This is a genomic window from Sulfitobacter sp. M85 (assembly GCF_029285915.1).
Classification (GTDB): Bacteria; Pseudomonadota; Alphaproteobacteria; order Rhodobacterales; family Rhodobacteraceae; genus Sulfitobacter; species Sulfitobacter faviae.
Map to the genome: position 1 here is coordinate 1 of NZ_JABECQ010000005.1, position 113,885 is coordinate 113,885.

Annotated in this window: 108 protein-coding genes and 1 tRNA gene (1 of these 109 running past the window's edge); 52 read left to right on the forward strand and 57 right to left on the reverse strand. The window is 62.6% G+C overall.

From position 1 onward, the window contains the following. Positions 1-141 precede the first annotated feature (141 nt). Positions 142-1,128 carry a hypothetical protein gene (locus tag HKX24_RS10755; protein ID WP_276154006.1) on the forward strand — a complete coding sequence of 329 codons (987 nt, stop codon included), beginning with the start codon at positions 142-144 and terminating at the stop codon, positions 1,126-1,128. Positions 1,129-1,846: 718 nt separating this feature from the next. Here HKX24_RS10755 and guaB read toward each other — a convergent pair. Then, entirely contained in the window at positions 1,847-3,295 is a 1,449-nt protein-coding gene (gene guaB, locus HKX24_RS10760) for an IMP dehydrogenase (protein WP_276154007.1), read from the reverse strand. A gap of 191 nt (positions 3,296-3,486) precedes the next feature. Here guaB and HKX24_RS10765 point away from each other — a divergent pair, with 191 nt between their 5' ends. From HKX24_RS10765 to HKX24_RS10780, 4 genes are all read left to right on the forward strand, one after another. Then, on the forward strand, positions 3,487-5,535 hold the full coding sequence (locus tag HKX24_RS10765; protein WP_276154008.1) for an ASKHA domain-containing protein: 2,049 nt from the start codon (positions 3,487-3,489) through the stop codon (positions 5,533-5,535). Continuing rightward, positions 5,535-6,380: a methyltransferase domain-containing protein gene (locus HKX24_RS10770; RefSeq protein ID WP_271693690.1), complete on the forward strand. Its 846-nt coding sequence runs from the start codon at positions 5,535-5,537 to the stop codon at positions 6,378-6,380. The genes HKX24_RS10765 and HKX24_RS10770 overlap by 1 nt, the downstream gene beginning before the upstream one ends. Before the next feature lie 41 nt (positions 6,381-6,421). Further along, positions 6,422-6,495: transfer RNA gene (locus HKX24_RS10775), tRNA-Gly, on the forward strand. Between the two features lie 200 nt (positions 6,496-6,695). Then, positions 6,696-8,747: an ATP-binding protein gene (locus HKX24_RS10780; protein WP_271693689.1), complete on the forward strand. Its 2,052-nt coding sequence runs from the start codon at positions 6,696-6,698 to the stop codon at positions 8,745-8,747. 41 nt (positions 8,748-8,788) lie between these two features. Here HKX24_RS10780 and HKX24_RS10785 read toward each other — a convergent pair whose 3' ends face one another. From HKX24_RS10785 to zwf, 4 genes are all read right to left on the reverse strand, one after another. After that, positions 8,789-10,417, reverse strand: coding sequence for a long-chain fatty acid--CoA ligase (locus tag HKX24_RS10785; RefSeq protein WP_271693688.1), 1,629 nt, complete (start codon positions 10,415-10,417; stop codon positions 8,789-8,791). Positions 10,418-10,578: 161 nt separating this feature from the next. Further along, positions 10,579-12,171: a glucose-6-phosphate isomerase gene (pgi, locus tag HKX24_RS10790; RefSeq protein WP_271693687.1), complete on the reverse strand. Its 1,593-nt coding sequence runs from the start codon at positions 12,169-12,171 to the stop codon at positions 10,579-10,581. Further along, a complete protein-coding gene (pgl, locus tag HKX24_RS10795) occupies positions 12,168-12,839 on the reverse strand; it encodes a 6-phosphogluconolactonase (protein ID WP_271687352.1) in 672 nt (223 codons plus the stop codon). The genes pgi and pgl overlap by 4 nt, the downstream gene beginning before the upstream one ends. Further along, a complete protein-coding gene (zwf, locus tag HKX24_RS10800) occupies positions 12,836-14,299 on the reverse strand; it encodes a glucose-6-phosphate dehydrogenase (RefSeq protein ID WP_271693685.1) in 1,464 nt (487 codons plus the stop codon). The genes pgl and zwf overlap by 4 nt, the downstream gene beginning before the upstream one ends. 155 nt (positions 14,300-14,454) lie before the next feature. Here zwf and HKX24_RS10805 point away from each other — a divergent pair, with 155 nt between their 5' ends. Then, positions 14,455-15,402 (forward strand): radical SAM protein, encoded by a 948-nt coding sequence (locus tag HKX24_RS10805; RefSeq protein ID WP_271687354.1) that lies wholly within the window; start codon positions 14,455-14,457, stop codon positions 15,400-15,402. Between the two features lie 24 nt (positions 15,403-15,426). On the opposite strand, the gene HKX24_RS10810 is transcribed toward HKX24_RS10805, so the two are convergent. Further along, positions 15,427-15,696: an usg protein gene (locus tag HKX24_RS10810; protein WP_271693684.1), complete on the reverse strand. Its 270-nt coding sequence runs from the start codon at positions 15,694-15,696 to the stop codon at positions 15,427-15,429. Positions 15,697-15,886: 190 nt separating this feature from the next. Between HKX24_RS10810 and gyrA the strand changes: the two genes are divergently transcribed. After that, the gene (gene gyrA / locus HKX24_RS10815; protein WP_271693683.1) at positions 15,887-18,634 is read left to right on the forward strand and encodes a DNA gyrase subunit A; all 2,748 of its coding nucleotides are present in this window, start codon (positions 15,887-15,889) and stop codon (positions 18,632-18,634) included. Between the two features lie 128 nt (positions 18,635-18,762). On the opposite strand, the gene HKX24_RS10820 is transcribed toward gyrA, so the two are convergent. From HKX24_RS10820 to HKX24_RS10835, 4 genes are all read right to left on the reverse strand, one after another. Further along, the gene (locus HKX24_RS10820; RefSeq protein ID WP_276154009.1) at positions 18,763-19,098 is read right to left on the reverse strand and encodes a hypothetical protein; all 336 of its coding nucleotides are present in this window, start codon (positions 19,096-19,098) and stop codon (positions 18,763-18,765) included. Between the two features lie 162 nt (positions 19,099-19,260). Then, positions 19,261-20,742, reverse strand: a complete 1,482-nt coding sequence (locus tag HKX24_RS10825; protein ID WP_271693681.1) for a carboxypeptidase M32 — start codon at positions 20,740-20,742, stop codon at positions 19,261-19,263. A 3-nt stretch (positions 20,743-20,745) separates the two neighbouring features. Further along, a complete protein-coding gene (gene ctaA / locus HKX24_RS10830) occupies positions 20,746-21,891 on the reverse strand; it encodes a heme A synthase (protein ID WP_271687360.1) in 1,146 nt (381 codons plus the stop codon). Between the two features lie 263 nt (positions 21,892-22,154). After that, the gene (locus HKX24_RS10835) at positions 22,155-22,919 is read right to left on the reverse strand and encodes an RNA methyltransferase (RefSeq protein WP_271693680.1); all 765 of its coding nucleotides are present in this window, start codon (positions 22,917-22,919) and stop codon (positions 22,155-22,157) included. 122 nt (positions 22,920-23,041) lie between these two features. Between HKX24_RS10835 and HKX24_RS10840 the strand changes: the two genes are divergently transcribed. Next, on the forward strand, positions 23,042-23,665 hold the full coding sequence (locus HKX24_RS10840) for a thiamine phosphate synthase (RefSeq protein ID WP_168613092.1): 624 nt from the start codon (positions 23,042-23,044) through the stop codon (positions 23,663-23,665). 40 nt (positions 23,666-23,705) lie between these two features. On the opposite strand, the gene HKX24_RS10845 is transcribed toward HKX24_RS10840, so the two are convergent. Next, entirely contained in the window at positions 23,706-24,851 is a 1,146-nt protein-coding gene (locus HKX24_RS10845) for a HupE/UreJ family protein (protein WP_271693678.1), read from the reverse strand. Between HKX24_RS10845 and HKX24_RS10850 the strand changes: the two genes are divergently transcribed. The 4 genes from HKX24_RS10850 to HKX24_RS10865 all read left to right on the forward strand — a co-directional run bounded on the left by HKX24_RS10850 (position 24,850) and on the right by HKX24_RS10865 (position 28,370). Then, positions 24,850-25,677: a DUF4198 domain-containing protein gene (locus tag HKX24_RS10850; protein WP_276154010.1), complete on the forward strand. Its 828-nt coding sequence runs from the start codon at positions 24,850-24,852 to the stop codon at positions 25,675-25,677. The genes HKX24_RS10845 and HKX24_RS10850 overlap by 2 nt on opposite strands. Before the next feature lie 42 nt (positions 25,678-25,719). Next, on the forward strand, positions 25,720-26,604 hold the full coding sequence (locus HKX24_RS10855; RefSeq protein ID WP_271687365.1) for a PfkB family carbohydrate kinase: 885 nt from the start codon (positions 25,720-25,722) through the stop codon (positions 26,602-26,604). Beyond that, a complete protein-coding gene (locus tag HKX24_RS10860) occupies positions 26,601-27,533 on the forward strand; it encodes a pseudouridine-5'-phosphate glycosidase (RefSeq protein WP_271693676.1) in 933 nt (310 codons plus the stop codon). Before HKX24_RS10855 ends, HKX24_RS10860 begins: the two co-directional genes overlap by 4 nt. A gap of 84 nt (positions 27,534-27,617) precedes the next feature. After that, the gene (locus HKX24_RS10865) at positions 27,618-28,370 is read left to right on the forward strand and encodes a DUF502 domain-containing protein (protein ID WP_271693674.1); all 753 of its coding nucleotides are present in this window, start codon (positions 27,618-27,620) and stop codon (positions 28,368-28,370) included. On the opposite strand, the gene HKX24_RS10870 is transcribed toward HKX24_RS10865, so the two are convergent. Both HKX24_RS10870 and HKX24_RS10875 read right to left on the reverse strand, forming a co-directional pair. Then, on the reverse strand, positions 28,350-29,384 hold the full coding sequence (locus tag HKX24_RS10870; RefSeq protein ID WP_271693673.1) for a patatin-like phospholipase family protein: 1,035 nt from the start codon (positions 29,382-29,384) through the stop codon (positions 28,350-28,352). The genes HKX24_RS10865 and HKX24_RS10870 overlap by 21 nt on opposite strands. Before the next feature lie 5 nt (positions 29,385-29,389). Beyond that, a complete protein-coding gene (locus HKX24_RS10875) occupies positions 29,390-30,175 on the reverse strand; it encodes a 3-hydroxybutyrate dehydrogenase (protein WP_271693672.1) in 786 nt (261 codons plus the stop codon). Positions 30,176-30,570: 395 nt separating this feature from the next. Here HKX24_RS10875 and HKX24_RS10880 point away from each other — a divergent pair, with 395 nt between their 5' ends. Then, the gene (locus tag HKX24_RS10880; protein WP_333909711.1) at positions 30,571-32,301 is read left to right on the forward strand and encodes an extracellular solute-binding protein; all 1,731 of its coding nucleotides are present in this window, start codon (positions 30,571-30,573) and stop codon (positions 32,299-32,301) included. Here the strand turns inward: HKX24_RS10880 and HKX24_RS10885 are convergent. Continuing rightward, positions 32,290-32,913, reverse strand: coding sequence for an XRE family transcriptional regulator (locus HKX24_RS10885; RefSeq protein ID WP_067262060.1), 624 nt, complete (start codon positions 32,911-32,913; stop codon positions 32,290-32,292). The genes HKX24_RS10880 and HKX24_RS10885 overlap by 12 nt on opposite strands. 102 nt (positions 32,914-33,015) lie before the next feature. Between HKX24_RS10885 and HKX24_RS10890 the strand changes: the two genes are divergently transcribed. Together HKX24_RS10890 and HKX24_RS10895 are read left to right on the forward strand one after the other, a co-directional pair. Further along, complete coding sequence (locus HKX24_RS10890; RefSeq protein ID WP_271693669.1) at positions 33,016-33,660, forward strand: DsbA family oxidoreductase; 645 nt, start codon at positions 33,016-33,018, stop codon at positions 33,658-33,660. A gap of 148 nt (positions 33,661-33,808) precedes the next feature. Further along, positions 33,809-35,014, forward strand: coding sequence for a multidrug effflux MFS transporter (locus tag HKX24_RS10895; RefSeq protein WP_209218961.1), 1,206 nt, complete (start codon positions 33,809-33,811; stop codon positions 35,012-35,014). A 19-nt stretch (positions 35,015-35,033) separates the two neighbouring features. On the opposite strand, the gene mfd is transcribed toward HKX24_RS10895, so the two are convergent. Then, a complete protein-coding gene (gene mfd, locus HKX24_RS10900) occupies positions 35,034-38,504 on the reverse strand; it encodes a transcription-repair coupling factor (protein ID WP_271693668.1) in 3,471 nt (1,156 codons plus the stop codon). Positions 38,505-38,535: 31 nt separating this feature from the next. Continuing rightward, the gene (locus HKX24_RS10905; protein ID WP_136720314.1) at positions 38,536-39,063 is read right to left on the reverse strand and encodes a component of SufBCD complex; all 528 of its coding nucleotides are present in this window, start codon (positions 39,061-39,063) and stop codon (positions 38,536-38,538) included. 119 nt (positions 39,064-39,182) lie between these two features. On the opposite strand from HKX24_RS10905, the gene hemB reads away from it, so the two are divergent. Together hemB and HKX24_RS10915 are read left to right on the forward strand one after the other, a co-directional pair. After that, positions 39,183-40,187 (forward strand): porphobilinogen synthase, encoded by a 1,005-nt coding sequence (hemB, locus tag HKX24_RS10910; RefSeq protein ID WP_271693666.1) that lies wholly within the window; start codon positions 39,183-39,185, stop codon positions 40,185-40,187. A gap of 126 nt (positions 40,188-40,313) precedes the next feature. Then, entirely contained in the window at positions 40,314-40,880 is a 567-nt protein-coding gene (locus tag HKX24_RS10915) for a YSC84-related protein (protein WP_271693665.1), read from the forward strand. An 89-nt stretch (positions 40,881-40,969) separates the two neighbouring features. Here the strand turns inward: HKX24_RS10915 and HKX24_RS10920 are convergent, their stop codons facing one another. Continuing rightward, complete coding sequence (locus tag HKX24_RS10920) at positions 40,970-41,842, reverse strand: NAD(P)-dependent oxidoreductase (RefSeq protein ID WP_271693663.1); 873 nt, start codon at positions 41,840-41,842, stop codon at positions 40,970-40,972. A gap of 96 nt (positions 41,843-41,938) precedes the next feature. Here HKX24_RS10920 and HKX24_RS10925 point away from each other — a divergent pair, with 96 nt between their 5' ends. Then, positions 41,939-44,407 carry a penicillin acylase family protein gene (locus HKX24_RS10925; protein WP_271693662.1) on the forward strand — a complete coding sequence of 823 codons (2,469 nt, stop codon included), beginning with the start codon at positions 41,939-41,941 and terminating at the stop codon, positions 44,405-44,407. Then, positions 44,404-44,970 carry a pseudouridine synthase gene (locus HKX24_RS10930; RefSeq protein ID WP_271687376.1) on the forward strand — a complete coding sequence of 189 codons (567 nt, stop codon included), beginning with the start codon at positions 44,404-44,406 and terminating at the stop codon, positions 44,968-44,970. Before HKX24_RS10925 ends, HKX24_RS10930 begins: the two co-directional genes overlap by 4 nt. Here HKX24_RS10930 and HKX24_RS10935 read toward each other — a convergent pair. The 6 genes from HKX24_RS10935 to trkA all read right to left on the reverse strand — a co-directional run bounded on the left by HKX24_RS10935 (position 44,967) and on the right by trkA (position 50,616). Continuing rightward, complete coding sequence (locus HKX24_RS10935; protein ID WP_271693661.1) at positions 44,967-45,368, reverse strand: DUF2177 family protein; 402 nt, start codon at positions 45,366-45,368, stop codon at positions 44,967-44,969. The genes HKX24_RS10930 and HKX24_RS10935 overlap by 4 nt on opposite strands. 104 nt (positions 45,369-45,472) lie before the next feature. After that, on the reverse strand, positions 45,473-45,964 hold the full coding sequence (locus HKX24_RS10940) for a GNAT family N-acetyltransferase (protein WP_271693659.1): 492 nt from the start codon (positions 45,962-45,964) through the stop codon (positions 45,473-45,475). A 43-nt stretch (positions 45,965-46,007) separates the two neighbouring features. After that, positions 46,008-47,306, reverse strand: a complete 1,299-nt coding sequence (gene hflX / locus HKX24_RS10945; RefSeq protein ID WP_271693658.1) for a GTPase HflX — start codon at positions 47,304-47,306, stop codon at positions 46,008-46,010. Continuing rightward, positions 47,303-47,542 (reverse strand): RNA chaperone Hfq, encoded by a 240-nt coding sequence (gene hfq, locus HKX24_RS10950; RefSeq protein WP_007119530.1) that lies wholly within the window; start codon positions 47,540-47,542, stop codon positions 47,303-47,305. Before hfq ends, hflX begins: the two co-directional genes overlap by 4 nt. 130 nt (positions 47,543-47,672) lie before the next feature. Continuing rightward, entirely contained in the window at positions 47,673-49,289 is a 1,617-nt protein-coding gene (locus HKX24_RS10955) for a potassium transporter TrkG (protein ID WP_271693814.1), read from the reverse strand. After that, positions 49,240-50,616, reverse strand: coding sequence for a Trk system potassium transporter TrkA (gene trkA, locus HKX24_RS10960; protein WP_271693657.1), 1,377 nt, complete (start codon positions 50,614-50,616; stop codon positions 49,240-49,242). The genes HKX24_RS10955 and trkA overlap by 50 nt, the downstream gene beginning before the upstream one ends. A 126-nt stretch (positions 50,617-50,742) precedes the next feature. Between trkA and HKX24_RS10965 the strand changes: the two genes are divergently transcribed. Next, entirely contained in the window at positions 50,743-51,237 is a 495-nt protein-coding gene (locus HKX24_RS10965; protein WP_276154011.1) for a hypothetical protein, read from the forward strand. Positions 51,238-51,281: 44 nt separating this feature from the next. On the opposite strand, the gene HKX24_RS10970 is transcribed toward HKX24_RS10965, so the two are convergent. The 5 genes from HKX24_RS10970 to dusB all read right to left on the reverse strand — a co-directional run bounded on the left by HKX24_RS10970 (position 51,282) and on the right by dusB (position 58,490). Next, positions 51,282-52,694 (reverse strand): sigma-54 dependent transcriptional regulator, encoded by a 1,413-nt coding sequence (locus HKX24_RS10970; RefSeq protein WP_271693655.1) that lies wholly within the window; start codon positions 52,692-52,694, stop codon positions 51,282-51,284. Then, positions 52,687-54,942 carry a PAS domain-containing sensor histidine kinase gene (locus tag HKX24_RS10975; RefSeq protein WP_271693654.1) on the reverse strand — a complete coding sequence of 752 codons (2,256 nt, stop codon included), beginning with the start codon at positions 54,940-54,942 and terminating at the stop codon, positions 52,687-52,689. Before HKX24_RS10975 ends, HKX24_RS10970 begins: the two co-directional genes overlap by 8 nt. A gap of 95 nt (positions 54,943-55,037) precedes the next feature. Then, a complete protein-coding gene (locus HKX24_RS10980; RefSeq protein ID WP_271693653.1) occupies positions 55,038-56,414 on the reverse strand; it encodes a response regulator in 1,377 nt (458 codons plus the stop codon). Between the two features lies 1 nt (position 56,415). Beyond that, the gene (locus tag HKX24_RS10985) at positions 56,416-57,501 is read right to left on the reverse strand and encodes an ATP-binding protein (RefSeq protein ID WP_271693652.1); all 1,086 of its coding nucleotides are present in this window, start codon (positions 57,499-57,501) and stop codon (positions 56,416-56,418) included. Beyond that, the gene (gene dusB, locus HKX24_RS10990; protein ID WP_271693651.1) at positions 57,498-58,490 is read right to left on the reverse strand and encodes a tRNA dihydrouridine synthase DusB; all 993 of its coding nucleotides are present in this window, start codon (positions 58,488-58,490) and stop codon (positions 57,498-57,500) included. The genes HKX24_RS10985 and dusB overlap by 4 nt, the downstream gene beginning before the upstream one ends. 184 nt (positions 58,491-58,674) lie before the next feature. Between dusB and HKX24_RS10995 the strand changes: the two genes are divergently transcribed. From HKX24_RS10995 to HKX24_RS11005, 3 genes are read left to right on the forward strand one after another with little or no spacing between them, the layout of a single operon-like run. Next, positions 58,675-59,805 (forward strand): bifunctional 2-C-methyl-D-erythritol 4-phosphate cytidylyltransferase/2-C-methyl-D-erythritol 2,4-cyclodiphosphate synthase, encoded by a 1,131-nt coding sequence (locus tag HKX24_RS10995; RefSeq protein ID WP_271693650.1) that lies wholly within the window; start codon positions 58,675-58,677, stop codon positions 59,803-59,805. Continuing rightward, entirely contained in the window at positions 59,802-60,293 is a 492-nt protein-coding gene (locus HKX24_RS11000) for a phosphatidylglycerophosphatase A (RefSeq protein ID WP_271693649.1), read from the forward strand. Before HKX24_RS10995 ends, HKX24_RS11000 begins: the two co-directional genes overlap by 4 nt. Continuing rightward, on the forward strand, positions 60,294-60,767 hold the full coding sequence (locus tag HKX24_RS11005) for a CinA family protein (RefSeq protein ID WP_271693648.1): 474 nt from the start codon (positions 60,294-60,296) through the stop codon (positions 60,765-60,767). Here the strand turns inward: HKX24_RS11005 and HKX24_RS11010 are convergent. Next, positions 60,764-61,216, reverse strand: a complete 453-nt coding sequence (locus HKX24_RS11010; protein ID WP_168613460.1) for a type II toxin-antitoxin system RatA family toxin — start codon at positions 61,214-61,216, stop codon at positions 60,764-60,766. The two genes, HKX24_RS11005 and HKX24_RS11010, sit on opposite strands and share 4 nt — an antisense overlap. A 69-nt stretch (positions 61,217-61,285) precedes the next feature. On the opposite strand from HKX24_RS11010, the gene hpt reads away from it, so the two are divergent. The 4 genes from hpt (at position 61,286) to HKX24_RS11030 (ending at position 63,458) form a co-directional block, all read left to right on the forward strand. Beyond that, on the forward strand, positions 61,286-61,822 hold the full coding sequence (hpt, locus tag HKX24_RS11015; RefSeq protein ID WP_276154012.1) for a hypoxanthine phosphoribosyltransferase: 537 nt from the start codon (positions 61,286-61,288) through the stop codon (positions 61,820-61,822). After that, on the forward strand, positions 61,819-61,995 hold the full coding sequence (locus HKX24_RS11020; RefSeq protein WP_271693876.1) for a hypothetical protein: 177 nt from the start codon (positions 61,819-61,821) through the stop codon (positions 61,993-61,995). Before hpt ends, HKX24_RS11020 begins: the two co-directional genes overlap by 4 nt. Positions 61,996-62,087: 92 nt before the next feature. Beyond that, positions 62,088-62,567 (forward strand): cytochrome c, encoded by a 480-nt coding sequence (locus HKX24_RS11025; RefSeq protein WP_271693645.1) that lies wholly within the window; start codon positions 62,088-62,090, stop codon positions 62,565-62,567. A 3-nt stretch (positions 62,568-62,570) separates the two neighbouring features. After that, complete coding sequence (locus tag HKX24_RS11030) at positions 62,571-63,458, forward strand: cytochrome c (RefSeq protein ID WP_271693644.1); 888 nt, start codon at positions 62,571-62,573, stop codon at positions 63,456-63,458. Between the two features lie 21 nt (positions 63,459-63,479). Here the strand turns inward: HKX24_RS11030 and lipA are convergent, their stop codons facing one another. Continuing rightward, entirely contained in the window at positions 63,480-64,433 is a 954-nt protein-coding gene (gene lipA, locus HKX24_RS11035) for a lipoyl synthase (RefSeq protein WP_271687409.1), read from the reverse strand. 242 nt (positions 64,434-64,675) lie between these two features. Between lipA and HKX24_RS11040 the strand changes: the two genes are divergently transcribed. Then, positions 64,676-65,224 (forward strand): peroxiredoxin, encoded by a 549-nt coding sequence (locus HKX24_RS11040; protein ID WP_067266850.1) that lies wholly within the window; start codon positions 64,676-64,678, stop codon positions 65,222-65,224. A 68-nt stretch (positions 65,225-65,292) separates the two neighbouring features. Here HKX24_RS11040 and HKX24_RS11045 read toward each other — a convergent pair whose 3' ends face one another. Then, positions 65,293-66,210 (reverse strand): hydrogen peroxide-inducible genes activator, encoded by a 918-nt coding sequence (locus tag HKX24_RS11045; protein ID WP_209218869.1) that lies wholly within the window; start codon positions 66,208-66,210, stop codon positions 65,293-65,295. Between the two features lie 95 nt (positions 66,211-66,305). Between HKX24_RS11045 and HKX24_RS11050 the strand changes: the two genes are divergently transcribed. Beyond that, a complete protein-coding gene (locus HKX24_RS11050) occupies positions 66,306-67,802 on the forward strand; it encodes a catalase (protein ID WP_209218870.1) in 1,497 nt (498 codons plus the stop codon). 55 nt (positions 67,803-67,857) lie between these two features. Here the strand turns inward: HKX24_RS11050 and HKX24_RS11055 are convergent, their stop codons facing one another. Further along, a complete protein-coding gene (locus tag HKX24_RS11055; protein ID WP_271693811.1) occupies positions 67,858-68,946 on the reverse strand; it encodes a DUF6456 domain-containing protein in 1,089 nt (362 codons plus the stop codon). A 278-nt stretch (positions 68,947-69,224) separates the two neighbouring features. Between HKX24_RS11055 and HKX24_RS11060 the strand changes: the two genes are divergently transcribed. Next, the gene (locus tag HKX24_RS11060; protein WP_271687411.1) at positions 69,225-69,521 is read left to right on the forward strand and encodes a DUF6477 family protein; all 297 of its coding nucleotides are present in this window, start codon (positions 69,225-69,227) and stop codon (positions 69,519-69,521) included. Between the two features lie 35 nt (positions 69,522-69,556). On the opposite strand, the gene HKX24_RS11065 is transcribed toward HKX24_RS11060, so the two are convergent. Beyond that, complete coding sequence (locus HKX24_RS11065) at positions 69,557-71,095, reverse strand: trimethylamine methyltransferase family protein (RefSeq protein WP_271693643.1); 1,539 nt, start codon at positions 71,093-71,095, stop codon at positions 69,557-69,559. Between the two features lie 199 nt (positions 71,096-71,294). On the opposite strand from HKX24_RS11065, the gene guaA reads away from it, so the two are divergent. The 10 genes from guaA (at position 71,295) to HKX24_RS11115 (ending at position 80,621) form a co-directional block, all read left to right on the forward strand. Further along, complete coding sequence (gene guaA, locus HKX24_RS11070; protein ID WP_271693642.1) at positions 71,295-72,857, forward strand: glutamine-hydrolyzing GMP synthase; 1,563 nt, start codon at positions 71,295-71,297, stop codon at positions 72,855-72,857. 2 nt (positions 72,858-72,859) lie between these two features. Next, a complete protein-coding gene (locus HKX24_RS11075) occupies positions 72,860-73,138 on the forward strand; it encodes an antibiotic biosynthesis monooxygenase (protein ID WP_271693641.1) in 279 nt (92 codons plus the stop codon). Beyond that, positions 73,135-74,004 carry a DMT family transporter gene (locus tag HKX24_RS11080; protein WP_271693640.1) on the forward strand — a complete coding sequence of 290 codons (870 nt, stop codon included), beginning with the start codon at positions 73,135-73,137 and terminating at the stop codon, positions 74,002-74,004. The genes HKX24_RS11075 and HKX24_RS11080 overlap by 4 nt, the downstream gene beginning before the upstream one ends. Positions 74,005-74,125: 121 nt before the next feature. Then, complete coding sequence (locus HKX24_RS11085; protein WP_271693639.1) at positions 74,126-75,238, forward strand: outer membrane protein transport protein; 1,113 nt, start codon at positions 74,126-74,128, stop codon at positions 75,236-75,238. Between the two features lie 110 nt (positions 75,239-75,348). Next, entirely contained in the window at positions 75,349-76,281 is a 933-nt protein-coding gene (locus HKX24_RS11090) for a DMT family transporter (protein WP_276154013.1), read from the forward strand. A 12-nt stretch (positions 76,282-76,293) separates the two neighbouring features. Next, entirely contained in the window at positions 76,294-77,154 is an 861-nt protein-coding gene (locus tag HKX24_RS11095) for an ATPase (RefSeq protein ID WP_271693637.1), read from the forward strand. A gap of 56 nt (positions 77,155-77,210) precedes the next feature. Further along, positions 77,211-78,128, forward strand: coding sequence for a homoserine O-succinyltransferase (metA, locus tag HKX24_RS11100; protein WP_271693636.1), 918 nt, complete (start codon positions 77,211-77,213; stop codon positions 78,126-78,128). Further along, a complete protein-coding gene (locus HKX24_RS11105) occupies positions 78,112-79,092 on the forward strand; it encodes an alpha/beta hydrolase (protein WP_271693635.1) in 981 nt (326 codons plus the stop codon). The genes metA and HKX24_RS11105 overlap by 17 nt, the downstream gene beginning before the upstream one ends. A gap of 49 nt (positions 79,093-79,141) precedes the next feature. Then, positions 79,142-80,011, forward strand: coding sequence for a polyphosphate kinase 2 (gene ppk2 / locus HKX24_RS11110; RefSeq protein ID WP_271693634.1), 870 nt, complete (start codon positions 79,142-79,144; stop codon positions 80,009-80,011). Beyond that, a complete protein-coding gene (locus HKX24_RS11115; protein WP_067266873.1) occupies positions 80,004-80,621 on the forward strand; it encodes a TetR/AcrR family transcriptional regulator in 618 nt (205 codons plus the stop codon). The genes ppk2 and HKX24_RS11115 overlap by 8 nt, the downstream gene beginning before the upstream one ends. Before the next feature lie 12 nt (positions 80,622-80,633). Here the strand turns inward: HKX24_RS11115 and HKX24_RS11120 are convergent, their stop codons facing one another. Continuing rightward, positions 80,634-81,629, reverse strand: coding sequence for an LLM class flavin-dependent oxidoreductase (locus HKX24_RS11120; RefSeq protein ID WP_271693633.1), 996 nt, complete (start codon positions 81,627-81,629; stop codon positions 80,634-80,636). A gap of 238 nt (positions 81,630-81,867) precedes the next feature. Between HKX24_RS11120 and HKX24_RS11125 the strand changes: the two genes are divergently transcribed. Continuing rightward, entirely contained in the window at positions 81,868-82,557 is a 690-nt protein-coding gene (locus tag HKX24_RS11125) for a hypothetical protein (protein WP_271693632.1), read from the forward strand. A 148-nt stretch (positions 82,558-82,705) separates the two neighbouring features. On the opposite strand, the gene rpsI is transcribed toward HKX24_RS11125, so the two are convergent. From rpsI to HKX24_RS11140, 3 genes are all read right to left on the reverse strand, one after another. Further along, a complete protein-coding gene (gene rpsI, locus HKX24_RS11130; RefSeq protein WP_067266905.1) occupies positions 82,706-83,206 on the reverse strand; it encodes a 30S ribosomal protein S9 in 501 nt (166 codons plus the stop codon). A gap of 2 nt (positions 83,207-83,208) precedes the next feature. Further along, positions 83,209-83,670 (reverse strand): 50S ribosomal protein L13, encoded by a 462-nt coding sequence (rplM, locus tag HKX24_RS11135; protein ID WP_067266879.1) that lies wholly within the window; start codon positions 83,668-83,670, stop codon positions 83,209-83,211. A gap of 160 nt (positions 83,671-83,830) precedes the next feature. Beyond that, positions 83,831-85,246: a PLP-dependent aminotransferase family protein gene (locus tag HKX24_RS11140; RefSeq protein WP_271693631.1), complete on the reverse strand. Its 1,416-nt coding sequence runs from the start codon at positions 85,244-85,246 to the stop codon at positions 83,831-83,833. 110 nt (positions 85,247-85,356) lie between these two features. Here HKX24_RS11140 and HKX24_RS11145 point away from each other — a divergent pair, with 110 nt between their 5' ends. Continuing rightward, positions 85,357-85,587 carry a DUF1127 domain-containing protein gene (locus tag HKX24_RS11145; protein ID WP_067266882.1) on the forward strand — a complete coding sequence of 77 codons (231 nt, stop codon included), beginning with the start codon at positions 85,357-85,359 and terminating at the stop codon, positions 85,585-85,587. Between the two features lie 87 nt (positions 85,588-85,674). Here the strand turns inward: HKX24_RS11145 and HKX24_RS11150 are convergent, their stop codons facing one another. Beyond that, positions 85,675-86,097 (reverse strand): PaaI family thioesterase, encoded by a 423-nt coding sequence (locus HKX24_RS11150; protein ID WP_271693630.1) that lies wholly within the window; start codon positions 86,095-86,097, stop codon positions 85,675-85,677. A gap of 58 nt (positions 86,098-86,155) precedes the next feature. On the opposite strand from HKX24_RS11150, the gene HKX24_RS11155 reads away from it, so the two are divergent. The 4 genes from HKX24_RS11155 to gluQRS all read left to right on the forward strand — a co-directional run bounded on the left by HKX24_RS11155 (position 86,156) and on the right by gluQRS (position 90,053). After that, the gene (locus HKX24_RS11155; protein ID WP_271693629.1) at positions 86,156-86,941 is read left to right on the forward strand and encodes an enoyl-CoA hydratase; all 786 of its coding nucleotides are present in this window, start codon (positions 86,156-86,158) and stop codon (positions 86,939-86,941) included. Positions 86,942-87,190: 249 nt separating this feature from the next. Beyond that, the gene (gene trmFO, locus HKX24_RS11160; protein WP_271693628.1) at positions 87,191-88,531 is read left to right on the forward strand and encodes a methylenetetrahydrofolate--tRNA-(uracil(54)-C(5))-methyltransferase (FADH(2)-oxidizing) TrmFO; all 1,341 of its coding nucleotides are present in this window, start codon (positions 87,191-87,193) and stop codon (positions 88,529-88,531) included. Between the two features lie 101 nt (positions 88,532-88,632). Then, positions 88,633-89,199 (forward strand): methyltransferase domain-containing protein, encoded by a 567-nt coding sequence (locus HKX24_RS11165; protein ID WP_333909709.1) that lies wholly within the window; start codon positions 88,633-88,635, stop codon positions 89,197-89,199. Further along, entirely contained in the window at positions 89,196-90,053 is an 858-nt protein-coding gene (gluQRS, locus tag HKX24_RS11170) for a tRNA glutamyl-Q(34) synthetase GluQRS (protein WP_271693626.1), read from the forward strand. Before HKX24_RS11165 ends, gluQRS begins: the two co-directional genes overlap by 4 nt. A gap of 9 nt (positions 90,054-90,062) precedes the next feature. Here the strand turns inward: gluQRS and hisI are convergent, their stop codons facing one another. Further along, positions 90,063-90,422 (reverse strand): phosphoribosyl-AMP cyclohydrolase, encoded by a 360-nt coding sequence (gene hisI / locus HKX24_RS11175; RefSeq protein WP_271693625.1) that lies wholly within the window; start codon positions 90,420-90,422, stop codon positions 90,063-90,065. Between the two features lie 75 nt (positions 90,423-90,497). Here hisI and HKX24_RS11180 point away from each other — a divergent pair, with 75 nt between their 5' ends. Then, on the forward strand, positions 90,498-90,959 hold the full coding sequence (locus HKX24_RS11180) for an iron-sulfur cluster assembly scaffold protein (RefSeq protein ID WP_271687444.1): 462 nt from the start codon (positions 90,498-90,500) through the stop codon (positions 90,957-90,959). Positions 90,960-91,153: 194 nt separating this feature from the next. Here HKX24_RS11180 and HKX24_RS11185 read toward each other — a convergent pair whose 3' ends face one another. The 5 genes from HKX24_RS11185 to HKX24_RS11205 form a co-directional block, all read right to left on the reverse strand. Beyond that, on the reverse strand, positions 91,154-91,282 hold the full coding sequence (locus HKX24_RS11185; RefSeq protein ID WP_271693624.1) for a hypothetical protein: 129 nt from the start codon (positions 91,280-91,282) through the stop codon (positions 91,154-91,156). 99 nt (positions 91,283-91,381) lie between these two features. Further along, positions 91,382-93,472, reverse strand: coding sequence for an ATP-dependent DNA helicase RecG (gene recG, locus HKX24_RS11190; RefSeq protein ID WP_271693623.1), 2,091 nt, complete (start codon positions 93,470-93,472; stop codon positions 91,382-91,384). Beyond that, complete coding sequence (gene ligA, locus HKX24_RS11195; RefSeq protein ID WP_276154014.1) at positions 93,469-95,589, reverse strand: NAD-dependent DNA ligase LigA; 2,121 nt, start codon at positions 95,587-95,589, stop codon at positions 93,469-93,471. The genes recG and ligA overlap by 4 nt, the downstream gene beginning before the upstream one ends. 101 nt (positions 95,590-95,690) lie before the next feature. Continuing rightward, positions 95,691-96,398, reverse strand: a complete 708-nt coding sequence (locus tag HKX24_RS11200; RefSeq protein WP_271693621.1) for a response regulator transcription factor — start codon at positions 96,396-96,398, stop codon at positions 95,691-95,693. A 94-nt stretch (positions 96,399-96,492) separates the two neighbouring features. Next, entirely contained in the window at positions 96,493-96,771 is a 279-nt protein-coding gene (locus tag HKX24_RS11205; RefSeq protein ID WP_067266163.1) for a DUF1153 domain-containing protein, read from the reverse strand. 120 nt (positions 96,772-96,891) lie between these two features. On the opposite strand from HKX24_RS11205, the gene mnmA reads away from it, so the two are divergent. Continuing rightward, entirely contained in the window at positions 96,892-98,034 is a 1,143-nt protein-coding gene (gene mnmA / locus HKX24_RS11210; protein ID WP_271693620.1) for a tRNA 2-thiouridine(34) synthase MnmA, read from the forward strand. A gap of 6 nt (positions 98,035-98,040) precedes the next feature. On the opposite strand, the gene lpxB is transcribed toward mnmA, so the two are convergent. From lpxB to pyrH, 13 genes are all read right to left on the reverse strand, one after another. Beyond that, entirely contained in the window at positions 98,041-99,192 is a 1,152-nt protein-coding gene (lpxB, locus tag HKX24_RS11215) for a lipid-A-disaccharide synthase (protein ID WP_271693619.1), read from the reverse strand. After that, on the reverse strand, positions 99,189-99,989 hold the full coding sequence (gene lpxI, locus HKX24_RS11220) for a UDP-2,3-diacylglucosamine diphosphatase LpxI (RefSeq protein ID WP_271693618.1): 801 nt from the start codon (positions 99,987-99,989) through the stop codon (positions 99,189-99,191). Before lpxI ends, lpxB begins: the two co-directional genes overlap by 4 nt. Then, positions 99,986-100,768, reverse strand: coding sequence for an acyl-ACP--UDP-N-acetylglucosamine O-acyltransferase (gene lpxA, locus HKX24_RS11225; RefSeq protein ID WP_271693617.1), 783 nt, complete (start codon positions 100,766-100,768; stop codon positions 99,986-99,988). The genes lpxI and lpxA overlap by 4 nt, the downstream gene beginning before the upstream one ends. Continuing rightward, on the reverse strand, positions 100,765-101,235 hold the full coding sequence (gene fabZ, locus HKX24_RS11230) for a 3-hydroxyacyl-ACP dehydratase FabZ (protein WP_067264885.1): 471 nt from the start codon (positions 101,233-101,235) through the stop codon (positions 100,765-100,767). The genes lpxA and fabZ overlap by 4 nt, the downstream gene beginning before the upstream one ends. An 82-nt stretch (positions 101,236-101,317) precedes the next feature. Beyond that, positions 101,318-101,902: an OmpH family outer membrane protein gene (locus HKX24_RS11235; RefSeq protein WP_271693616.1), complete on the reverse strand. Its 585-nt coding sequence runs from the start codon at positions 101,900-101,902 to the stop codon at positions 101,318-101,320. A 4-nt stretch (positions 101,903-101,906) separates the two neighbouring features. After that, the gene (gene bamA / locus HKX24_RS11240) at positions 101,907-104,240 is read right to left on the reverse strand and encodes an outer membrane protein assembly factor BamA (RefSeq protein ID WP_276154015.1); all 2,334 of its coding nucleotides are present in this window, start codon (positions 104,238-104,240) and stop codon (positions 101,907-101,909) included. 193 nt (positions 104,241-104,433) lie between these two features. After that, positions 104,434-104,559 carry a hypothetical protein gene (locus tag HKX24_RS11245; RefSeq protein WP_269451576.1) on the reverse strand — a complete coding sequence of 42 codons (126 nt, stop codon included), beginning with the start codon at positions 104,557-104,559 and terminating at the stop codon, positions 104,434-104,436. A gap of 135 nt (positions 104,560-104,694) precedes the next feature. After that, on the reverse strand, positions 104,695-106,047 hold the full coding sequence (gene rseP / locus HKX24_RS11250) for an RIP metalloprotease RseP (RefSeq protein WP_271693614.1): 1,353 nt from the start codon (positions 106,045-106,047) through the stop codon (positions 104,695-104,697). Positions 106,048-106,051: 4 nt separating this feature from the next. Next, positions 106,052-107,227, reverse strand: a complete 1,176-nt coding sequence (dxr, locus tag HKX24_RS11255) for a 1-deoxy-D-xylulose-5-phosphate reductoisomerase (protein ID WP_271693613.1) — start codon at positions 107,225-107,227, stop codon at positions 106,052-106,054. 6 nt (positions 107,228-107,233) lie between these two features. Continuing rightward, the gene (locus HKX24_RS11260; RefSeq protein ID WP_067261564.1) at positions 107,234-108,025 is read right to left on the reverse strand and encodes a phosphatidate cytidylyltransferase; all 792 of its coding nucleotides are present in this window, start codon (positions 108,023-108,025) and stop codon (positions 107,234-107,236) included. An 11-nt stretch (positions 108,026-108,036) separates the two neighbouring features. Then, positions 108,037-108,774, reverse strand: coding sequence for a polyprenyl diphosphate synthase (gene uppS / locus HKX24_RS11265; RefSeq protein WP_271693612.1), 738 nt, complete (start codon positions 108,772-108,774; stop codon positions 108,037-108,039). A gap of 48 nt (positions 108,775-108,822) precedes the next feature. Then, positions 108,823-109,389, reverse strand: a complete 567-nt coding sequence (frr, locus tag HKX24_RS11270; protein ID WP_067261561.1) for a ribosome recycling factor — start codon at positions 109,387-109,389, stop codon at positions 108,823-108,825. A 173-nt stretch (positions 109,390-109,562) separates the two neighbouring features. Further along, positions 109,563-110,288: a UMP kinase gene (pyrH, locus tag HKX24_RS11275; protein ID WP_067261559.1), complete on the reverse strand. Its 726-nt coding sequence runs from the start codon at positions 110,286-110,288 to the stop codon at positions 109,563-109,565. A gap of 130 nt (positions 110,289-110,418) precedes the next feature. On the opposite strand from pyrH, the gene miaA reads away from it, so the two are divergent. The 4 genes from miaA to HKX24_RS11295 all read left to right on the forward strand — a co-directional run. Beyond that, entirely contained in the window at positions 110,419-111,309 is an 891-nt protein-coding gene (gene miaA, locus HKX24_RS11280; RefSeq protein WP_271693611.1) for a tRNA (adenosine(37)-N6)-dimethylallyltransferase MiaA, read from the forward strand. A 100-nt stretch (positions 111,310-111,409) separates the two neighbouring features. Next, positions 111,410-112,186, forward strand: coding sequence for a helix-turn-helix transcriptional regulator (locus HKX24_RS11285; protein ID WP_271693610.1), 777 nt, complete (start codon positions 111,410-111,412; stop codon positions 112,184-112,186). 310 nt (positions 112,187-112,496) lie between these two features. Then, a complete protein-coding gene (locus HKX24_RS11290; RefSeq protein ID WP_271693609.1) occupies positions 112,497-113,585 on the forward strand; it encodes an ABC transporter permease in 1,089 nt (362 codons plus the stop codon). Positions 113,586-113,597: 12 nt separating this feature from the next. Further along, on the forward strand, positions 113,598-113,885 hold the 5' portion of the coding sequence (locus tag HKX24_RS11295; RefSeq protein WP_271693608.1) for an ABC transporter permease. 1,179 nt of this gene lie beyond the right edge of the window; the window shows 288 of its 1,467 coding nt (coding positions 1-288); it begins with the start codon at positions 113,598-113,600; its stop codon lies beyond the right edge, outside the window.

The following is a 113,885-nucleotide window of genomic DNA, read 5'->3' on the forward strand; positions in this document are numbered from 1 at the left end:
TCAAAAATCCCATGTCGATCACTCCAAATCCCCCCAACCAAAACCGTCGGGGCAGTGTGTTCACATGGGTCAATTCTCAGTGACAATTTATGGGGCTACCGGGTCAGCTCTCAGTGACAATCAACAGATCAATGCCTTATTTTGGACGATCCGTTTACGGCATTGATGGATCGCATTCATGACAAAGCTTCAGACATTGGAGATCTGGAACGATATGTTGTCGCGCGGCTCGCGGAGACCGATCAAAGTGAAGACGGTGTTCTCGATGTGCGGCTTGGCCTATCGAGAAGCTTCGCAGCTTATCGCAAACGTCAGGATGCTGAAGAGGACTGGATTGAAAGCAGGACAGCAGCGGCCCTTTCGCTATTGAATGATGATGACGAAGCCCTGCCCGTTGAGTCCCTGTCTTTGCGCAATACTGCCTCTATGTTGGGGCTGCCCGAAGATGTCCTGAAGGACTTGTCAAATGCCCTTGCCGAAGAGGGGTTTCACAGCTTTCATTCAGTCGAAGCATTGTGCAATTGGATGTTCGGGTGGCTGACAGCCAAGCCTGAATATTTGGACCGTGTAATCAAGCCAGACAGCTTGGAGTATCTATTTGGAACAGACTTCAAGAAGCTTAAGGGCGACGCTGCTCGTGCGTCCCACGCCCTCCCAAAGCTGCGGGAAGCATTGAGCCTGTGGATGAACGGTGAGCCACTTAGGGCCATCCAAAAAGCCTTATCTGACAAAACTCGTGACCGGAAGCGCAGCACAAGTGCGCGAAAATTCGTGATCCGGCTTGTTCCGGATCTTGCACATCTGATGGGAGCCCCTTTTCATATCTTGCAGGGTCATCTTAATGTGCACGCTGATGAACAGATTAATCCAACTACTGCATTGGGGCTTGCCAATCGGTGTGTCAGGCGTGGCTTCTCAAGCGCGGAGATGGCAGCATTTGGGACACTTATGTCATCTGTAAGATGGTCCAGACGTGAAGTGCACAGAAGTTTTGCAAACATCACACCTTATCTCCAGCCGGCAGGGGAGCACGAAACCCTCGAAAGACTTGAGCTGCGCGTTGAGTTGGCGTCGGACGAAGAACTAAACAACAGAACTTATCCCGATCCATTCCAAGACGGTTTATGACTGAAAAACAGAGGCGTAGTTTCCCCGAGCGTTGCTCGGAAAGGCTCTTCGAATTGAACAGTCGGGTCAGACCAGAAACAACCATCTGAGTGTCCGCTTTCCTAAGGAAAAGGTGATCGTCTTTTTGTTCTTCAGGTGCGGTGCCTATCCCGTGGTCTGCGACTTCGATCCGAACTTTCTGATCTATCCGTCTCACGCTCATTTCAACCACATCACCTTCAGAGGTAAACTTGGCCGCATTCGAAATCAGGTTACACAAAACACCACGGCGTAAGCGGCAATGTGACGGGGCGCGCGGTGGATCGCGGGACGGCTGTTGAGAGCGATAGGGATGCAAGACGCAAGTTGGGATTTCCGACCCAGCCGACACAGATCTCGTTGAGAGATGGTCGCCTGATCCATCTTTAGCCGGCGGCACTAACCGTGCTGTCAATTTTAGGTAGCAGCTTATCGGTTGGGCTCTCCGTCTCAATCGTGCCAAGAAGATTTATCTACTCAAACTCATTGTTGGTGGCAGGATCGATGATGCCGCCACCTCCACTTAGTGCTCTCTCGATCCGACAACTATGCATCAGCTATCGCCGAACCCTATCTTAATTTGCATCAGTTTAATCACTGATGCATTGTCCAGTTCTGGGTATGTTCGGTCCTGTTCACGCATGGTTCTCAACGCAAATTAACACATCAAATCCCACTAAAACTTAATGGTATATTGCACTTACCCTATTCGATAATTAGGAGATTCCCGCGTGATCTGCACGTCATGCACATGGCTTTCCTTCAGTCCCGCGCCGGTGATCTTCACGAAGTTGCAGTTGCGGCGCATCTCATCGACGGTGGCGCAACCGGTATAGCCCATGGCCGCGCGCAGACCGCCGACCAATTGGTGCAGCACATTGCCCGCGCTGCCCTTGTAAGGCACCTGACCTTCGATCCCCTCGGGCACCAGTTTGTCAGAGGCGGCGTCTTTCTGAAAATACCGGTCTGCCGAGCCGCGCGCCATGGCGCCCATGCTGCCCATGCCACGGTAGCTCTTAAAGCTACGCCCTTGATAAAGAACGACTTCGCCGGGGCTTTCGTCCGTCCCGGCGATCATGCTGCCGACCATGGCGCAGGAGGCACCGGCGGCAATCGCCTTGGCGAAATCGCCGGAGAACTTGATGCCGCCATCGGCGATGATCGGCACGTCTCCCGCAGCGGCCACGCAGTCCATGATCGCGGTCAGTTGCGGCACGCCCACGCCCGCCACCATCCGCGTCGTGCAGATGGAGCCCGGCCCGATGCCGACCTTGACCGCATCGGCGCCTGCGTCGATGAGCGCCCGGGTGGCATCGCCGGTGGCCACATTGCCCGCGACGACCTGCACATCGCCGAACTGTTTCTTGGCCCGGGTCACCGCATGGGCCACGCCTTCGGAATGGCCATGGGCGGTGTCGATCACGATCATATCGACGCCCGCATCGACCAGCGCCTCGGAGCGCTCGAAGCCCGCGTCGCCCACTGTCGTCGCCGCGGCGACACGCAAGCGGCCCAGATCATCTTTGCAGGCGGTGGGGTTCAGCACGGCCTGTTCGGTGTCGCGCAGGGTCAGCAGCCCGGTGAGCTTGCCTTCGGCATCCGTCACCAACAGTTTCTCGATCCGGCGCGATTTCATCAGGCTAATCGCCTCGTCCCGGTCCGCAGGCTCTTGCAGGATCGCCAGCCGTTCAGAAGTCATCATCACCGACACCGGCGTGCGGTCGTCAGAGGCAAAACGCATGTCGCGGTTGGTGACGATGCCCAGCACGCGGCCATTTTCGTCTACAACCGGGAAGCCGGTCACGCGGTAGCGTTCTTGCAGGTCCTTGGCATCCGCCAGGGTCTGGTCGGGACGCAGGGTGATCGGGTTGTAAACGATGCCGGATTCAAAGCGTTTCACCCGACGCACTTCGCGGGCCTGTTCTTCGATCGTGAGGTTGCGGTGCACCACCCCCATGCCCCCGGCCTGCGCCAGCGCGATGGCCATGCGGCTTTCGGTCACCGTATCCATGGCCGAGCTGAGCAGCGGGATATTGAGCGCGATGCTCTGCGTGACGCGGGTTCGCGTATCTGCGGTGGACGGCAACACAGAAGACGCTGCGGGAACCAGCAGGACGTCATCAAAGGTCAGGGCCTCACGAATCTCCATTTAACACCTCGGGTCTGGATGGGTTCATTTGGCGGTTTCCTATTTCACGGATGGCCGGGATTGGAAAGACCTATTCCCCCGCGTAAGGCGTGGACACGGAATGCCGCGCGCGCGGCATGAATTGCCGCCCCGCATCTTTCCCCCGCCGCGCGGAACGCTATGGTGACACAAAGAAACAAAGGACGGCCCCGATGAGCAGTGACCCCCTCGTGATTTTCACGCCCTCCGGCAAGAGAGGGCGCTTTCCCAAAGGCACCCCGGTGCTGACCGCCGCGCGGCAGTTGGGTGTCGATCTTGACTCGGTCTGCGGCGGGCGCGGCATCTGTTCGAAATGTCAGGTCTCGCCGGGCTATGGGCAGTTCTCGAAACATGGGGTGACCGTCGCGCCCGATGCGCTGAGCCCATGGAACGCGGTGGAAGAACGCTATGACGAGAAGCGCGGCTTGAAGGAGGGCCGCCGTCTAGGCTGTCAGGCCACGGTGGAGGGCGATGTGGTGATCGACGTGCCGCCGGAGAGCCAAGTTCACAAACAGGTCGTGCGCAAACGCGCCGAGGCGCGGGAGATCGTGCTGAACCCGTCCGTCAAACTCTTCTACGTCGAAGTGACGGAGCCCGACATGCACGAACCCTCGGGCGATCTGGAACGTCTCAGGGCTGCGCTCGCCGAGCAGTGGAAGCTGGAGAAAGTCACCGCCGATCTGCACATCCTGCAAATGATGCAGCCGGTTCTGCGCAAGGGCGATTGGAAGGTCACGGTCGCCGTCCATCTGGGCGATCAGGAGAATGCCGCGCGGATCATGAACATCTGGCCGGGGTATTACGAGGGCACTGTCTATGGTCTGGCGGTCGACCTCGGCTCCACCACCATCGCGGCGCATCTTTGCGATCTGCAAACCGGTGAGGTCATGGCCTCTTCCGGTGTGATGAACCCGCAGATCCGTTTCGGCGAAGACCTGATGAGCCGCGTCAGCTATTCCATGATGAACCCAGACGGCGCGCAGGAGATGACCCGCGCGGTGCGCGAGGGGATGGCTGCGCTTTTCACCCAGATCGCCGCCGAGGGGAATGTCGCGCCCGATCTGATCGTCGACGCGGTCTTCGTCTGCAACCCGGTGATGCACCACCTGCTGCTGGGCATCGACCCCTTCGAGTTGGGCCAAGCGCCCTTCGCGCTTGCAACCTCCGGCGCGCTGCGTCTGCGGGCCGAGGATTTGAACCTGAACATCCACCCCTCCGCCCGCGTCTACCTGCTGCCCTGCATCGCGGGCCATGTCGGCGCGGATGCCGCCGCCGTCGCCCTGTCGGAGACGCCTGAGAAGTCCGACGAGTTGATGCTGGTGGTCGATGTGGGCACTAATGCGGAAATCCTGCTGGGCAACAAGGAAAAGGTGCTGGCCTGTTCCTCTCCCACCGGGCCCGCTTTCGAGGGTGCACAGATCAGCTCGGGCCAGCGCGCGGCTCCGGGGGCGATCGAGCGGGTCGAGATTGACCCGGAAACCAAGGTGGCCCGGTTCAAGGTGATCGGCTGTGATCTCTGGTCCGACGAGGACGGCTTTGAAGAGGCGGTGGCGAGCACCGGCGTCACGGGCATCTGCGGCTCCGGCATTATCGAAATGGTCGCCGAGATGCGCATTCACGGCATCGTCGACGCGCCGGGTCTGATTGGCAGTGCTGCGCAGACGGGCTCCGCCTCGGTCTTTGCCGATGGGCGCACCAACAGCTATCTGGTCTATGACGGCACCGAAAAGGGCGGGCCCAAGATCACGGTGACCAACCGCGACATTCGCGAAATCCAGATGGCCAAGGCCGCGCTCTATTCCGGCGCGCGGCTGCTGATGGACAAATTCGGCGTCGACAAGGTTGACCGCGTGGTGTTGGCGGGGGCCTTTGGGGCGCATATCAGCCCCAAACACGCGATGGTGCTGGGCATGATCCCCGACGCGCCGCTCGACAAAGTCACCAGCGCGGGCAATGCCGCAGGCACCGGCGCCCGGATCGCCCTGCTCAATACCGAGGCCCGGGCCGAGATCGAGGCGACCGTGGGCGCGATCCACAAGATCGAAACCGCCGTCGAACCGCGCTTTCAAGAGCATTTCGTCAATGCTTCTGCCATCCCCAACGCGGTAGAGCCTTTCCCCATCCTCAACAGCCTCGTCGCCCTGCCGGAGGTGACCTTCAACACCGGCGGCAGCGGCGAAAGCGAACGCGGCGGCCGTCGGCGCAGAAGAAAGGCGACGTGATGACTGCCTCGGGCAACAGCGATCAGGTCGAATTCTGGAGCGCCTCTGCGGGGCAGAGATGGGCCGCGCGGCAGGCTGAGTTGGACATTCTGATGCAGCCTGTGCTGGATGGCGTGCTGGCGCGCGCCGAACTGGCGCCGGGGCTGAGGGTGCTCGACATCGGCTGCGGCGCGGGGGCGGGCTGTCTCGCCGCCGCCGAGGCGGTGGGCGATGCAGGCGCGGTGCTGGGGGTCGATGTCTCTGCCCCGCTGCTCGACCTCGCGCGGCAACGGGCCGCCGCCCTGCCCCATGTCGCCTTTCACCACGGTGATGCAACGACGCTAGCGCTTTCCCCTCCCTATGATCGGCTGATCTCGCGCTTTGGCGTGATGTTCTTTGCCGATCCGGTGCTCAGCTTCACGCGCATGGCCGCGCAACTCAGCCCCGGCGCGAAGCTCAGCTTTGCCGCTTGGGGCCAAATCCCCGAGAACCCTTTCTTTACCCTGCCCGCCCGCGCGGCCCGGGCCACCATCGGCGCCATGCCGAAAAGCGATCCCGACGGCCCCGGACCTTTCGCCTTTCGCGACCCTGAACGCGTGGTATCGATCCTCGCCGAGGCAGGCTTTGTCGATATCGCCTGCAAGGTGACACGGCTTGACCTCACCCCCGCGGGCACGGTCGATGACCTTGCCCAGCAGATGTGCGACATCGGCCCGGCCAGCGGCGCAATTAATCATTTCGAGGCGGACCCAGCACAGGTCGCGGAACTTCGGCAGACCATCGCCGAAGCCCTGCGTCCCTATGCGGAAGACGGCCCCCTGCGCCTGCCTGCCGAAATCAATTTCGTCACCGCGACGAAACCCTGACTTGACCTTCCCCCGCGCGCCGATTATCTCACCCTCAGCGCGCGGGTATGGTGAAAAGGTATCACGGCAGCTTCCCAAGCTTTAGTTACGAGTTCGATTCTCGTTACCCGCTCCACGCTCCCCCCTCCGCCTTTGTGATCCCGCCACATGGCCCCACACAGGCCGCGCAGGGTTCCCCAATGTCACACCCATGAAAAGCCTAATCTGGTCCGAATTTCGCCATGATTGCCCGCAAAAGTAGCAATCAACAGGGAAGTAACTTACGCGCAAATGGCCCAACGATGTCGGATGCGCATTGAGGCAAAGGAAAAAAGCGTGGCAAACGCGTTTCGGGACTACGCGACATCCAACGCGTATATCATCGTCAATTTCATCGTGCTGTGCTGCGTCGCCGGCATCAGCTATTCGATCGTCAAACTGGATTACGAACAGCATATCGCCAGCATCCGCCAGGACGCGCGGCAGACGCTGCATGAAGTCAGCAATCAGGTGCAGCATCAGTTCCAAGAGACCATTCTGGTCACTAAGAACATCGAGAATATCCTGCTCTCCGGCGAAGCCTTCAAAGACAAAAAGATCGAACTGCTGGTCAAGGAGTTGCGCGACCGGAACCCCGGCATTCAGGCCTTCGCCCTCGCCCCGGACCTCAAGATCACCCATAGCTATCCCAAGACCCAGAATGGCGAGACGATTGGCCTGGAATACAAGAACATCCCGACGCAGCTTTCCGGCGTCGCCAATGCCTACCGCCGCCAAAGCCCGACCATCGAAGGGCCGCTGAACCTTGTTCAAGGCGGCAAGGGCTATATCATGCACTACCCGGTGTTCGAGCGCCCCATCGGCCTTGGCGCGCCGCGCTTTTGGGGGGTGATGTCCATCGTCTTTCAGCCCGACCGGCTGTTCGAGCCGCATCAAAACCCGCATCAGGCCGCCGACTACATCTATAGCCTCCGCGCCTTCCCCACGGGCGTCATGCCGCCTGAGATTGAGCCTGCGGCGGTCGACCCCACAGCGCCTGTGCGCACCCGGTTCGAGCTTTTGGGCAAGACATGGGAGGCGACGGCCAGCCCCGCCAACGGTCTGCCCCCCTATGCCCCGCAAAGCCCCTACCTCGTAGCCTTCGCCCTGATCGCGACCATCGCGCTGATGGCGGGCCTCTGGGCCTTCCGCCGGGTCACGCTGAAAAAGCAGGAAGCCCATGCGCTTTTGGCTGAGGGCATTGGATCGATCCAAGAGGGGTTCATCGCCTTTGACGAGAAAGAACGCCTTGTCACCGTCAACAGCAAGTTTCTGGAGTATCACCCTGAAATCACTGACCTTCTGATCCCCGGCAAAACCATCGAAGAGCTGTTGCGCCATTGGGTCGGCCGCCATCAGCACCCTGAGCAGGTCGAGGAGCGTGAGGCATGGATTGCCAAACGCCTCGCCCGGTTCCGCAACCCGACCGGCGCCTTCATTCTGGAAGTCTCAGATAACTTCTGGCTCAAAGTCACGGAATCGCGCACGCCGCATGGCTATACTGTGGGCATCTGGACCGATGTGACGGCCGAGAAACGCGCGCTCGACGCGGCCAAGGCGGCGGACCGCGAAAAGACCGAATTCCTGAACAACGTCAGCCATGAGCTGCGCACGCCGTTGACCGTGATCTCGGGCCGGGCGACCTTCTTGCAACATGCCGAGAAGCTGCCCCAAGCCCGGCGTTTGCAGACCGCGCTGAACAACAGCGCCAATGCCACGCCCGACATTCGCCACAGCGTCGATGAGTTCCAAAACTTCGTCTCTGACCAAGCGGGCGGCATCGCGGGGTCGTCAAAACATATGCTGCGCCTTGTCGAAGACCTGTTGGATTGGACCAAGGTCGCGCGCGGCAAGATGGAGCTTGATCTTCAAGAGGTTGAGACCAGCGAGATCGCCCTTTCCGTCGCCGATGACCTGCGCCCGGATGCCGAGGCCAAGGGGCTGACGCTGACCTATGAGGACAATGGCACGGCCCTCGCCAATGCCGATCCGGTGCGCCTGCGCCAGATCCTTTACAACCTGATTTCAAACGCGATCAAATTCACCCGCAGCGGCAATATTCATCTGCAGATGCAGCAGGATGACGAAGAGATCACCTTCTCGGTCTCCGACACGGGCTGCGGTATTTCCGAGGACAATCTCGAACGGGTTTTCCTGCGGTTTCAGCAGGTTGACGGCTCCATGTCGCGTGAGAACGGCGGCTTGGGATTGGGCCTTGCGATTGCCGAGCAACTGGCCAGCCTGCATGGCGGCAGCCTGTCGCTGGAAAGCAAAGTCGACGTGGGCAGCACCTTCCGGCTGACCCTACCTCGCCCCGTGGCCGATAGCGAGATGCGCCGTTCGGCCTGACGATAAACGCCCCGGCCCAAAACGGGCCGGGGCAACTTACCTTAGCTCTCGCCCTGCATCAGCACATCGCCAAAGCGGTCCCGCAGATCGCGTTTCAGCACTTTGCCCGTCGCGTTGCGCGGCAGCGCCTCGGCGAAGACCACCCTGTCGGGCACCTGCCATTTGGCAATCTGATCCTCGAAAACCTTAAGGATATCCGCCTCTGACGGATCGGCCCCTTCGGCCTTCACCGCGACCAGAACCGGGCGCTCGTCCCATTTGGGATGGGTGGCCCCGATGACGGCGGCGTCGGCCAGATCGGGATGGGCGATGGCGATATTCTCTAACTCAACCGAACTGATCCATTCGCCGCCCGACTTGATGATATCCTTGGCGCGGTCACGGATGGTGATATAGCCGTCGGCGTCCATCGTCGCGATATCGCCGGTGTCGAACCAGCCATCGCGCAGGGTGCTGTCGCGGTCGGATTGGTAGTAGGCATCCAAAATCCAATGCCCGCGGGTGACCAGCGCGCCTTGGGTTTCGCCGTCGAGGGGCAGCGGCTTGCCTGCGTCGTCCCAGATCTCAAGTTCGACGCCAAAGACCGGGCGGCCTTGGTTCTCGCGCAGCTTGTGCTGGGCGTCTTCGGGCAATTCACCGTGTTTCGCCAAGGGCTTGTTGACGCTGCCCACCGGCGACATCTCGGTCATGCCCCAAGCGTGGATGGTCTCCACCCCATAGTCTTCGCGGAAGGTCTTGATCATCGACGGCGGACAGGCCGAACCACCGACCACGGTACGCTCTAGACTGGGCAGTTCGCTGCCGGATTTCTTTGCCGCCGCCAAGAGCCCTTGCCAGATCGTCGGCACGCCAAGCGCCAAGGAAACGCGGTAGCTGTCGATCAGCCCCACGAGCGAGGCACCATCAAGGTTCGGCCCCGGCAACACCATTCGCGCACCGGTCATCGCGCTGGCATAGGGGCAGCCCCAAGCGTTGACATGGAACATCGGCACCACGGCCATCACGATGTCCCGCGCGGAGATCGCGATGCTGTCGGCCATGTTGATGCCAAAGGAATGCAACACGGTCGAGCGGTGGGAATAAAGCACGCCCTTGGGATTGCCTGTGGTGCCAGAGGTGTAGCAAAGGCTCGACGCCGTGTTCTCATCCAGATCGGGCCAGTCGAACCCGGCATCGCCCGAAGCCACCAATTCGTCGTAGAAGACCAGCCCCGGCAGCGCCTCAGCGGCCTCGGCATCGGGGCCGGACAACAGGACGAGGTGCTTGAGATGCTCCAGCTTGTCGCGGATCGCGGCGACGAGCGGGACGAAGGTCTTGTCGATGAACAAAACCTCATCCGCGGCATGGTTGAGGATATAAACAAGCTGGTCGGCGAAAAGACGCGGGTTAATCGTATGGCAGACAAAGCCCGCGCCGGACGTGCCGAAGTAAATCTCCAGATGCCGCCGGTTGTTCCATGCGATGGTCCCGCAACGCGCCTGCGGCGACAGCCCCAGATCGGTCAAGGCCGCGCCCAAACGGCGGGCATTCTCGGCCACCTTGCCCCAATTGGTTTCCTCAACCCCGCCCGTGGTCGAAACCGAGACAATCTCCCCCTCGGGGTGATAGCGTTCGGCATGGGAAATCAGGCTTGAGATCAGCAGCGGCTGCGTCATCATCTGGCCAAGCATAATGGGGATCCTCCAATCATTTGCGTTGAGACTGTCCAAAGGTCAGAGCAGTTGCAAGCCTTCCCCTCCGGCAAGTCGTAATAGCGCTGACGGACAGGACAGTGGCACCGCGCAGGCGGCTGTCGCCCGCGCGGTGCCTCGTTCCGCTCGAAGGGCAGCCCCTAGCCGCGATGCTGGTGGATATAGCCGATCAGCCCAGCGGTAGAGCCGTCTTTCCCCTCGGTAGAGACCTCGCCTTCGACCAGCGGTTGGAGCGATTTAGCCAGTTCCTTGCCCAGTTCCACGCCCCATTGATCGAAAGAGTTAATGCCGAGGATCACCCCTTCGACAAAAACGCGATGCTCATAAAGCGCGATGATCTGGCCCAGCGTGAAAGGATCGAGCGTTTCATAGGCCAGCGTGGTCGAGGGCCGATTACCGGGGAAGACACGGTGGCGGGCTTGCCGTTCAAGCGCGTCGCCCGAAAGCCCCGCGTCGCGCATGATGGCGCGCGCTTCGTCCAAAGACCGCCCGCGCATCAGCGCCTCGGATTGGGCGAGGCAATTGGCGATGAGCAGATCGTGGTGATGCTGCAACTCCGGCTCATGCCCCTTGGCCGCCACCAGAAACTCGCAAGGGATCACCCGGGTGCCTTGGTGGATCAACTGATAGAAAGCGTGCTGGCCATTGGTGCCCGCCGCGCCCCAGACCACCGGGCCGGTGTGGCGCGGGCTGTCGGCGCCGTCCATCTGCACGCCTTTGCCGTTCGATTCCATCTCAAGCTGTTGCAGGTAATCGGGCAGCATCTCAAGCCGTTGGTCATAGGGCAGCACCGCGCGGGTGGCATGGCCGCAGATTTGATTGTGCCAGATGCCCACCAGCGCCAGAAGGATCGGCATATTCTCAGCCGGATCAGCGGCGCAGAAATGGCGGTCCATCTCCTGCGCGCCGCGCAGGAAGCTGTCGAAAGCCTTGGGGCCAATGGCGATCATCAGCGACAGCCCAATCGGCCCCCAGACGGAATAGCGCCCGCCGACCCAATCCTCGAAACCGAAGACGCGAGCCGGGTCGATCCCGAACTCAGCGGTCTTGTCATCAGCGGTGCTGAGCGCGGCGAATTGCGTCGCCGGATCGCCACCGTGGTCCTGCATCCATGCCCGCGCCGTGCGCGCGTTGGTCATGGTCTCGATGGTGGTGAAAGTCTTGGACGCCACGATCACCAGCGTTTTCTTGGCATCCAGCCCACGCAGCGTATCCGCGATATGCGCGCCATCGACGTTCGAGACGAAGTGGCAGCGCGGCCCATCGTGATAGGGCGTCAGCGCGCGGGTCGCCATGGCGGGGCCAAGGTCGGAGCCGCCGATGCCGATGTTGACCACATCCGTAATGTCGCCGCTGCGCACCTGATCGGCAAAGCTGCGCATCCGCGCCAGCGTGTCGCGCACCTGCGGCATGACATCTTCGCCCGCGACCTTTACCGCCCCGCAATCGAGATTGCGCAGCGCCGTGTGCAGCACTGCGCGCTCCTCAGTCTCATTGATCGGCGCGCCCGCGAACATCGCATCGCGCCGCTCGGTGACCTTGGCGTTTTCGACCAGTTGCAGCAGCGCCGCGCGGGTCTCGGTGTCGATATTCGTCTTGGCGTAGTCGAACAGCATATGTTGCGTGCGCAGCGAGAAGTCCTCGGCCCGATTGGGATCATCGAACAGTGCCGTGATCTTGCGGTCCGCCACGGTGTTCTGCCGCTCTTGAAGGTCTTGCCAAATGTTCATCATGCCGCCCAGTAAACTTCGATTTCATCCAGCACCGCTGCAATCGGCGCCTCTTCGGGGGAAAGCCCCTGCGCGCGCTCAAGGGCCGCGCGTTTCTCATCCCCGAAAATCACGAGATGTTTGTTCAGCGCCCCGTCGAGCACATGCGCCGGCAGCGTGACCCGCGCAGTGGGCTGGCCCTCGGGATAGACCGGGCACAAAAGCGGGGCATCGGCGGCCAAAGCGTCAGGCAGGCTGGGGTCGCCGGGGAAAAGCGAGGCGGTGTGCATGTCGTCGCCCATGCCAAGCAGCAGGACAGAGATCGGCACATGATCCGTCAGACTGGGGGCCACCACCTCTGCCCCCTCGCCCGGAGAAAGCCCGGGGCGGAAAAAGGGGATGAACTGCGCCGCTGCGGCACGGTCGTTCAGCAAATGCTCGCGCACCAGACGCGCGTTCGACAGCGGGTCATCCACGTCCACCCAACGCTCATCGGTCAGCATCACATCCACCCGGCTCCAATCCAGATCGGTCGCGCTGAGCATCTCAAAGATCGGCCCGGGGGTAGAGCCGCCCGGCACCGCGAAAGACACGCGGTCATTGCCCGAAAGTGCCGATTTCAACTTGCCCGCCAGTTTGTTGGCGACATTCATCACCAGCATTTCGCGGTCCGCATATTCGATGATGTTCATGGGGATACCTTTCGCCATTCACGGCCATCGCGCCGCATCATTTCTGTCGCATCCGTCGGCCCCGCCGAGCCGCTGTCATAGGGTTTGGGCACGTCGTGACGCGCCTCCCAGCCTTGGATGATCGGATCGGTCCAGGCCCAGGCGGCCTCGACCTCGTCGTCGCGCATGAACAATGTCTGGTTGCCCCGGATCACGTCCATGATAAGCCGCTCATAGGCATCGACCTGATCGCCCCCATCGGGGCCAAGCGCTTCGGCAAAGGTCATGTCGAGCGGCACATCGACCAGACGCATGCCCCCCGGCCCGGGTTCCTTGATCGTCACGCCAAGGGTGATGCCCTCGTTCGGCTGCAAGCGGATCGACAGCACGTTGCGATGACGGCCAGCGTCTTCGGCAAAGATGGAATGCGGCGTGTCTTTGAAAACCACCGTGATCTCGCTCGACCGCGCCACCATGCGCTTGCCGGTGCGCAGATAAAACGGCGTGCCATGCCAACGCCAGTTGCTGATATGGGCCTTCAGCGCCACGAAACTCTCGGTCCGCGACCGTGGGTTGCCGACGGCATCGCGGTAGCTGGGGGCATCTTCTTCATTGCCCCCTTCAGCCTCATACTGTCCGCGCACGAGGTGATGCGGCAGCACCGGATCAATCGCGCGGATCACTTTCAGCTTTTCATCGCGCACCGCATCGGGATCAAAACGCGCGGGAGGCTCCATCGCGATCAGGCACAAGAGTTGCATCAGGTGGTTCTGCACCATGTCCCGCATCGCGCCGGATTTGTCGTAATACTCCCCACGGCCGCCGACGCCAACCGTCTCGGCCACGGTGATCTGGATGTGGTCGACGTATTGGCGGTTCCACAACGGCTCGAACAGCATATTGCCAAAGCGCACCGCCATGAGGTTCTGCACCGTCTCTTTGCCGAGATAGTGATCGATCCGGTAGATCTGTTGTTCTTTGAAATAGGTGGCCAGCGTCGCGTTGAGGGCGCGCGCACTCTCCAGATCGCGGCCAAAGGGTTTTTCCACGACAATGCGACATTCTTCGCCCGCCATGCCCCATTGCTGCAACCGTTCGGCCAGATCGCCGAAAAGCCCCGGCGCGACAGAGAAATAATAGACCTCGATCCGGTCCTTGCCGGACATCAGCCCCTGCAGCTCGGCCCAGCCGGTCTCTCCGCGTGCGTCGATGGCGACATAGTCAAGCTTGGCCAGAAAGGCATCGAGGTTGTCACAGGCGTCTTTCCCGCCGAACTCTTCAATCGCTTCGGCCACCATCTCGCGGTAGCCTGCGGCGTCCATCTCGGTGCGCGCAGCGCCGATGATCCGCGCCTCTTCGGGCATTTGTCCCGCACAGTAACGGCGATAAAGACCCGGCAAAATCTTGCGCCGGGCCAGATCGCCGGTGCCGCCAAAGATGACAAGATCGAAGGGGTCGACAGGGATAACACGCGAAACCATTGATTAATCCTTGTCCGGGCAGAGTGGCAGAGTTAGCGCAAACATACTTATTTTTCCCTACATCACAAGACTGTGCGCCCCGGTGCTTGGACTTTTAGGGTGCGCCGCAATAGCTTACCACAACAGGAACACACGGGATCACGCAAGGAACAATCATGAAAGATATTGCGCAAGCAAACGAGGGCAAGTTCCAGAACCCGGCGGTCACCGCCAAGGGGGAACCCCGCGCCACCGTGGCCCTGCGCGGGGCGGAAACGCTTTGGTTCAACACAGGCACCCTGTGCAACATCGAATGCGTGAACTGCTACATCGCCTCTAGCCCCAAGAACGACGCGCTGGTCTATATCACCGCGGATGAGGTGCGCGACTATCTCGACCAAATCGAGGAGCGTAGCTGGCCGGTGCGCGAGATTGCCTTCACCGGCGGCGAGCCCTTCATGAACCCCCAGATGATCGAGATCACCGAAGCCTCGCTAGAGCGCGGATACGAGGTGTTGATCCTGACCAACGCCATGCGTCCGATGATGCGCAAATCGGTGCAAAAGGGGCTGTTGCGGCTGCGCGATGCCTATCCCGGCAAGATGACCTTCCGCATCTCCGTCGACCATTATCGCCGCGATCTGCACGACGCGGAACGCGGCGAAGGCGCTTTCGACAAGACCCTGACCGGCATGGAATGGCTCCGCGATAACGGCTTTCGCATGGCCGTGGCGGGGCGGTCGATCTTTGCCGACAGCGATGCCGACAGCCGCGCGGGCTATGCCGCCTTCTATGCCGAACACGGCTTTGACATCGACGCGCAGGACCCCGCCATGACCGTTCTCTTCCCCGAGATGGACGAGGCCGTGGAGGTGCCCGAAATCACCACCGCCTGCTGGGGCATCTTGGACAAGTCCCCTGACGCGGTGATGTGCGCCTCCTCCCGTATGGTGGTCAAACGCAAGGGGGCCGAGAAACCCGCCGTGCTGGCCTGTACGCTCTTGCCCTACGACCCTGAGTTTGAACTCGGCACCACATTGGCCGAGGCAGAGCGCGACGTGGCGCTGAATCACCCGCATTGCGCGAAGTTCTGCGTGTTGGGCGGGGCAAGCTGTTCGGCCTGACGCCCTGCCCTTTGCCCTGCGGGCTCAATGCAGCGTGAACTCCCCCACTTGGTTTTGCCATTCGCCGGTGCCGATCAGCTTGCGGTGGGTGAAGCGGACCGAATGCAGCGGCCCGTCCAACTCCGCGCGCCAGAATTCGACGAACTCGAACAGGCGCGGATGGTCCGGTGCGATGTCGTAATCCTGCCAGATATAACTGTTCAGCACATGGCTATAATCGGGCATGTGGTAAAAGAACTCTGCCGTGGTCAGCCCGTAACCTTTCAGCATCAATTCGGTTTCACTGCGGGGCATGTTGCGCCTCCCTTGCTGCCTCTGTAGAACAAGTTTGCGCGGTCAGAATTACTTTTCAATGAAAACAGTGTGTTGGCACTTCGCCCCAAGTGCTGCTAGTGCGTTTCGGCCACAGCCATTGCACCTGATATGCCCCGTCTGCTATAGAAAACCCCAAGATATAGAACCATAAAAATGGTGGGCAAGATACGTGACCGATACGCCGGATACCCCTGAAAACGCAGACGAAAAGCCCATCTTTCACGGGCCGTCGGTGACCATCGAACACGAGATGCGCACGTCCTATCTGGACTACGCAATGAGCGTGATCGTCAGCCGCGCGATTCCCGACCTGCGCGACGGTCTGAAACCGGTGCACCGCCGCATCCTCTACGCGATGCATGAGACCGGCAACACGCATGACAAACCCTACCGCAAATCCGCCCGTCCCGTGGGCGACGTGATGGGCCAGTACCACCCCCATGGCGACAGCGCGATCTATGACGCGCTTGTGCGGATGGCGCAGGATTTCTCCATGTCGCTGCCGCTCTTGGACGGTCAGGGCAACTTCGGCTCGATGGACGGCGATAACCCGGCGGCCATGCGCTATACCGAAGTGCGCATGGACAAGCCCGCCGCCTATCTTCTGGCCGATATCGACAAAGAGACCGTCGATTTCCAAGACAACTACGACGGCAAGCAACAGGAACCCACGGTTCTGCCCGCGCGCTTCCCGAACATGTTGGTCAACGGCGCGGGCGGCATCGCCGTCGGTATGGCGACAAACATCCCGCCGCATAACCTTGGCGAGGTGGTTGATGCCTGCCTCGCGCTGATCGACGATCCGGACCTGACTTCGGAACAGCTCATCGAATACGTCCCCGGCCCCGACTTTCCCACTGGCGGCATCATGCTGGGCCGCTCCGGCGCACGCAAAGCCTACCTTGAGGGCCGCGGCAGCGTGGTGATCCGCGCCAAGACCCGGGTCGAGGAAATCCGCAAAGACCGCTGGGCCATCGTCATCGACGAGATCCCCTATCAGGTCAACAAAGCCACGATGATCGAAAAGATCGCCGAACAGGTTCGCGAGAAGAAGATCGAGGGCATCGCCCACGTTCAGGATGAGAGCGACCGCAACGGCGTGCGTGTGGTGATCGAGCTCAAACGCGACGCCACCGCCGAAGTGGTGATGAACCAGCTTTACCGCTTCACCCCGATGCAGACATATTTCGGCTGCAACATGCTGGCGCTGAACGGCGGCCGGCCTGAGCAGCTCACTTTGCGCAAATTCCTGAGCTACTTCATCGACTTCCGCGAAGATGTCGTGGCGCGCCGCACGGCCTACTTGCTGCGCAAGGCGCGCGAGCGCAGCCACATCCTTTGTGGTCTCGCGGTCGCGGTCACCAATATCGACGAAGTCGTCGCCACCATCCGCTCCTCCGCCGACGCCGCCGAGGCGCGCGAGAAGCTGATGACCCGCCGCTGGCCCGCCGAGGACATCCTGCCCTATATCGCGCTCATCGACGACCCGACCCATACGGCGAACGAAGACGGCACCTACAACCTTTCCGAAGCGCAGGCCCGCGCCATTCTGGAACTGCGCCTACAGCGTCTGACGCAGATCGGCGTCAAGGAAGTGACCGACGAGCTGGAAGAGCTGGCAGGCAAGATCAAGGAATACCTTGAGATTCTGGGCAGTCGCGAGCGCATCCTCGGCATCATCTCGGACGAGTTGCGCGAGGTGCGCGAGCAATTCGCCGTGCCACGTCGGACCGAGATCGTCGACTGGTCGGGCGACATGGACGACGAAGACCTGATCGCCCGCGAGGAAATGGTCGTGACCGTGACCTCCGGCGGCTACATCAAGCGCACGCCTCTGGCCGACTTCCGCGCGCAGCGCCGCGGTGGCAAGGGTGTCTCGGGCATGCAGACCAAGGAAGAGGATGTCGTCACCAACCTCTTCGTCGCCAACACCCATACGCAGCTTTTGTTCTTCACCACCGACGGCATGGTCTACAAGCTCAAGACCTGGCGCCTGCCGCAAGGCGCGCGCACTGCCAAAGGCAAGGCCATCGTCAACATCTTGCCCATCCCTACCGGGGTTTCCATCGCGGCAATCATGCCGGTGGACCGCGACGAGAAGGAATGGGACGATCTGCAGGTGATCTTTGCCACCTCCGCCGGGACCGTGCGGCGCAACAAACTGTCGGATTTCACCAATGTGAAAGCCAACGGCAAGATTGCCATGAAGTTCGAGGGTGAGCATGAGGGCACCACGCTGATCAACGCGCGCATCGCTTCGAACGATGATGACGTGATGCTGGTCACCGACGCGGGCCGTGCGATCCGCTTTCCGGCGACCGACGTGCGGGTGTTCAACTCACGCAACTCCGTCGGCGTTCGCGGCATCCGTCTGGGCGAAGGCGACAACCTCGTTTCCATGTCCGTCATCCGCCACTTCGAAGCGAGTTCGGAAGAGCGTGTCGCCTATCTCAAACAGCGCCGTCTGATGGCGGGGCTGACCGACGACGACAGCAGCGATGACGAGGAAGAGCAGGTTCAAGCCGGACAGCTGAGCACCGAACGCTATGCCGGAATGTCCGCCGCCGAGGATCTGATACTGACGATCACCGCCAAGGGCGCGGGCAAGGTCTCCTCGGCCCATGACTACCCCGTTCGGGGCCGCGGCGGCATGGGCGTGACGGCTTGGACCAAGGCCATGGCCCACGGTCCCATCGTCGCCTGCTTCCCGGTGGAAATGTCCGATCAGGTAATGCTCGCGACCTCCAAGGGTCAGTCGATCCGCGTGCCGGTCGAGGGGATCTCTTTCCGCTCGCGCAGCGCAGGTGGTGTCAAAGTATTCAGCACCGGCAAGAACGAGGAAGTCGTCAGCGTGGCCTGGATCGCCGATCAGGGCAACGAAGAGGATGAAGTCGAGGGTGACAGCGCCGCCGAGTGATCGGTGGCCCCCTGCCCCATGCATATGCTTTGGGGCGAGGGCTTTTTACCAAAACAGCATCGAACAACAAAAAATCCCCCGCGCCATCAGCGCGGGGGATTTTCTAATCTTAAACTTCCGTTAGGAAATTAGTTGGTAGTAGTGGTCGAAGAAGAGGAACCGGATGCCGCGACTGCAACCAGAACCAGAGCAGCACCAGCTGCCGCCGCGCCGCCACCAAGACCAGCACCAGCAGCAAAGAGCCCTGCACCATCTGCAGCGGCAGGCACGCAAACGCGCGCAGTGTTGCCGTCTACGGTGACCGGATCAGGCTTACAGTTATAGACCACACCATTGGCACCTTGAACCTGAAGCGAATAGACCGCATCGTCAGACGCCCCAAGAACAGCCGCTTGAGAAGTGGTTTGGGCGAAAGCAGCACCCGAAAGAGCGATAGTTGCCGCCACCGTTGCAAGAATTTTCATGTCTAGGTACTCCTATATCTCGTCAAAAATGAAACTCACCGCAGCATCGCATATAATCTTATCCGGCGCAAAGGCGAAATATTAAGCTATGGTTAGGATTTATAGCGATGCCCGTTGTTTAAGCAACATCCAAAATGGCGAATTGTTCCCCATCTCGGATGCCTAAATTCCATACAGTTCCGTGAACTTGTTTTCTAGGTAGGTCAGCAACGGTGCCTCGGTCGGCGGCTTTCCGCAAGCGCGGGTGATTACCTCACGCGGCTCGTAAAGGCCCCCATGCTTTTGCACGTTCTCACGCAGCCAACCGGTAGCAGCACTCGTATCCCCCCTTGCCAAGGCTTCGTCGAGATCGGGTACGGCCTCCCGCAAAGCCTCGTGAAGGCATCCGGCATAGACATTGCCGAGGCTATAGGTCGGGAAATAGCCCAGAAGCCCGACCGACCAATGCACGTCCTGCAAGACGCCGTTTGACGGACGGTCGACCGGATAGCCGAAATCAGCCTCGAAGCGATCGTTCCACGCCGCTTCCAACCCGCCGACCTCCAAGTCGCCCGACATCAGCGCCCGTTCTAGATCGAAACGCAGCAGAACATGGAGGTTGTACTGAAGCTCATCCGCCTCGGTCCGTATGAAACCATCGGACACGCGGTTGACGATCCGGTAGAAAGTCTCGGCATCCGGTACGCCGAAATCGCCATAGACCGCCGTCATCTCACCAAAGAGCCACCCGGTGAAGGCACGGCTGCGGCCGATTTGGTTTTCGTAGATGCGGCTTTGGCTTTCATGCACCCCCATCGACACGCCCCGGCCCAAAGGCGTCAGCAGATAGGCGCTGTCGATCCCCTGCTCATAGGCCGCATGGCCGACCTCATGCACGGTGGAATAAAAGCAATTGAACGGGTCGAGGGCATTGGTTCGCGTGGTGATCCGCACGTCCAGCCCCGACCCGGAGGAGAAGGGATGCACTGCCTTGTCGATGCGCCCGGTGGCCAGATCATAGCCAAAGCGCCGCGCCAGTTTGGCGGTGAGGGTCATCTGCGCCGCTTCATCAAAGACACCCTCCAACACCGGCGGCGCTTCGGCTTCGCGGACGGCGGCGCGCAGTTCGGAGAGTTTTGGCCGCAGCGCGCCGAACATGGCTTCGAGGTCCGCCGCCGTGGTGCCGGGCTCGTAATCCTCCAGCATCGCGTCATAAATCCCGATTTCGCGCCCTTCGGCCAGCGCGGCCCCCTCTTCGCGTTTGAGCGCGATCACTTCTTTCAGAGTGGGAGCGAAGGCCGCAAAGTCATCAGCGGCGCGGGCCTCGGCCCAGGTGCCTTGGGCGGCGGAGGTGACGCGGGCGATACGCGCTGCCAGATCGGCGGGCACGCGGGTGGCGCGGTCAAAATCGCGTTTGATGTGGCGCAGGTTCGCCTGCCCTACCGCATCCAGCGCTCCGGGCTCGATCTGGGCCAGCCAATCTGCGATGCGTGGGTCGATGCGGCGGGCGTGCAGAACGCTTTCCATCGCCGCCATCTCCTCGGCCCGCTGCGGGGCCGCGCCCCGAGGCATGACCGTTTCCTGATCCCAGCCCAAACGGCCTGCGACCTGTGCCAGCGCCTCGGTGTCGCGCTGAAAAGCCATCAAATCATCATATGCAGTCATGTCTCAGCCTCTCAGCGATGTGGCGACGGGATAGGCCGCGAGGAAACGCGCGCGCAGGATCAGCACCCAAAGCAGCACCGCCAGCGCCTGATGCGCGAGCGCCAGATGCACGGGCGCGGCATAGAGCACGGTGGTGATGCCCAGAACCACTTGCAAAGACAGCGCCGCCATCACGGCGTTGAAAGCAAAACGCGTGCGGGCATGGGCCGAGCGGCGACCGCGCAGCCAGACGACCACCCCGAAAGCGAAAAGCAGATAGCCCGCCATCCGGTGCATGAACTGCACCAACCCCGGGTTCTCAAAGAAATTCCGCCATGTCGGCGTGATGTCGAATGCCTCGGGCGGGAAGAACTGCCCCTGCATCAGCGGCCAGTCGACGAAGTAGCGCCCCGCGTCAATCCCTGCGACCAAGGCGCCCAGCAGGATCTGCAACGCGGCGAAATGCAACAGACCCGTTGCCATGCCGAATTGCTTGGCCTCCTTGGCGCGGCGGGCCTGAATCAGATCGCGTTCGCTGCGACCCAGCAGGAGCACATACCAAGTGATGAAACCGAGGATGACAAAGGCCAGCCCCAGATGCGTCGCCAAACGGTAGGAGGCCACATCCGTCACCCCCTGCCCGCTGGTTACGCCCGAAGCGACCATCCACCAGCCAATCGCGCCCTGCGCGCCGCCCAAAGCGCCGATAAAGAGCAGCCGTTTGGTCCAGCCGACAGGGATTTGCCGGCGCAGGAGGAAGTAGAGAAAGCCCAGGACCCACACGAGGCCGATCACCCGGCCAAGCTGCCGATGCCCCCATTCCCACCAGTAGATGCTTTTGAAATCAGAGAGTTCCATCCAAGAGTTCTGAACCTGAAACTCGTCGATCTGTTTGTATTTCTCGAATTCTGACTGCCAATCGGCCTCGTTCATCGGCGGCAAGGCACCGGTCACCGGGCGCCATTCCGTGATGCTGAGGCCGGAGTCAGTGAGCCGCGTCAGCCCACCCACGGCGATCATGACAAAGACCAGCGCAAAGAGGATCATCAGCCAGACCCGGATCGGCCCGCGCGCGCCGCCCCGGCCCTTGTCGATCGTGCCGGTTTGCACCGGTGCACGGCTGGGTTGGTCGGTGCCGACCTCTTCGAACAGTTTGCGTTTCTCCGCCATGGCGCGCCTCTTTTTCCGTTTGGATAGAGTGGTATGACATGGGCAGAGAAAGGTCTAGCGGGGTGGGTTATGTTGCCGCATGCGCCGCCAACCCCGGCCCGGAATCAAGCCGAAGGCGCCGGGCCATCGCCTGCCCGCCCCACGGGTAGGCGATTTGGCAAGGACAGGCGCGACACTGCGGCAAAGCATTGATGCTGCACCATAAAGTGGCAGAAAAACCTTCAGGATCGCCACCCCACGGGCAGCCGATGGCCCTCAGTTCCTCAGCCCTTCTCCTTCCAGCGGACCATTTGCCGCAGGATGCCGTGCAACATCTGCACATCCGCCCGCGTCAACGGCATCCGCGACCACATGTTGCGAAGGTTAAGCTTCATAGAGGCGACCTTATGCTCGGGGAAGAAGAACCCGGCCTCGGTCAACTGTTCCTCGTAATGCCGCGCCAAATGGTCAACCTCGGCGCCCTTGGCCCAATCGGTGCCCGCCATCTCGACGACCTCATGGGTCACCTCGCCCTGCGCCCGCATCCATTCGTAAGACATCAACAGCACGCATTGCGCGAGATTGAGAGAGGCGAACTTCGGATTCACCGGGACCGAGACAATGGCATTGGCCTGCGCGATATCCTCATTCTCAAGCCCTGCCCGCTCGGGTCCGAACAGCACCGCAACCCGTTGGCCCGCCGCGATTTTCTCTGCCGCCAGCCGCATCGCGGCTTCGGGGCTGCAGACCGGTTTCGTCAGATCGCGACTACGCGCCGTGGTGGCAAAGGTGAAATCGCAATCGCCAAGCGCGTCGGGCAGATCGGCGCAATGCTGTGCCTCGTCCAACAGCCGCCCCGCCCCCGAGGCCATGGCCACGGCGGATTGGCTCGGCCAGCCGTCGCGTGGGGCCACGACCCGCATGTGATCGAGGCCAAAATTCCACATCGCGCGCGCCGCAGCGCCGATGTTCTCGCCCATCTGGGGGCGGACAAGCACGATGGCCGGGATCGGCGCGGGCTGAACGGGGGAGGATGATGTCTCTGTCATGCGCGCCTCATAGCCCCTGCGCCTGCGCACCGCAAGAAAGCCCGCGCGACGCACGCATATCCGTTTTCTTTTGCAACGCCCTGCGCTAGTCAGGCTCCCAGACCCGATTAAGGACAGTGACCATGGACGCGCCAGAACAGCCGCAGATTTACCTTATTACCCCGCCCGAAGTTGAGCTGAGCCAATTCCCCGCGCAACTCGCCGCCGTGCTCGACGCCCATCCGGTCGCCTGTGTGCGCATGGCGCTTTCGACCCGGGATGAAGACCGCCTCGCCCGCGCCGGTGATGCGCTGCGCGAAGTGACCCATGCGCGCGACGTGGCCTTGGTGATCTCGGATCATCTGCTGCTGGTCGAAAAGCTCGGCCTTGACGGTGTGCACCTTAGCGATGCCGCCCGCACCGTGCGCCATGCCCGCAAAGAGCTGGGCGATGATGCCATCGTCGGCGCCTTCTGCGGCACATCGCGGCATGAGGGGATGGCGGCAGGCGAAGCCGGGGCAGACTACATCAGCTTTGGCCCGACCCAAGCCAGTGCGCTCGGCGATGGAAGCTTTGCCGAGGCCGATCTGTTCCAGTGGTGGTCCGAAGTCATCGAAGTGCCTGTCGTCGCCGAAGGCGCGCTTGACATCAACATGATCCGCGACCTCGCCCCCCGGACTGACTTTTTCGGCATCGGGACCGAGATTTGGGACAAGGACGATCCGGTGGCCGAACTCGCAACCCTGATCGCCGCCATGCAGGGCTAAGCGGCCCTTGGGGCAGCCCGGTCAAGGGCTGCCCGCTCGCTTACAGAAACACCCGTTCGATGAACCAATAGGCCCCGACCGCCGCGATGACGCAGGAGGCGGGGACCGCGATGACGCGGCGATACCAATCGCGCTTCATCGCCCAGCCGACCAGCACGAAGGCGATGGCGATCACCGCAAGCTGGCCCAGTTCCACCCCGATATTAAAGCCAATAAGCGCCGGAACGAATTGCCCCGCAGGCAGGCCAAAGTCCCCCAGCACCGAGGCAAAGCCGAGCCCGTGCAGCAGGCCGAAGCCAAAGATCACCAAGGGCCGCCAACGGTTCAGCGCGGAGTGAAAGATATTCTCGACCGCGACATAGGTGATCGAGGCGGCGATCAGCGGCTCGACGATGGCACCGGGCACGTTAACCCAGCCCAAAGCGCCAAGCGCCAGCGTGACCGTATGGGCCAGCGTGAAGGCGGTGACCTGCCAGATCAAAGGCCGCAGACGGGTCGACAGAAAGAACAGGCCCAAGACGAATAGGATGTGATCCAACCCTTTGGGCAGGATGTGGTCGAACCCAACCGGGATGTAGCTGACGAAAACCTGCCAGCCGCTTTCAGCATCGCCGCCCCCAAGGGCGATTTCGGGGCTGGTCTCACCGCCCGACAGATAGCCGGTATAGGGCGCCTCCACCCCTTGCTGGCGCAGCACCAGCGCGCCCGCGCCATCCGGCCATGTCACTTGCACCTCTTCGGCGCCTGCCGGCACCGCGCCCTCTAGTCGCCATTGACTGTCGCGCGGCAGTTCGGCGTCGACCCCTTCGGGCACTTCGAGTGTCACACTCTCCAACGGCACGGCGGCGCCATCGACGCTGAGCAGCGGCAGGCTGTTCCAGTTGGGCAAAAGCTCGGGCGCGCGGTCGGCGATGCGCGCGGCGGGCAGGCTGCGCAGCGCATCGTAATCGCCCGCATTCTCGGCATTGTCGGTGTCTTCGACGGTATCGAGGTCGATGCCCGCCAAGAGCGCTTCGAGGTTGACCTCCAGCGCCAGCACCGCCCGTCCGTCGACCACGGTCAGATCCGCGATGGTAGGTTTGACCTCATGCGCCTGTGCACCCGCGCCTGCCGAAAGCAGTACCGCGCTTGACAACAGCCACAGCAACGCCAGCTTGGTTCTTAACAAAATGAAAGTTCGCTTCATGAAACTGTCCCAGTTGTCCGCTATTATTTTCAGTATCTTATCGGCAGTGCCTGCCTTTGCACATGAATACTGGCTGTCGCCGGTGAACTATCAAGTGGAAAGCGGTGAAAAGATCGCGGCGCATTTTCGCAATGGTGAGGAATTTACCGGCGCGACTTTCCCCTATCTGCCCAACCGGCTCACACATTTCGAGGTCAAAATCGGCGGGAAAGAGGTCCCGCTATCGCCGCGCGCGGGCGACAGCCCTGCCCTGAGCCTCCCCGCGCCCAAGGGTCACGCGCTGGTCGTGGCGGTGGCCGAAACGACGCCCTCCAAAGTGACCTATGAGGACTTCGACAAATTTCTCCGTTTCGCCGCGCATAAGGATTTCCCCAAGGCCGAAAGCGATCACCGCGCGAACGGCTGGTCGACCGAGAAGGTCGTCGAGAGCTACACCCGCCACGTCAAAACCCTGATCGCCCTCGGCGCGGGCACAGGGCAGGATGCGCCCACCGGCATGGCGACGGAGTTCGTGGCGCTGACGAATCCCTATGACGCAGATTTCGCGGGTGAGATGAAGGTGGCACTCCTCTATCAAGACGCCCCCCGCCCCGACGCGCAGATCGAAGTGTTCGACCGTGCGCCGGATGACAGCGTCGCCATCTCCCTCCACCGCACCGATGCGGCAGGCGAAGTACTGGTTCCGGTCACGGCGGGACATGAATACCTTTTCGACGCGGTGGTGCTGCGCCCGGCGGCAGAGGCGCAGACCGGCCCGGGCTACGACCCCGATCAACCGGTCTGGGAAACGCTCTGGGCGGCGCTGACATTCGCGGTGCCACAATAACGCCGCTTGCGCGTGGGGAGATTTGGCGGCTAGAAGCGCCGCATGACCAAGACAGCTGACATCCTTTGCATCGGCTCCGTCCTTTGGGACGTGATCGGCCGTTCTGAAAACGCCATGCGCCAAGGCTCTGACATGCCGGGGCGGATCACCCGCCTGCCCGGCGGCGTGGCCCTGAACATCGGCATGGCGCTGGCGCGCTTTGGGCTGACGCCCGCGCTGCTTTCCGCCGTGGGGCGCGATGCCGAAGGGGATGAGTTGATCGCCGCCTGCGCCCTGCGCGGGCTGATCACCGATCACGTCTATCGCTCGGACGATCTGCCGACCGACCGTTACATGGCCGTCGAAGGGTCCAACGGGTTGATCGCCGCGATTGCCGATGCCCATTCGCTGGAGGCTGCTGGCGACAAGATCTTGCGCCCGCTGGAGGATGGCAGCCTGCCCAGCCCCTATGAAGGGGCCGTGGCGCTTGATGGCAACCTGACCGTCGAACTGCTGGCCCGCATGGCGCAAAGCCCGCTGTTGGCAAAGGCCGACCTGCGCGTCGCGCCCGCCTCTCCCGGCAAGGCGCTGCGGCTGACGCCCTTCCTCAAAGCGGGACGCGGCACGCTTTATGTGAACCTCGAAGAAGCCGGACTGCTCTGCCAGTCGAGTTTTGACGATTCCCCCACCGCCGCCCGCGCCCTGCTGGCCCGTGGCGCACGCCGTGCCGTGGTGACCGACGGCGGCAACCCCGCCACCGTGGGCCAAGGCGACGAGATCATCACCCTCACCCCGCCACAGGTGCATGTCGCCCGGGTCACGGGTGCAGGCGATACATTCATGGCGGCTCATGTGGCCGCTGAACTTGGCGGTGCCGTTGCGCAAACCGCCCTCAAGGCAGCACTTGATGCCGCCGCCCTTTACGTTTCCGGAGAGACCAAGATATGACCACCGCCACATCCGCCCTGCCCCTGACCTTCAGCGCCGAGGTGGCCAAGGCCCGCGAGAACGCCGCGCCGATCGTGGCCTTGGAAAGCACCATCATCACTCATGGCATGCCCTATCCGCAAAACCTCGAAGTGGCGCGGCAGGTCGAACAGGACATCCGCGACGCAGGCGCCGTGCCCGCCACCATCGCCGTGATCCGCGGCGCGCTGCACATTGGCCTGGACGATGACCAGTTGAGCGATTTGGCCCAAGCCAAGGACGTGGCCAAACTGTCGCGCGCCGATATGGCCGTCTGCATCGCCTCGAGCGGGACAGGTGCCACCACCGTCGCCGCCACCATGATCGCCGCCAATCTTGCGGGCATCGAAGTCTTCGCCACCGGTGGCATCGGCGGCGTGCATAAGGGCGCGGAAGACAGCTTTGACATCTCCGCCGACCTCATGGAACTGGCCCAAACCCCCGTCACCGTTATCGCGGCGGGCGCCAAGGCGATCCTCGACGTGCCGAAGACGCTGGAAGTGCTGGAAACCCAAGGCGTGCCGGTCATCACCGTGGGCCAAGACAGCTTCCCCGCCTTCTGGAGCGCAGGTTCGGACCTGCAATCGCCGCTGCGCCTTGATGATGCCGCTGCCCTTGCCAAAGCCCACCGCACCCGCGCCGCCATGGGCCTGCCCGGTGGCCAGTTGGTGGCCAACCCGATCCCCGCGGCAGAGGAAATCCCCGCCGCCGAACTCGCCCCGATCATCGCGCAGGCCCAGGCCGAGGCCGATGCCCAAGGCGTCCACGGCAAGGGCGTGACCCCCTTCTTGCTGCAACGCATCTTTGAGCTGACCGAGGGCCGTTCGCTGACCGCCAATATCGCACTGGTGCGCAACAATGCCCGGCTGGGGGCCAAGATCGCCGCAAACCTCGTCAACCTGCCGCGTTAAAGGCGAAAAACACCGCGGAGCCATTGCCGGGCCGGGGCATACGCCTTAGCTATGTTGCGATTAACTCTTCGGAAAACGGCGCAGATGAACACACCTTTTGATCCCGACCCAACGCAGGTTCGGCGCAGCCTTGTCGCAAGGCTGCGCGCGTCTTTCCTGACCGGTCTGGTCGTGATTGCGCCTGTCGGGCTGACCATCTGGCTGATCTGGAGCGTGGTCGGCTGGATCGACGGTTTCGTGCTGCCGCTGGTGCCCAAAGCCTACCATCCCGACCGGCTGCTCCAAGATTTCTTGGGGCTCGACCCGTCGATGCAGTTCAACGTGCGCGGCCTTGGGGTGGTGATCTTTCTGATCTTCACCGTCATGGTGGGCTGGGCCGCGAAAGGGCTGATCGGCCGTTCGATGATCCGCTTCGCCGAAAGTCTGGTGGAACGCACCCCCGTCGTGCGGACGATCTATTCCGGCATCAAACAGATTTCCGAGACGATCTTCGCCCAGTCCGAGCGGAGCTTTGAGACCGCCTGCCTGATCGAATACCCCCGGCGCGGGATCTGGGCGCTTGGCTTCATCTCGACCGAGGCGAAGGGAGAGGTCTTGGCCCGCACCAACGCGGGCGGCGAGATGCTCTCGGTCTTTCTGCCAACCACGCCGAACCCAACCTCGGGCTTCTTGCTGTTCCTGCCGCGGCAGGATGTGATCGAACTCGACATGAGCGTCGAAGACGCGGCGAAGCTGGTGATCTCTGCCGGGCTGGTCTATCCGCCGCGCCCCGGTGCCGACCTGCCCGAGGCGCTGGCGCTGTCGGACCCTGAAAACTCAGCCGAACATCGCGGGTAGATCGACGCTGCTGCGCTGGTTCAGGTCGTCGAAATGCTCAACAAGGAACTGATCCGCCGCCGCGACACCGGCCTCATGCAGCGCCCGGATCACCGCCGGGTTGGGCATCAGCTTTGTCGCCACTGATAGCTGCGCCATCAGCGCGTCGTCGGCGATCATATGCATGTGCACCCGCTTCATCCGCCCTTCCGGCAGGGTGCCATCCGCAATCAGCCGTTGAACGAAGTCAATCGCCCGCATCTCGCGCAAGAGGCTGGAGTTAAAGCTGATCTCATTAATGCGGTTCTGGATTTGCTGCGGCGTGACCGGCAGGTCTTCGCGGTCGAGCGGGTTGATGTTCACCACCACAATGTCTTCGGGCAGGTCATCGCGGAACAGCGGAAACAGCGCCGGGTTGCCGGTATAGCCCCCGTCCCAAAACGCCTCGCGCTGGCCGGTCTGGGCGTCGTCAATCTCAACCGCCTTGAAGATCGTCGGCAGACAGGCTGAGGCGAGCAAGGCATCAGGCCCGATCTCATCCCCCTCAAACACCCTGATCTTGCCGTTGCGGACCCTTGTGGCACAGACGAAAAAAAACGGCGGCTTATGCGCGCCCACTTTGCCGTAATCGAACCGGGCCACGACATCTTCGAGCGGGTTGCGATAGAATGGGCCGTAAGCATAGGGCGATACGACCCGCGTGAGCGAATCCGAAATTGCCATGGGCAGCGAATATTCCATCGCCTGACTGAGCTTGTCCAAACCGAAAGGCGCCAGCCAATGCGACAGCCGCAGGTCCGAAATGCCCGAGACCTGCGACCAAAGCCAATCGAGATTCTCCCGCGCGCCCTCGCGACCGCCCGAGATCATCCCCGATTTCAAGGCCGCGCCGTTCAGCGCCCCCGCCGAGGTGCCCGAGATCCCGCAGATGTCCAGGTCGTCCTGCTGCAACAGCCGGTCGAGCACCCCCCAAGTGAAAGCGCCATGGGCGCCGCCCCCTTGGAGGGCAAGGTTAATGCGTTTCTTGTCCGCCACGGCGCTTACAACGCCGTCCAGCCGCCATCGACACTGATCGTCGTGCCGGTGATCTGCGCCGCTGCATCCGAGCATAGGAAGGTTGCCGTGCCGCCCATCTGCTCAACAGTGGCGAATTCGCGCGACGGCTGCCGCGTGAGCATGACCTGTTCGATCACCTCTTCGCGGTTCATGTCGTATTCCTTCATGGTGTCGGGGATCTGTTTCTCAACGATCGGGGTCAGCACATAGCCGGGGCAAATCGCGTTGCAGGTGATCGGGTCTTTCGCCGTCTCAAGCGCTGTGGTCTTGCTGAGGCCGACAATCCCGTGTTTCGCGGCGATATAGGCGGATTTATAGGGCGATGCCGTCAGACCATGGGCCGAGGCGATGTTGATCACACGACCCCAGCCCGCTTTGCGCATCATCGGCAGCGCTTCGGCGGTGGTGTGAAAGGCCGACGACAGGTTGATCGCGATGATCGCGTCCCATTTCTCGGCCGGAAACTCAGGGATTGGCGCGACATGCTGGATCCCTGCGTTGTTCACCAGAATGTCACAGGCCCCCGCTTCGGCAATCAAACGCCGACACTCCGCCCCCTTGGACATGTCAGCCTTGATGTAGCGGGCCGTTACGTTGCATGTCTGCGCAATCTCCTGCGCCAGCGCATGATCCGCCTCGTCATCGGTATAAGAGTTCAACACAACATCGGCCCCGGCCCGCGCCAGCTCCCAGGCGATGCCCAGTCCGATTCCAGAGTTCGATCCCGTGATGACGGCTGTCTTGCCGGACAGGTCGATGGTGAAAGCCATGGCGCGTCTCCTTGTTCATGCTGCGCCTGCATCATGTACTGCACGCGCACCAAAGGGAAAGGGTTTGCGCGAAGGAGCTTAAGGGTCGGTGAAAATTGGCCAAAAAAAAAACGCCCGCGCGAGGCGGGCGTAAGTTATTGAGGCAGGTTTCATACAGGCAAGAAACCTATCGAGCAGTGACCTCTGTATACGCCTTTCACGCTCACAATCCAAGCTAAAAGTTTGATAAGGCGAGAATCCGCGGGTATGGAATAACTCCAACAAAATAAGGGCAGATCGTGATTGTTTCAAAAATGAGCTGGGAATTTTTCTCGAAAGCACGGGGCGTTGCGGCCCTTTCTTCACTGATTCTGCTCTCGGGGGCGGCATGGGCTGCCCCGCAACATGGAATCGCCATGTATGGCGAACCTGCTCTGCCGACCGATTTTGACGCCCTTCCTTATGTGAACCCCGAAGCCCCCAAGGGGGGTGAGATCGTTCTGGGCAATACCGGGGGATTCGACAGCCTCAACCCCTTCGTCCGCAAGGGCACCGCGCCTTGGCAGTTGCCGCATTTCACCCATGAGACCTTGATGGGGCGGTCATGGGATGAGCCCTTTGCGCTTTACGGGCTGCTGGCCGAGACGATCGAGGTGCCCGAAGACCGCGCGTGGGTGGAATTCACCCTGCGCGAGGAAGCGCGGTTTTCCGACGGCACGCCGGTCACGGTCGAGGATGTGATCTTTTCCTTCGATCTGCTCGGCACCGAAGGCCACCCCCGCTACCACGGGCTGCGCCAACAGATCGACAGTATCGAACAGACCGGCCCGCGTAGTCTGCGCATGACTTTCAACAGCGACAACCGCGAGCTTGCCCTGCTCGCCGGGATGCGCCCCATCCTGAGCAAGGCGCAATGGGAGGGGCAGGACTTTGCCAATGCCCCCCTGTCCGAAATCCCCTTGGGCAGCGGCCCCTATACCATCACCGACTATCAGGCGGGCCGCCATGTCACGCTGACGCGCAACCCCGATTACTGGGGTGCAAAGGTGCCCTTTCGCCAAGGCACGCATAACTACGATGAGGTAAAGATCGACTTTTACGGCGATGCCAATGTGCTGTTCGAAGCCTTCAAGGCCGGTCAAATCTCTGCCGTGCGCGAATTCAACGCCGAGACTTGGGCCACGCAATACGACTTCCCCGCGATCACCCGGGGCGAGGTGGTGAAATCGACCTTCCCGCATAGCAAACCGTCGGGCATGACCGGTTTTGTCATGAACGCCCGCCGCGCGCCTTTCGACGATTGGCGGGTGCGCGACGCGCTGATTTCGGCCTTCAACTTCGAGTATATCAACGAGACGCTTACCGGCGGCACCCTGCCCCGGATCACCTCTTATTTCTCGAACTCTGATCTTGCCATGCGCGACGGTCCGGCGTCAGGGCGGGTTTTCGATCTGCTGGCCGATTACGTCGACACGCTGCCGCCCGGCGCGGTGGATGGCTATCGGCTGCCGGTGGGTGACGGCTCTGCCCGCAACCGCGCGGGCATCCGCGCCGCGATGCAGCAGTTGAATGCCGCAGGTTACGAGGCCGAAGGCGGCGTCATGCGCCGGGGCGACGGCACGCCGCTGACCTTTACCATCCTTCTGTCCAAGGGAAGCCGTGAAAACCTAGCGATTGCAGAGCTTTACACGCAGGCCCTCAAGCGGCTTGGCATCACCGCCGAGATCGAAACCGTGGATGATGCGCAATTCGTCGCACGGCAGAACAGCTATGATTTCGACATGACAACCTTCCGCCGCGCCCTGTCGCTCAGCCCCGGTACAGAGCAGCGTTTCTACTGGGGGTCGGAGGCCGCCGATCTGCCCGGCACACGCAACCTCATGGGCGTGCGCTCTCCGGCGGTGGATGCGATGATCGACAGGATGTTGCAGGCCCGCGAAACGGCGGATTTCGTCGCCGCGACCCGCGCGCTCGACCGTATCCTCACTGCAGGGCGCTATGTCATCCCCTTTTGGCAATTCGACGAAGGGCTGATCGCCCATGACGCGCGCATGGCCTACCCCGAGACGATCCCGCTTTACGGCGATGGGCCGAACTTCATGCCCGAGGTCTGGTGGTGGCAACCGGCGGAGGGGTCAGACCAGTGAGGTCACCCAGAGGATCGTCGCATCCTCATCACTGAGCGAGACGACATTGTGCCCCATGGTAGCGTCGTAATAGGCGCTATCGCCGCGGCGCATGTCGACAGGCTCGTAGAACTCGGTAAAGAGCCGCACCATGCCAGTCAGCACATAGAGGAACTCCTCCCCGTCGTGGCGCACCCAGCCGTCGAACTCCTCCATCCGGCGGGCGCGGATGCGGGCGCGGTAGGGCAGCATCTGCTTCTTGCGCAACGCGTCGGCCAGTAGGACATGCTCATAGGTGCCGGTGGCCTTGGGCGCGCCTTCCTCGGCGCGGGTCACGGCCATGCGGCCGGTGATCTTCTCCCCCGCGGGCGGGGTGAAAAGCTGCGGCACGGTGATCTCTAGCCCCACGGCGAGCTTCTTCAGCGCGTCATAGGTGGGCGACATCAGCCCGTTCTCGATCTTGCTCAAGGTCGAGCGCGCCAGCCCCGCCTGCCGCGCGGCCTGTTCCAGCGTCCAATTACGCGCCTTGCGCAGCTCGCGCACCCTTGCGCCAAGGTCGACCGGCGGGGCGGTCTCGCTCGCGCCGCTTTCGCGGGCGATCTGGATCAGGGAACGGGGCGGCGTATCTGTCATGGACCTGCTATAGCCGCGCCCCGGGGCGCTTGCAACGCTGCCCGCTTGCGATACCGGCCCCGGCCCGCTATGCCCATTGCGCAGCAATAGATGGGGCGCATCATGGCCGAAGCGATCAAACTCGATATCATGTCAGACCCGATCTGCCCGTGGTGCTATATCGGCAAGGCGCATCTGGACCGCGCTTTGCAAGACCATCCCGACCACCCCTTTGCCATCGAATGGCACCCGTTCCAGCTCAACCCCGACATGCCGCGCGAAGGCATGGACCGGCGCAGCTATCTTGAACGTAAGTTCGGCGGCAAGGAAGGCGCCGTGCGCGCCTATGCACCGGTTGTGGAACATGCCGAGAAGGCCGGGCTGAATATCAACTTCGAGGCCATGCAGCGCACGCCCAACACGCTGGATGCGCACCGTCTGATCCATTGGGCCGGGATCGAAGGCCGCCAGACCGCCGCCATCTCTGCCCTTTTCAAAGCCTATTTCGTCGATGCCCGCGACATTGGTGACGCCGAAGTGCTGGCCGATATCGCCGACAGTATCGAGATGGACGCCGGCGTCGTCACCCGCCTGCTGAAATCCGATGTCGACGCGCAGGACATCCGCGACCGCGATGCCCATAGCCGCAAGATGGGCGTGAACTCGGTGCCGACCTTCATCGTTGCCAACACCCATGCCGTCCCCGGCGCGCAGCCGCCCGAGCTATGGGCGCAGGTCATTGCCGATCTGACCAATCAGCAGGACTAAACAAGGCGGCAATCATTGCCAAGTTAAGCGTTCTCGACTATCGAGAGCGCAACCACAAGTTATTCCCTGAATCCTGCCCAAACGGATCCGCCGTTCGGGACAATCGCCGGAGTGCGCCTTCGTGACCACCGAAAAACCAGAATTCTCCATGGGGCGGATCGAATTCGTCGGCCTTATCGCGATGATGATCGCCACCATCGCCTTTTCCATCGACGCGATGCTGCCCGCCCTGCCCGAGATCGCGGCGGAACTCTCGCCCGAGATGGCCCACCGTGCCCCGCTGATCCTGACAGCCTTCGTGCTGGGCATGGGGCTGGGCACATTCTTTAGCGGCGCGCTGTCGGATGCATTCGGCCGCCGCAACGTGGTCTTCGGCGGGGCGGCGCTATATTGTCTTTCGGCCTTCGTCGCTTGGATGAGCAACTCACTCGAAGTCATGCTCGTGGCACGCATCTTCCAAGGGCTTGGCGCTTCTGGCCCGCGTGTGGTCGCCGTGGCGATCATTCGTGACCTCTATGCGGGGCGCGAGATGGCGCGGATCATGTCGGTGGTGATGATGGTCTTCGCGCTGGTGCCCGCCTTGGCCCCGATGCTGGGCGCGGGGATCATCCTCACGGCGGGCTGGCGCGCGATCTTCATCGCCTTCATGGCCTTCTCGCTCATCTCGGTCATCTGGATGGCCCTGCGTCTGCCCGAAACCCTCGCCCCCGAAGACCGCCGCCCGTTGCGGGCGCGGCTGATCATTGGCGCGGTGCGCGAGTTGGTGGGCCACCCCACGGTGCGCCTGTCGATCCTTGTGCAGTCGCTTGCCATGGCGATGCTCTTTTCGATGCTGATGCTGGTGCAGCCGATCTATGACACCGTCTATGGCCGGGGCGAAAGCTTCCCGTTGTGGTTCGGCGGCATCGCCGTGGTGGCGGCCAGCGCCAGCCTGATCAACGCGCTTTTGGTCGTGCGCTACGGCATGCGGCGGCTGGTGACCATTGCCTTGGGCGTGCAAATCCTGCTGTCGGGCGCCATGTATTTCCTCAACCTCGGCGCCCTGCCCGACCCTTACGGCTTCGCCGCCTTCGTGTTCTTCCAGACCTGCCTGTTCTTCCAAGCGGGGCTGACATTGGGCAACCTCAACGCCATCGCGATGGAGCCGATGGGCCATATCGCAGGCATGGCGGCTTCGGTCGTGGGGGCAATTTCCACCGTGCTGGCGGCGCTGATCGCCTCTCCGGTGGGGTTGATGTTCGACGGCACGACCAAGCCGCTGGCGTTGGCCATGCTGCTGATGGCAATCGCGGCCTATGCGCTGATGCTCTACATGGGGCGGGTCGAGAACCGGCAGCCGGCGGCGGCGGAATAACCGCCGCCTTTCGAAGGGCTTAGCCCTTCGCCTTGGCCTTTTTTGCGGTCTTTTCCTTGGCGATTACATGTTCGGCCAAGTCGCGTGCGATGGCAAAGGCGCCTTTGATCTTATCGGCATCCGTCTTCCAATCCCGGCGCACGACGATCTTGTTGTCCTTCACCTTCGCCAGCCCGCGCTGGTCTTGAATGAACTTCACCAACCCCTCGGGCGAGGCGAACTTGTCGTTGTGGAACTGGATCGTCGCGCCCTTTGGCCCGCCGTCGAGCTTAGCGATCCCGGCGCGTTTGCACATCGCCTTGATCCGCACCACCAGCATCAGCGTGTTGACCTCCTTCGGCAGCTTGCCGAAACGGTCGATCAGCTCGGCGGCGAAGCCTTCCAGCTCAACCTTGGTCGAAAGCTCGCTGAGACGACGGTAGAGGCCGAGCCGCACGTCGAGGTCAGGCACATAGTCTTCGGGAATCAGCACCGGCACGCCAAGGTTGATCTGCGGCGCCCATTGCTCGTCGGCCTCCGACAGCCCCTCAAGTTCGCCCGCCTTGATCTTGGCGATCGCCTCTTCCAGCATGGACTGATAAAGCTCGAAACCCACGTCGCGCATCTGGCCGGACTGTTCTTCGCCCAGCAGGTTGCCCGCGCCGCGAATGTCGAGGTCTTGGGAGGCCAGCGTGAAGCCCGCGCCGAGCGTGTCGAGGCTGCCCAGCACCCGCAGGCGTTTCTGCGCCGTGTCGGTCAGCTTCGCGCGTGGCTTGGTCGTGAGATAGGCATAGGCGCGGGTTTTCGAGCGCCCCACGCGGCCCCGGATTTGATAAAGCTGCGCCAGTCCGAACATATCCGCGCGGTGCACGATCATCGTGTTGGCGGTGGGGATGTCGAGGCCGGATTCCACGATGGTCGTGGCCAACAGAATGTCGAACTTGCCGTCGTAGAAAGCGTTCATCCGGTCGTCGAGCTCCCCCGGCGCCATCTGGCCGTGGGCGACGACGTAGGTCAACTCTGGCAGCTGCGCCTTCAGGAACTCCTCGATCTCGCGCAGGTCGCTGACGCGCGGCACGACATAGAAGCTCTGCCCGCCGCGGTAATGCTCGCGCAGGAGCGCCTCGCGGATGGTTACCGCGTCGAACTCGCTGACATAGGTGCGGATCGACAGACGGTCCACGGGTGGCGTGCCGATGATCGACAGATCGCGCACGCCCGTCAGCGACAGTTGCAGGGTGCGCGGGATCGGCGTGGCGGTGAGGGTCAGCACATGGATGTCCGTGCGCAGCGCCTTCAACCGCTCCTTATGGGTGACGCCAAAGTGTTGTTCTTCATCAATAATCAAAAGGCCGAGGTCGTTGAAACGAATCCCCTTTGCCAGCAGCGCATGGGTGCCGATCACGATATCGACCGTGCCCTTGGCCATCCCCTCACGCGTCGCCGCCGCCTCCTTGGCCGAGACGAAGCGGCTGAGTTGCCGCACGTTGATCGGGAAGCCGCGGAAACGTTCCGCGAAGCTCTTGTAGTGCTGACGCGCGAGCAGCGTCGTCGGCGCGATCACCGCGACCTGCACGCCCGACATGGCCGCGACGAAGGCCGCGCGCATCGCCACCTCGGTCTTGCCGAAACCCACATCGCCGCAGACCAGACGGTCCATCGGGTTGCCGGAGGTCAGATCGTCGATCACATCACCGATGGCGCGAAGCTGGTCGTCGGTTTCCGTGTAAGGAAAACGGGCCGAGAAGGCGTCCCACATCCCCGGCGGCGGGTCGAGCACGGGCGCTTTACGCAGGCTGCGTTCGGCGGCGATGCGGATGAGCTTGTCCGCCGTCTCGCGAATGCGCTCTTTGAGCTTGGCCTTTTTGGATTGCCATGCGCCGCCGCCGAGCTTGTCCAAAAGCCCTTCCTCATGGCCGTAGCGCGACAGCAGTTCGATATTCTCCACCGGCAGGTAAAGCCTTGACTGTTCGGCGTATTCCAGCACGAGGCACTCATGCGCGGCGCCTGCGGCGGCGACGACCTCCATCCCGTGATAGCGCCCGATGCCGTGGTCGACATGAACCACCAGATCGCCGGGGCTGAGGCTTTGGGCCTCGGTCAGGAAGTTCTCGGCCCGGCGCTTGCGTTTGGGCGCACGGATCAGACGGTCGCCCAGCACGTCCTGTTCGGAGATCACCGTCATCCCCGGCGCTTCGAACCCATGTTCCAACGCCCAAACCGCCAGATGCAGCCCGCGCTTGCCGATGCGGGCGGCATCCATCACCGGGATCGCCTCGGCCAGACCTTCGTCTTCGATCAGCCCGGTCAGGCGCTCCCGCGCGCCTTCGGAGTAGCTGGCGATCAGCACCGGCCCAACTTCAAGCTTTGCTTTAATATGCGCGGCCAAAGCACCGAAAAGACTTACGGATTCCTGCTGACGCTCAGGGGCGAAGTTGCGCCCGAGCCGCGCGCCTGCATCCAGCACTCCCGGCCCCGTAGGCTGCGGCAACGGGTTGAACTGGATGACGCGGTGATCCAGCAACGCTTGGGTCCAGGCCTCATCGGTCAGGTACAGCCCCTCAGGTGGGGCCGGTTTGTACACGCTGTCCATCTTCGAGCGCGTCTTCATCGCCAGTTTGCGGGTCTCATACTGGTCTTCGATGGTTTCCCACCGGGCGATCCGCATCGGGGTCAGTTGATCGTCTAGAGTGACCGTCGCCTTGGGCAGATAATCAAAAAGCGTTTCCAGATCGTCGTGGAAAAACGCCAGCCAATGCTCCGCGCCCTGATGTTTGCGGCCCGCGCTGATCGCCTCATAAAGCGGATCATCGGTGCCTGCCGCGCCGAATTCGATGCGGTAGTTCTGCCGGAACCGGGTGATCGCGGCCTCGTCGAGGATGACCTCGCTCACCGGGGCAAGTTCCACCAGATCAAGCTTTTCGGTCGTCCGCTGCGTCGCCGGATCAAACCGCCGCGCACCATCCAGCACGTCGCCGAAGAGATCAAGCCGTACCGGGCCAAGATCACCGGGCGGGTAAATGTCGATGATCCCGCCGCGCACGGCGTAATCGCCCGGCTCCATCACCGTGGGGCTTTGCACAAAGCCCATGCGCACCAGAAACGCGCGCAGCGCCTTTTCGTCGATCCGGCTGCCGACGCGAGCGGCAAAGGCCGCATCGCGCAGGGTGTCGCGGGCGGGGATGCGTTGGCTGGCCGCGTTTAAGGTCGTCAGCAGGACGAACTGATCGGGCATCCCGTGCACCAGCGCCGCCAACGTCGCCATCCGCCGGGCCGAGATATCGGCGTTGGGTGACACCCGGTCATAGGGCAAACAATCCCAGCCCGGGAAGGTGACGACCGGCATGTCGGGGGCGTAGAACCGCAAGGCGGCCTGCATCGCCGCCATGCGTTTGTCATCACGCGCCACATGGACCACCGGCTGGCCGCCCTTGGCGATTTCATCGAGGATGGCGCGGGCATCATAGCCTTCGGGAACGCCGGAGAGGGTGATATTGCGCGGATCGTTCATCGGGTCTCAATTGGCCCTCAGAGGGGGGCTGTCAACCCGCCAGCGGGCCGATGCTTAGATTTTGATACATTCCCCAAAGCGCGGTCACGAAGATCGAGACCATGCCGATGATCTGGGTGTAAAGCCGGTGCCGCATCAATCGCCGCCGCAGCACCTCACCGGTTGACCCTTCGATGCGAATAAGCCGGGCGGTCGACAGGCTCAAAAGCCCCACCAGCGACATGGGAAAGCCCAAGAGCAGCAAGGCTTGAGCGAATTCGATGCCATAGACGAACCCCAAGAGCACCAGAGAGGTCAGCGCGAAGAACCCCAGCCCCAAGAGCCACAGCCCAGAGACCTGCGAGATATAGAGCATCCGGTTCACGTTGATCCGCACGATATCTTCCAGATCGGCCTCGGCCTCTCCGCCATAGCGGCGGGCGCGCAGGACCATGTCGAAGGGCACGCCGAGCACCCAGTGGCTTGCCGTTGACCACATCACAGCCAGCGCGATCCAGAACCAAAGGTTCGAGAAAGAGCGCATGTCGATCATTTCGAAAAGGGTTTGATACCAGTCCAAGGCGTGCTCGTCCGAATATTGAGTTCAGATCTCTTAGCGGTCCAGCGCGACAATTCATAGGGTTGAGGCGTTCAAAAATACATGGCAAGCCCGTGCCGAGCCATTCTGAGGTATAATTGATGCAACCCGTCCACGCCCCCTTCCCCGCCACACGCCTGCGCCGCACCCGTGCCAATGCCGGTATCCGCGCGTTGGTGCGCGAGAATGACCTGCAATTGGGCGATCTGATCTGGCCGGTTTTCGTGCGCGAAGGCGAAGGCGTGGAAGAGCCGATCCCCTCGATGCCCGGTGTCATGCGCCGCTCGGTCGACACGCTGGTCCCGGCGGTGCGTGCGGCGGCGGATCTGGGCATCGGCACGGTCTGCGTCTTCCCCTATACCGGGCCTGAAGACCGGACCGAGGATTGCGCCCGCGCATGGGATCCGCAGAACGCCACCAACCGCGCCATCGCCGCGATCAAAGAGGCGGTGCCGGAGATGGTGGTAATGACGGATGTGGCGCTCGATACCTATAACATCAACGGCCATGACGGTTTCGTCGAAGACGGCATCATCGTGAACGACCGCACGGTCAAGGCGCTGGTCAAGATGGCGCTGGCCCAAGCCGAAGCAGGGGCGGATATCATCGGCCCTTCGGATATGATGGACGGGCGCATCGGCGCGATCCGCGCAGCCCTCGAAGAGGCCGGGCATCAAGATGTGATGATCCTGAGCTACGCCGCCAAATACGCCAGCGCCTTCTACGGCCCCTTTCGCGACGCGGTTGGCGCTTCTGCGGCCCTGACCGGCGACAAGAAGACCTATCAGATGGATCCCGCCAATAGTGACGAGGCGCTGCGGCTGGTGGCGCGCGACCTCTCGGAAGGGGCGGATATGGTCATGGTGAAACCGGGGATGCCCTACCTTGATATTTGCCGCCGCGTGAAAGACGCCTTTGGCGCGCCAACCTTCGCCTATCAGGTCTCGGGCGAATACAGCATGATCAAGGGCGCGGCGGACCAAGGTTGGATCGACGGCGAACGCGCGATGATGGAGAGCCTTCTGGCCTTCAAACGCGCGGGCTGCGACGGCGTGCTGACCTATTTTGCCCCCGATGTCGCCCGGCTTTTGCTCAAAAGCGCGTGACCTAAGGGCGTAAATCTGCGCAAAGGGGCCAATCAACATGACAAGCCGCGTGATTATGCGTAATCTCGCGCATAAGTCGGGAAAACCGGCAGCAGGCAACCGATCTTGAATATACAGGCAGAAAAGATGACCAATCAGACATATAACCGGCGCTTCGTGACATTGGGCGCCCTCTCGGCGCTCGGCGCGACCGCGGCCTGCGGCAATGGCGTGGGCGGACGCGGCAGCGCGATGATCGACGCGCGCGTGGACGCGACACTGGCCGAGATGTACCGCGGCTATCCCAACACCCGGCAATTGGCCGAAAAGGCCAATGGCATGTTGGTCATGCCGCTGGTGACCGAAGCGGGCCTCGGCTTTGGCGGTGCCTACGGGCGCGGCGCGCTGCGCGTGAACGACGTGACGGTGGACTATTATTCGGTGACCAAAGCCTCGGGCGGGTTGCAGATCGGCGCGCAGCAATATGCGCATGTGCTGTTCTTCATGACCGAGCCTGCATTGCGCGAATTCCGCAGCTCGCCCGGTTGGGCGGCTGGGGCCGGTCTGGAATATGTGATCTCCGACAAGGGCGACAGCGTCAGCGCCGACACCACCACTGTCATGGCCCCCGTTCTGGCGGCGGTCTTTGGCCGCGCGGGACTGCGCATCGGCGCGACGCTGGAAGGCACAAAATACACGCGGATCATCCCCTAAGAGGGATCGACGGCTGTGGAAGGCAAACGCCCGGCTTTAGGCCGGGCGTTTTTTGTTTAAGGCGAGAGGTCAAAGCTGCCCGTCGGGTTTCACCCGAGGTTCTGCAACCGCTTGAACAGGCTCGACGTATCCCAACGCCCGCCGCCCATCTTCTGCACGTCCTTATAGAACTGATCGACCAGCGCGGTCACCGGCAGGCTCGCCCCCGTCTCATCCGCCGCGTCCAGACAGATGCCCAAATCCTTGCGCATCCAATCCACTGCAAAGCCGTGATCAAACTTGTCGTCGAGCATGGTCTCATAGCGGTTTTCCATCTGCCATGACCCTGCCGCACCTTGGCTGATCACCTCGACCACCGCGCGGCCATCGAGCCCCGCTTTCTCGGCGAAATGCAGCGCCTCGGACAGACCCTGCACCAGCCCGGCGATGGCGATCTGGTTGCACATCTTGGTCATCTGACCCGCGCCGCTCTCGCCAATGCGGCGACAGATTTTCGCGTAGACCTCCATGATCGGCAACGCCCGGTCAAAGGCGCCTTCGTCGCCGCCGCACATGATCGACAACTGGCCGTTTTCCGCGCCCGCCTGACCGCCTGAGATCGGCGCGTCGACAAAGCTCACCTGCGCGTCATCGGCGGCGGCATAAAGCTCACGCGTGACGGCCGCCGAAACGGTGGTATGATCGACAAAGATCGCCCCCGCCGTCATGCCGCCAAAGGCCCCGTCTTCCCCCAAACAGACCGAGCGCAGATCGTCGTCATTGCCCACACAAGCGATCACGAAATCCGCATCCTTTGCCGCCGCACGCGGGGTCTTGGCCATGGCGCCGCCATAGGTTTTCACCCAGTCGTCCGCCTTGGCTTCGGTGCGGTTGTAGACGGTCACATCGTGGCCCGCCTTTTGCAGATGCCCCGCCATCGGAGCCCCCATGACCCCCAGTCCCAAAAACGCGAGCTTTGCCATGTGCTTTTCCTTGTCATTCAGTTGCGTTATTCCCTGTCATTACACCTACCACCCTGCGCGCTCCGGTCAATCTGCGCGCCAGTCGAGGATCCCCCGATGGCATTGATGTTTCGCTGGCTTATCCGATTGGCGGTGTTTCTCGTCACGCTGAGTGTCGTGGTTTTGCTACTGGTCTATTGGTTCGCCGCGCGGTCCCTGCCCGACTATGACGATACGGTCGAGGTCGCGGGCGTCAGCGCCCCGGTCGAGATCGTGCGCGACAACGCCAATGTGCCGCATATCTTCGGGCAGAGCGATGAGGATGTCTTTTTCGGCCTCGGTTTCGCCCATGCCCAAGACCGGCTCTGGCAATTGATCACCCTGCGGCGCACCGCGCAGGGGCGGCTGTCCGAGGTCTTCGGCACCGCCACCATCACCACCGACAAGCTGATGCGGCGCTATGACATCTACCGGCTTGCCGTGGCAGCGGCGGATAAGCTCGACCCCGAAACCGAAGCGGCGCTTGAGGCTTATTCCGCCGGGATCAACGCGCGTCTCGACCAGATCAACACCGAAGCCTTGGGCCGCGGTGCGCCCGAGATGTGGCTTTTCAATGCGCCCATGGCCCCGTGGCGGCCTGCGGATTCACTGGCGATCACCAAGCTCATGGGCCTGCAAATGTCGGGCCATCTGGAGGCCGAGGTGCTGCGCGCGCGCGTGTCCTTGGAGTTGAGCGATCCGGACCGTCTGCGCGATATCCTGCCCGAAGCGCCGGGCAGCGGGGTCGCCGCCCTGCCCGAATATGCCGCCCTCTTCCCCGAGGTCAGCCGCCGCCACGCCGCCGCAGCGCCGATGGCGCGCCACCCGCTGTCGCCCTTCAAACGGCAGGCCTTCGCCGGGGCTTCCAACGCTTGGGCCGCCGCGCCCTCGCGCTCTGCCGCGGGGGGCACGCTTTTGGCCAATGACCCGCATTTGGGCTTCACCGCCCCTGCGATCTGGTATCTCGCCCGGATGGAGCTTGAGACCGGCGGCGTAATCGGTGGCACCATTCCGGGGATGCCGGTGGTGCTTACGGGCCGCAGCGCCGATCTGGGCTGGGGGCTGACCACCGCCTATGTCGACGATCAAGACGTCTATATCGAAGAGTTGAACCCCGACAATGCCGAGGAATACCGCACCCCGGACGGGTTCAAGAAGTTCCGCAAACGCGCGTCGATCATCAATATCGCCGATGCCGACCCGATCACCGTCACCCTGCGCTGGACCGACAATGGCCCGGTGCTGCCCGGCAGCCACTACAACCTTGGCAGCATCACCCCGCCGGGGCATGTGGCCTCTGTCGCCTCAACGCTCTTTACCGAAGAAGACACCTCGCTGGCCGCCGCGATGAAAGTGATGCGCGCGAAATCGGTGCAGCAGGCGATCAATGCCGCGACCGACTATGTGGCGCCCGCGCAGAACCTCACGCTGGTCGACCGCGATACCATCGCGATGAAGACCATCGGCGCCATGCCGCGCCGCGATGCCAATCACCAAAGCGAAGGGCGCATGCCCAGCCCCGGCTGGATCGCCGCCAACCGCTGGGACGGGATGTTGCCCTATACCGCGAACCCCGAATTTATCGCCCCCGCAGGCGGCATCCTTGGCAATACCAACAACAAAACGGTCGACCGCCCCTTCCCCAACCACGTCTCCTTTGTCTGGGGCGACACGCAGCGGGTGCAGCGCTGGCAGCGGCTGATGCAGAACCGCGAGGTGCACACCCGCGACAGTTTCATCGAAGCGCAGCTTGATACCGTCAGCCCCACGGCCCGGTCGCTGCTGCCGCTCATCGGCGCCGAGCTGTGGTTCACCGGAGAGGCCGCACCGGACGGCACGCCGGAGCGCCAGCGCCAGCGCGCGCTTGACCTGCTCGCCGGTTGGTCGGGTGAGATGAACGAACACCTGCCCGAGCCGCTGATCTATGCCGCGTGGATCCGCGCCTTGCAGGACCGGCTGATCCGCGACGAATTGGGACCGCTGGCCGAAGAGTTCACCCATATCCAGCCGCTCTTCATCGAACGCGCCTTTCGCGATGTGCAGGGCGCCGCGAAATGGTGCGACGTGCGCCAATCCGCCCCGGTGGAGACCTGCCACGACATGGCGCGGCTGGCGCTCGACGACGCGCTGTTGTGGATCAACGAGACATGGGGCACGCAGCTTGAATCCCTCCGCTGGGGTGACGCGCATCAGGCCACCCATGACCACCCGGTGCTGGGCGACGTGCCGCTGCTGCGCTATTTCGTCAACATCCGGCAGTCGACCTCGGGCGGGGACAACACCCTGCAACGCGGGCTGACACGCGGCACGGGCAAAGACCCCTTCTTTAACGTTCACGGCGCGGGCTATCGCGGGGTTTACGATTTCGCCGATCCCGACAGTTCGGTCTTTGTCACTTCCACCGGGCAATCCGGGCATTTCCTGTCGCGGCATTACGATGATATGGCGCAGCTCTGGCGGCGGGGCGAATATATCCCGATGTCGCTGGATGCCGAACTGGCCCGCGCCGCCGCCGTGGGCGTTACCCGACTGGAGCCTGCTCAATGACCGCCCGCGTGATCCTCTTGAACAAACCCTACGGCGTGCTTTCGCAATTCACCGACAAGGGCACCGAGGGCAGCACGCGGCCCACCCTCTCGGCCTATGTCGATGAAAAGGGATTTTATCCTGCCGGGCGGCTCGACCGCGACAGCGAAGGGCTTTTGGTGCTGACCGACCACGGCCCGCTTCAGGCCCGCATCGCGCATCCCAAATACAAACGGCCCAAGAGCTATCTGGTGCAGGTCGAAGGCACGCCGGATGCCGCGGCGCTCGACGCTCTGCGCAAAGGTGTCGAACTGAAGGACGGTCTGACGAAACCCGCCCAAGTGGATCAGATCGACGCGCCCGATCCGCTTTGGCCCCGCGACCCGCCGGTGCGTTTTCGCAAGACGGTGCCCGACGCTTGGCTGCGCATCACCATCCGCGAGGGGCGCAACCGGCAAGTGCGGCGCATGACAGCCCATGTCGGCTTGCCCACACTGCGGCTGATCCGCGAAAGCGTGGGCGACTGGACGCTGGCCGGGCTGCAACCCGGCGCATGGCGCTGGTCGACCGAAACGGGCCGTTAGGTAAAGGCGCGGGTGATCGCCACACCCGCCGTCGCCGCCGTCCCGGTCAGGACCGAGCCCCAAGTGAAGTCGCGCGCGACCATGGCCCATGTCCAATCCTTGAGCGTCGCCAAATTGGTGAACTCATAGGTGCCATAGCCCATCGCCCCGATCAGCAACGCATTGCCAAAGACCCAGAGCAGCGAATGATCCTGCACCATCGCGGGCCAAGACACGAACCACAGCACCACGGCCACGAAGAAGGCGTAGAAGATCAACGCCGGGGCCATGCGGAATTCATCCAACAGCCAATTGCCGATATCACGCTCGAACGCAGGTTTGATGAGATAGGTCAGCCCGAGATAATCCAGCCCGAGGAAGATGACGACGGTTGAGAGGTAGAGGATAACGAGGGTCATGTGGCGCGCTCCGTTTTTGGTCATAGGACCATATGCGGCGCGGGGCGCGGAATTCGAGCGATTAGCGGCGAATATCGCAAAGGCGCCGCACCTTTCGGCGATGTTTAGGGGCGCGACCGCCGCATCAAAACCTCGTCAAAGTAAACGCCATCCACCAAAAGCGCTTCTCTATCTACGGCCCATGGGGTGAACCCCATCCGCTTGTAGAGACGCAGCGCGGCTTGGTTCGTGGAAACGACAGATAGGCGGATCGAGGTGCAGGCGCGATCAGCCTCCGCCATAGCCGCCTCCATCAATGCCCCCGCCAGCCCGCCTCCGCGCGCTTCAGGTCGAACATACATACCCCAGATTGTCGCGATATGCCGGGTCTTCGATGTCTGAGACTGCGCAAGACCAACGACGCCCTCAAGACGGCCGGCATCACTGAAGCCTCCGAAAACACAACCTGCCGCCAGCCGCTTTGCCACATCGGCAACTGACAGGCGGGATTCCTCTTCAAAGGACGCGCCAAAGGCTTCGGGGCATGCGCGTAGTCCTTCGAGCCTGAGCGCATGAAACCCGGCGGCATCACTGGCGTGGAGCTTTCGAATCTGCATCTTCACTGATCCACCCGGCCCTACAGCACCTGCGCTCAACCCGTCAAAGTTGCTTGAATTCCGCCTCTTGCCGCGCGGACCAGCGCACGGTGATCTCGAACCCGTCGTCGGTCTGGCGCTCGCCCTCGACCACGTCCTGCGCGAACAGCCAGGCGCGTTTCTTGCCGTCGGCGAAACCGAGGGTCAGCACAGCCTCGCGCACGGCACCTTGCAGCGCCTCGGCGATGGTTTCTTGCAGCGCTTCCAACCCTTCGCCGGTGATGGCCGAGATCGCCAGCACATCATCGTTGCGCGCGGCACGGGCGCGCATGGCCTCGGCCCGGTCTTCGGGCAGCAGGTCGAGCTTGTTCCATACCTCGAAACTGCGGGTCTCTTTCGGGACGCCGAGAGAGGCGAGAATATCGCGCACGTTCTGCGCCTGCTCCTCGGTCTCGGCGTGAGAGACGTCGCGCACATGGCAGATGATATCGGCGGCCAAAACCTCTTCCAGCGTGGCGCGGAAGGCGGCGACGAGTTCCGTGGGCAGATCGCTGATGAACCCCACCGTGTCGCTGAGGATGATCTCAGGCCCGTCGGGCAGCACGAGGCTGCGCATGGTCGGGTCGAGCGTGGCAAAGAGCATGTCTTTGGCCATAACATCGGCCCCGGTCAAGCGGTTGAAAAGCGTGGATTTCCCGGCGTTGGTATAGCCCACTAGGGCCACGATCGGGAACGGCACCTTGGCCCGCGCGGCGCGGTGCAGGGCGCGGGTTTTCACGACCTTTTCCAACTGGCGGCGCAAACGTACCAATTGGTCGTCGATGGCACGGCGGTCAGCCTCGATCTGGGTCTCACCCGGACCGCCGACAAAACCCAAACCGCCGCGCTGCCGCTCAAGGTGGGTCCATGCCCGGACAAGCCGCGTGCGCTGATAGTTCAGCGCGGCCATCTCAACCTGAAGCACCCCTTCGCGGGTCGCCGCGCGGTCGCTGAAAATCTCAAGAATCAGCCCGGTCCGGTCGAGCAGTTTGACGCCCCAAGCCTTCTCAAGGTTGCGCTGCTGTACTGGGGTCACGGGGCCATCGACCAACACGAGGTCGACCTCTGCCCCCTTCATGCGCTGCTCGAGCTCTTCGATCTTGCCCTTGCCGAACAGCATACCCGCATGGACCGTGCGCAGAGGCACGACTTCGGAGCCGACAACCTGCAACTCTGGCAGCGCCTCGGCCAATGCCACGGCTTCGGCCAGCGCGGGCTCAGGCGCGCGCCGGTCGTTGTCGGACTTGATATCAGGATGCAGCACCCAAGCGCGCGTTACGCGGGGTCCGTCGCTGTTGTCGATCTGAAATGCTGGACGGCTCAAGAAGCGTCTTCGCCCTCATATAGGCTGATCGGCTGGCTTGGCATGATGGTCGAAATCGCGTGTTTGTACACAAGTTGCGATTGACCGTCGCGGCGCAGCAGAACGCAGAAGTTGTCAAACCAAGTAATGACGCCCTGCAATTTGACGCCATTGATCAGGAAAATTGTCACCGGTACTTTGGTCTTGCGAACGTGGTTAAGGAACGCATCCTGAAGGTTCTGTCTGTCTGACGCCATCGTAGTCTCGCCTTTTGTTCTTGCTGGCGTCCGCGTACCGGACCCCCCCATTGCCTCAAGTATGGAGTGCGAAAGCGTGAGTTTCCAGCCCCAATATCAGAGGACTAGGACGGTTCTAGCGCTAAACGTGTCAAGCGCGCCACAAATTCGGGGTCATCAGCGCAATAATCGCCAAGGTTTCCAGCCGCCCCAGCACCATCGCGCCGCTGAGGATGACTTTGGCCGCCAATCCCAGCTCGATCAGTTGAATGGGCTTGTCGGCGGCATGTTCGATCAGCGGCCCGGTGGTGGAGAGCGTGGCCACCGACATGACCACCGCCGCATCGAAGGACGCGCCGGTCAGGGTCAGCAGCAGGGTCACCCCGGCCAGTGACATGGCGAAGAGCATGAAGAAGATCCAAGCGATGAAAGCCCCGTTGCTTTGCAAACGCCGCCCGGCCGCCCCCGCCCCGCTGACGGAGTTGGGATAGACCAGCCGGTCCATCTCGCGCACCCCGTTTTGGTAAAGCGCGAAGACCCGCAGCAGTTTCACCCCGCCCGCCGTGGTGGCCACCCCGCCGCCGATCAGCGCAAGCCCCATGAGCACCAGCCCCGGCGTACGCAGTCCGGACCAATTCTGCGCATCGGCCCAATGCTCAGAGACGAAACCGGTGGTCGACAGGAAGGACAGCACCGTGAACAGCCCGCCCCAAAGCGCGTGCAAGGCCCGGGTGCCGTCGACCTCAACCTCAACCTCAAAAGCGCCGATCCAATGGCGCGCGAACAGCAGCAGCGGCACGCCGATCACCACCAAAAGACCGATGCGAAACTCAGGGTCGGTCATCAGCCCGCCTTGGGTCGCGGTCACGGTATCTTTGGAGAAGGTCAGCCGCGACAGGGCGAAGAGCATGAAGAGCATCATCACCGCCTCGCCCGTCACGCCGACCTGCGCCTCGGCCACGCCACCGATGGGCGAAATGCCCGAGGTCGCCATGACCGACATCGCGTGACAAAGCGCCACCAACGCCGTCTCTCCGCCGATGACCAGCAAGAGCCACAGCAGAAGTGTCAGCCCGAAATAGATCGGCAGCAGCGCTTGGGTGGTGCGCAGCAGCCGTTGGCGCGGGGTGATCCGGCCCATCCGCGTGTTGATCCGGTCGTCGGGCCGCCCCGGTTCGGCCTGCGCCGTGACCTCAAAGCCGCCCAAATGCAGAGGGGCCAGAATGGCCGAGGCCGTGACCCACATGAGCAGCCCGCCCATCCACCCGACCTGCGCGCGCCACAGATGCAGCGTGTCGCTCAGCCGTTCGGGACTGAACATCGTGGCCCCGGTGGTGGTCAGCGCGCTGACCATCTCGAAATAGACATTCACGAAACGGGTCGTCGGCAGCGCCTCAAGAAAGGGCACTGCAAAGAAAACCGGCAGGAACACGAAGGCCGACAGCAGCGACAAAAGCGGCCCGAGCGCCCCGTCCAAAGGTTTGCGCCCCGCGTGGGCGATGGCGATGAGCGTAAAGGCCACAAGCCCCAAAAGTCCCGCATAGAGAAAGGCGCGGCTGGCCAAATGATCGTTCATCACCAGCCCGTGGATCGACGGCAGGATCATCGACAGGGCGGAGACGCCGAACAATTGCAAGAACAGCGGCAGTTGCACGATCTCCCGGCGGATGCCGGTCGGGCCTATGCGGGTCGGTTGCGTCACAAAGGCGCTCCTGCGCTTAGAAAAAGTCGATCGAGACCTGCAAAAGCTGCTCAACCCGGGGCACATCCTCGGCCAGAGCGAAGAGGGCGACAACATCCCCTTCGTCGATCCGTGTGCTGCCCATGGGGCGGATCACCTTGCCTTCTTTGCGCAGCATGCCGATCAACACGCCCTCGGGGAAGTCAATTTCCGAGACTTTCTTGCCCGCGAGGGGCGAGGTCGACAGCACTTCGGCCTCGATCACCTCGGCCTCGGCGTCACCGATGGAATAGACCGCCCGCACCCGGCCATGGCGGATGTGACGCAGGATCGAACTCACGGTCGTGGCGCGCGGGTTGATATAGGCGTCGATGCCGAGGTGGGTCATCAGTGGCACCAGCGTTGGGTCGTTAATCAGCGCGATGACATAGGGGCAGCCCTCGGCCTTGGCGCGGACGCAAGACAGCATGTTGGTCTTGTCGTCGTCGGTCACCGCCAGCATCGCATCGGCGCGGCTGATGCCCGCCTCAGCCAGCAGCGCTGCATCCAGCCCGTCGCCATTGAGCACGATTGTTCGTTCCAACCCTTCGGCGGCGCGCTCGGCGCATTTGCGGTTCTTCTCGATCATTTTGGTCCGCACGCGCAACGGCCCGCTTTCCAAATGCTGCGCCACGGTCAGCCCGACATTGCCCCCGCCCACCAGCACGACACGCTCTTGCTTGGTGGTTTGCTTGCCGAAAATCTCCATCGTGCGGGCGATGTCGTCGTGATGCGAGAAGACATAGCAATCATCCCCGACGAAAAGCTGGTCCTTCGCCTCGGGCGCGAAAAGCGTGCCATCGCGGCGCACGCCCACGACCACGGCGCGCAGGGTCGAGAAGAGATCGGTCAGCTGCCGCAGCGGCGTGTTCACCACCGGGCAATCGCTGTCGATCGAAATGCCCAGAAGCTGCGCCTGCCCCTCCATGAAAATCTCGGTGTCGAAAGCGGCGGGCGCGCTGAGCCGTTGAAGCGCGGCGGTCGCGACCTCCTTCTCGGGGGAAATCACCACGTCGATCGGCATGTGATCGCGGCGGTAGAGATCAGAGTAAATCGCGTCGAGATAGGACTGGCTGCGCAGCCGCGCGATCTTGCGGTTGATGCCAAAGACCGAATGCGCGACCTGACAGGTCACCATATTGACCTCATCGGAATGGGTCGCCGCGATGATCATCTCGGCGTCGCGCGCGCCTGCACGGTCCAGCACATCGGGGTAGCTGGCGAAGCCGGCGATGCCCTGCACATCCAACGTATCGGTGGCGCGGCGGATCAATTCTGCATTGCTGTCGACCACGGTCACATCGTTGCGCTCTCCGCTGAGGTGACGGGCGATCTGCCACCCCACCTGCCCTGCGCCGCAAATGATGATTTTCATGAAGGCTTCCTTACCCTGAGCAAAGATCGTGTGAGGGTTGTCTTGGGTCGGTTAGAGGGCATGACAGATGGGTTGGCAAGGGTCAAATCAATTGTCTTTGCCCCGCAACGGCGGCATGATGGGGCCATGAAACCGATATCTCCCCGCCCCTCCCGCGCCGCTTTTGCCTTGACCTTTGTCGGCTTGGCGGCGGCGGCCTGTGCGCCGCTCAACACCTATTACAAACCGGGCGCGAGTGTCGCGCAGGTCAATCGCGCCACCACCGCTTGCGAGGTTCAGGCCCTGCGCGACGTGCCGATCTCGACGCAAATACGCCGCGAACCGCCACGCTATGTGCCCGCGCGGCGCCACTGCGATGCCGATAACAATTGCACCACGCGGGGCGGTTTTTACGTGCCGGGGGAATTGGTGACATTTGACCCGAACGAAGACCTGCGCAACCGGGTCGAGGCGCAATGTATGGCCGACAAAGGTTTCGCGCCCGTGTCGATCCCCGCCTGCCCCGGCAACGTCGCCCGCGCCGCACCGACGCGCGCGACGACCACGCTGCCCGCGCTCAACCCCAAGTCCTGCGTGATCCGCAACAGCGATGGGTCATTCCAGATCGTCACCCAAGGGTAACGCAAGCGCGCGCGGGGCAGCCCCCCGCGCGCAACCGGCGGGGTTTAACCCGCCGCTTCGACTTCCTCGTCAACATGGGCCACGCGCACGCCCGCTTTGGCCGAGGTCACGACGCCGAGCGATTTCAGCTTGCGGTGCAGGGCGCTGCGCTCCATCCCCACGAAATTCGCGGTGCGGCTGATGTTGCCGCCGAAACGGTTGATCTGGGTCAGCAGATATTCCCGCTCAAACGCCTCGCGCGCTTCGCGCAGCGGCAGCGTCGCCAAGGCGCCTGAAAGCACCACACGCCCCTCATCGCTGCCATTCTCTTCTTCGCCCGGCAGTTCCCGCGCTTCGATCGGGCCGGTGCCCTCGCCAAGGATCAGCACCCGTTCGACAAGGTTCTTCAGCTGGCGCACGTTGCCGGGCCAGACCATCGTCTGCATCAGCGCCACGGCGTCTTCGGTCAACGCACGCTGCGGCAGCCCTTGGGAGGCGTTGAATTCGGCGATGAAATGTTCGGCCAGCAGCGGGATATCCTCGCGACGTTCTTCAAGCGAGGGCACGGCGATCGGCACGACGTTTAGACGGTGATAGAGTTCCTGCCGGAAAGTATCTGCCTTGATCGCCTGATCCAGATCGCGGTTCGTCGAAGAGATCACCCGCAGATCGACCCGGACCTTATCCGTCCCGCCAACGCGGGTGAATTGTTGATCGACCAGCACGCGCAGGATTTTGGACTGGGTGCCAAGCGGCATGTCGGCGACCTCATCAAAGTAGATCACCCCGCCATGGGCCTGCTCCAACAGCCCCGGCTCAACCCCGCGGTCCGGCGTCTCGCGGCCAAAGAGCACCTCTTCCATCCGGTCGGGCGCAACCCCGGCGCAGTTGACGGTGACGAAGGGTGCGGAGGCGCGGACGGAATGGGCGTGAATATAGCGCGCAGCCACTTCCTTGCCCGATCCAGCGGGGCCGGTCAGCATCACGCGGCCATTGGATTTGGTCACCTTGTCGAGTTGGCTCAACAGTGCACGATAGGGCGCGGAGGTGCCGATCATCTCGGAGGTCGCCACATCGCGGCGCTTGAGGTTCTGGTTCTCCCGGCGCAGGCGCGAGGTTTCCATCGCGCGGCGGATCACCACCAGCAACTGGTCGATGTTAAACGGCTTTTCGATGAAATCGTAAGCGCCCTGTTTGATCGCTGCCACGGCAATCTCGATATTGCCATGGCCCGAAATGATCACCACCGGCACATCCGGGTTGTCGCGTTTGACCGTCTTGAGGATGTCGATCCCGTCCATGCGGCTGTCTTTCAGCCAGATATCGAGGATGATCAGCGCCGGTGCCTCGGTGTTGATCTCGGCCATCGTCTCATCCGAATTGCTGGCCAATCGCGTGGCAAAGCCCTCATCCTCAAGGATATCCGAGATCAACTCACGGATGTCGCGTTCGTCGTCTACAATCAGAATGTCACTCATCTGCCTTATCCCCTTGGTCTGTCGTTGCGTCGATGGCCAAGGGCAGCGAAATGACTGCCATGGCACCGTGATGGTCTTGCCCGTCGAATGCGGGCGCGGTTTCGAGCGTCAGGCTGCCGCCGTGTTCCTCGATAATCTTTTTGACGATCGGCAGGCCAAGCCCCGTGCCTTCGCTGCGCGTGGTCACATAGGGCTCGAACAGCCGGGCGCGGTCTTCGGGCAGGCCGATGCCATTGTCGGCAATGGTCAGCCGCAAAAGCCGGTTCTCGGGCGTGAGCGTCACGCGGATCTGCGGCTCGTGCCCCTCGGGCGCACCCTGTTTCTTCAGGCTTTCAATGGCTTCGCCTGCGTTCTTGATCAGATTGGTCAGCGCCTGCGAAATCATCGTGCCGTCGATATTGGCCATCACCGGCTCTGCGGGCAGGTCGAGTTTGATCGCCACGTCTTCCTGTCTGCTCTGCTGAAGCATCACCGCGTCGCGCAGCAACTGCCGGATGTCCTGACGGCTGGTTTCCGGCTCGGGCATCCGCGCGAATTTCGAGAATTCGTCGACGATGCGCCGCAGGTCGCCCGTCTGGCGAATAATCACGCCGGTCATCTGCTCCAACGCGTCGTCATCCCCCTCGGCCATCTTGGGGCCGAACTTGCGGCGAATGCGCTCGGCACTCAACTGGATCGGCGTCAGCGGGTTCTTGATCTCATGCGCGATGCGGCGGGCCACATCGCCCCATGCGGCCATGCGCTGCGCCGAGACCAGATCGGTTACATCGTCAAAGGCCACCACATAGCCCTCAAGATCGCCATCCTTGGACCGGCGGGTCGCCATGCGGACCAAGAGGTTCTCCATCGCCCCTTGGCGCGAGACCTTAACCTCGGCCTGCGCCACCTCATCCGAGGCGGCCTTGACCGTCTCGAACAGCGGGCCGAACTCCGGCACCGCAAGGGTCAGGGGCAGGCTTTGCTGATCTTCGGACCAATCCAGCAGCCGCATGGCCGAGCGGTTCACGAAGGTTACGCGCCCTTCGGGGTCAAGCCCCACCACGCCGGAGGTCACCGAGCTTAGCACGGAATCGAACAGGCGGCGGCGGCGTTCGATCTGGTCGGTATTCTCCAACAGCGTCTCGCGCTGGCCCTTCAACTGCCGCGTCATCTGGTTGAAGTAACGGCCCAGCATGGCGATTTCGTCATCGCCCTCTTCCTCGCGGACCTGCACGTTCAAATCGCCCGCGCCCACCTGCTGCGCGGCCCCCGTGAGCCGCCCGACCGGGCCGGAAAGCCGTTCGGCAAACCACAGGCCCAGCCAAACGGCGGCCAGAATGAGGATCACCGCAAAGCCCAGATAAACAAGGGCGAATTCGAACAGCAGCCGCCCGCGTTCGGATTCAAGCTGTTGGTAGAGGCGCACCGTCTCCTTGGTTTCATCCAGCAGGGCGAGAATTTCACCATCCACCGCACGGGAGACATAGAGGAAACGATCGACATAGGCGTCCATCGGCACCAGCGCGCGAAATTCGTTGTTGGGCCAGTCCTCGATGACCAAAAGCCCCTCTTCGCTGGCGGTTTCCAGCTGCGCCTCGGTGGGGGCCTCGAAATCAAAGAGATAGGACCGATCCCCCCGCGCCCGGATCTGCGCGGTGCTGTCGATCAGGAAGGCTTCGCGCAGGCCCCGTTGGATTTGCCGCTGGCCCTCGCCCAAAAGCTCACTGTCGCTCAGGTTGATGCCCTGTGCCCGGGCGCTGTCGATGCTGCGGGCAAGGGTCTGCGCGTCCAAGATCAGCGCCTCGCGCTGCTCGGCCTCGTAAGCCTCTGCCGCTGCTAAAGACGAGCCGACCACGCCGCTGACCCGGTCGGAAAACCAGCCTTCAAGCCCGACATTCACCGTGAGCCCCGCGAAAATCGCCACAGTGACAGTCGGGATCAGCGCCATCAGCGCAAAGACCCCCGTCAACCGCAGGTGCAACCGCGACCCCGCCGATTTCGCGCGGCGCGCTGAGATCAGCCGCCCGACTTGGATAAGCACCAGCGCCGCCACCAGCAGCACATAGACCAGATCGGTTAAAAGAATGAGCCGCAGGTTGAGCGTATCCGCCCCCTGCCCCAAAGGCCCGAGTGCCAAATAGGTCGCCAGCGCCAAAACCGGCCCCAGCACCACCAGCCCGAAGGTGGACCAATTGCGCAGCCGCTTGACCCGCCTGAGACGCCCCAACCGCTCGAGCTTGAACCTGCGTGACCGGGTTGCCACCCGCATACCTCACCGATGTTGTGATGCATCGCTGCATCAACCGCCATATTATGTGGTCCTGAACGGGGGAGTTCCCCGATGGCCACTGTTATGTGGCTCTTTTACATCATCTTACGGCCCCGTGTCACCTCAATATCGAGGTCGGTGATCTTCTTGCGCAAAGTATTTCGGTTAATTCCCAGCAAAGCGGCACATTTCGCCTGATTCCCCGCCGTCGCGGCAAGGGCGATTTCGATCATCGGCAGTTCGACCTCACGCAGAATCCGCGCGTAGAGGCCCGGCGGTGGCAGCATGGAGCCGTGCAAATCGAAGTAGCGTTGCAAATGCCGCTCGACCGAGGCGCCCAGCCGTTCAGTATCGGCCTCGGTCTGCATCGGTGCCGGGCCGCTTTGCGCGCCCAGCAGTTGCTCGGCCTCGCTGGCCGTGATCTCAGCCGCTTGGCTGGCCAGCGCGAGTTGCCGCATCGCATGTTCCAACTGGCGCACATTGCCGGGCCATGGGAATTTCACCAAGATCTGCGCGGCCTTGTCCGACAGCTTGCGCGGCGAGGCTGGGCCGGGATTGGCGCGGGCCAGAAAATGGTCCGCCAAAAGCGGGATGTCTTCGACCCGATCCCGCAGGGCGGGCACTTCTAGGGTCGCCCCCGACAAACGATAATAGAGATCGCGGCGCAGCTTGCCCTCTTGCATCGCGGCATCCAGATCGCTTTGACTGGTGGCCATGAAACGCGGCGCGTCATCGCCCGGCGCGTCCATCATCCGCACCAGACGGGCTTGGATATCCTGCGGGAAATCGGCGATCTCATCGATCATCAGAGTGCCCCCGCCGACCCGCGCCAGCACCCGCGAGGGGCCTTCGATATCCGCAAGATCGGCGTCCGTCACGGTCACGAACGGCAGGCTGCGGCGATCAGAGAAGTCGTGAATCGCCCGCGCGATCAGTGACTTTCCCGAACCGCTCTCGCCCCAAATCAGCACCGGCAGATCGGTGTTCATCACCCGCGCCACGGTGCGGTAGAGCGCCTGCATGACCGGGGTGCGGCCAATCATCGGCAGATCATCACGCTCCGCGTCGATCTCAGCACTGTCATCGGCCGCTTTGCGGCTAAGCGTGGTGCGCTGCTCCAAGGCGCGCGCCGTGCGTTTCATCAGATCCGGCAGGTCGAAGGGTTTGGGCAGATAGTCAAAGGCTTCGGCCTCTGCCGCCTTGATCGCCGTCATGATCGTGTTCTGCGCCGAGATCACGATCACCGGCAAGCCGGGCCGGTCCTGCGCGATTTTCGGGAGCATTTCCAACCCGTTGCCATCGGGCATGACCACGTCAGATATCACCGCGTCGCCCTTGCCCTCGCTGACCCATCGCATCAGGGTGGTCAGGCTTGAAGTGGCGTGCACCTTGCAGCCCGCGCGGGTCAGCGCTTGGGTCAGAACGGTGCGGATCGTGCGGTCGTCATCGGCGACGAGGATGGTGCCATCCATGTCAATTCTCCTTGAGGGCAGCGGCGCCTGCGCGCGGCAGCGAAATACGGAATGCGGTTCGACCGGGGGCGGAACCGACGGAAATCCAGCCTCCATGGTCTGAGATGATCTTGCTCACCAAGGCGAGGCCCAGCCCAGTGCCATTCTCCCGGCCCGAGACGAAGGGATCGAAAACATCGGCACGGATATGATCCGGCAGGCCGGGGCCATCGTCGATCACTTCGATCTGGAGGGGCAGCGGCTGGCCATCTCCATCGGCCCGGCGCAGTTGGAAGCCATGTTCATAGAAACTGCGCAGCCGGATGGTTCCCCCCGCCTCGCCCGCCGCCTCAGCCGCGTTGCGAATGAGGTTGAGCAAGACCTGCAAAAGCTGGTCCTTGTCACCAAGTGCGGGCGGCAGCGAGGGGTCGTAATCCTCGGTTATCTTCATGTGCGAGCCGAAGCCCAGCAGAGCCGACCGGCGCGCGCGGTCCAACACGTCATGCAGGTTCACGGGCTTGCGCTCGGGCGCGGTCAGATTGCCGAATTGTTCGACCTGCTCCAACAGCTTCACGATGCGGCGGCTTTCAGCGACGATCAGATCGGTCAGTTCCAGATCATTCTTGGACAGGTTCATCGACAAGAGCTGCGCCGCGCCGGTGATCCCGGCCAGCGGGTTTTTGATCTCATGGGCCAGCATCTCGGCCATGCCGATGGCGGATTTGGCGGCGGATTTCACGCTGTGATCTTGGGTGATGCGCCCGGCCAATTCGCGCGGCGTGATCATCAAGACCATCTCGCCTGCGCCGCCCACCAGCGGGGCGATCTGCAAGCCGCATTGCAAGGGCGCGCGCTGCATCGCGCCCACATCAACGTCATTGACGAAAAGCGGCGTGCCTTGCAGCCGTGCACGGGCGAATGCAGCCTCAAGCGGGTGATCCACCGCGATCAACTGCCAGATCGACTGGCCGATGGTGGCGCGGGCGGAGGCATTGAGGAAGCCTTCGGCAGAGGGGTTCAGATCGACGACCGTGTCATCCGCACCGACGATGAAGGCGGGCACCGGCAGAGAGGTCCAAACCTGCCGTTCCGGGGTCTCGCTTCTCATGCTGCGGCCCGGGGTTGGGCGGTGGCGGCGTCATATTGCATGGCCTCCGCGATGAGATCGAAAGTGGTTTTGACCTCGCGCGCCGTGAGCAGAGCGCGGCGCAGATCGGCAGGGGTGGCGCAGTAATCCATATACCAGCCCAGATGTTTGCGCGCGACCTTGGCACCCAGTTCGACGCCATAGAAACGCAGCATTTCGTCGTAGTGCTCGGCCACCATTTCGGCCATCGCCTGCCCTTGCGGGATCACCGGTTTGGGCCGTCCGTGCAGATCATGGGCGATCTGCGCCAGCAGCCACGGTCGGCCCTGCGCGCCGCGGCCCACCATGACACCGTCCGCCCCCGACAGCCGCAGGGCTTGGCGTGCCTCATCGCTGCCAATGATATCGCCATTGGCGATGACGGGGACGCGCACCGTTTCTTTCACCGCGCGGATCGCAGCCCAATCGGCGCGACCCTTGTAGAACTGACACCGCGTGCGTCCGTGGATGGTAATCATCTGCACGCCCGCCTCTTCGGCGCGTTTGGCGATCGGGGCGGCGTTGAGCATATTGTCGTCCCAGCCCAGCCTGGTTTTCAGCGTCACCGGCACCTTGACCGCGCCGACCACCGCCTCAATCAGCCGCAGCGCGTGATCGGGGGTCTTCATCAACGCAGAGCCGGAGGCGCCCTGCGTCACCTTCTTGGCTGGACAGCCCATATTGATGTCGATGATCCGGGCGCCCATCGCCTCGACCATGCGGGCGGCTTCGGCCATCGGTTCGGCCTCGCGCCCCGCAAGCTGGACGGAGGTGCCGATGACATCGAGCCCCAGTTCCGCTTTCTCCCGCGTGCCGGGGCGGCGGCTGAGCAATTCTTGGCTGGCGACCATCTCGGACACGACCAATCCGGCCCCGAATCGCGCCACGAGGCTGCGATAGGGCAGATCGGTGATCCCGGCCATCGGGGCGAGGAATACCGGGGGGTCGAATGTCAGGGGGGCGGCGGTCACATGCTTAATCCTTGTGCGGTCCCTTGCTGTGTAGCTCTGCCACGGGGTGACCTCAATAAAACTACCCTGAAAAGCAGCTATGCGCCAAGGCACTGCCCATTTTTTAGGCAGCCACCCCAGATTGCACCCCGCCGCCGCATTGCCTAGACAGGGCCATGTTCGCCAGCTTTTCCGGATTGCACAAATGAGTATCGCAGCTCTGATCGTTGCCGCAGGGCGCGGCAGCCGCGCCGGCGGTCCGCAGCCGAAGCAATGGCAGGCGCTGGCGGGGGCGCGGGTGATCGACCACACGATCGCCGCCTTTCGCACCCTGCCCCAGATCACCGAGATCGTGTTGGTGCTGAACGCGGACGACATGGATCAGGCAGCGGCATTCACGGCGGACGGCATCACCGTGACCACCGGCGGGGCGGACCGCGCGGCCTCGGTTCAACGTGGGCTTGCGGCGATCCGGCAGGCGACGAAGGTGCTGATCCATGACGCCGCGCGGCCCTGTGTTTCGGCTCAGATCATCTTAGGCGTGATCGACGCGCTTAACCAACATGAAGCCGCTGCGCCGGGGCTGCCGGTGAGTGACGCGCTTTGGCAGGGGCACGAAGGCCGCGTCACCGGCACCCAAGACCGCAGCGCCCTTTTCGCCGCGCAGACACCGCAGGGCTTTGACCTCGCCGCGATCCGTGCGGCGCATGCGTCTTATGACGGCCAAGCGGCGGATGATGTCGAAGTCGCCCGCGCCGCTGGCCTGACCGTTGCCATCACCCAAGGCAGCGCCGATAACCTGAAAATCACCCGGCCCGAGGATTTTGCCCGTGCCGCCCGCATATTGGAGACCCGCATGGACATTCGCACCGGCAATGGATTTGACGTGCACGCTTTCGGCCCCGGAGATCATGTGACCCTCTGTGGGATCGACATCCCACATTCCCACGGGCTGGTTGGCCATTCCGACGCCGATGTGGCGCTGCACACGGTGACCGACGCTATCTACGGCGCGCTCGCGCGCGGCGACATCGGCCAGCATTTCCCGCCGAGCGATCCGCAGTGGAAAGGCGCGCGCAGTGATATCTTCCTGCGCCATGCCGCGCAGATGGCCCGTGATATGGGGTTCACCCTCACCCATGTCGATTGCACCCTGATCTGCGAGACGCCCAAGATAGGCCCCCATGTGCAGCCCATGCGCGCCTCTATCGCCGAGATGCTGGGCATCGAATTGGACCGCGTTTCGGTCAAAGCCACCACGAGCGAGCGCCTTGGCTTTACCGGGCGGGGCGAAGGGATCGCCTGTATGGCCACGGCAACATTGGTGAAATCATGAGTGCAGCACATCTGATCGCGACGCTTCTGGGCGTTGGTCATATCCGCCCCGCGCCGGGCACTTGGGGGTCGCTCATCGCCCTGCCCTATGCCTGGCTTTTGCATGTGTTGGGGGGCTTTCCGCTGCTGGTGATCGGGCTTTTGGTGGCCATTCCCTTGGGCTGGTGGGCCACCGGACGCTATACGGCGGGCGGGCCGGATCATGACCCCGGAGAGGTGGTGGTCGACGAATTGGTCGGCCAGTGGATCGCGCTTTTGCCGCTGTCCTATGCCGCTTGGTCGATGCAAATCCCGATCCTTGCCATGTGGCCCGGTTGGATCGCCGCCTTCGCGCTGTTCCGGCTGTTCGACATCACCAAACCGCTGATCATCGGCTGGGCCGACCGTTTGGGCGGGCCTTGGGGGGTGATGCTCGACGATATCTTTGCCGGGGTTTTCGCAGCGCTCGGCGTCATGGCGCTGGCCGCACTTTATCACGGGGTGCTGTAAATGAGCCTTGCCGCGCAACTGTTGGAAAAGGCCCGCGAAACCGGCGCGATGGTCGCCTGTGCGGAAAGCTGCACCGGCGGCATGCTCGCCGCCGCGCTTACCGATCTGCCGGGGTCATCGGCGCTGCTGGACCGGGGTTTCGTCACCTACACCAATGCGGCGAAGATGGCGATGCTGGGCGTGTCGGAGGAGACGCTGACACAATGGGGCGCGGTGTCTGAGCAGGTCGCCGAAGAAATGGCGGCGGGCGCTTTGGCGCGGTCCGAGGCGCGGATCGCCGTCTCGATCACCGGCATCGCAGGCCCCGGCGGGTCAGAGCACAAGCCCGAGGGCCGCGTCTGTTTCGGCCTTGCCACGGCAGCCGGGGTTCAGACCGAAACGGTGGAGTTCGGCGCGCAGGGCCGTGATGCCGTGCGCTTGGCCGCCCGCGACCATGCGCTCGGCCTTTTGCTGCGAGGCTACGCGGCGCTTTAACCCTTGGGACCGTAAAGCTCTTTCGCGCGGTTCTCAAAGGCGCGCACGATGCGTTGCATCGCCTCGTTGAAAACCACGCCGATGACCTTTTGCAGGATGGCGTTGCGGAATTCGAAATCGACGAAGAAATGCACCTGACAGCCTTCGAGATTATCCTCGAAATGCCAGTTTGATTTCATATACTTGAAGGGTCCGTCGAGGTATTCCGTGTCGATCTTCTTGGCCTCGGGCCACAGCACGACGCGGCTGGTGAACCGCTCCCGAAAGACTTTGAACGAGATGACCAGATCGGCGTCCATCACCCGATGATCGCCGCGGTCCTCGTCGCTGCGGATGCGCGCGGCGGCGGTCCAAGGCAGGAATTCAGGGTAGCGGCCCACATCGGCGACAAGATCATACATCTGTTGCGCGCTATAGGGCAGTTGGCGGGTCTCTGAGTGCGTAGGCATTGCGTTCCGTAGCGTTGCGGGTTAACCCCCTATTTCACGTCTCAACCCCGCAGATTCAAGGGCAAAACCATGGCACACGGGCCTTATGTCATCGACGAAATGATCTCGGCCAAGGCCATCGCGGCGCGGATCGAAGATCTTTGCCGTGAGATTCACGGTGAATTCAACGGCACCGATAAATTGGTCGTGGTCGGCCTGCTGCGCGGCTCTTTCGTCTTCATCGCCGATCTGGTGCGCGAGTTGGACCTGCCGATCGAAGTCGATTTCCTCGAAGCCTCCAGCTATGGCGACGGCATGGAGAGCAGCCGAGAGGTACGTATCCTCAAAGACTTGCGCGGTGCCATCGAAGGGCGCGACGTGCTGGTCGTCGAAGATATCGTCGATACTGGCCACACGCTGCATCATGTCACCAACCTGCTGCGCTCGCGTGAGCCTGCGCGGTTGAAGTCCATCGCCCTGCTCGACAAACCCACCCGGCGTGAGGTCGACCTGAAGGCGGATTGGACCGGCTTTGAAATTCCCGATGAATTCGTTGTGGGCTATGGCATCGACTTTGCCCAACGCAACCGCAACCTGCCCTTCATCGGGACGGTCCGCTTTACGTGATGGACCCGCGGTGGCTGCTGCGCATGTCCCAATGGGCGCGCCATCCACCTTCGGGCAAACGGGTGATCGTGGTCTTCGCGATCATCGCGGCGGCTTTGGCCGTGGGGCTTGTCGAATGGCTGGGCTATTGGCCTGACTGGGCCGCAGCAGAGCGTATCCCCCGCCGGTTCTGACCCTGCCCGCAGCCTTATCCCGCTGATCACATTTTTGTTTTTTGCGACCTGCCCTTGCCATGTTACGCTGCGGCAAGAAAAGGGAGATGACCATGCATTTGACCAAAAGCATTACCGCCATTGGTATCAGCGCCGCTCTGATTGCCACCGCAGGCTTCGCCGCCAGCCATAGTGAGAAAGCCGCCAGTGCGGCGGTGAACGCGCGCCACGCGCAGATGCAACTGATTGCCTATCATACCGGCATTCTGGGCGGCATGGCCAAGGGCGAGACGGAGTATAACGCCGAGACGGCCACCGCTGCCGCGACCAATCTGAACGCCGCCGCCGGTTTCGCGCCGGGCACCCTCTGGCTCGAAGGGACCGAGCAAGGCGCTGTCGAAGGTTCCCGCGCCAAGGCCGAAATCTGGAGCGATCCCGAAGGGTTCAACGAAGCGCTGATGGCGCTGGAAACCGCCAGCGCGGATATGATCGAGGCCGCGGGCACCGATCTGGATGCGCTGAGGGCGGGCATGGGCGCAATCGGCAAGGCTTGCGGCGCTTGCCATGACGATTACCGCGGCCCCAAGAACTGATCCTTGCGACGGGTCATTCCTATACTGCTGGGCTGTGCCGCTCTCGGCGCGGCCCTTGGCTGGGCGCTCACCCGGCCCGATCCGCTTGAGCCATCCTATGGTGCCGGGCTGACACCGGACCCGGAGGCGGGCGCGTTGGTCTTTGCCGCCGGCGGCTGCGTTTCCTGCCACGCCGCGCCCGAAAGTGAAGAAGATGAGAGGCTGGTGCTGGCCGGGGGGCTGCCCTTCGCCAGTGATTTCGGCACCTTCCACGCGCCCAATATCTCCCCCGATCCCGGACAGGGCATCGGTGACTGGACCCTGCCGGAGTTCGCCCGTGCCGTGACGCGGGGCGTCTCGCCCGAGGGGCAGCATTATTACCCTGCCTTTCCATACACGGCCTATCAACACCTCGCCCCGCAGGATGTGGTGGACCTCTTTGCCTATATGCAGACCCTGCCCGCCTCGGATACGCCGAGCCTGCCGCATGAGGTGGGATTCCCCTTCAACATCCGCCGCGGGCTTGGCGCATGGAAGGCGCTGTCTTCACATGATGATTTCGTGATGGCCGACGCGCCCGATGCTGAGGTCGAACGCGGGCGCTATCTGGTCGAAGGGCTTGCCCATTGCGGCGAATGCCACACCCCGCGCAATGCCTTGGGCGCGCTCGACCGGGGCGCTTGGCTGACCGGCGCGCCGAACCCTTCGGGCAAGGGGCGTATTCCCGGCATCACACCGGATCAGCTTGATTGGTCCAAACCCGATCTCGTGGCCTATTTCACCTCCGGCTTCACGCCGGAATACGACAGCGCGGGCGGTGAGATGGCCGAGGTGGTCAGCAACCTCGCCCAGCTACCCGAAAGCGACCGCGAAGCGATTGCAGCCTACCTTAAGGCCCTGCCCGGCGGTTAACGCCGGGCGCGCCTTTTTCGATCAGGCGATACCCAGTTTGCGGTTCCGCGCCTCGCGCAGACGCGCGAAATCGTCACCCGCGTGATAGCTTGACCGGGTCAGCGGCGTGGCCGAGACCATGAGGAAGCCCTTGCCGTAGGCCGCCTTTTCGTAAGAGGTGAACTCTTCGGGGGTGACGAACCGGTCCAGCGCGTGGTGCTTGGGCGTCGGCTGTAGATATTGACCGATGGTCAGGAAATCGATGTCGGCAGCGCGCATGTCTTCCATGACCTGAATGACCGCTTGGCGATCTTCGCCCAAGCCCACCATGATGCCCGATTTGGTAAACATCGATGGGTCCAACTCCTTGACCCGCTGAAGCAGGCGGAGGGAGTGGAAGTAACGCGCGCCGGGGCGCACTTCGGGGTAAAGGCCCGGCACGGTTTCGAGGTTGTGATTGAACACATCGGGGCGCGCTTCGACAACCTTTTCAAGGGCTTCGGGGCCGCAGCGGATGAAATCCGGCGTCAGGATTTCGATCGTCGTATCGGGGCTGCGGTGACGCACGGCGCGGATGGTCTGGGCGAAATGCTCCGCCCCGCCGTCTTCGATATCGTCACGGTCGACGCTCGTGATGACCACATGGTTCAGCCCCAGTTTGGCGACCGCATCGGCCACGCGCCCCGGCTCGAACACATCCAACGCTTCGGGCGGCTTGCCGGTGGCGATGTTGCAGAAGGTACAGGCGCGGGTGCAAACCTCGCCCATGATCATCATCGTGGCGTGACCCTGAGACCAGCATTCCCCGACATTGGGGCAGCCCGCCTCTTCGCAGACCGTAGTCAGCTTGTTGTCGCGCATGATCCGCGCTGTTTCGGCATAGCCTTTGCCGCCGGGCGCTTTGACCCTGATCCAACTCGGTTTTTTCGGCTGGGCGTTGTCGGGCTTGCGCGCCTTTTCGGGGTGGCGCTGTTCGGGTATCTTCAGATCGCGCATCGGGGGCCTCTGATCATTGTGTCGCGGCCTGTTTATCACAGTCCTTGACCCGATGGCCACCTACTGCATACGCCCCCGCGACAAGGCCGCCATGCACAGGCGGCATCGCCCTAGACCGTTGATTTAGAACGTTGATATGTAACTGAAAAATTACAATGCAGTTGCAGCATTGCGAGAGTTGCCGAGGCTTCCTATATGGGCTACCAAGCCACAAAGATTCCAATCCGAGAAAGAGAGACGCGATGAAACCCGGTATCAATGTCCCCAACGTCACCTTCAAGACGCGCGTGCGCGACGAAAGCATCGAAGGGTCCAACCCCTTCCGCTGGGAAGACAAGACCAGCGATGATTTCTTCAAAGGCAAGCGCGTTGTGCTGTTCTCCCTCCCCGGTGCCTTCACCCCGACCTGCAGCACCTACCAGCTGCCCGGGTTCGAGAACAATTTCGCCGCTTTCCAAGAGCATGGCATCGACGCGATCTATTGCCTGTCGGTCAACGACAGCTTTGTCATGAACAAGTGGAAAGAGATGCAGGGCGTCCAGAACATCGACGTGATCCCTGACGGTTCGGGCGAATTCACCCGCCGCATGGGCATGTTGGTCGCCAAAGACAACCTTGGCTTCGGCCCGCGCAGTTGGCGCTATGCGGCCATCATCAACGATGGTCAGATCGAAGCATGGTTCGAAGAGCCCGGCATCCGTGACAACCACGACGAAGACCCCTACGGCGTTTCCAGCCCTGAGACCCTGCTGGAATACCTTGAGAACCAGAAGCAAACCGAAGCGGCCTAAGCGCCCTTTCATGTGACCGGATCGGGCCATTTGGCCCGGTCCCTTTGACCCCGCGGCCCCGCCCATGCCTAGTATTTCGCGCGAAGCTCTCCGGTCAGCCCCTCCCCCACTTCCTTCAGCGTCTCGGCCAGTTGCGCCGCCCAACCGCTGCCCGGCGTGCCCGCCCGGCGGACGAGCCCGATTTGCCGCGCAGGTTCCGGCGCGCCGAAACGGTGCAGGCGTAGGCCCGGCGCGGCATCAAGCTCGGTCTTGGCGGCGATTTCGGGCATCAGGGTCATGCCAAACCCCGCCTCCACCAGCCGCGACAGCGTGGCGAGGGAGGACGCCCCGGTGTGAATGCCCGCCTGCGTGCGGTCGCGCTGGCAAACCTCCAGCGCCTGATCGGTGAGGCAATGACCATCCTCCAACAGCATCAGCGGCGTGCGGGCCAAATCGGTCGGGCGGGCGACATCCGCCCCCGCCATCCGGTCGGCGGACCCGGCCAGCAGAAACCGATCCTCGAAAAGCGGCACCTCGGCCAGGCCCGTTTCGCCCGAGGGCACCGCCATCACCGCCGCATCCAGCGCCCCGGCGCGCAGATCGGCCAGCAATTGATCCGTCTGCGCCTCGCGTACCTCGACTCGAAGCGAGATATCCTGCGCCCGCAACGCGGCCAGCACGCCGGGCAACAGATAGGGCGCCACGGTCGGGATTAGACCGAGATTCAACGTGCCCGCCAGCCCCACCTGCTCCCGCGCCGTGGCCTCCAACAGCTTGGCGCGGCGCAGGATATCCTCGGCACGGGTCAGCACCTCGCGGCCCAAGGGCGTGAGCACCGAAGCGCGGCTCTGCCGTTCGATCAGCCGCCCGCCGAGCGTTTCCTCCAAAGTGCGGATCTGCACCGAAAGCGCGGGCTGGGAGATATTGCTCGCCTCCGCCGCCCGCCCGAAGTTGCCCAAGGTCGCCAGCGCGCGAAAGTATTCGAGTTGTTTCAGGGTAAAGTTCATAACTTTTACCTATCGCAATTTTACAAAACTGCAATTGGAAATTATGGGCGGAATCGATCATCTTGCTGTCAGACAGTAACCGAGGGGAACCCAAGATGAGCAAGCGTCTCACCACCACCGCCGGCGCACCGATGCCGACAAACGACACCAGCAAGACCGCGGGCGCCCGTGGCCCGGTCCTGCTGGACGACTACCAATTGATCGAGAAGCTCGCTCATCAGAACCGCGAGCGCATTCCTGAGCGTGCCGTGCACGCCAAGGGCTGGGGTGCCGAGGGCACCTTCACCGTCACCCATGACATCAGCCAATATAGCTGTGCTGCGATCTTCTCCGAAGTGGGCAAGACCTGCGAGATCATCTCGCGCTGGTCCACCGTGGCGGGGGAGCTTGGCGCCGCCGACAGTGAGCGTGACGTGCGCGGCTTCTCGGTGAAATTCTACACCGAAGAGGGCAACTGGGACGTTGTGGGCAACAACACACCGATCTTCTTTGTACGCGATGCCTATAAATTCCCGGATTTCATTCGCACCCAGAAACGCCACCCGCGCACCAACCTGCGCTCGCCCGAGGCGATGTTCGACTTCTGGGCGGCGCAGCCCGAATGCGTGCACCAGGTCACCATCCTGATGTCCGACCGCGGCATTCCGGTGAACCCGATGCATATGCACGGCTACGGCAGCCACACCTATTCGATGTGGAACGCCAAGGGCGAGCGTCACTGGGTGAAGTTCCACTTCCGCTGCCAGCAGGAAATCCGCAACCGCACCAATGAGGATGCGGAAAAGCTGATCGGGTCCACCCGTGAGAACTTCCAAGAGGATCTCTTTAACGCGATCGAAGGCGGCGACTACCCGAAATGGGAGCTGAACATCCAAGTCATGCCCGAGGAAGAGGCCGAGACCTGCGGCTTCAACCCCTTCGACCTGACCAAGGTTTGGCCGCATGCGGATTACCCGCTGATCCCCGTTGGCATGTTGGAGTTCAACCGCAACCCTGACAACTACTTCCAGAGCATTGAGAACGCTGCCTATTCGCCGTCGAACAAAATCCCCGGCATCGGCTTCTCGCCCGATAAGATGTTGCAGGCGCGGGTATTCTCCTATGCGGATGCGCACCGCTACCGTCTTGGCACGCATTACGAGGCCCTGCCCGTGAACGCGCCCAAGGCCGCGCCGATGCATCACTACCACAAGGACGGCGCGATGCGGTTCTTCCCGCAGCAGACCGGCCACCCGGATGCCTATTACGAGCCGAACCAATACGAAGGCTCGGCCCGTCCCGATCCATCGGTGCAAGAACCACCGCTGCGCATCTCGGGCGATGCGGACCGCTATGTGCAGGAAGAGGCGGATGCCGATTACGTCCAGCCGCGCAAGCTCTATACCGAAGTGTTCGATCAGGCGCAGCGTGACCGTCTGCACGAGAACATGGCCGGTGCCATGGCGCCCTGTTCGCAATCGGTGAAAGAACGCTGGTATGCGGTGCTTGAGAAAGTGCACCCCGACTATGCCGCCGGTGTGCGTGCCGCTTGCGAGAAAGACGAAGTCGCGATCTCGGTCACAGATGAGACACCGGTAAAGGTCGCAGACTAAACAACCGGGGCGGCAGGATTATCATCCTACCGCCCCTTCTTTACCCGACCCGCATTTACCCGATCATCGGGCCGCCCGGCCCCACGGTTTCATCGTAATGCCGTTTCAGCCGCATGAGTGCGATCCGAAGCACGATCTTGCCCGAACGCGCGGACCAACCGAGCCGCTTCTCGGTGGTCTCCAACCCCTCCAGATAGCAGCAACAGCGCAGCACCACGTCCGACAGGCCGGGGCCGAGGTCGGCCATGGCATAGGCCACCCTCTTGCGCGCCTCCGCCGCGGCCATGGCGCCTGCCCCATCTCGCCCGCCGCTAGGCTTTGCGCCGGGGGTCAGGAAATGGTCCCAATTCTGCGTAACCTCACCGCCCATCTGCGCCAGTTCGAAATCTTCGCGCAGCCTTTCGCCCGCATGGACCAGCCCCTCGTTCAAGAAGGGCGCGCCGGATTTGTCGCGCCGCCTTGCGAGGGTCGAAAGCGGGCTTTCTGACAAGCAATAGCGGCCACGGCGCGGGGCCGTATCTTCATCTGCGCTCAGGTCTGCGGCGGGCGCATCGGACCCGCCCAAAAAGGCGGCCTGATCTTCGGCAAAGCCGTCTACGGCCGCGCCCTGCTCTTCGAGCATCCGCCGCAGCGCCGCGCGCCCCGCGCTGGTGATATGATAGCGTGTCACCCGGCCTGTGCTGCCCGGCGCGATCCAATCTTTCAATGCCATCGCCTGCGCCACGGCGCTGTCCACCACGGCAGTGCGCGCGCCGGGGCCGGTGTCCGTCTCGCGCAGGACGACGGCCTTTTCCATCCCTTCGGCCACGGCAAGGATCGCGCCTGCCTCATGCAGGCGCCGCAGGACGCGCAGCGCCTCGGCGGCGAAAGTGTCTTCGTCAAGAAGGGGGGCGGCGGGTTTGGTCATTGTCGCTGTCTTTCCTGCTGGGGGGCCAGCAGTACAATCCAAGGCACGCCGCACCGCCCCGAGCCTGCGCAGGGCGGCATCCACCAGCGGATCGTCGCGCCGTGTCTCGATACGGCGGATTTGGCGCATGATGGTCGAGGCATGACAGCCTGCTTGGCGTGCCAAGGCCCGGATCGGGGCGCCGGTCTCCGTATGTGCGAGGTAATGCAGGGCTCCGTGCGGCACCCATCCCGGCAGGACGGACTGTTGAATTTGGTGATGCGCCTTCAATTGACTGCCACTTCCATTTTGGCGGGTCCCCAAGCTGGGTGAGTTATCCCCAGAGTTATTCACAACCTATGGATGTTTTGGTTACCCGTTCGTTAAAATCGTCGCATTTGGCAATGATTGTTTCCAAAAGGTAAACGCCATCGAAAGGCGCCGTGCGCCGGGAACCCGCAACACGCAACACCCGGAAAGGTTGTGCAACACTTCGCCGATCCGGGGTGATTCACCCCCTGAAATTGGAGAGTGTGATGCAAGATCTACTGACCATGTTGCAAAAACTTCACCGCCCGCGCCTGCTGATGCGGGCCGCCCGCATCGGGGCCGAAGACTACCGCCGCGGCACCCATCTGCCACGGATACTGGGCTTTGGCATATTGCCACGCCACGGCACCGCGCTGATCAAACTGATCGAGATCGAGGCCGCGTTGGACACCCAGCGCAAGACGGCGGATGCAAGCTATAGCCTGATCCGCCATGTAGATGTTCTTATTGCCATGGTTGGCGAGGCACGGTTCCTGAAGGCCGCTATGATGCCCAGCGCCTGATCTCCGATGCGGGGGATCGCCCCCGCCGCAAAGCTTTAGCTAAAGCTATCGGGTTCCGCCGCCTTACGGGTCGCGACAAAGCCATCGAGCGCTTCGCGAATGGCTGGATCCAGCGCAGGCTGCTGATAGTCGGCCAGCATCTTTTCGACCCGCGCGGTGGCAAGGCTCTGCGTGTCGCGGGCGCCCTCGTCCGACCAAGTCTCGAAGGGTTTGTAGTCCAACAGATCCGACTTCCAAAAGGCATCGCGGAAATTGCTCTGCGTATGGGCGCAGCCAAGGTAATGCCCCCCCGGCCCCACTTCGCGGATCGCGTCCATGGCCTGCGCGTTCACGTCGATCTCCACCCCACGGGCAAGGTGATGCAACGTGCCCAGTTGATCCGCATCCATGACGAACTTCTCGAAAGAGGAAACAAGGCCCCCTTCCAACCAGCCACAGGCGTGCAGCATGAAGTTCACCCCCGAAAGCAGCCCAATGTTCAGGCTGTTCGAGGTCTCATAAGCCGCCTGCGCATCAGGCAGTTTCGAGCCGGTGAAAGACCCAGCGCTGCGGTACGGAAGGTTGAGCCGGCGGGCCAGTTGCCCAGCGCCATAGGTGATATGCGCAGCCTCGGGTGTGCCGAATGTGGGCGCGCCCGAGTTCATGTCGATGGAGGTGACGAAAGCCCCCATGATCACCGGCGTCCCGGGGCGGACCAGTTGGCTATAGGCGATGCCCGCCAGCGTCTCAGCCAAGACCTGTGTCAGCGTGCCCGCCACGCTCACCGGGGCCATGGCACCGCCTACGATGAAGGGCGAGATGATGCAGGCCTGATTGTTCTCGGCATAGACCTTGAGCGCGCCCATCATCACATCGTCAAACGTCATCGGCGAGTTGATATTGATGAGCGAGGTCATCACCGTGTTTTCCTGCACGAAGTCCTTACCGAACAGAATACCGCACATATCGACGGAATCCTGCGCCCGGCTGGGTTCGGTCACCGATCCCATGAAGGGTTTGTCGCTCAGCGTCATATGGGCATGCAGCATATCGAGGTGGCGTTTGTTCACCGGGATGTCCGTCGGCTCGCATACCGTCCCCCCCGAGTGATGCAGCCACTTGGACATATAGCCCAGCTTCACGAACTTCTCGAAATCAGCCATCGTGGCATAGCGCCGCCCCCCTGCGGCATCGCGCACGAAGGGCGGGCCATAGACGGGGGCGAGCACAAGGTTCCTCCCCCCGATTACCACATCCCGATCTCGGTTGCGTGCCACTTGGGTAATCGTCGAAGGCGCGGTGGAACAAAGCTTGCGTGCCAGCCCCCGTGGGATACGCACCCGCTCTCCCTGAACATCGGCCCCGGCCTCACGCCAAAGCGCCAATGCCTCGGGGTTGTCGGGGAAGTTCACGCCGATCTCTTCCAGCACCGCATCGGCGTTCTGTTCGATGATCTCCAGCGCCTCTTCGGTCAGCACTTCGAAGTTCGGGATATTCCGTTCGATATAGCGCGCTGTCTCGAAAGAGACGGCTGTGCGTGCCGCGCGTCTTGCCGCACCACCACCGCCGCGTGCCCGTCGTGCTGATTCCGCCATTGCTCTATCCTTCCCGCAAGTCTTGGCCCGTCACTACCCCATTCCCGGCAGGGGCTTCGCGCGGATAACGCCCCCTAGCGGCAAAAAGCGACATCGCGTGCCGCCGTCGCGCCACTTGCGCGAATTAAACGCGGGCGGCACCAGTCTTCGGCCTGCTAGAGACTTGCCAGAGCGTGCGCACGGGCCTAATCACAGCCCCATGACAGATATCACCCATGACCGCCTTCTCATCATCGACTTCGGCAGCCAGGTCACGCAGCTTATCGCGCGTCGCCTGCGGGAGCTGAATGTCTTTTGCGAAATCCACCCGTTCAACACGGTGGACGAAGCCTTCCTCAAGGAATTCGCGCCTAAGGCGGTGATCCTGTCGGGTGGCCCGTCCTCGGTGTTTGCCGAAGGCGCGCCGCGTCCGCCGCAGGCTGTTTTTGAACTGGGCGTGCCGATCCTTGGCATCTGCTATGGCCAGCAGGTGATGATGCACTGCCTTGGCGGCCATGTGGAGCGCGGCCATGGCACCGCTGAGTTCGGGCGGGCCTTTGTCACCCCCACGGGCCAACAGCTTGATCTGCTCGAAGGCTGGTTCGCCACCGACCGCGAACAGGTCTGGATGAGCCATGGTGACCACGTCAGCAAAATCGCCCCGGGGTTCGAGGTCTATGGCACCTCCCCCAACGCGCCTTTCGCCATCACCGCGGATGTGGAGCGACACTTCTACGCGGTGCAGTTCCACCCCGAGGTGCATCACACCCCCAACGGCCCGCGTCTTTACGAGAACTTCGTGCGTCTGGCGGGCTTCAAGGGCGACTGGACCATGAGCGCCTATCGTGAAGAAGCCATTGCCGCGATCCGCGAGCAGGTCGGCGACCAAAAGGTGATCTGCGGCCTTTCAGGTGGCGTCGACAGTTCCGTGGCCGCCGTGCTGATCCATGAGGCCATCGGCGACCAGCTAACTTGCGTCTTCGTTGACCACGGTCTGCTGCGCAAGGGTGAGGCCGAAGAGGTCGTCACCATGTTCCGCGACCACTACAACATGCCGCTGATCCACGCCGACGAGCAGGAGCTGTTCTTGGGCGAGCTGGACGGCGTCTCGGACCCCGAGACCAAGCGCAAGATCATCGGCAAGCTCTTCATCGACGTGTTCCAGAAACACGCCAAGGAAGTGGGCGATGCCACCTTCCTCGCCCAGGGCACGCTCTACCCGGACGTGATCGAGAGCGTTAGCTTCTCCGGTGGCCCCTCGGTCACCATCAAGAGCCACCACAACGTTGGCGGGCTCCCCGAGAAGATGGGCCTCAAACTGGTCGAGCCGCTGCGGGAGCTTTTCAAAGACGAGGTGCGCGAGTTGGGCCGTGAGCTGGGCCTGCCGCCCTCCTTCATCGGTCGCCACCCCTTCCCCGGGCCGGGTCTTGCGATCCGCTGTCCTGGTGAGATCACCCGCGAGAAGCTCGACATCCTGCGCGAAGCCGATGCGGTCTATATCGACCAAATCCGCCGTCACGGCCTCTATGACGATATCTGGCAAGCCTTCGTGGCGATCCTGCCGGTGCGTACCGTGGGCGTGATGGGCGATGGCCGCACCTATGACTTCGCCTGCGCCTTGCGCGCGGTGACCTCGGTCGACGGGATGACAGCGGACTACTACCCGTTCACCCATGACTTCCTTGGTGAAACCGCCACGCGGATCATCAACGAGGTGCCGGGCATCAACCGCGTGACCTATGACATCACCTCGAAACCTCCGGGCACCATCGAGTGGGAATAAAAATGCGGGTGGCCCTGACCGGCCACCTTCGCTGCGCCACCCGGGCCGAGGCGGACCGGGTGCGCGCAGGGCTTGACGCGCATCTGCGTCTCACCCGGGCCGAGCCGGGCTGCCTTGGCTTCGACGTGACCCCGACCGACGATCCCCTTGTCTGGCAGGTATCGGAGCTCTTTACCGACCGGGCGGCCTTTGAGGCGCATCAGGCCCGTGCCGTAGCATCGGACTGGGCGCGGCTCACCGCCGGGATCGCCCGCGACTATCAGATCACAGAAACCACATGAGCCCCACCTTTCGCGCCGCACTCTGGATGATCGGCTCCATCGGGTCATTCTCCACCATGGCCGTGGCGGGGCGCGAACTCTCGGCGCGGTTCGACACTTTCGAGGTGATGCTTTACCGCAGCGTGATTGGCGTGATCATCGTCCTGTCGCTCGCCGGGGCCACGGGCGCGTGGCGGCAGATCAACACCCGCAACTTCGGCCTTCAACTGCTGCGCAACCTTGCGCATTTCACCGGGCAGAACCTGTGGTTCCTCGCCGTGTCGCTGATCCCGCTGGCGCAGGTCTTCGCGTTGGAGTTCACATCGCCCCTATGGGTCATCGCCCTGTCGGTTTTCCTGCTTGGCGAACGGCTGACCGCGACACGGGCGCTGGCCGCCGTCCTGGGGTTCATCGGCATCCTGATCGTGGCGCGCCCCGATATCGGCAACCTCAACACCGGCATTCTGGCGGCGGCGGGCTGTGCCCTCTTCTTTGCCCTGACCAATGTGCTGACCAAACGGCTGACGCGGACACAAGGGATTACCACGATCCTGTTCTACCTCACCACGCTGCAATTGATCTTTGGCCTGATCTCGGCGGGATACGACGGCGACATCGCCGGACCCACGGTTGAGACGATGCCCTTTCTGCTACTGGTCGGCGCCTGCGGGCTGCTTGCGCATTACTGCCTGACCAACGCGCTGAGCCTCGCCCCCGCGACGGTGGTGGTGCCGATCGATTTTGTCCGCCTTCCGGCCATCGCCGTGGTCGGGATGCTGCTCTATGCCGAAGCATTGGATGTCTGGGTCTTCGTCGGGGCCGCGATCATCTTTGCTGGCAACTACCTCAACATCTGGTTTGAGACCCGCAAAGCACACCCAAGGTAATGTTTGCGCAGATTTTAACCTGACCCAAGGTCAGTGATTGACGCAAACGGCAGCAATCCGCTTAGATCGTTTCTAACCTGTGCCGGGGAGGAACCGCACAGAAGTCTTGGGAGGAAAGCAAATGAAAACCTATTTCTTGGCAATTCCGGCACTGTTGGCATCTACGGCAATCGTTCAAGCTGGCGGCATCGATCGGTCGGGCCAATCCATCAATGCCCTGTTTGAAAGCGGCCGCTATGCGGAGTTCAGCTTTGGGCATATCTCGCCCGATACCTCGGGCACATCGGTCACGCTTCTTGGTAGCCAGGATTCTGGCAATGCCACCGACAGCTACATGCAGTTTGGCGCCGCATATAAAGCCGACATCAACGACAAACTGTCCTATGCGATCATCTATGATCAGCCGTTTGGAGCAGATGTCGACTATCCCACTTCCACGGGTTATTTTGCAAGAGGTTCGCAAGCCGACTTAGATAGCCACGCCTTGACCGGCCTGCTGCGCTACCGCATGAATGACAACTTCAGCGTCCACGGCGGTGTCCGCGTGCAGAGCATTGAAGCCAGCGCTGCAATACCGTTCATTCCCGGAGGTGGTTATACTATTGATAGTGACCGCGACGTAGGCGTAGGTTATTCGGCCGGTGTCGCCTACGAAAGACCTGATATCGCTCTTCGCGTCGCACTGACCTATAATTCCAAAATTGACCACGATATTACCGCCGTGGAAAGTTACCCCTCCCGTACATCCGCCACCGGTCGAGCCACGACTACGGAAGAATTCGACGTAGAAACGCCGCAATCGATCAATCTTGATTTCCAGACAGGCATTGCTGCTGACACACTTCTGTTCGGCGGTGTGCGTTGGGTAGATTGGTCATCCTTCGATATCACTCCTAATCAATACCCCCCAGGTGCCCTCGTCAGCTACGATGACGACGTTTTCACCTACTCGCTCGGCGTCGGCCGCCGCCTGAACGACAACTGGTCAGTCTCGGCCTCCGTCGGCTATGAGAAGTCCAACGGCGGGTTCGCCTCCAACCTCGGGCCGACCGATGGCAACAAGAGCCTTGCACTGGCTGCCGTCTATACCCGCGACAACATGAAGATCACTACCGGCGTGCGCTACGTCAACATCGGCGACGCGCAGACCGCGATCCCGGGCTTCGCCCCGGCGGCGGACTTCGAAGACAACGATGCTCTGGCCTTTGGCGTGAAAGTAGGCTTCACGTTCTGATCCACACCAGACCCGTCGAGATTACGCCGCCCGAGGTCCTCGGGCGGCGTTTTTTATGCATGCGCATCTTTCGGGTCGTGCCGATCAACGGAACAGCCTAAACCCAAGCCATGATCACACAGAAAACCATCCCCCCGCGCGCTTGGATCGAAATGGGCTTTCTCGCCCTGCTCTGGGGCGCGTCCTTTGTCGCCGTGCGGGTGGCCTTGGATGAGATCGGACCGCTGACCTCGGTCGCGCATCGGGTGTTCTGGGCGATGCTGGTGCTTTGGGCCGCCGTCGCCACCATGCGCCTGCCACTGCCGCGCGACCCGCGCATCTGGGCGGCCTTCCTGCTGATGGGGCTTTTGAACAATGTGATCCCCTTTTCGCTGATGGCATGGGGGCAGCTGCACATCCCCTCGGGGCTGACCTCGATCCTCAATGCCGCCACCGCGATCTTTGGCGTGCTGGCCGCGGCGACCTTTCTGGGGGATGAGCGGATCACCCCGCGCAAGGCGATTGGCGTCTGCCTTGGCTTCGCGGGTGTCAGTACCGCCATCGGTCTGGAAAATCTCACGAATTTCGACCTCGGCAGCCTTGCACAACTGGCCGTGCTGGGCGGGGCGATGTCCTATGCGATGGCCGGGGTCTGCGCGCGCAAACTGCTGCCGGGCCAGCCGCCGCAATTGGCCGCCGCCGGGATGCTGACAGGGGCCACGCTGATCATGCTGCCGTTGGCATGGGTGGTCGAAGGGCCGCTGACGCTCGACCTCGCCCCCGCCACCCTCGTCGCCATCGCCTATTACGCGCTTGCCGCGACGGCACTGGCTTATCTGCTCTATTACCGCGTGCTCGGCATGGCGGGCAGCAGCAACCTGATGTTGGTGACACTGCTGGTCGCCCCCGTGGCGATCCTGCTGGGCGCTTGGCTGCGTGATGAGACCCTGCGCCCCGCTGCCTATGGCGGTTTCGCCCTTCTCGCACTTGGGCTTCTGGTGCTCGATGGCCGCATCTGGCGTCTGGTGAAACACTGGGGTAGTCAGGGGAAACGAAGCACTTAACCTTGGTGATACATGCTCTACCCCACGGCTGACGATTGGCGCGCGGCGCCGCGGCGCAAAGTTCTGATCTTCGGCATGTCGGGCTTGGGCAAGACCCATCTCTCCAGCCTGCTGCGCGCCAGCGGGGATTGGTTTCACTACTCCATCGACTACCGCATCGGCACCCGCTACTTGGGCGAACTCATCGCCGACAACGCCAAGGCCGAGGCGATGAAAGTGCCCTTCCTGCGCGACCTGCTGCTGAGCGATAGCATCTACATCGGATCGAACATCACCTTCGACAATCTTTCGCCCGTGGCGACATGGCTGGGCAAACCGGGCGACCCGGAGCGCGGCGGGCTGCCGATGGCCGAATACGCCAAACGTCAAGAGGCTTTCCGCCGGGCCGAGATCAACGCGCTGGAGGATACCAGCTATTTCGCCACCCGCGCCGAGGCGCTCTATGGCTATCCGCATTTCATCTGCGACACCGGTGGCTCGATCTGCGAATGGCTCGACCCCGAAGACCCGAACGACCCGTTGTTGCAGCAATTGGCCGAGGAATGTCTGCTGGTCTGGATCAAGGGTGACGAGGCCCATACCGAGGAACTCATCCGCCGCTTTGACAAAGCGCCCAAACCGATGGCCTATCAGCCAGAATTCCTCGCCCGGGCATGGGCCGATTATCTGGCGGAAAAGAACATTACAGAGGACGCGGTGAACCCCGACGACTTCATCCGCTGGACCTATGCCGCTGCCCTGTCGCACCGCCAACCCCGCTATGCGGCGATGTCGAAATGGGGTGTCACCATCACCCCCGCCGACATCGACGCACTGAACGCTCCCGAAGACTTTACCGATCTGATCGCCCGCCACCTGCCCGCGGGCGGTTGAACCCGCCCCGCCCAAGATTATCTGACTGCACTGGCCACCCCTGAAAGACCTGTCTCATGCCCATCAAGATCCCCTCCCGCCTGCCTGCCTTCGACGTTCTGCGCAACGAAGGGGTCATGGTGCTGGACGAGGAACTGGCCTCGCGGCAAGACATCCGCCCGCTGCGCATCGCCCTGCTGAACCTGATGCCCAAGAAAATTCAGACGGAAAACCAATTTGCCCGGCTGATCGGCGCGACACCCCTGCAGATCGAGCTTAGCCTCATCCGCATGTCCGATCACCAGGCCCGCAACACCGCCGCCGAGCATATGGAAAGCTTCTACCGCCCCTTCGAGGAAATGAAGGCCGAGAAGTTCGACGGGCTGATCATCACCGGCGCGCCGATTGAGCATCTTGAGTTTAACGAGGTGACCTATTGGGACGAGTTGGGCGAGGTGATGGAATGGACCCAGACCAACATCCACTCCACCTTTGGCGTCTGCTGGGGCGGCATGGCGATGATCAACCACTTCCACGGCGTCAAGAAACACATGCTGAGCGCAAAGGCTTTCGGCTGTTTCCGGCACCGCAATCTCGCGCCCGCCTCGCCCTATCTGCGCGGCTTTTCGGATGATTGCACCGTGCCCGTCTCGCGCTGGACCGAGATGCGCCAAGACGAGGTTGACGCCCACCCCGGCCTGACCACGCTTTTGGGCAGTGATGAGGTTGGCCCCTGTCTGATCGAAGACCCCGCGCACCGCGCGCTCTATGTCTTTAACCATTTTGAATACGACCGCGACACGCTCAAGCAAGAGTATGATCGCGATGTCGAGAATGGCGTGCCGATCAACGTGCCCTGCAACTACTACCCCGAGGATGACCCCGCGCGCACGCCGGTGAACCGCTGGCGCAGCCACGCGCATCTGCTTTATGGCAATTGGATCAACGAGATATACCAAACCACCCCCTTTGATATGAATGAGATCGGCCATTAAACTGCTGCTTGCCCTCCTCCTCGGGCTGGCGCTGCTCACCGCGCTCGTCCAATGGCGCGCCGCGCGGCATGAGGCGCGGGCCGAGGCAAGCCATCCGCCTGAGGGTGAGATCATCACGGTGGACGGCCTGCCAGTCCATGCCAAGATCATCGGCAGCGGGCCGGATCTGGTGTTGATCCACGGGGCCAACGGCAACCTGCGCGATTTCACTTTGGGCTTCGCTGAGCGGTTGAGCGACCGCTACCGCGTCATCATGTTCGACCGTCCCGGCATGGGCTATACCGCCCGCCTGCCCGGCGCGCGCGGGCCTTGGAACCCGCGCGGCGAGTCACCGCAGGAACAGGCCGCGCTTTTGCAGAAAGCGGCGGATCAACTGGGCGTCGAAAACCCCATCGTGCTGGGCCATTCCTTTGGCGGGGCCGTGGCGCTGGCTTGGGGGCTGCAACGCCCCGATGAGACCGCAGCGCTGGTGCTGGTCTCTGCCGTGTCGGAGCCATGGCCCGGCGGTCTGGGCTGGCTCTATAACGTCAGCGCCTCACGGCTTGGCGGTGCGCTCTTTATCCCCGCCGTCACCGCCTTTGTGCCAGACAGCGTGGTGCAAAGCAGCATAGCGGCGATCTTTGCGCCACAGCAAGCGCCCGAAGGCTATGCCGATCACATCGGCACGGGCCTCACCCTGCGCCGCAGCGCCAGCCGCGCCAATGCGCAACAGGTCCACCAGCTTCGCCCCCATGTGGTTGAAATGGCAGCGCAATATGACCGCCTGACCATGCCGGTCGAGATCATTCACGGCGATGCCGATACCATTGTCCCCATGCATATCCACGCCGAGGAACTGATCAAAGACATCCCCAACGGCGCCCTGACCCGCCTGCCCGGCATGGGCCATATGCCCCATCACGCCGACCCGCAGGCGGTGGTCGACGCCATCGACCGCGCCGCCGCCCGTGCCGGTTTGCGTTAACCGCCTTAACATCCCATATTGAAACAAGAACAACCCGCGAGGAGCGCCCATGGACCTGCCCTTTGACGGCGCAATCAGCGCCTTTTACGAGAACGACGCCCCCGAGGACATCCGCCAAGCGATCCAGCGGGCCGACAAGGACGATATCCTTTCGCCCAGCTATCCGCATGACGAACGTCTGTCGCGCAAGACCTATGAGCGCGACTATGACCGTTTGCAGATCGAAATGGTCAAACTGCAATCCTGGGTGCGCGAAACCGGGCAGCGCGTCGTCATGGTCTTCGAGGGCCGCGACGCCGCTGGCAAAGGCGGCACGATCCGCCGTATGCGCGAAAACCTCAGCCCGCGGTCTGCGCGGGTGGTGGCCCTGTCGAAACCCACCGAAACCGAGCAGGGCGAGTGGTATTTTCAACGCTATATCAAACACTTGCCCACAGCGGGCGAGATGGTTTTTTATGACCGCTCTTGGTACAATCGCGGGGTGGTGGAAAAGGTCTTTGACTTCTGCACGCCCGAACAGCGCGCCCATTTCTTTGAACAGGTCACCCCGTTTGAGCAGATGCTCGTCGAAGACGGCATTCACCTGATCAAGTTCTGGCTCAACGTGGGCCGCGCCGAGCAGTTGCGCCGCATGTTATCGCGCGAATCCGATCCGTTGAAACAGTGGAAACTCAGCCCCATCGACGTCAAAGGTCTCGCGAAATGGGAGGAGTATTCCGCCGCCATCGCCGAGACACTGCTGCGCAGCCATACGGATGAAACCCCGTGGACGGTGATCCGCTCTGACGACAAACGCCGCGCTCGTCTCGCGGCCATGCGCCACCTGCTGCACCGTTTCGACTATCCTCAGAAAGACACCAAGGCGATTGGCAAGATCGACGATGAAATCTGCGGCGGGCCGGACATCTGGGATGCCTAAGCGCGGCTACCATCACGGCAACCTGCGCCAAGCGCTGATCGACGCGGCGCTTGAGTTGATCGAGCAGCGCGGCCCCACGGGTTTCACCCTTTCCGAGGCTGCCAAACGCGCGGGCGTCACCCCGGCGGCGGTCTATCGCCATTTTGAGGGCCGCGAAGACCTCATTGCCGAGGCCGCGCATCAAGGCTATGATATTTTTGCCGATTTGATGGAATTCGCCTATCAATCCGGCCAACCCTCGGCGCTCAAAGCCTTTGAGGCCACGGGCCGCGCCTATCTCGCCTTCGCCCGCAAACATCCCGGCCATTACATCGCGATGTTCGAATCCGGTATCTCGGTCAACCGCACGCCGGAGTTGGCCCATGCCGCCAACCGCGCCAATGCGGTGCTGGAACGCGCGGCGACCGACCTCAGCCAACATATCCCGGCGGACAAACGCCCACCAGCTTCGATGTTCTCGGCTCATATCTGGGCGATGAGCCACGGCGTGGTCGAGCTTTTCGCCCGTAACTCCCCCGGTCGCGCTTCGCCCTTCCCGCCCGATGACCTGCTGGAAACCGGGATCGGGATTTATCTGCGCGGCTTGGGGCTGGTCAGCCCTGACGAGTGAGGGCGGCGGCCCTTAGGCCGCCACTTTCATCTCCTGCAAGACATCCGCCGCAATCTCGAACGAGCGCAGGCGCGCTTTATGGTCGTGAATCTGCCCGGTCAAGATCAACTCATCGGGTCGGTGCTGCGCGATCAGCGTTTCCAACTGGCGTTTCACCGTCTCAGGGCTGCCCACGGCAGAGATGCGCAGCGCGTGGTCGACCCCTTGGCGCAGGCCCGCGCCGATCTCGGCATCGATGTCGCGCACCGGGGCCGGAAGCTTGCCGGGGCGGCCTGTGCGCAGGCGGGCGAAAGCCTGCTGCATGGTGGTCCGCAGATAGGTGCCTTCCTCATCCGTGTCGGCGGCAAAGACGTTCACCGCCAGCATGAAACGCGGTTCAGGGCAGGCTTCGGACGGTTTGAAATCCCGGCGATAGATCGCCGTGGCCTCTTCCAAGGCGTCCGGCGCGAAATGTGAGGCAAAGGCATAGGGCAGCCCGAAATGCGCCGCCAGTTGCGCGCCGTATAGCGAGGAGCCGAGGATCCAGATCGGCACATGCGTCCCCTCACCCGGATGGGCGCGGACCGGCGCGCGGGGATCGGGCGCGCCCAGATAGGCCATCAACTCGGCCACGTCATCGGGGAATTGATCGCCCGCGCTCATGCCGCGACGCATGGCGCGCACCACCGCCTGATCCCCGCCCGGCGCGCGGCCTAGCCCCAGATCGATCCGGTCGCCATGAATCGCCGCCAGCGTGCCGAACTGTTCGGCAATGGCCAAGGGCGCATGGTTGGGCAACATCACTCCGCCTGCGCCGACGCGAATCTTTTTCGTGTGATCCGCCACATGCCCGAGCAGAACCGAGGTCGCCGCCGAGGCGATGCCGGGCATGTTGTGATGCTCCGCCATCCAAAACCGGTGATAGCCCTTGGCCTCGGCCAGTTGCGCCAGAGCGACGGAATTGGCGATGGCGGTGGTGGTGTCCGACCCTTCGGGCACGGGCGCAAGATCAAGAACTGAATACTGCATGACTGTCTCCTGTGTTGGGGCTGATATAGGCAGGCACAGCCCCGCCCGGAACCACGTCGCCCCAGAAAAACCAACGACTTGGGCGAAATTTCCGTCGATCACAATGTTATGTTCTAACGCATGTCAGATATGCGCAATCGGGCCTTGCCGCCCCCCGGTGAGCGCCCTATCCGAGGGGCCTTCACAACCTGACCTCGCCAGTCGCAGACAAGCTATGGTCCAAAACTAGGCAAATGCCATGAATATCAAACATCTTATCGGGTTCGGCCTCACCGCCGGGCTGCTCTCCTCTGCTGCCTATGCGCAGGAAAACGTCACCACCGGTTTCGACCCGGTCATCGAAGACCGCACCATGACTTCCATGGTTGGCTGGACCGCCGGCGTCTCTGCCGCGACGCGGTTCAACACGTCGGATGATTTCGATCACCTCGAAAACGAAGTCGAAGGTTTTGTTGAGCTGACCTACGGCGGCTTCCACACCGGGCTGAGCGCGACATCGCTTTACCAAGACCCCACCGATGACGTCGAATTCGAAGCAAACCTCGGCTACGGCGCGGACTTCGGTCAGGGCCTGAGCTGGGACCTGACCTATGGCTACATCTGGCTGAACGATTCCAAAGACCACAGCGAAGAGATCACCGCGACGCTGGGCTTCCCCATCGGGCGCGACGCTTCGGGCGCATTCGCCGTGATCATCGACCCCGACAATGGCGAAAGCGATCAGGAAGTGGCGTTCGAAGCGCCCCTGTCCGAGCGTTGGACCGCCGTTGGCCTCATCGGCAACAGCGACCGTGACGACAACATCTATGCCGAAGCCGGTGCCGTTTATGACTTCGGTGACGGCGTCACCTTCGAAGCGCTTTACGAAGACACCAACGATGGCGACGGCGTGCTGGGCTTCACCGTGAGCTACGAAATCGGCGGCTAAGCCGTCTCGGGATCAGAAGCGATCCGACCCTAAGGCCGCTGCGGGAGACCGCGGCGGCCTTTTTCATGTGCCGCGGCCAACCCTGCCCACCGCAACGAAAAAGGGCCACCCCGGAGGGCAGCCCTTTCGCAAAAAATGACCGGTAAGCTTAACGCTTGGAGAACTGGAAGCTCCGGCGCGCTTTGGCCTTACCGTATTTCTTCCGCTCGACAACGCGGCTGTCGCGGGTCAGGAAGCCTGCCGCTTTCAGCGCACCGCGCAGGGAGGGATCGTAGAGTTGCAGGGCTTTGGAGATGCCGTGCTTGACCGCGCCCGCTTGACCGGACAGACCGCCGCCTTTGACAGTCGCGATCACGTCGAACTGGCCTTCGGTGTTGGTGATGCCGAACGGCTGCGCGAGGATCAGCTGCTGCACGGGGCGCGCGAAGTATTCGTTCTGCGGCTTGCCGTTCACGATGACCTTGCCGGAACCGGGCTTGATCCAAACGCGGGCGACCGCGTCTTTACGCTTGCCGGTGGCATAGGCGCGGCCCAGTTCGTCACGAACCGGCTCACGGGGGGTCACTTCGGTCTCGGTGCCCTGCACGCCGCCGATGTTGTCGGTCACGGCTGCTTCCAGACCGTCGAGGGATTTGATTTCGTCAGCCATGCTCATGCACTCCGCGTGTTTTTCTTGTTCAGGGATTTGACATCCAGAACTTCGGGGCTCTGCGCCTCATGGGGGTGTTCGCTACCTGCATAGACGCGCAGGTTGGTCATGATCTGGCGGCTCAGGCGGTTGCCGGGCAGCATGCGCTTGACCGCTTGGGTCACAACACGCTCAGGATGCGCGCCTTCGAGGATCTGTGCCTTGGTGCGCGATTTGATGCCACCGGGGTGGCCGGTGTGCCAGTAGAAGTGCTCTTCGCGCTTCTTGCCGGTCATCTGCACCTTGTCGGCGTTGATGACGATCACGTTGTCGCCGCAATCCATATGCGGCGTGAAGGACGGCTTGTGCTTGCCGCGCAGGCGCATGGCAACGATCGAGGCGAGACGGCCCAGCACGACGCCTTCGGCGTCGATGATGATCCATTTCTTGTCGATATCTGCCGGTGTCGCAGAAAAGGTTTTCATGGATGAATTCCCGTTTGAGGTTGGTCGGAACGAGGAATCCCCGCCCGGTGTCTGATGGAGGCGTTATAAACACATGCATCGCCGGGTCAAGCGCAGCAATGCCTGATTTTACAAGCCAAAACAAGGTGTTGTGATTTAGGTAAAATAATACCCCATATTTCTACACGCTGATCTGCTCGGGTGGATTGTCCAGAAGGCAGCGCAGCCGCTGCATCGCCGCCTCGAAGGACCGCAGAGAGACATGGGCGTTCACCGCGATGCGTACCGCATGGGGTGCGCGGCCATCGCGCAGGGCGAATTCATCGGCCGAGCGGATCTGCACGCCCTGTGCCTCTGCCGCGCGGCAGAACCCGGCGGCCCGCCACCCCGGCGGCAGTTGCAGCCAGAGGAAGGGCACATCGCGCGACCATTCCAAGGCGTGGCCGCCCAGATGGTTCACCGCCACTTCGACATATTCCGCCAGTCTTTCGCGAATATCGGCGCAGATCTCCTTGAGCCGCGGGTCGGTCAGGAGGATCCGCGTCGCCTCGGCCAAGGGCCGGGCAAGGCCGAAATACCCGTATTCCGCCACCCGCCGCAGATCCGCCGAGCGCCCCGCCGGGGCCAGTGCAAAGCCGACGCGCAGGGCGGGCGTCAATTCCTTTGAGATCGAAGAGACATGCCAGACATGCTCGGGCCAAAGCGAGCGGTAGCTCGGCGCGCGGGCGTGGCCCATGCGGTAGCAGTCATCCTCCAAAATCTCCAACCCATGCCGTTTGGCGACTTCCAACAGCGCACGCCGCCGTTCAAGGCTGGTGTGGCTGCCCGTGGGGTTATGCACCTCCGGCGTCGTGCAAAAGACCTGCGCCCCGCTGTCGCGCGCGGCCTTGTCCAGCGCCTCGGGCAGGACGCCCTCTGCATCCATCGCCACCCCGACCACCTCGGCGCGCAGCACTTCCGCCGCGCGGCGAAACCCGGCGTAGGAGAGGTCTTCGACCAGCATCACCGGCTTCGGCCCCGACAGGATCGCCTGAAGTACCAATACAATTCCACTCTGCCCACCGTGCGACAACACCACGTCACGCTCGCTCAGCGGCCCGAGCGCGAGATGCGACAGCCAGTCGACCACCGCTTGCCGCACCGGGGCATAGGCGTCGCGGGTGGGATAGTTCATCAGGTCTTCGCCCGGCACATCCGCCACCCGCCGCAGGGCGCTGCGGATCAGCGCCACCTGCCCCATGTCCGGCAGTCGTGGGCTGAAGAGGCTGACCGCATCCGTATCGGCAACCTCCAACTCCTTGATCCAACTATCTTGTTCGCGATTCCAGACATCTTCGCGGATGGCCGCCTGCGGCGGGGCGACAAAGGTGCCACGGCCCACCTCGGCCTCCAACAGACCTTCATCGGTGAGGATGGTATAGGCCCGCGCCACGGTGCCGGGGGTAATCCCCAATTGCCACGCCAGTTCCCGCACCGGCGGCAGCTTATCCCCCACCGCCAAAGCGCCGGAGTTGATCCCCTGCCGAATGGTCAGCGCGACGAGCTTGTACTTCGGCCCCTGCCCCTCGGCCAGTGTCGGCTGCCAAATTGTACCCATTACAATATTCCTGTGGTCAAATTGTACCGCGCTTTGTACCGTTGTATCTGTAGGTATTCTACACTTTGTGTCAATACAATTTCGCCAATACAATTTCAAGGAGTTCCCCCATGACACAGGCACGCCCCCTTACCGCTGATGCAATGACATTGATGACATACCGCGCCCTGCCGGTCCCTGCGGTGATTGCGCTGCGCTTTGCGGCGGTCGTGACCACATGGGCGGCCCGCCGACGCACCCGGATCGCGCTTGCCGCGCTTGAACCGTGGGAGCTTGAAGATGCGGGACTGACACCGGAACAAGCCTCGGCCGAGGCTTCCCGCGTGTTCTGGCAGGCGTAGCTTCCCTGTGGCGCTTGCCAGACCTCTTCCTCGGGCCGGGTTTTCCCGGCCCTTTTTTGTGGCCTCTGAGAATTCCTCGGCCCGGAATCAAGCCGCAGGCGGAATCGCATAAGTCAGCCCGGCCCGCGCCACCGGCTTGTCCGACCCCTCGGAATAGATCAACACATCCGTCACCGACAGCTGCCGCCCCAGCTTCAGCAGCTTGGCATGGGCCACCAGCGGCACATCCGCCAGCGGTTTGCGCATAAAATCAATCGAGCAATTCGTCGTTACCGCCAGCGCCTTGGGCCCGATCATCGCCAGCGTCACCAGATAGGCCGAGACATCCGCCAGCGCGAACATCGACGGGCCTGAAACAGTCCCTCCGGGGCGCAGATGGCGACGGCTGGTCAACAGGCGCATGGTGATCTCGTTCTCGGCCACATGATCCACGGCGAAATCATCCGCCACCTGATCGAACACCTCCCGCATGAAGGCTTCCAACGCCTCCGCATCCATCACAACGGCCATACTTGTCCTCCCTGCTGTCCTCGGCGTAACGTTGGCGTGATCAACCGGGGAGGGCAAGGTGGCAATTCTTGACGTTACGGCACGCGGGCCGGTGACCCACCTGCGCATGAACGCCCCCGAACGGCTGAACGCCCTGTCGGACGAAATGCTGGCCGCCCTGCACGCGCGCTTCGACCAATTGGCCCAAGACCGCGCCACGCGGGTCGTCGTCCTGTCCGGCACTGGCAAAGCCTTCTGCGCGGGCCACGACCTGCGCCAAATGACCGCCATGCGCCAAGCCGAAGACGGGGGCGCGGCGGGCTTCAAAGACCTCTTTGACCGCTGCGCCGCCCTGATGGCCCGCATTCAAAGCCTGCCGCAGCCCGTCATCGCCCAAGTGCATGGCATCGCCACCGCCGCGGGCTGTCAGCTTGTCGCCACCTGCGATCTGGCCATCGCCGCGGATGACTGCCGCTTTGGCGTCAACGGCGTGAACATCGGCCTCTTCTGCTCGACCCCAATGGTCGCCCTGACCCGCAACATCCCGCGCAAACAGGCGTTCGAGATGCTCACCACCGGAGAGTTCATCTCCACCCCCCGCGCTGCTGAACTGGGCCTGATCAACCGCGCCGTGCCGGGGGACCAACTGACCCAAGAAACCGAGGCACTGGCCGAGAAGATCGCCGCCAAACTCGGCACCGCCGTCGCCCATGGCAAAGGCGCTTTCTACCAACAAATGCAGATGCCCACCGAACAGGCCTACGCCTTCACCGGCGAGGTCATGGTCCGCAACATGCTCGAGACGGAAACACGCGAGGGCATCGACGCCTTCTTGGAAAAACGCCGCCCCGATTGGCCCCAATGATTGTTTCCAAAACCGCCAGCCTTTGTTGCCACGCGGGGGCTGGCAAATCTGGCGAAATCACGGCATAGTTATGTTAGGGTATAGTAACCCTGATGATTTTGGGTCGCCGCAGGCGGAAGGTCCCTCCGGGTCAGCCTCTCACTGACCGACCATTCCCGCCGCGGCGACCCCAAAACCATTCCTCTCCCGCAGCCTCGTCGCGCCTTCTTGCCTGTTGCGTGCGGCGCTGCCCTGCCCTACATCGCCCCCATGACAGATACATTGCACATCATCGGCGGCGGCATGGCCGGATCAGAGGCGGCTTGGCAAGCGGCGAACGCGGGCGTGAAAGTCGTGATCCACGAAATGCGCCCCAAAGTCGAAACCTTCGCCCACCAAACCGGACTTCTGGGCGAGATGGTCTGCTCCAACTCCTTCCGCTCGGATGATGACGAACAGAACGCCGTCGGCCTGCTGCATTGGGAAATGCGTGCCGCCAACGGGCTGATCATGGCCTGCGCTGACAAGAACCGCCTGCCCGCAGGCGGCGCATTGGCGGTGGACCGCGACCCCTTCGCGCAGAGCGTCACCGACACGCTGCTCGCACACCCCAACATCACCGTCGAATATGGCGAGATCACCGAACTGCCGCGCGATGGCAAATGGATCATCGCCACCGGTCCGCTGACCTCGGGCAAGCTGGCCGAAGCCATCGCGGCTGAAACCGGCGCCGAGGCGCTGGCCTTTTTCGACGCCATCGCGCCCATCGTCTATTTCGACAGCATCGACATGTCCAAAGCCTGGATGCAGTCGCGCTATGACAAGGGCGAGACCGAGGAAGAGCGCACCGCCTACCTCAACTGCCCGATGGACAAGGAGCAATACGAGGATTTCATCGACGCGCTTTTGGCCGCCGAAAAGACCGAGTTCCGAGAGGGCGAAACCGCAGGCTATTTTGACGGCTGCCTGCCCATCGAAGTGATGGCCGAACGGGGCCGCGAAACCCTGCGCCACGGCCCGATGAAACCCGTGGGGCTGACCAATCCGCACCAGCCCGAGGTCAAGGCCCATGCCGTGGTGCAATTGCGCCGCGACAACAAACTGGGCACGCTTTACAATATCGTCGGCTTCCAGACCAAGATGAAGTACGGCGCGCAAACAGATGTTTTCAAACGCATTCCGGGACTGGAGAACGCGCGCTTCGCCCGTTTGGGCGGCATTCACCGGAACTCCTTCATCAACTCGCCGACACTGCTTGACGACCAGATGCGCCTGCGCAGCCGCGACAATATCCGCTTTGCGGGTCAGATCACCGGTGTCGAAGGCTATGTCGAAAGCGCCGCCATGGGCCTGCTGGCGGGCCGTATGGCCGCCGCCGAAATCAAGGGCGGCAGCCTGCCCACCCCGCCCGACAGCACCGCCATGGGCGCGCTGATCACCCATATCACCGGCGGGGCCGAGGCAAAGACCTTCCAACCGATGAACGTGAACTTCGGCCTTTTCCCCCCGGTCGAAGGGCTGAAATCGGGCCGCCGTGGCCGCAAGGACCGCTACAAAGCCTATACCGACCGCGCCAAGGCCGATTGGCAGACGTGGCTTAATCAAGGTTAACGCGGCGGGGGTTAACACTGGATCCTCCTGCTCATCCCCCATATCCTAAGGGCATGACACAGCATTTTTTTGACAAGGCCTATGCGGCGCGGGACACGAATGTGATCCGCAGCCTCTATGACGAATGGGCAAGCAGCTATGACGAGGACATCAAGGCGCAGGGCTATGCCACGCCCGATCGCGCCGCTGCCACGCTCGCAGAATTCCTCGGCGACAAAGAGCAGCCGATCTTCGACATCGGCTGCGGCACCGGGCTGTCCGGCGCGGCGCTAAAACAGGCGGGTTTCACCACCATCGACGGCGGCGACGTTTCCGCCGCCATGCTGGAGCAAGCGCGCAAAAAAGACATATACCGCAACCTATTAGAACTCGAAGTTGACGCGCCACTTCCCTTTGCGCCCGGGGCTTATGCAGCGATCAGTGCCATCGGCGTGATCGGCCCCGGTGCGGCCCCCATCAGCCTCTTCGATACGCTGATGCATGGGTTAGAAAAGGGCGGTAAGCTCCTATTTTCACTTAATGAAAAGGCGCTGGAAGATCGCGGTGCTTTAGGCATGATCCACGAATGGACCGATTGCGGCGCGGCGATCCTTCTCTTTGCCGAGGAAGGGCCGCACCTGCCCGGGATCGACATGAAGTCTACCGTCTATCTGATTGAAAAGAATTGACTCTTACCATCAGATTCGCACCATCTCCGACCGGACCACTGCACCTTGGCCACGCCTATTCCGCACTCTTGGCCTATGATCTGGCAAAGGCCGCAGGCGGCGATTTTCTGCTGCGGATCGAAGACATAGACCAATCCCGCGCGCGTGCGCATTGGGAGGCGCAGATCTACGAAGACCTCACGTGGCTGGGCATCGACTGGCCGCAACCCGTCATGCGGCAATCGGATCGAATGGCGGCCTATGAAGCCGCCATAGATGTCCTCTGGTCGCGCGGTCTGCTCTATGCCTGCACCTGCAACCGCCGCGACATTGCCGCTGCCACCAGCGCGCCGCAAGAGGGGGCAGAACCCGTCTACGGCCCCGATGGCCTCATCTACCCCGGCACCTGCCGCACGGCAGGCCACTCCAAAGGCTCCGGCGCGCTGCGCCTCGATATGCGTAAGGCACTGGAAACCCTTGGCAATACCAAGCTAAGCTTCACCGAAAACGGCCAGGGGCCGAATGCCGAAACTGGGAAGATCACCCTCTCCCCTGATGAGTTGATCGGCACGGTCGGGGATGTGGTCTTGGCCCGCCGCGACATGGGCACGTCCTATCACCTTTCGGTCGTGCTCGACGACGCCGCGCAGGGGGTGACGCTGGTCCCGCGCGGGGCCGATCTGTTCGAGGCGACCTATATTCATGTGGTGACACAGGCATTGCTGGACCTGCCGACGCCGCTCTATCATCATCACCGGCTGATCCGCGATGACAGCGGCAAGAGACTGGCCAAACGTGATGACGCCCGCGCCATCGCGCTCTATCGCGAAAACGGCGCCACCCCCGGCGAAATTCGTGAAATCGTCGGGCTTTAGCGCACGCTCTTAATCCATCGGCTTCATCAGTTCGACCTCTTCACCGTCCTGAATGCCGGTGTAAAAGCAGCTCCGCCGCCCGGTATGACAGGCCGGCCCGGTCTGATCCACCATCACCAACAGGCAATCCCGGTCACAATCGACGCGCATCTCGACCAGCTTTTGCGCATTGCCGCTGGTTTCGCCCTTCACCCAGAACGCCTGCCGCGAACGGCTCCAATAGGTGACCTTGCCGGTCTCGAGGCTGCGCGCGATGCTCTGCGCATTCATCCACGCCAGCATGAGCACCTCATGGGTCTCGGCGTCCTGCGCGATGGCCGGGATCAGACCCGCTTCGTTAAACTGAAGGCTTGCAGGATCAAATGTCATCGGGCACCTCGTGGAAATATTTGCATCTGTCTCTGCGGCGCTTATGTAGGGTTTCAGCACGAAAAGGAACAGCCCATGTCGGATGAGACGGACCTCATCAAGCTCTACTCCGCGCGCATTCTCGCGCTCGCGGCCGAGATCCCCCACTTGGGCCGCATGGAGGCCCCGCAGGCCAGTGTGAAACGCCGCTCACCGCTCTGCGGCTCCACCGTGACGGTCGATGTGCGGGTTGAGGATGGGCATCTGGCCGAGATGAAGCAGGACGTGAAAGCCTGCGCCTTGGGGCAAGCCGCCGCCGCCGTGGTGGGCGATGCCGCCCCCGGCAGGTCGCTTGCGCAGATCACAACCGCACGCGATCAACTGCGCGCCATGCTCAAGGGCGAAGGCCCGGTGCCGGATGCCCCTTTCGACGGTTTCGAAGTGCTGACCCCCGCCACGGCCTATAAAAACCGCCATGCCTCCATCATGCTCAGCATCGAAGCATTGACGGAAGCGATGCAAGAGGCCGAAGCACCTGCCGAAGCGGGCGAACGCTGATCGCGGCCAACCTCAGCCTGCCTCCCCCCCCCTGAAAAGCTAAAAAAACGCCGCACATCCTGCGAAGGATGGCGGCGTCAGTCGGCGTGCCTCATGTGGGACCCACTTTGCCGAAACCCGACGCGGACAGGCAAGTCGGAGCATCAAATTGGGACGGATGCAGCGGCAAAGCGGCATGAGAGCCTTGGCAGAACTCAGATAAAGGCGGGCAGATGCAGACCCACCACCAGCATCACGATCAAAGCGGCGGCCCCTGCTGCATCTTGCAGCAATGTGGCCTGTGATCTGACGGCGATAGATTTCAGGGCAGTGTAAGTAATCATCAATACCTCCTTATCTGTGTTGCTTCTTTGTTCTCATTTCCTCACCCACAAGTAAAGAACTTTTTGAGAACATCCGCGAACATAATGAGGTTTCGATCGCTAACCCACTGTTATCAAACGGATCGCCTCATCCTGCCGCATGAGCCACAAAAGCAGTCTCACGGCCTTGCCGCGCGGCCCTTCGAGGCTGGGGTCATCGACCAAAAGCTTGCGAGCGTCTGATTGCGCCACCGCCATCAGCCCCGCCTGACGCTCCAAATCCGCCACGCGGAAACGCGGCACGCCGGACTGCGCCGTGCCAATCAGATCCCCCGTGCCGCGCATCTTCAGGTCGGTTTCGGCGATGACAAACCCGTCCTCTGATTCGCGCAGCACCTCAAGCCGCTGGCGGCCCGTCTCACTCAGCGGCGCTTGATACATCAAAAGGCAGGTCGAGGCGCCTAAGCCCCGCCCGACGCGACCCCGCAACTGGTGCAGCTGCGCGAGGCCGAAAATTTCGGCACGTTCGACCACCATGATTGTTGCATTGGGCACGTCGACACCCACTTCGATCACTGTCGTGGCCACCAGCACCTTGGTCTCCCCCGCTTGGAAGGCGCGCATTGCCGCGTCCTTCTCGGCAGGTGGCATCTGGCCGTGGACCAACCCGACGATCCCTTCGCCCAAGGCCGCACGCAGCCGCTTAAACCGGTCCTCCGCCGCGGTGAGATCGCTGACTTCGCTTTCCTCAACCAGCGGACATACCCAGTAGCACTGCCGCCCCTCGCTGATCGCATGGCGCATCCGGTCGATGACCTCATCCATCCGTGAGGTCGAGACGAGCGCTGTGCGAATGGGCTGCCGCCCGGGGGGCTTTTCATCCAAAATCGAGACATCCATATCGCCGTATTGCGCCAGCGCCAGACTGCGCGGGATCGGCGTGGCGGTCATCACGAGCACATCAGGGAGCTTCCCCTTACGGCCCAGTTCCAACCGCTGCCGCACGCCGAAACGGTGCTGTTCGTCAACCACGGCGAGGCGCAGATCGGCAAAGCTGACATCGGCCTGAAAAACCGCATGAGTGCCGACGAGGATTTGGATATCACCGCGCTCCAGCGCCGCGAGCTTGGCCCGTCGCTCGCCCCCCTTGTCGCGCCCGGTGAGCAGTTCCAGCACAACGCCCGCCTGTTCCGCCAGCGGTTGCAGCCCCATAAGGTGCTGACGGGCAAGGATTTCCGTCGGCGCCATCAGCACCGCTTGTCCCCCCGCCTCAACCGCGCGCAAGAGCGCCATAAAAGCCACCAGCGTCTTGCCCGCCCCCACATCGCCCTGCAACAGCCGGTTCATCCGCGTCTCGCGGCCCATGTCGGCGGTGATCTCTTCGATCGCGCGCTGTTGCGCACCGGTGGGGCGATAGGGCAAGGAGGACAGCACCCTTTGTTGCAGACGCCCGTCGCCCCGGTTCGCCCGCCCGATCTTGCGCCGCTCATTCTGTCGCGCCAGCGCCAAGGTCACCTGATGGGCGAAAAGCTCATCATAGGCCAGCCGCTCGCGCGCGGGCGCGGTGGCGGTCAGGTCTTCGGCCTTCTGCGGATCATGCGCGGCCTCTGCGGCGGCGGCAAAATCGGGCCAGCCGGCCTGCGCCACCTGCCCCGGATCAGCCCATTCGGCGACCACGGGCAGCCGTTTCAACGCGCCGCGGGTGGCCTTGTACATCAGCTTTTGTGTCAGTCCGGAGGTCAGCGGATAAACCGGCTCAAAATCGGGAATGCTGCTGGCCTGATCCTCCGGCACCGCGAAATCAGGGTGGACCATCTGCGCCATCCCATCGAAAAACTCCACCCGGCCCGAGACGATGCGGCGGCTGCCTTCGGGCAATTGCCGCTGCCAGTAATCGCCCCGCGCGTGGAAATAGACCAGTTGAAAACTGGTCTGCGCGTCCTCGACCATGATGCGATAGGCGCCGCCCTTGTTGCGGGCCGGGCGATGCGCGCCGATGGTGACCGCGACGGTCAATGTCGCGGGCAGATGCGCGTCCTTCACGCTGTCGCGCAGACGCCGGTCGATGCCGGAATGCGGCAGGGTAAAGATCAGATCGCGCGGCGCTTGGATGCCCAATTGCCCCAGCACCTGCGCGGTCTTAGGCCCCACCCCTTCGAGCGTTTCCAGCCCGGCGAAAAGCGGGAAAAGCTGTTCCGGTCTGCCGCTCATTGGCCGTCGATCAGGGCCAGCCAGCCGTCTTCATCCAAGGTCTCGATCCCCAGTTCGGCGGCCTTTTTGGCCTTGGACCCCGCCCCCGGCCCCGCGACCAGAATGTCGGTCTTGCCGCTGACCGAGCCCGAAACCTTGGCCCCCAAACGCTCCGCCCGGGCCTTGGCCTCGGCACGGCTCATCTTCTCCAACGTGCCGGTGAAGACGACCGTTTTGCCCGCCACGGGGCTGCCTTCGGTGTCGGGCCGCTCGGCAGGGACTACGGTCAGATGCGCCACCAACCGGTCGATGGAGGCGCGCTCCGCCTCTTGCGCGAAGGCCGAGACGAGCGAGCCCGCCATAACGCTGCCCACCCCATCGACGCCGATCAGATCGTCCCACGCCGGGCCGTCCAGCCCGCGGGCCTCGGCCATGGCGGCCTCGAAACTCTGCCAATCGCCGTAGTGGAGCGCGATCAGGTTCGACGCCGCCTCGCCCACATGGCGAATGCCGAGGGCAAAGATCAGCCGCGCCATGGGAATTTCACGCCGATCTTCAATGGCTTGGAACAGATTTTCGGCCGATTTCGGCCCCCAGCCTTCGCGGTTCTTCAACTGCTGCACGCCGCTGCCGTAACGCTCTTTCAGGGTGAAGATATCCGCAGGCTCTGCGATCCAGCCGTCGTGGTAGAACTGTTCGACCTGTTTTGCCCCTAGACCGTCGATGTCAAAGGCTTTGCGGCTGACGAAATGGATCAGCTTTTCAACGGCTTGGGCCGGACAGATCAGCCCGCCCGTGCAGCGCCGCACCGCATCGCCCGGCTCGCGGATCGCATCCGACCCGCATTCCGGGCAGGTGGTCGGAAAGACGAAAGGCGCCGCATCCTCGGGGCGTTTCGACAGGTCAACATCTGCCACTTTCGGGATCACATCGCCCGCGCGGTAAATCTGCACCCAGTCACCGACGCGCACATCCTTGCCACCGCGGATTTCGGCACCCTTGCTGTCGAGCCCTTTGATGTAGTCCTCATTGTGCAGCGTCGCGTTGGAGACGACGACACCGCCCACCGTTACCGGCTGCAACCGCGCCACGGGGGACAATGCGCCGGTGCGGCCGACCTGAATGTCGATGCTCTCAAGCCGGGTCCATGCCAGTTCGGCAGCAAATTTATGGGCCACGGCCCAACGCGGGGTGGTCGAGCGAAAGCCGAGCCGGTCCTGCAGAGCAAGGTCATCGACCTTGTAGACCACGCCGTCGATGTCATAGCCAAGGGTGGCGCGCTGCGCCTCGATCGTCTCATAATGGGCGACCATATCGCCCGGCCCCTTGCAAAGCGCGGTCAAAGGGTTGGTCGAGAACCCCAGTTCCGCCAAACGGTCGATGGCGCCTTTTTGGGTGTTGGCCAAAGCGGCCGAAAGCGCGCCCCAAGCATAGGCGAAGAACCGCAGGGGCCGCGTGCGGGTGATTTCAGGGTCCAATTGGCGCAGCGATCCGGCGGCGGCATTGCGCGGGTTGGCGAAAGTCTTGCCGCCCCTTTCCGCCTGCCGCGCGTTCAGGGCCGCGAAATCGGCGTGGCTCATATAGACCTCGCCGCGCACCTCCAGCAGATCGGGCGCGTTCTTGAGCTTTTGCGGGATATCTTGGATCGTGCGGGCGTTCGCGGTGACATTCTCACCCACAGCACCATCGCCGCGGGTGGCGGCCTGGACCAACACGCCGTTTTCGTAGCGCAGAGAAAGCGACAGCCCGTCGATCTTGGGCTCTGCCGTATAGGCCAGCGGCGCATCGGCGCCGAGGCCGAGGTATTTGCGGATCCGCGCGTCGAATTCGGTGACTTCCTCGGCGTCGAAAGCATTGGCGAGCGAGAGCATCGGCACCGCATGGCGTATCTTCCCAAAACCTTCGGCGACCGGTGCGCCGACCTGTTCTGAGGGACTATCGGCGCGCTTGAGGTTCGGCAAACGCGCTTCGATCTCGGCATTGCGGCGTTTGAGCGCGTCATATTCCGCATCGGAGATTTCCGGTGCATCCTCCGTATGATAGGCGGTGTTCGCCGCGCTTAGCACCTCGGCCAGCCGGGCCAATTCCGTCTCTGCCTGCGCTTTGGTCAGCGCTTCAACCTCGATCTGGGATGTCACGATCTGCCCCCGATATTGTCATCTGTCGCTTAGATAGGTGGCGATCAGGGGCAGGTCTAGCGATTTCAGGGCGAATGATTTTTGGCCCGGACCGAGGGGGATCAGGCGCTGGCGGCCAAATCCATCTCGACCGGGTCAGGATCGCGCAGCACATAGCCGCGGCCCCAGACCGTCTCGATATAGCTCTCCCCGCCGGTGGCTTGGCTCAGCTTCTTGCGAAGTTTGCAGATGAAGACATCGATGATCTTCAACTCAGGCTCATCCATGCCGCCATAGAGGTGGTTGAGAAACATTTCCTTGGTCAGGGTCGTGCCCTTCCGCAGACTCAGGAGTTCGAGCATCTGATATTCCTTGCCGGTCAGATGCACGGGGGAATCATTCACGCTGACGGTCTTGGCATCAAGGTTCACCGCCACTTGGCCCGTCTTGATGATCGATTGCGAATGCCCCTTGGACCGCCGAATGATGGCATGAATCCGGGCGACCAATTCCTCCCGATGAAAGGGTTTGGTCAAATAATCGTCGGCGCCGAAGCCGAAGCCCCTCAGCTTATTTTCCGTATCGTCGGAGCCTGAGAGGATCAGGATCGGCGTCTCAATCCGGGCGAGCCGCAACTGGCGCAGCACGTCATGGCCGTTCATATCCGGCAGATCGAGGTCGAGCAGGATCAAATCATAATCGTAAAGCTTGGCCAGATCGATTCCCTCTTCGCCCAGGTCGGTGGCGTAGACGTTGAGATTCGCATGGGTCAGCATCAGTTCGATACTGCGAGAGGTCGTTGGGTCGTCTTCAACTAACAATACACGCATTTCGGTTACTCCGGCTCATCTTGGACGATGGGCTCACCCTGAGCAAAAAAGGTTAACTACCCGTTACCGATACTCGATAGGATAGATCAACAACTTAAAGTTGTCTATATTTTTTCAAGGCCGTGGCTTTCAGCGCCGCCTCCCCATGTTCGGTAACCGCATGTAACCACTCCATAAATTCTTCGTCACTGATGCCGTAACGCTCCAGCGCTTCGGATTGGGTGATCAGCCCATAGACCACCCCCCGCACTACCGCCGCCTTGCGCGAGGCCACCCACCTGCGGGTATCGGCGCTTGGCAAATCAGCGCGTGACATCACGCTCCCGTCAGCGAGGGTAACAGACCGTGGCCCATCGACTTTTTTCAGGTACATCGCATCATCCGCCATTGTTTTGGCGTCCAATAACCCCCACCTGCCTTAACGCGGCGTGAAGCCCGCCCTTGTGACTAGGTAGGATTTTCCTATATTCGCGCACAAACTCCGGAGAGACCCATGGCCCTTGATCAGACCCCGCCGCTCAATTCGCTTGGCTTTGCCAAAGCGCCTGCCGATACGCGCGTCGTCGTGGCGATGTCGGGCGGCGTGGACAGTTCCGTCGTCGCGGCCATGCTCAAGGACGAGGGCTATGACGTCGTAGGCGTGACCCTGCAGCTCTACGATCACGGTGCGGCGCTGGCCAAGAAAGGCGCCTGCTGCGCGGGCGTCGACATTCAGGATGCCCGCCGCGTGGCCGAGGAGATGGGCTTCCCGCATTACGTGCTGGACTATGAGAATGTCTTCAAGGACGCCGTGATTGACGAGTTTGCCGACAGCTACCTCGGCGGTGCCACGCCGGTGCCCTGCATCCGCTGCAACGAGCGGGTGAAATTCAAGGACCTATTGGAGACGGCCAAGGATCTGGAGGCCGACTGCATGGCCACCGGGCACTATATCCAGCGCAAGATGGGTGAGAACGGGCCAGAGCTGCATGCCGCCGCCGATGGCAACCGCGACCAGAGCTATTTCCTCTTCTCCACCACCGAAGAGCAGCTGTCCTACCTGCGCTTCCCGCTGGGCCATCTGCCGAGCAAGGACGACACCCGCAAGCTCGCCGCGAAATACGGGTTGGAGGTCGCCGATAAGCCTGACAGCCAAGACATCTGCTTTGTCCCGAACGGCGACTACGCCGCGGTGATCCGCAAGCTGCGCCCCGAGGCCGCTGATCCGGGCAATATCGTCGACACCGAGGGCAATGTGCTGGGCAGCCACGAGGGCGTGATCCATTACACCATCGGCCAGCGCCGCGGCCTCGGCATCGGCGGTCTTGCCGATCCGCTTTATGTCGTGAAGCTCGACCCCGAGCGGAAAGAAGTTGTCGTCGGTCCGAAATCCATGCTCGCCACTCGCAAGATCCCGGTGCGCGAGATCAACTGGCTGGGCGATGCGCCCCTGGCCTCACAGGCGGAATGGAACATCGCCGTTCGCGTGCGCTCCACCCGTCCGCCACGCGATGCGATCCTGCGCCCGATCAGTGAGACGGAGGCCGAGGTCGAGCTACTCACCGCCGAGGAAGGCGTCTCTCCCGGGCAGGCCTGTGTTTTCTATGATCCTGAAAGCACGCGCATTTTTGGAGGCGGCTGGATTCACCGCGGCTGACAGCCCTTAAAGCCGCGCCAGCACCGCCCGCGCGGCCCGCAAGCCGGGTGCCTCACCCCCCTGCCCCAAACGCGCCATCGTCAGCGCCATGGCGTCCTTCTGGGCGCCGGGCGCGCGCAGCACTTGCAAGACACCTTCGGCGATCGGACCGGGACGGCAGTTCGCGCCGATGAATTCCGGCACCACGCGGGTTTCCGAGACGAGGTTGACCAGCGTCACCGTATCCACCCGCAGCATCCGACCGATGATCTGGCGGCTGATCCAATTCATGTCATAAGCGATGACCATCGGCGTGTTCACCGCGGCAAGCTCCAGCGATACGGTGCCCGAGGCCGCAAGCGCCACATCCGCCGCGCGGAAGGCGGCGCGCTTGCTGGCGTTGAAAGCCTCGACGCTTTGGTCGCGCGGATCCAGCACCAGCGGGTTGCCCGCCCAGTTGCGCGTGACCTGTTTGACCAAGGCGGCCACAGGGGCCGCCGCAGGGACGACGACACGCAAGGACGGCTCGGCCTCGACCAATCGCGCAACGACCTGCTGGAACACCGGCGCCAGCCGCGAGACCTCCCCCCGACGCGAACCGGGCAAGGCAAGCAACAAGGGCGCATCGGCGAGGCGGTGTTCGGCACGGAACGACGCCGCGGCGGCGTCATCGGCTACAGGCTCGGCCACCACCGGGTGGCCGACGAAATCACAGGCCATGCCCGCCGCTTCCATATAGGGCGGCTCGAAGGGGAACAGGGCGAGGACATGATCGACGGAACGGGCCATCTTCTCGGCCCTGCCGGGGCGCCATGCCCAGACGGTTGGGGCCACGTAATGCACTGTTCTGATGTCGGATTTCTCTTTCACCTTGCGCGCCACGCGCAGCGAGAAATCGGGGCTGTCGATGGTGATGAGCACATCTGGCTTGGTTTCAATCACCGCCTGTGCCGTCTCATTGATCCGGGCCATCAGCGCGCGGTATTTGGGCAGGATCTCCGCCAGCCCCATGACGCTAAGCTCATCCATGTTAAAGCGGCTTTCCAGCCCCTCAGCCGTCATCTGCGGCCCGCCGATGCCGTCGAATGTCACCTCGGGGCTGAGTTCTTTCAACCCGGCCATGAGCGCGCCGCCCAACCGGTCGCCCGAAGGCTCACCTGCCAGAATGAACACCTTCATCCCGCGTCCCCCTCTCGGACCCAAAGTACCAATCCCAATTCATCGGCCAGCGCCACGCAAGCGTCCCGCTCCAGCAGCATCACCCCGCCCGCCTTGACCACCACGCCCGCCAGCCCCGCCGCATGGGCGGCGCGCAGCGTATCGGGGCCGATGGTGGGCAGGTCGATCTCACGGATCTGGCCAGTTTTCGGGCCTTTGCAGAGCACTGCGCGCGCGCCCTGCACCGCTTCTGGCAGGGTCGCAAGCAGGTGATCCGTGCCCCCAATGGTCTCGACCCCATAGACCTGTTCGCGCCCGATCACGCAGGCCTGCCCGATGTCCAAGCTTGCCAACCCGTCCAGCACCGCCGTGCCGCGCGCCGCATCCCGGCGTATCTGATCGTCGGGCAGCTCGCGGGACAGCACACCGCTGTCGGCCAGCAGGTCCGGGACCAGTTCGTCAGCGCCAACCACCCGCAGGCCATGATCTTCGAAAATCGTCTTGATCACCTCAAGCGCGCCATTGTCGCCCGCCCCAAGGGCGGCTTTGAACTGCGGCACCAAGGGCGCCGTGCGCATGTCGAGCTTGGCAGGATCGAGCGTAGGCCGGTCAATCGCACCGCAGAGGCAAACCTCGCGGATGCCAAGGCCCAGAAGATGCGCAAGCAGGCTACCCAAAGTCTCCAACCGGAAGGTCAGATCGGCCTTCAGCCCATCGGGCGCGCAGCCCTCATAGGCGCAGACCAAAGGCGGCACGTCCTGCGCCGCCGCCACCCGCGCGGGCAGGCCGCCGCGCCCGGCGATCAGCGCAAGGCTCATTTCGGCGTCAGGAAATGGCGGCCCGTGTCGGCCATAACGAAATCGACGATCTGGCGGACGTAATCGCTTTGGGTCTCGTCCCCCAAACGCCGCGCCCGGTCCGAGAATGTCCCCTCGCCCTGCGCCAGCATCTGGAAGGCGGCCCTGAGCGCCGTGATGTCGCTGCGCGCCACGCCCGCGCGTTTCAGGCCAACGAGGTTCAGCCCGTCGAGATCACCGCGCGGCGCTTGCACAAGGCCGTAGGGGATCACGTCATTCGTCACCATGGTCACCGCGCCGATGATCGCGCCTTGCCCGACGCGAACGAATTGATGAATGCCAGACAGCCCGCCGATAATCACGTCATCTTCAAGCACGCAATGCCCGGCGACGGCCGCGTTGTTCACCACGATCACGCGATTGCCAACAACAGCGTCATGGGCGATGTGGCAGCCGGCCATGAAGAGCCCGTCATCGCCCACGCGGGTCACCCCGCCGCCCCCTTCGGTGCCGCAGTTCATGGTGACATGTTCGCGGATGCGGTTCCGCTCCCCGATGACCAGTCGGCTGGCTTCGCCCTTGAACTTCAGATCCTGCGGGATCTCACCGATGACCGCGAAAGAGAAGATCACCGTGCCTGCGCCGACCTCGGTCCGGCCGGTGACGACGACATGGGATTTCAACTCCACATCTGCCTTCAGCACGACCTCGGGCCCGACCACGCAGAAGGGGCCGACGCGCGCCGAAGGGTCGATCTGCGCGCCCTCTTCGATCACGGCACTGGGGTGGATATTGCTCATGCCGCGTCCTGCGGGAGATCCAACATCGCCATGAACTCGGCCTCGGCGGCCATTTCACCCTCAACAGTGGCCACGCCGCCGAACTTCCAAATCTTCGCACCCGGCTTGCCGCGCAGGGTCTTGAGGTCCATCCGCAGCACATCGCCGGGGCCAACCTTGCGGCGGAACTTACATTTGTCGATGGACATGAAATAGATCAGCATGTCGCGGTCCTGCATGCCAAGGGCCGTGCCCACCATCACACCCGCAGTCTGGGCCATCGCCTCCACAATCGTCACGCCCGGCATGATCGGCGTGCCGGGGAAATGGCCCTGAAAATGCGGCTCGTTCATGGTGACGTTCTTATAGCCGACAGCACTCTCGGTGCCCGCGATCTCTTCGACCTTGTCGACCAGCAAAAAGGGATAGCGGTGCGGCAGGATGCGCTGGATCATTTGGATATCGGCGCGCAGCAGCTCTTCGGTCATGGACTGTCCTTTGTCTCAGAAGGTTGCTGAAGGGCTACCAATTCGGGCGGCTGGGGGCAAGCATCCCGGCAGCGCAGAGCGCCTACTCGGCGTCCGTCAGCCCGCTGCCGATCGTCTCGTTGAGAAGCGCGATCGCCTCATCCGTGACCTCGATCGCGGAGGAAGAGACGAAGACACGCCGCCGTTCCAGAATGACCGCTGCATCGGAATTGCGCATCAACTGCTCAAGCACCGGAGCCGCAGCGGCCAGAAACCGCTCGCGCTCAAGGTCCAGCGCCTCGCTCAGCGCCCGGTTCTTTGCCGCCTGCTCTGCCCTTGTGCGCTGCACCTTCTCGTCAAAGGCATCGGCCAAAAGCCGGAACTGCGCCGGTTTCAGCTGAGAGCGTTTTTCGGTGAGTTCGCGTTCTTCCGCCTCAAGCGCCGCTTCGATCTCGCGGTTCTCAGCGGCAAGCTCCTCGCTCTGGGCTTCGATTTCGCGGCTGACGCGCTGGCCAAAGGCACTGTCGCGGAACAGGCGTTCGGAATCGATAGTCAGCACTGGGCTGATCACACCGCCCCCCGTGGGGGCGGCTGTATTTGTCTGAGGTTTCGCCGCAGGCGCCTGCTGCGCAAGGCCGGGGGTGACCCCGGCCAGCATCATCACCAAGGGGATGAAGGCGCGGCGCATGGGTTTAGAACGTGGTCCGCAGGGTGACCTCAAAGCTTTGCTCTTTGTCAAAGCTCTCTTTCTTCAGCGCGTCGGAGACGTTGAACTGAAGCGGGCCAAGCGGCGTGTCCCAGAAGACCGAGACGCCGATCACATGACGGAACGAACCGCTCTCGCCGACGATGGTGCCGCCAGAGGTGTCGACATCGCTCAGGTCCCACAGGTTGCCCACGTCGTAGAAGACGCCGCCGGTGATGCCATATTCCTCAGGCAGGCCCAGCGGGAACTCCGCCTCGAAACGGGCCACGGCAAAAAGGTTACCGCCAAGTGCGTCGTCCACCCCGTTGCTCTGGTCGCGCGGCCCGATGCCGCCCGGCTCAAAGCCGCGCATGATCGACGGGCCGAGGATAAAACGGTCAACCGCACGGTTGGTACCGCTGTTCCACGTCAGCGCCCCGCCTTCGAGCGTGGCACGCAGGGTGACTTCCTCGTTAAAGATACGCTTCTCGCCCGCGACTTTGGCCGTGGTCTTGATATATTCGTTGTCCCCGCCAAGCCCGGCAAAGTCCTGTCCGAACTCGAACAGAACGCCCTGTGTCGGGTCCAGCCCGCTACGGCGGGTGTCGTAGGTATAGGTATAGCCAACGGAGGAGGAGAAGAGCGCGCCCTCGGCGATTTCATTCGCGATGGTGGCGCTGTTGTCCTCGTCGTCCCGCTCCAGCATCTCGATCCCTTCGAGGGTATAGCGCGTCGACAGACGGCCATTCTCGCTGACCGGGAAGGTCAGGCTGGGCTGGAAGACCAGACGTTCGGTGTCATAGCTAGTGTAGGAGGAATTGGTTTCCGCGTAATCCAGCTTGAGGCCAAGCGCCACGTCGCGGCCAAGGAAGCGCGGCTCGACAAAGGTCACGCCATAGCGGGTGGCATCCTCGGCGGTGGAGATCGACAGGTTCAGCCGCTGACCGCGCCCGAGGAAGTTTTCCTCTTGGAAGCTGACCGCCACACCGAAACCGTCGTTGTTCGAGAAGGAGCCGCCGAAGTTCAGCGAGCCTGTGGGCTGTTCTTCCACATCCACGTCGATCACGACCTGTTCGGGGCTGGAGCCTTGGCGGGCGTTAACCTCTGCCGTCTCGAAATACTGCAACGCGCGGATGCGTTCCGCTGCTTGGCGGATTTCGCGCGGGTTGAAGGGGTCACCCTCCACGCTGTCGAACTCACGCCGGATCACACGGTCAAGCGTGGTGGTGTTGCCTTCGATGTCGATGCGCTCAACAAAGATACGCTCCCCACGGGACAGCTTGTAGGTCACGTTGAGCGACAGATCGCGGTCATTGCGGTCGATCACCGGCTCGACGCGCAGGAAATCGACACCATCACGGATCGCTTGGCGCTCGATCCGGGCGATGTCATTCTCGATCAGGGTCGGGGAATAGATCACGCCAGGGCGGATCTTGAGCAGGTCGCGATAGGCCGCCGCATTCAGGCCGGGCACTTCGGTTTCCAGCGTCACCTCGCCGAAACGGAACTGCTGCCCTTCGGTGATGTTATAGGCCACGAAGACGCCATCACGCTCTTCGGTCAACTCGGCATTCACCGCCTCGGTGCGCATGTCGACATAGCCGCGCGACAGGTAGAAATCCCGCAGCAACTGTTTGTCGGCCTCGACGCGGCCCTCGACATAGGTGTCACGCTTGACCAAACGGCGGAAGAGACCCGCCTGTTTGGTGCCCAGCACGCGGCGCAGGCGACGGTCGGAATAGACGCGGTTGCCGACAAAGCTCAGACGCTCGATCTCAACATTGTCGCCTTCGAAAATCTCGAACACCAGATCGACGCGGTTCTGACCGCGGCGGATGATGCGCGGCTGCACGCGGGCCGACAGGCGCCCCTCGTTGCTATAAGCCTCCGCGATGGCGGCGGCGTCTTGCTCGGCTTGGCTGGGGTTGAACACCCGCCGCTCGGTCGAGCCGATGAGTTCGGCCAGCATTTCATCCTTGATGCGGCGGTTGCCTTCAAAGCTGACGCGGTTCAGCGTCGGCAGTTCGACCACCGTGATCACCAGCGTGCCGCCCTGCGGCTCAAGCGAGATGGATTGGAACAGGCCCGAATTTTGCAGGTTCTGATAGGCGTCGTTCAACTGACCGCCCGTCACCGCCTGCCCGCGCCCGATGCCCGCGCGGCGCAGGATAGCGCTGTCGCCAATCCGCTCATTGCCGTCAATGACGACTGTGTTGAACTGATATTGCTGCGCCTGCGCTTGGCTGCCGGGCACGAGCCACGCGACGGACAACATGACACAAAGCGATGCCCCCCGAAGGGTCTTGCCGACATTGCTGCGCTGCGCCCATTCGACGGGCATTCTGCCCTCGTTCCTCAGTCCCATTACACCGACCCGTTTTTTACGACATTGTTGTCAACCTGACTACGCAGGTTAACGGGGTTTGTCAAAAGCAACGGCGGGAAAAATAGTCCATATCATGCGGCAAGTTGGGCCGGAATGACATGATGGGACAAGATCGTGTGAAACTGCCCGATCCGGCAGCTCGCAGCGGTCAGAGAGAGGCGACAAAGGCCCCGGCAGAAAGCGCCGCGGCAATGGCCGCACCAAAGAACGCACGGTCCCAGTTCAGGTCCAAAAGCAGGCTCAGGCCGCGGTATGTTCCTTGCAAGACGTGCATTTTCGGTTCCTTCTCAATGAAGGGGAACCATAGCCAAAGATTGCGGCACGATTTTGTTCAATTGTGGCCATTTGAAGGCATTGCGCCCTGCCCCGAAGGGCAAGGCAGGACTGTCTTTCGCTATCGTTGCGCCGCTTAGGGGCAGAACAGATCGTTGCCGAGCGCAAAGAGCATCAGGGTCAGCACCAAGGCGATGCCAATGCTCATCAAAAAGCGCAGCGCGCCGTCGCTGGGCGGTTTGCCGGTCACCGCCTCATAGGCGTAGAACACCAGATGTCCGCCGTCCAAGGCCGGGATCGGGAAGAGGTTCAGCAGACCGACCGCCGTGCTCAGCACCGCGATGAAATAGATGAAGGACTGCGCCCCTTGGCTCGCCATCGCGCCCGAGGTCTGGGCGATGCCCACCGGGCCGCTGAGGTTGCAGGTGCTGATATTGCCCACGATCATCTCACGCAGGCCCGAGATCGAGCCGGTAATGATGCGCCAAGTGTTGTCCAAACCGGTGCCGAGCGCCTCACCCACACCGGGGGTGTCGGTGGCGGGCACGAAGGCCATGCCGCCCACGATGCCGATGCGCAGGTTCTGTTTAAAACTGCCATCGGGCTGCGGCTCATCCGTGGCTTTGGGGACAAGAGTGAAAGGCAGGGTCTCGCCATCGCGCCAGACGGCCAATTCCTGGGGGGCCCCTTTGGAGGCTTCGACCACCTCTTTCAATTCCCAAAAGGCCACGATCTCTTGCCCATTTACCGCGGTGATCACATCGCCACTGCGCAGACCGGCTTCTTGCGCCGCCGATTGCGGGGCGACGTTGCTGACCAGCGGCGGCATCAGATAGGGGCCGGGCACGGTCAGCTCTTCGCCATCGCGGGTGATGTCATAGCTCAGCACCGCTTCCTGCGGCAGGTTGGTTAGGAAATCGCCATAGCCTTCCCCGGCAGAGAGCGAGGGCACCGGGGTGCCTTCGACCGCGCGCAAAATATCGCCCGGAGCCAGTTCATAGGCGTCACTCGGCAGCGCGCGCAGCTCGCCCACGGTCAGCGGATCACGGGCGGTGCCCGCCGTCATCGCCACGGCAAAGAAGATGATGATCGACAGGGCAAAGTTGAACACCGGCCCCGCCGCCACGGTCAGCGCGCGGGCATAGAGCGGCGCGCCGTGCATCGTGTAGCGCAGCGCCTCGGGGTCGTCGGCCAGCGCTTCCATCGCGGTCTCATCCTTGCCGGAGGCCGCGTTGGAGTCGCCTGCGAATTTCACATAGCCGCCAAAGGGCAGCAGCGCGAACTGCCAGCGCGTGCCGCGCCTGTCGACGCGGGAAAAGAGCACGGGGCCGAAGCCGAGACTGAAGACATCCGCCTTGATCCCGGTCCAACGGCCAACGATGTAATGCCCGTATTCGTGGATCGCCACGATCACCGACAGCGCCACGACAAAGGCCAGTATCGTCCAGATCAGCCCGCCGAACTCCGGCAAAAATCCCATGATGTCCAACGTGCTACCCTGCCCTTTTCTGAATTGCGGCCTCTGCCGCCTTGCGTGCGAGATGGTCCGCCTGCGCCACCAGTTCAAGTGTCATGTCGTCGCGGCCCTGCGCGGCCTCTTCGGCGCGGCGCTCCAACACCTCTTCGACGATCTCGGCCATCTGCGTAAAGCGCAGCCGTCCGTCGATGAAACCGTCAAGCGCCACTTCCTTGGCCGCGTTAAAGACCGCGCCCATCAGACCGCCCACTGCCATGACGTCCCGCGCCAGCCGCAGCGCGGGCCAGCGGGCGTCATCGGGGGCGGTGAAATCGAAACGCCCGATCTTGGTCAGGTCCAGCCGCTCGACCGGAACATGCCCGCGCGCGGGATGGTTCAGCGCATAGCCGATGGCATGGCGCATATCCGCCGGGCCGACATGGGCCATCAGCCCCCCGTCGCAAAAGCCCACCAGCGCATGGATCATTGACTGCGGATGCACCAGCACCTCAATCGCCTCGGGGGAGACGCCGAAAAACTCACGCGTCTCAATGACTTCCATCGCCTTGTTAAACATCGACGCCGAGTCGATGGTGATGCGCTGCCCCATGTCCCAATTGGGATGGCTTGAGGCTTGGTCGAGCGTCGCATGGGACAGGTCTTCGAGCGGCCAATCGCGAAACGCGCCGCCGCTGGCGGTGATGATAACACGCTCAACCGCGGTCATGTCTTCGCCGACCAGCGCCTGAAATACGGCGGAATGTTCGCTGTCGACGGGCAGGATCGTGGCACCGTGGCGCGCGGCCTCGCCCATGATCAACGCCCCGGCGCAGACCAGCGATTCCTTGTTGGCCAGTGCCAGCGTGCCACCTTGGCGCAGCGCCGCCAGCCCCGGTGCGAGCCCCGCCGCGCCGATGATCGCCGACATGGTCCAATCCGCCGGGCGCGATGCGGCCTCGGTGATGGCCTCGGCCCCCGCTGCGGCTTCGACACCGCTGCCGCTGAGCGCGTCGCGCAGATCATCCAGCAGGTCTTCGCGGGCGGTGACGGCCACATCGGCCTTGAGCGCAACGGCGTCCTTAGCCAATTGCGCGATATTGCCCGCGCCGGTCAGGGCCACGACCTCATAGGCGTCGGGCGCGCGGCGGATCAGGTCAATCGTGTTCTGACCGATGGACCCGGTCGCCCCCAGTATCGAAATCTTACGCGGCATAGCGGGTCAGTTCACGCCCGGCGGGAAACCGATCAGCGGCCCGACGATCAGCAAAAAGACGGCAGCGCCCAGCATCCCGTCAAAACGGTCCAACAGACCGCCATGGCCGGGGATCAGGGCCGAGCTGTCTTTGACGCCCATCTTCCGCTTCATGCCCGACTCCGCCATATCGCCCATCTGAGAGGCCATCGACAGCGCCACCGAAATGCCGACAAGTTGCAGGCCAAAGCCGGTATTGAACGAGAAAATCAGCCCGACAACGGCCGCCCCAACCCAGCCCGAAGCAGTGCCGGACCATGTTTTCTTGGGGCTGACCTTGGGCCAGAATTTGGGCCCGCCGATGGCGCGGCCTGCGAAATAGCCCACCACATCGGTCACCACGACCACCAGCACCAGCCACATCAACCAGCCAAAGCCCATGTCATCGCGCAGCTGGATCAGGCCAAAGCCCGCCAGCAGGATCAGCGCGGTAAAACTCATGTAAAGCGTGCGGTTGGCGCTCAATAGTGCAAAGCCCGCCAGCGCCGGAGCCAGCAAAAGCGGCAGACCAAAGCCCACCGGCAGATAAACCGAGGCCAGCACCGCCGCCGCGGTCACCAGCCCCAATTGCCAAGCCGCCGCCTGCCCCTGCCCGCGCAGCATGCCGACCAATTCCCAGACCATCATGCCGCAGATCAGCGCCACCAGCAGATGAAAGACGGTGCCGCCCAACCAGATGCCCAACAGACCGATCAGGATCATCGCACTGGCCGATAGCATACGGGCGCGTAGGTCGGACCATTGTTCAGGTGATTTCATCGCAGCTCTCCTCAGGTCTTGACCGCACCGTACCGCCTGTCACGCCCGCCATAGGCGGCGCAGAGCCGGGCGAATTCCTCGCGGGTGAAATCCGGCCACAGCGTGTCGATGAACTCATATTCCGCATAGGCCGATTGCCACAGCAGAAAGTTCGAAATCCGCGCCTCGCCGCTGGTGCGGATCACCAGATCGGGGTCGGGCAGCACATGGGTATCGAGGTAGCGCGGCAGGGTCTCTTCGTCCACCGAGTCAGGGTCGAGCTTGCCGCTGGCGACATCTTGGGCCAAGCGATGCGTGGCGCGGGCCACCTCATCGCGGCCGCCATAATTGAGCGCGATGGTCAGATTGATGCGGGTGTTATGGGCGGTATGGGCCTCAAGCTCTCCCATGAGCTTGATCAGCTTGTCATCCAGCCGGTCGCGACCCCCAATGAACCGCACCCGCGCGCCATAGTCGCTGAGGCTGCGCATTTCTTTAGAAATATAGCGCCGAAACAGGGACATAAGCCCCGCCACTTCGACCTGCGTACGCTTCCAATTCTCGGTCGAGAAAGCAAAGATCGTCAGATACTCGACCCCCACATCGGGGCAGCATTCGACGATCTCGCGCACGCGTTTGGCCCCGGCATGATGCCCAAAAAGCCGGGGCCGCCCGCGTTGGGTGGCCCAACGGCCATTGCCGTCCATGATGATCGCCACATGGCGTGGCCCGCCGGGTATCGTTTGGGGCTGAATTTCGGCGGTGCTCATGTCTCGACCTTTTTCTTTCAAGTTCTGTCTCCCTGCGTCTTGGCGGGGTCAGACTTGCATGATTTCGGCCTGTTTCGTCTCAAGCTGTTCATCGATGAGCGTGATGAAACGGTTGGTCAGATCCTGCACTTCGCCTTCCCAGATTTTCTGGTCGTCCTCTGACATCGCGCCGTCGTTCTTGGCTTTCTTGATCTGGTCCATCCCGTCGCGGCGGATGTTGCGGATCGAGACGCGCGCGTGTTCGGCGTATTGGCCCGCGACCTTGGTCAACTGGGTGCGGCGCTCTTCGTTAAGCTCTGGGATCGGCAGCATGATGATGGTGCCATTGAGTTGCGGGTTGATGCCCAGACCGCTTTCGCGGATGGCCTTCTCAACCTTGCCGACGAGACCCTTGTCCCAGACGTTGATCGTGACCATGCGCGGCTCCGGCACGTTGACGGTGCCGACTTGGTTCACCGGGGTCATCTGGCCGTAAGCCTCGACCATCACCGGCTCCAGCATGGAGGCCGAGCCACGCCCCGTGCGTAGCGATGCGAACTCGGTCCGAAGCGACGCAATCGCGCCGTTCATCCGCCGTTCAAGATCATCGGTATCGAGCATAAATTCGTCTGACATGGCGAGCCTGCTTGTTGTTTCCTTGCGTTACGGCTTTCTAACGGTGGCGCGGCGCTTTCACAACTGCCCATTGTTGCGCCACCATACGCGCCCCGCGCCCCTGTTGTGAGAGACGCGGGCGGCATCAGGTCAATCGCCCCGCCGTGGGGCGATGCCTTGGAATGCGGGCGGAGTTACCCGACGCGGGTATAGGTGCCCTGCCCCGCCAAGATGCCTTGGAAGCCGCCCGGCTCATCCAGCGAGAAGACGATGATCGGCAGGTTGTTGTCCCGCGCCAGCGCGATGGCAGAGGCGTCCATCACGCCGAGCCGCTTTTGCAGCACGTCGTCATAGCTCACCAGATCATAGCGTTTCGCATCGTCGAACTTGGCCGGGTCCTTGTCATAGACACCATCGACCTTGGTGCCCTTGAAGATCGCCTCGCAGGACATCTCATTGGCGCGCAGGGTCGCGGCGGTGTCGGTGGTGAAATAGGGGTTGCCGGTGCCCGCGGCAAAGATGCAGACCCGCTTCTTCTCAAGGTGGCGCACGGCGCGGCGGCGGATATAGGGCTCGGCCACCTCGTTCATGGTGATGGCGCTGATCACGCGGGTGTGGATGCCCAAGCCTTCGAGCGCCGATTGCATCGCCAGCGCGTTCATCACGGTGGCGAGCATCCCCATGTAATCCGCCGTGGTCCGCTCCATCCCCTGCGCCGAGCCTTGCAGCCCGCGAAAAATGTTGCCGCCGCCGATCACCATGCAAATCTCGACGCCCAGACTGTGCACCGATTGCACCTCACGGGCGATGCGTTCGACGGTTGGCGGATGCAGACCATAGCCGAGGTCACCCATCAGCGCCTCCCCGGAAATCTTTAGCATCACGCGGTTAAAGGAGACTTGGGGGGTGTCTTGGGACATCGGGCACACCTTACTATTTCACCAACCGGGGGAGATTTAAGCCTTGCGGCGGTGAAGGGTTTTCATTTCGCGCCAAAATGTCGCAAATACGCCCAAGGTTCAATGCGGGACGTAAGGAAGACGCAAAGAAATGCCGGATATTTCCAAGGCCCAGATGGACGCCCTGTTGCAAGGCTTGCCGCCCGAACGGCCGGTGTTGATCGCCGGGCCGACCGCCAGTGGCAAATCCGCCCTTGCCCTCGCCATTGCCGAGGCGCAGGGCGGCGTGATCGTCAATGCCGATGCCAGTCAGGTCTACGCCCCCTTGCGCATCATCAGCGCCCGCCCCTCGCCCGAGGAAGAGGCCCGCGCGCCGCATCTGCTCTATGGCCATCTGGCCGAAGATGCGCCCTATTCCACCGGCCATTGGCTGCGCGAGGTGGCCCCGCTGCTGGGCGGCGACCAGAGGGTGATCATCACCGGGGGCACCGGGCTTTACTTCTCTGCCCTGACGCAGGGGCTGGCCGAGATTCCGGCCACCCCGGTAGAGGTACGCGCCCAAGGCGATGAGATGGCGCTCGAAGACCTGTTGGCGGGGCTGGATGCCGAGACCGCCGCAAGCCTCGACCAACGCAACCGCGCGCGGGTGCAGCGCGCTTGGGAAGTGTGGCAGGCCACCGGGCGCGGCCTGTCGGACTGGCAGCGCGACACCGGAGCGCCGCTTTTGCCGCTGGCGGATTGTCTGCCGATCGTCTTCGATGTCGAGCGGGATTGGCTGAACGCCCGCATCGCGCAGCGCTTTGACCTGATGCTCGAGCAAGGCGCCTTGGAAGAAGTCGCCGCCCTCCGTCCGCGCTATGATCCGTCGCTGCCCGCCCATCGCGCCATCGGCGTGCCGGAACTGATCCGCCACCTCGACGGCGACTGGCCGCTGCACCGCGCCCGCGAGGCCGCCGTCGTCGCTACCCGTCGCTTTGCCAAGCGGCAGCGCACTTGGATGCGCAGTAAGATGGCAGATTGGCAGCGGGTGACGCCGGAATAGCCGCCGAGCGGGCGGAATTTCTTGCGTTATCCCAACCCTCCGCTAGCCTGACGTTGAAAATTGCCCTCGTAAGGTTTTCATTTCTCAACGAAAGCGCCGCGTGCCCGAGACAGAGATTCAGACCCAGTCCCTAGCCCAGCTTTCAGCGGGGCAAGACTGGCGGCTGACCCTCGCGCACGACCGCGACCACCATCTTTTGATCTGGATCACCCGGGGCCAAGGGCGGCTGCTGCTCGATGGCCAACGCCGCGGCATCAGCCCGCATAATGCGCTTTGGATACCGGCGCGGTCGCTCTTCGCGCTGGAGCTGGGCTATCAATGTCTGGGCCATGCGGTGCTGATCCCCGAAGACAGTGACGAAAGCCTGCCCGAGACCCCGCGCCAATTGCGCATCCGCGATGGGGCCGCACAATCGGAGATCGCAACCCTCATCGAACAGACCCAACGGGAGGTCCAACAGGCCCGCCCCCTGCACCAAGATGCGCTCAAAGCGCAGGTGGCGCTGATGTCGGTCTGGCTGCGCCGCCAGATCATGGCAGAGGCGCATACCGCCCCCCGGCCCAAGGCAGGCGACAGGCTGAGCGCGCGGTTCTGCGCCTTGGTCACTCAAGGCGCCCCAAAGGGCACCAGCATGGCCGAACACGCCGCAGCTCTCGGCGTGACCCCAACCCATCTGACCCGCGCCGTGAAGGCGGCCACCGGCAAATCCGCTGCTGACCTTCTGACCGAACGCAGTTGCCATGCCGCCCGTCGCCTGCTGGCCGAGACCGATCACACCGCTGCCGAGATCGCCGCCACCTTGGGCTTCGGCTCTGCCGCCTATTTCACCCGTTTCATGCAACAGCACAGCGGCCTGCCCCCCAGCAAACTGCGCTGAGAGCCGGGCCGAAATGTCGCTTTCAGACCCTCAGCATGTCGCAAAAACTCCTCCAAACTCCTCAGCCGAATGTTGACGCGCGGGTGATTTCCGTGCCTCATGGCTGAACCGCTCCGCACAGGGGCGGGGCAATGAACAAGCGCAGGCTGCCAGAAAGACCGCCAAAAGGTCTTCGGCACCCCAGCGCCACAAGGCAGAGAAAACCTGCCACGACAGAACCGGCGCCCCCAAGGCGCCGCACGAATTAAAAAGGCCAAAAAGGCCGCATCGTCGGGCCAAGTCACCGCCCGACCCTGCTACAGGGGACCACATGGGACTATTCATTTTGCGCCGGCTGGGTGTGATGTTGCTGACGGCGCTCTGCCTGACGTTCATCGTATTCTGGCTGACCAATCTCTATCCGAACCTCGAAAAGCTGGCCAAGACCCAAGGCAACTTCCGCATGTCGGACGAGGCCGTGGCCAGCTACCTCGAAGACCGCGGCTACCTGCAGCCCACGGTCGACAAGTTCGGCGAATGGCTGGGCGTGCTACCCGGCTGGGTCACCGAAGGCGAGACGCCCGAGGAAACCTTTGGCCGCTGTTTCGCCCCCGGCACTCCGGTGGAGGACCGCCCCACCCGCTGCGGCATCCTGCAGGGCGATTGGGGTTTCTCGACCGTCTTCAAAGAACCCGTGGGCGAGACGGTGCTCACCCGTCTGGCACTTACCGGCAAGCTGATGTTCTGGGTGCTGGTGCTGATGGTCCCCTCGGCCCTGATCGTGGGCGTGCTGGCGGGGATGCGCGAAGGCTCCAAGCTTGACCGCTCGCTCTCGACCTTCTCCATCGCCACCACGGCGACGCCAGAATATGTCTCTGGCGTGATCTTCATTGCGGTGCTCGCCTCCTCGCGCTTTGGCCTCTCCCCGCTTTTGGCTGAATGGGGCTGGATCGACAGCAAGACACTATTCCTCGGCTCCGCCACCTCGGCCATGAAAGATGCGACCTTCTGGAACTTCTTCCTGCCGGTGCTAACCATCTCGCTCTACGGCATGGGCTATATCGCGCGGATGACGCGGGCCTCGATGACCGAGGTGATGACCGCGCAATATATCCGCACCGCAAGGCTTAAGGGCGTGAAGTTCTCAGAGATCGTGCTGAAACACGCGCTGCGCAACGCACTCATTGCGCCCTTCACCGTCATCATGCTGCAAATCCCGTGGCTCTTGAACGGCGTGGTGATCGTCGAGACCCTGTTTAACTACAAGGGCTTTGGCTGGCTTCTGGTGCAGGCCGCGGCCAATAACGACATCGAACTGCTGTTGGCGGTGTCGGTCGTGTCGGTGATCGTCGTCCTCGTCACTCAGCTGATCTCGGACATCGGCTATGTTTTCCTCAACCCGCGCATTCGCATTTATTAACGGAGCTTGGACATGGAACCTTTGACATGGACCGGGTCGCTCGCGGGGCTCAACATCATCTTCCTCGGTCTCGCGGTGCTTCTGGCCTTGGCCGTAGCGGTGCAGATCGTCGTTTCCTTCTTTCCCGTCAGTGAGGCACGCCAGATCAACCCGGACGGCACCGTCGCCCGACAAGGCGGGCTGGCGGGCGGGGTGAACCGGGCGGTGATCCTGCTCTTTGCGCTGCTGATCCTCGTGCTGCTGATCTATATCATCGCAGGCGCCTTCATGGGGCCGCAAGCGGGCATCATCGGCGGCATG

What these genes read in the sequence shown, in the direction of transcription:
- ctaA (WP_271687360.1), bottom strand. Translation starts at nt 21,891, where the DNA reads ATGGCGGAGAAACGCAAACTGTTCGAAGAGGTCGGCACCGACCAACCC.
- HKX24_RS11050 (WP_209218870.1), top strand. Translation starts at nt 66,306, where the DNA reads ATGAGCAAGCGTCTCACCACCACCGCCGGCGCACCGATGCCGACAAAC.
- HKX24_RS11060 (WP_271687411.1), top strand. Translation starts at nt 69,225, where the DNA reads ATGCAAGATCTACTGACCATGTTGCAAAAACTTCACCGCCCGCGCCTG.
- HKX24_RS10810 (WP_271693684.1), bottom strand. Translation starts at nt 15,696, where the DNA reads ATGCCCCGCAGTGAAACCGAATTGATGCTGAAAGGTTACGGGCTGACC.
- HKX24_RS11125 (WP_271693632.1), top strand. Translation starts at nt 81,868, where the DNA reads ATGAATATCAAACATCTTATCGGGTTCGGCCTCACCGCCGGGCTGCTC.
- HKX24_RS10865 (WP_271693674.1), top strand. Translation starts at nt 27,618, where the DNA reads ATGAACACACCTTTTGATCCCGACCCAACGCAGGTTCGGCGCAGCCTT.
- HKX24_RS11005 (WP_271693648.1), top strand. Translation starts at nt 60,294, where the DNA reads ATGAGCCTTGCCGCGCAACTGTTGGAAAAGGCCCGCGAAACCGGCGCG.
- HKX24_RS10880 (WP_333909711.1), top strand. Translation starts at nt 30,571, where the DNA reads ATGTATGGCGAACCTGCTCTGCCGACCGATTTTGACGCCCTTCCTTAT.
- HKX24_RS10860 (WP_271693676.1), top strand. Translation starts at nt 26,601, where the DNA reads ATGACCACCGCCACATCCGCCCTGCCCCTGACCTTCAGCGCCGAGGTG.
- HKX24_RS10995 (WP_271693650.1), top strand. Translation starts at nt 58,675, where the DNA reads ATGAGTATCGCAGCTCTGATCGTTGCCGCAGGGCGCGGCAGCCGCGCC.
- HKX24_RS10785 (WP_271693688.1), bottom strand. Translation starts at nt 10,417, where the DNA reads ATGCTTGGCCAGATGATGACGCAGCCGCTGCTGATCTCAAGCCTGATT.
- HKX24_RS11095 (WP_271693637.1), top strand. Translation starts at nt 76,294, where the DNA reads ATGCTCTACCCCACGGCTGACGATTGGCGCGCGGCGCCGCGGCGCAAA.
- zwf (WP_271693685.1), bottom strand. Translation starts at nt 14,299, where the DNA reads ATGGTTTCGCGTGTTATCCCTGTCGACCCCTTCGATCTTGTCATCTTT.
- HKX24_RS11185 (WP_271693624.1), bottom strand. Translation starts at nt 91,282, where the DNA reads ATGATTACTTACACTGCCCTGAAATCTATCGCCGTCAGATCACAGGCC.
- HKX24_RS10820 (WP_276154009.1), bottom strand. Translation starts at nt 19,098, where the DNA reads ATGAAAATTCTTGCAACGGTGGCGGCAACTATCGCTCTTTCGGGTGCT.
- HKX24_RS11145 (WP_067266882.1), top strand. Translation starts at nt 85,357, where the DNA reads ATGACACAGGCACGCCCCCTTACCGCTGATGCAATGACATTGATGACA.
- guaB (WP_276154007.1), bottom strand. Translation starts at nt 3,295, where the DNA reads ATGGAGATTCGTGAGGCCCTGACCTTTGATGACGTCCTGCTGGTTCCC.
- HKX24_RS10895 (WP_209218961.1), top strand. Translation starts at nt 33,809, where the DNA reads ATGGGGCGGATCGAATTCGTCGGCCTTATCGCGATGATGATCGCCACC.
- HKX24_RS11235 (WP_271693616.1), bottom strand. Translation starts at nt 101,902, where the DNA reads ATGCGCCGCGCCTTCATCCCCTTGGTGATGATGCTGGCCGGGGTCACC.
- HKX24_RS11205 (WP_067266163.1), bottom strand. Translation starts at nt 96,771, where the DNA reads ATGTACCTGAAAAAAGTCGATGGGCCACGGTCTGTTACCCTCGCTGAC.
- HKX24_RS10855 (WP_271687365.1), top strand. Translation starts at nt 25,720, where the DNA reads ATGACCAAGACAGCTGACATCCTTTGCATCGGCTCCGTCCTTTGGGAC.
- uppS (WP_271693612.1), bottom strand. Translation starts at nt 108,774, where the DNA reads ATGAGCACCGCCGAAATTCAGCCCCAAACGATACCCGGCGGGCCACGC.
- HKX24_RS10835 (WP_271693680.1), bottom strand. Translation starts at nt 22,919, where the DNA reads ATGACAGAGACATCATCCTCCCCCGTTCAGCCCGCGCCGATCCCGGCC.
- HKX24_RS11115 (WP_067266873.1), top strand. Translation starts at nt 80,004, where the DNA reads ATGCCTAAGCGCGGCTACCATCACGGCAACCTGCGCCAAGCGCTGATC.
- HKX24_RS10890 (WP_271693669.1), top strand. Translation starts at nt 33,016, where the DNA reads ATGGCCGAAGCGATCAAACTCGATATCATGTCAGACCCGATCTGCCCG.
- HKX24_RS11080 (WP_271693640.1), top strand. Translation starts at nt 73,135, where the DNA reads ATGAGCCCCACCTTTCGCGCCGCACTCTGGATGATCGGCTCCATCGGG.
- HKX24_RS11085 (WP_271693639.1), top strand. Translation starts at nt 74,126, where the DNA reads ATGAAAACCTATTTCTTGGCAATTCCGGCACTGTTGGCATCTACGGCA.
- HKX24_RS10940 (WP_271693659.1), bottom strand. Translation starts at nt 45,964, where the DNA reads ATGCAGATTCGAAAGCTCCACGCCAGTGATGCCGCCGGGTTTCATGCG.
- trkA (WP_271693657.1), bottom strand. Translation starts at nt 50,616, where the DNA reads ATGAAAATCATCATTTGCGGCGCAGGGCAGGTGGGGTGGCAGATCGCC.
- rpsI (WP_067266905.1), bottom strand. Translation starts at nt 83,206, where the DNA reads ATGGCTGACGAAATCAAATCCCTCGACGGTCTGGAAGCAGCCGTGACC.
- guaA (WP_271693642.1), top strand. Translation starts at nt 71,295, where the DNA reads ATGACAGATATCACCCATGACCGCCTTCTCATCATCGACTTCGGCAGC.
- pgi (WP_271693687.1), bottom strand. Translation starts at nt 12,171, where the DNA reads ATGATGAACATTTGGCAAGACCTTCAAGAGCGGCAGAACACCGTGGCG.
- HKX24_RS11010 (WP_168613460.1), bottom strand. Translation starts at nt 61,216, where the DNA reads ATGCCTACGCACTCAGAGACCCGCCAACTGCCCTATAGCGCGCAACAG.
- HKX24_RS10845 (WP_271693678.1), bottom strand. Translation starts at nt 24,851, where the DNA reads ATGAAGCGAACTTTCATTTTGTTAAGAACCAAGCTGGCGTTGCTGTGG.
- HKX24_RS11065 (WP_271693643.1), bottom strand. Translation starts at nt 71,095, where the DNA reads ATGGCGGAATCAGCACGACGGGCACGCGGCGGTGGTGGTGCGGCAAGA.
- HKX24_RS11200 (WP_271693621.1), bottom strand. Translation starts at nt 96,398, where the DNA reads ATGCGTGTATTGTTAGTTGAAGACGACCCAACGACCTCTCGCAGTATC.
- HKX24_RS10840 (WP_168613092.1), top strand. Translation starts at nt 23,042, where the DNA reads ATGGACGCGCCAGAACAGCCGCAGATTTACCTTATTACCCCGCCCGAA.
- HKX24_RS10975 (WP_271693654.1), bottom strand. Translation starts at nt 54,942, where the DNA reads ATGCGGGTGGCAACCCGGTCACGCAGGTTCAAGCTCGAGCGGTTGGGG.
- HKX24_RS11040 (WP_067266850.1), top strand. Translation starts at nt 64,676, where the DNA reads ATGAAACCCGGTATCAATGTCCCCAACGTCACCTTCAAGACGCGCGTG.
- recG (WP_271693623.1), bottom strand. Translation starts at nt 93,472, where the DNA reads ATGAGCGGCAGACCGGAACAGCTTTTCCCGCTTTTCGCCGGGCTGGAA.
- HKX24_RS11105 (WP_271693635.1), top strand. Translation starts at nt 78,112, where the DNA reads ATGAGATCGGCCATTAAACTGCTGCTTGCCCTCCTCCTCGGGCTGGCG.
- HKX24_RS10875 (WP_271693672.1), bottom strand. Translation starts at nt 30,175, where the DNA reads ATGGCTTTCACCATCGACCTGTCCGGCAAGACAGCCGTCATCACGGGA.
- HKX24_RS10935 (WP_271693661.1), bottom strand. Translation starts at nt 45,368, where the DNA reads ATGACCCTCGTTATCCTCTACCTCTCAACCGTCGTCATCTTCCTCGGG.
- HKX24_RS10765 (WP_276154008.1), top strand. Translation starts at nt 3,487, where the DNA reads ATGAGCAGTGACCCCCTCGTGATTTTCACGCCCTCCGGCAAGAGAGGG.
- lpxI (WP_271693618.1), bottom strand. Translation starts at nt 99,989, where the DNA reads ATGAGCCTTGCGCTGATCGCCGGGCGCGGCGGCCTGCCCGCGCGGGTG.
- pyrH (WP_067261559.1), bottom strand. Translation starts at nt 110,288, where the DNA reads ATGTCCCAAGACACCCCCCAAGTCTCCTTTAACCGCGTGATGCTAAAG.
- HKX24_RS11245 (WP_269451576.1), bottom strand. Translation starts at nt 104,559, where the DNA reads ATGCACGTCTTGCAAGGAACATACCGCGGCCTGAGCCTGCTTTTGGAC.
- HKX24_RS10965 (WP_276154011.1), top strand. Translation starts at nt 50,743, where the DNA reads ATGAAACCGATATCTCCCCGCCCCTCCCGCGCCGCTTTTGCCTTGACC.
- HKX24_RS11290 (WP_271693609.1), top strand. Translation starts at nt 112,497, where the DNA reads ATGGGACTATTCATTTTGCGCCGGCTGGGTGTGATGTTGCTGACGGCG.
- miaA (WP_271693611.1), top strand. Translation starts at nt 110,419, where the DNA reads ATGCCGGATATTTCCAAGGCCCAGATGGACGCCCTGTTGCAAGGCTTG.
- HKX24_RS10915 (WP_271693665.1), top strand. Translation starts at nt 40,314, where the DNA reads ATGACCAATCAGACATATAACCGGCGCTTCGTGACATTGGGCGCCCTC.
- HKX24_RS10885 (WP_067262060.1), bottom strand. Translation starts at nt 32,913, where the DNA reads ATGACAGATACGCCGCCCCGTTCCCTGATCCAGATCGCCCGCGAAAGC.
- HKX24_RS11260 (WP_067261564.1), bottom strand. Translation starts at nt 108,025, where the DNA reads ATGAAATCACCTGAACAATGGTCCGACCTACGCGCCCGTATGCTATCG.
- hisI (WP_271693625.1), bottom strand. Translation starts at nt 90,422, where the DNA reads ATGACATTTGATCCTGCAAGCCTTCAGTTTAACGAAGCGGGTCTGATC.
- hemB (WP_271693666.1), top strand. Translation starts at nt 39,183, where the DNA reads ATGCAACCCGTCCACGCCCCCTTCCCCGCCACACGCCTGCGCCGCACC.
- trmFO (WP_271693628.1), top strand. Translation starts at nt 87,191, where the DNA reads ATGACAGATACATTGCACATCATCGGCGGCGGCATGGCCGGATCAGAG.
- mfd (WP_271693668.1), bottom strand. Translation starts at nt 38,504, where the DNA reads ATGAACGATCCGCGCAATATCACCCTCTCCGGCGTTCCCGAAGGCTAT.
- HKX24_RS10980 (WP_271693653.1), bottom strand. Translation starts at nt 56,414, where the DNA reads ATGGATGGCACCATCCTCGTCGCCGATGACGACCGCACGATCCGCACC.
- HKX24_RS11075 (WP_271693641.1), top strand. Translation starts at nt 72,860, where the DNA reads ATGCGGGTGGCCCTGACCGGCCACCTTCGCTGCGCCACCCGGGCCGAG.
- HKX24_RS11140 (WP_271693631.1), bottom strand. Translation starts at nt 85,246, where the DNA reads ATGGGTACAATTTGGCAGCCGACACTGGCCGAGGGGCAGGGGCCGAAG.
- HKX24_RS11120 (WP_271693633.1), bottom strand. Translation starts at nt 81,629, where the DNA reads ATGCAGTATTCAGTTCTTGATCTTGCGCCCGTGCCCGAAGGGTCGGAC.
- HKX24_RS11150 (WP_271693630.1), bottom strand. Translation starts at nt 86,097, where the DNA reads ATGGCCGTTGTGATGGATGCGGAGGCGTTGGAAGCCTTCATGCGGGAG.
- mnmA (WP_271693620.1), top strand. Translation starts at nt 96,892, where the DNA reads ATGGCCCTTGATCAGACCCCGCCGCTCAATTCGCTTGGCTTTGCCAAA.
- HKX24_RS10770 (WP_271693690.1), top strand. Translation starts at nt 5,535, where the DNA reads ATGACTGCCTCGGGCAACAGCGATCAGGTCGAATTCTGGAGCGCCTCT.
- fabZ (WP_067264885.1), bottom strand. Translation starts at nt 101,235, where the DNA reads ATGACCGAAGAGCTGCTGCGCGCCGATATCCAAATGATCCAGCGCATC.
- hpt (WP_276154012.1), top strand. Translation starts at nt 61,286, where the DNA reads ATGGCACACGGGCCTTATGTCATCGACGAAATGATCTCGGCCAAGGCC.
- HKX24_RS11180 (WP_271687444.1), top strand. Translation starts at nt 90,498, where the DNA reads ATGTCGGATGAGACGGACCTCATCAAGCTCTACTCCGCGCGCATTCTC.
- HKX24_RS10805 (WP_271687354.1), top strand. Translation starts at nt 14,455, where the DNA reads ATGAAAGATATTGCGCAAGCAAACGAGGGCAAGTTCCAGAACCCGGCG.
- HKX24_RS11025 (WP_271693645.1), top strand. Translation starts at nt 62,088, where the DNA reads ATGCATTTGACCAAAAGCATTACCGCCATTGGTATCAGCGCCGCTCTG.
- HKX24_RS10825 (WP_271693681.1), bottom strand. Translation starts at nt 20,742, where the DNA reads ATGACTGCATATGATGATTTGATGGCTTTTCAGCGCGACACCGAGGCG.
- HKX24_RS10850 (WP_276154010.1), top strand. Translation starts at nt 24,850, where the DNA reads ATGAAACTGTCCCAGTTGTCCGCTATTATTTTCAGTATCTTATCGGCA.
- lipA (WP_271687409.1), bottom strand. Translation starts at nt 64,433, where the DNA reads ATGCGCGATCTGAAGATACCCGAACAGCGCCACCCCGAAAAGGCGCGC.
- HKX24_RS11090 (WP_276154013.1), top strand. Translation starts at nt 75,349, where the DNA reads ATGATCACACAGAAAACCATCCCCCCGCGCGCTTGGATCGAAATGGGC.
- HKX24_RS10925 (WP_271693662.1), top strand. Translation starts at nt 41,939, where the DNA reads ATGGCATTGATGTTTCGCTGGCTTATCCGATTGGCGGTGTTTCTCGTC.
- HKX24_RS10955 (WP_271693814.1), bottom strand. Translation starts at nt 49,289, where the DNA reads ATGTGCCCCGGGTTGAGCAGCTTTTGCAGGTCTCGATCGACTTTTTCT.
- HKX24_RS11000 (WP_271693649.1), top strand. Translation starts at nt 59,802, where the DNA reads ATGAGTGCAGCACATCTGATCGCGACGCTTCTGGGCGTTGGTCATATC.
- lpxA (WP_271693617.1), bottom strand. Translation starts at nt 100,768, where the DNA reads ATGAGCAATATCCACCCCAGTGCCGTGATCGAAGAGGGCGCGCAGATC.
- frr (WP_067261561.1), bottom strand. Translation starts at nt 109,389, where the DNA reads ATGTCAGACGAATTTATGCTCGATACCGATGATCTTGAACGGCGGATG.
- metA (WP_271693636.1), top strand. Translation starts at nt 77,211, where the DNA reads ATGCCCATCAAGATCCCCTCCCGCCTGCCTGCCTTCGACGTTCTGCGC.
- HKX24_RS11045 (WP_209218869.1), bottom strand. Translation starts at nt 66,210, where the DNA reads ATGAACTTTACCCTGAAACAACTCGAATACTTTCGCGCGCTGGCGACC.
- pgl (WP_271687352.1), bottom strand. Translation starts at nt 12,839, where the DNA reads ATGAACATCATCGAATATGCGGACCGCGAAATGCTGGTGATGAATGTC.
- HKX24_RS10920 (WP_271693663.1), bottom strand. Translation starts at nt 41,842, where the DNA reads ATGGCAAAGCTCGCGTTTTTGGGACTGGGGGTCATGGGGGCTCCGATG.
- rplM (WP_067266879.1), bottom strand. Translation starts at nt 83,670, where the DNA reads ATGAAAACCTTTTCTGCGACACCGGCAGATATCGACAAGAAATGGATC.
- HKX24_RS10930 (WP_271687376.1), top strand. Translation starts at nt 44,404, where the DNA reads ATGACCGCCCGCGTGATCCTCTTGAACAAACCCTACGGCGTGCTTTCG.
- bamA (WP_276154015.1), bottom strand. Translation starts at nt 104,240, where the DNA reads ATGCCCGTCGAATGGGCGCAGCGCAGCAATGTCGGCAAGACCCTTCGG.
- dxr (WP_271693613.1), bottom strand. Translation starts at nt 107,227, where the DNA reads ATGCCGCGTAAGATTTCGATACTGGGGGCGACCGGGTCCATCGGTCAG.
- hfq (WP_007119530.1), bottom strand. Translation starts at nt 47,542, where the DNA reads ATGGCGTCAGACAGACAGAACCTTCAGGATGCGTTCCTTAACCACGTT.
- ppk2 (WP_271693634.1), top strand. Translation starts at nt 79,142, where the DNA reads ATGGACCTGCCCTTTGACGGCGCAATCAGCGCCTTTTACGAGAACGAC.
- HKX24_RS10970 (WP_271693655.1), bottom strand. Translation starts at nt 52,694, where the DNA reads ATGAGTGACATTCTGATTGTAGACGACGAACGCGACATCCGTGAGTTG.
- lpxB (WP_271693619.1), bottom strand. Translation starts at nt 99,192, where the DNA reads ATGAAGGTGTTCATTCTGGCAGGTGAGCCTTCGGGCGACCGGTTGGGC.
- HKX24_RS10985 (WP_271693652.1), bottom strand. Translation starts at nt 57,501, where the DNA reads ATGAGAAGCGAGACCCCGGAACGGCAGGTTTGGACCTCTCTGCCGGTG.